Raw genomic sequence first — 115343 nt, forward strand, 5'->3', positions numbered from 1 at the left:
ATCAGGCTGTTGCCGAGAAACAGTTGGCCGTTTTCCGGTAACAACTCCGGTAAACGGTGGGCCAACTGCGCCTCGCCAAAGCGATTGACCAAATGACCGGAGACGGCATCTAATGCATTGTCCGCCAGTGCCGTCAGCTCGTCGGCCCATGGGGAGCGCGGTTGTGCCGGATGCAGTTCAAGCCACTGCGCCACACCAGAACGGATCCTGCGCCCACGGTGATGTGCCGGATCGAGCCGTCCCGGTAAATCGTCGATCAACCAATACTCCGTCGGTCGGCATTGTTCCTGCCAATTCAGCAGACGTTTGCCAGTCAAGCTGCTGCCGAACTGCACCACCAGCTGTGCTTCGGCTAACACTTCCTGTGCTTGTGGCTGAGCCAGCCATAAATCGGCGCAGGGCAGCGGTTGTCCGGTTTGCGACAGCACGTCGCCGATCAGCGGCCAACCGAGCATGTCCGCCCATTGCGCCAACTGCTCACCCTCTTCCGCACTCATACGCCCTGCTATTACCACGCCACGTTTTTGCCGCCAGAAAAACCAGTCCGGCTGCTTGAGCACTACGTGTGGATCTACCTCTCTCAGCCAAGGTTGGCTGTCTTGCCACCAGTCACCGAGTGCCGCGGACCAATCCGCGTACTGTTGCTCATCACCACCATACAGGGGTTCGGCAAACGGGCAGTTAATATGCAACGCACCGTGCTGTAAACGTGCCATTGCACTGTCGACAGTGGACACCAACCAACGGGCGGGAATGTCCTGTGTTGGACGTGGCAGATCAATATTCAACGACGGATGGCTGGCATACAGGCCGTTTTGGCGGATCGCCTGATTGGCGCCGCAGTTGATCAATTCGGGTGGCCGGTCTGCGGTAAGAAACACCAGCCGCTCACCAGTCAGCCCGGCTTCGATCAGTGAAGGATAAAGGTTGGCGGCTGCGGTACCGGAGGTAACAATCACCGCTACCGGCTCCCGTGATGCCTTGGCCAAGCCAAGCGCCAAATGGCCCAGCCCGCGTTCATCAAAATGGGTATGGCAGATAAAAGACTTGTTAGCCGCCGCTGCCAATGTCAGCGGTGTAGAGCGCGATCCCGGAGCGATACAGACATGCCGCACCCCATGGCGAGCCAGCGCTTCCAACAACAACGCCGCCCACCGGCGATTAAAAACACTTGTCGACATAATTCGCTCACAAGTCGGTTAACAGAATCTGCCTTTGGCGCTCGCCGAACGGCAGCATGCCAAAAATGATGTTCTGCATTATATGAGTAGTTATCTTTACGACTTTTGCGCCAGCGCAAAAACGCCGTATATCCCGGTGACTTTATGGTAGACAATTAATTGATTTAGAACAAAAAACAAACATGAAAATCACAAGCAGTTTACACTCCCAGTAGCATCCACTCAATAAATCCGGATCATAAGCAGGGAAATTCAGCTCAACGCGTCAGGTTGCAGTAACGTCAGCAGTCCGGCGGCCTTGTTTTCGATTTCTTGCCACTCTTCTGCGGGGTCGGAACCCGCCACAATGCCGGCACCGGCATACAGACGTAATCCTTGCTCATCGATTTGTGCACAGCGTAGTGCCACGCAAAACTCACTGCGGGGAGAGGACAGATAGCCGGCAGAACCGGCATACCAGCCACGGGGAAAAGGTTCATGTTGCAGGATAAAATCGCGTGCAGCCTGGCGTGGTAAGCCAGCCACAGCGGCAGTTGGCTGCATGCGTTGCAGGCAATCAGCATCGCTACTGTGGTTGAGCTGGCCTTCAATACGCCGACGCAGATGTTGTACCTTACGTAAACGCACGACTTCAGGTGGCAAGACATCCACCGCGTCGGCACCGCCTTGCAGACGCTGGCAAATATCATCTACCACCAGCAAATTTTCATGCTGATTCTTACCGTCCTGCAACAACCACTGTGCCAATGCCTGCGCCTGTTGCCGATCGGGGTGATTGGCCACCGTGCCCGCCAGCGCTTCAGTCAGCAAAAGGCGCCCCTCACGCAGATACAACCTTTCCGGGCTAGAGCCAAGGAATGCGCGACGCGCATCAAATCGCAACATGTAGTGATAGCAGCGGTGATTCACCTGTCGGCTGGCATTCATCATTGCCGGAGCAGACAACGGGCTATCCAGCGTTAATAACGTGCTGCGCGCTAACACCACTTTTTCCATCTGTTGGTGGTCGATTGCCTGTAGCGCTTCACGCAACATCGCTTCCCACCCGGCGCGTTCCGGCTGATGCCGTACCTGATCCACCCGCACCTTTAAGGGAGGAATGGGCATGGCTGTTAACAGTTGATCCAGCCAATGGCAGGCCAATACCGCATCGTCAGACAACGCGTTTTCAGAAAACAGATTAAGCGTTAAGTATGCATCATCGTCACAGTTCACTATTTCCAGCCGCGGTAGGAATAAATACGCAGCGCCATCAAAAGCGTTCAGCCCCCATACACGTGCGTTCTGATGGGTTCTGAGAAACGTTTGTGCCTGCTGCGGCTGGGTGAACTGCAGCAATGCACCGCAAACTGCGGCCTCTTCATGTCCATCACGATGACGCCAATAAAACTGCGGGAAAACCGGCTGCGCCGCCAGCCACTCCAGCAAGTGGTTGGCCAATGACACTGGGACAGGAAGTGAAAGTTGCCGGAAACCGCCATCAGCAGGCACATCGTGTTCGAGCTGCTGGCGTAAGCGCCCTAACAATGCCGAGAGTTGTTCCACAGCCACCTCAATAACCAAACCTAATGTAGGGAATTATACGGTAAATCAACACAGAGCGGCGGAAAAATAGTGTCGTTGGAGCACCGGCAACAACAGCTAATTGTTTATTAAAATTAAACAATTAGTTCGAAAAATGCCCAGCAAGATATTAACCGTCTATACTGAGAAAGTACGTTCCTGCCTGTTGTGAACCCTCGCCAAATCTAAAAATCGGCTTTAACAGGATGTTCACAATCTCCAAGCGGTTTTTTCCGGCTGCCTTTTGGGTCAGATGTAAGGAGCTTTTTTGTGAAAGAAATACTAATCAATTGGTTAAAAAAACAACGCAAAATAACAAAAGTAAAACCTTTGCCCACACGCCGCAGTAAAGGTGAACCTGAACCGACCGGTGGAACGATAAAGGCCGAACTGTTTTCTGTCGATCAAATGGAGCGCTACGGTCAACGTCTGGCGCGATCGCACAAGCTGGCGACGCGTAAAACGCCCTACTATTTACTGAAGCGGTTGGACGATAACGAGCGAATTCTGGCAGAGAGTTGCCACCAACTCAGCAATGGCAAAAAAGCCAGTATGACCCCCGCGGGTGAATGGTTACTTGATAACTACTATCTGATTGAAGAACAAATCCGTGTGGTACGTCATCATTTGCCAAAAACCTTCGGCCGCGGCCTGCCGCAGTTGGGTCCACCGCATAACTGTCCGCGTATTTATGACGTGGCTGCCGAGGCGATTGCGCACGGTGACGGCCGTTGGGATGCGGAGAGCCTCACCCGGTATATCGCCGCCTACCAAAAAGAAGTTAATCTGACATTGGGCGAACTCTGGGCACTGCCCGGTATGTTGCGTTTGGCGTTAATCGAAAACCTGCGGCGCGTCAGCGTGGAAGTTGCACAAGCCCAGCGCGAGCGTAATTTGGCCGATACCTGGGTCACTAAAATGCTGGAGTCAGCAGAGAACGATCCGGCCAACCTGATCATCGTGATCGCCGACATGGCGCGCTCTAATCCCCCGCGCACCAGCGCCTTTGTTGCTGAGCTGGTACGTCGCCTGCAGGGCCATGGCACCATGCTGGCATTGCCGCTCACCTGGGTGGAACAGCGTCTGGCGGAAGTCAGTTTGACCTCCGATGAACTCATCCACCGTTTTAACCAGCAGTTGGCGGTTAGCCAGTTGTCGGTCAGCAACAGTATTTCCGGCCTGCGTCAGCTCAGCGAAATGGACTGGGCAGAGTTTGTCGAAACCATGAGTCAGGTCGAGCAAACCCTGCGTGAAGATCCCGCAGGGGTTTATCCATTGATGCACTTCAACACACGCGATAATTATCGCCACGTGATTGAAATGCTGGCGCGCCACTGTCCACACAATGAGGTTCAGGTTGCCCAGCACGTGCTCAACATGGCGCGTGTCGCGGCCGAAGATCCCTCCGGCGATCCACGCCGTAACCACATAGGCTACTACCTGATTGATGATGGCCGCCCGGAGTTGGAGCAACAGCTTGATGTACACATCGGGCGTATTACTCAACTGCGCCATACGTTGAATCAGGCCCCACTACTGTCCTGGCTCGGTAGCCTAAGCCTAATCACCACCGCGTGTTGTGCGGAACTGCTACGTCATGCCTATAGCACCGGTATCAGTTGGGGGTTGGCACTGCTGTTTTTCCCAATGGCCATCGTTGTCAGTCAATTTGTACTCAATCTGCTTAGTGAGGTCACTACTCGTAGTCGTACACCTCAGCCACTACCAAGGCTCGATTTCTCCTGTGGCATTCCCGCCGAGTTCCGAACCTTGGTGGCGATACCGACGCTGATCGGCAGTAAAAAAGACGTTGATAAGCTGATTAACGCACTTGAGGTTTGTTATCTGGGCAACGCGATGAAGCATCTGCACTTTGCCCTGCTCACCGACTTCAACGATGCCCCCCACCAGCAACATACTGACGATGCTGCCTTACTGGATTATGCCTGCCAACAGATGAAAGCGCTGAACGGGCGTTACCCTTGTGAAGGCCCGAGTCACTTTTTCCTGTTCCACCGTGATCGCGAATGGAATGAAAAACAAGGCGTATGGATGGGGCTTGAACGTAAACGCGGCAAACTGAATGCTCTGAATAACTGGCTGCGTAACCGCGGTAACGCCTTCAGCACCCAGGTTGGTGACGGGCTAGAGGTTCTAAAAAACGTTAAATACGTTATTACGTTAGACAGCGATACGGTTCTGCCACGCGAAAGCGCCCATCAATTGATCGCCGCCATGGCACATCCGCTCAATCAGCCCCAGTACGATATGCACCAGCAACGGGTGGTGGAAGGTTACGCCATCCTGCAACCCCGTATGGCCGAAGAAATCCCGAGCTACGGCCAGGGACGCTACGCCGCACTGTGCAGCAGCACGCCAGGCAATGACCCCTACACGCTGATGGCTTCGGATATCTATCAGGATCTGTTTGGTGAGGGTTCATTTATCGGCAAGGGCATCTATGACGTCGATGTGTTCTCGCACAGCATGAAAGGAACTTGCCCGGCAAATTTGGTGCTCAGCCACGACTTATTAGAAGGTTGTTATGCCCGTTCCGGCCTGCTGAGCGACGTGCTGCTGTATGAACAGTATCCCAGCAATTATTTGGTGGACGTTGCACGTCGTACGCGCTGGATCCGCGGTGACTGGCAATTACTCAACTGGCTACTGCCACGGGTGAAAACAGAAGACGGCACGCGTACCGCCAACCCACTGAGTACCCTGTCGCGCTGGAAGCTGTTTGATAACCTGCGCCGCAGTCTGACAGCTCCCAGCCTACTATTACTGCTGTTTTGTGGTTTCGTTTGGTTGCCCAACACCCGTTACTGGTTGGCTGTTTTCGCCATTATTTTGCTGCTGCCGACCCTGATGGCACTGGTGCAAGATATCGTACGCAAGCCCCCACGCAGGCCACTGCTACAGCATATACTGCTGGCTCTGAACGGCTCACTCCACCGCCTGTCGCAGGTCGGACTACGATTGGCAACGCTGCCGCATGAATCCCTGTACAGCCTGAAAGCGATCGTCATTACCTTGTGGCGGTTGCTGGTCACTAAACGCAACCTACAGGAGTGGACCAGCTACGATCAATCCAAAGCCCGTCAGCAGATCACATGGGAAAACTTCTATCGCGCCATGTGGATCAACCCGCTAGCCGGCCTGGCGCTACTGATTTTTACCGTCATGCATAACCCAATGGCACTGTTAATTACACTGCCCTTCTCCACCTTGTGGATCCTGGCACCATTCCTGCTTTATTACCTCAGCCAAGAACCTCAACGCAGTAAAACCGCAATTAATGACGAACAACGGCGATTCCTGCGCCACACCAGTCGACAGACCTGGGACTTCTTCAATACCTTCGTCAATCAGCAAGAGAACTGGCTGCCGCCGGATAACTATCAAGAGATACCGGAGCCGGTGGTGGCGCACCGCACGTCACCGACCAATATCGGGCTATCATTGCTGGCCAATATCACTGCCTACGACTTTGGTTATCTGACACTCAGTGAAGCGCTGAGGCGTATCGAGCTCACGCTCAATACCCTGGACCGCATGGAACACTACCGCGGACACCTGTACAACTGGTATGACACCCGTACGTTGGAACCGCTGAATCCACGCTATATCTCCAGCGTCGATAGCGGCAACCTGGCAGGCCATCTACTAACGCTCAGCGCCGGGTTGCCCGCACTGGCCCACCAGCCATTCATCGATCCGCAACGGGTACTGGACGGGCTCGGCGACAGCCTGCAACTGCTGGAACAACACTGGGGCGATGCCGCACCAAAGAACTTGTCAAAACTGCGTAACCACTGGGAGCAGGCTCATCACAGCCACCCTGCTGCTCTGTTAGCCGAACTGAATGCGATGCGCAATTACAGTAACGGTCTGCAAGAACCGGCGCTGAATCACGGAGAGGAAACTCGACGTTGGGCCGGAGCACTGCACCAGCAACTTAATGAGCTCTGCGCCGAGTGGGCGCAATGGTTCGGCTGGCTGAGCGACAACGTATCTGAACTGGAAAAAGTCCCTGGCCTGCATTGGCTGGCTAACCCACCCGAGTCATTGACACTGTCGGCGGAGCAACGGAGCCAGCTTGATGCGGTCAGCATTCAGGCACAGGAAAAACTGACGCAATTGTACAGCCTGCAACAGCGGCTGGAAAAAATGGCGCAGATGGACTTCCACTTCCTGTATGACGAATCGACCCATTTGCTAACCGTCGGCTTTAACTGCGATCAAAACCGGATGGACAGCAGTAAATACGATCTGCTGGCATCGGAAATCCGGTTGACCAACTACGTCGCCATCGCCACCAACCAAGTCCCCCAACGCAGTTGGTTTGCACTTGGCCGGCTGTTTACCATGATCGAAAATGAACCGGCGCTGATGTCATGGAGCGGTTCGATGTTTGAGTACTTGATGCCGCAATTGGTGATGCCTGCTTACCCTGATTCACTGCTGGTGCAAATGTGCCATGCTGCGGTGGATAGGCAAATTGCCTGGGGCAAAGAACGCGGCGTACCTTGGGGTATTTCCGAGTCTGGCTACTTTGGTTTCGATGCCGATCAAAACTACCAGTATCATGCGTTTGGCGTACCCGGTCTGGGCCTGAGACGTGGGCTAGGCGACGACATGGTGGTTGCTCCTTATGCAACAGTGATGGCATTGATTGTCGATCCGGATGCGGCCTGCAACAACCTGGTCACACTGGAAAAAAATGGCGCCAAAGGCCGCTACGGTTTTTACGAAGCGCTGGATTACACCACGGCACGTCTCAGCCGCGGTCAACTGTACGTGATTATCCGTTCTTATATGGCGCACCATCAGGGTATGAGTTTCCTGGCCCTGTCACATCTGTTACTGGATGCGCCGATGGTGACACGTTTCGCCGACCATCCGGCCTTCCAATCAGCACGCTTGTTACTGCAAGAACGGGTGCCGGATGCCGTCGAGTTGTACAGCACTCGCCGCCACTTCGAAACCCATGAGGGCACCATTACCCCAGCCAGCTTCGTTGCGCGTGAATTTAACCGGGTAGACTCACCGATCCCGGAAGTGCAGTTGCTGTCCAACGCCAACTACCACCTGATGCTCACCCAGGCTGGTGGCAGTTACAGTCGCTGGCAGAACCTGGCGCTCACCCGCTGGCGCGAAGATGCGACCTGCGATAACTGGGGCGCCTTCTGCTACCTGCGCGATCCGCAAACCGGCGAAGTCTGGAGCAATACCTGGCAACCCATCGGAGGTGCCGCCAAGGGTTATAGCGCCGTGTTCAACGACGCCGGTGCCGAATTTCAGCGTCAACAGGGGACGCTGTCGGTCAAAACACAAGTTGTGGTATCGCCGGAAGATGATATTGAACTGCGCCGTGTGACGCTGTTAAATCGCGGCAAACAACCGCGCACCATCGAAATCACCAGCTACGCAGAAGTGGTGCTGGCACCAGCAAGCAACGACCTGGCTCATCCGGCGTTCAGCAACCTGTTCGTGCAGACCGAACTACTGCCGGATCAGGACGCTATTTTGTGCCACCGTCGCCCGCGCGAACCGAAAGAAAAATGCCCGTGGTTGCTGCATATGATGACGGTACAGGGTCGTACCAGCCAAACGTCGTTTGAAACCGACCGCGCTAAATTTATCGGCCGCGGCCGCACGCCAACCAATCCGCAAGCGTTGTATCAGAACGCGCCACTCAGTAACAGTGCCGGACCGGTCATTGACCCGATCATCGCTATCCGCCAGCGCGTGGTGCTGGAGCCGAACGTACCGCTCACGCTGGACATCTTCTATGGCGTCAGTGAAGACCGTGCCAGCGGACTGGCCATGCTGGAAAAATACCGCGATCGCCATCTGGCAGATCGTGTGTTTGAACTGGCGTGGTCGCACAGCCAGGTGGTTCTGCGCCAACTGAACGCCAATGAAGAAGACGCTAATCTGTTTAATCGCCTGGCTGGCGCAGTGGTGTTCCCGGCGCAAGAAATGCGAGCCGCCAGCAGTGAAATCATTAACAACCGCCGCGGACAATCTGGGCTATGGGGGCACTCTATCTCCGGCGATCTGCCGATAGTCCTGCTGACGGTGACCGACAGCGAAAACATCGAACTGGTACGGCAACTGATCCAGGCACACAACTACTGGCGTTTGAAAGGGTTACAGGTAGATTTGGTGATCCTCAATGAAGATGTTGGCGGCTACCGTCAGGATCTACAAAACCAGATCATGGGCCTGATCGCTGCCGGTATGGAATCCACCCAAACCGATAAGCCCGGTGGCATCTTTGTGCGTACCAGCGAACATATGGCACCGGAAGATCACCGGCTATTGCTCAGCGTAGCGCGTATTTATCTCGACGATCGTCGCGGTGGACTGACAGAACAGCTCAACCAACGCCTGCAACTGCCGCAAGTCCTGCAACAACCTCTGTCGCCGGTCACCGCGTCATCGAAACTGGCAACGGTGGACAATCTGCCGCGTAACCTGCACTCACCACAACTGCCTGCCATAGACGCGTTACAGTTTTACAATGGTCTCGGCGGCTTCTCAGAGAATGGCCGCGAATATGTGATCGCGATGAACGAAAGTAAAATCACCCCCGCCCCTTGGTCGAACGTGATCGCTAATCCGATGTTCGGCACCGTGATCTCGGAAAGTGGTCAGGCGTACACCTGGTACGAAAACGCCCATGAATACCGTCTAACACCTTGGGATAACGACCCTATCTGCGACCGCAGCGGGGAAGCTTTCTATCTGCGTGACGAAGAGAACGGGCACTTCTGGTCACCCACACCGCTGCCTGCCCGGGGCCGTGGGCACTATCTGACCCGTCACGGTTTCGGCTACAGCGTCTTTGACCATCGTGAAAACGGTATCGACAGTCAGTTCACCGTGCTGGTGGCCAAAGATGCACCGGTGAAACTGTTCTTGCTAACCCTGACCAATACTTCAGGGCGCACACGCAAGTTGTCGGCAACCGGCTATATGGAATTTATTCTGGGCGATTTGCGGCAAAAATCGGCCATGCACATTGTCACACAGGCAGCATCGCCTGAAAGCGGCTGTGGCATCCTGGCCACCAACCACTACGGCAGCAGCGGTTCAGAGCGCACCGCTTTCTTTGGTGTTACCGGTGTGCATTGTTCTATCAGTGGCGATCGGCGTGAATTCATCGGTCGCAACGGTTCGCTGGCCAACCCGGTGGTGCTGAAACTGCGGCGACTGTCGGGCAAAGTGGGCGCAGGTATGGATCCCTGTGGGGCCGTACAGTCAGCGCTCAGCCTGATCGATGGGGATCAGCGCAGCCTGGTGTTTGCTCTCGGGTTGGGGCAAAACACCGATGAGGCCGAAGCCCTGTTGCAAAAATACCTGCGGGAAGACAACCTGCAAGATGAACTACAACAAGTTGCGGCGCATTGGGACGGCATTCTCAACAAAGTACAAATCGAGACGCCACATCCTGCCGTCAACCTACTGGCCAATGGTTGGCTACTGTACCAAACCCTCTCCTGCCGTATTCAGGCACGCAGCGGTTACTATCAATCCGGCGGTGCCTTTGGTTTCCGCGATCAACTGCAAGATACGCTGGCACTGACACACGCAGCCCCTGAACGCCTGCGCGAACAGATCCTGCTGTGCGCCTCGCGCCAATTTATAGAAGGCGACGTCCAACACTGGTGGCATCCTCCGCAGGGCAACGGGGTTCGTACACGCTGTTCAGATGACTATTTGTGGCTGCCACTGGCCATTTGTCATTACCTGGATGCCACTGACGATCAGACCATTCTCGATGAACCCGTTGGCTATCTGGAGGCGCGAAAACTGGCACCGGGTGAAGAATCCTCCTACGAGCAACCGGCATTGAGTGCGACCCAAGAAACGCTGTATCAGCATGGCGTACGAGCGTTAAAACACGGGTTGACCTTTGGTGAGCACGGTCTGCCGCTGATGGGTGCGGGTGATTGGAACGATGGCATGAATATGGTCGGCCTCGAGGGACGAGGTGAAAGCGTGTGGCTCGGTTTCTTCCTGTTCCATATCCTGCAGCGTTACGGCAAAGTGGCTGCTGCGCGCAATGACAACGAACTGGCGACGCTTTGTCGCCAACAGGCTGATACCTTGCGCGAAAACCTGCGAAACCATGCCTGGGATGGCGAGTGGTATCGTCGGGGCTATTTTGACAGTGGAGAGCCGCTAGGCTCTCAACAATCGACAGAGTGCCGCATCGACGCCATCGCCCAGAGCTGGTCAGTACTGTCAGGTGCTGCGGACAAACCCCGTAGCCTACAGGCGATGCAGTCATTGGATAAACATTTGGTGGACAACCAAGCCGGTCTGATAAAACTGCTGACACCGCCATTTGATGGTAACGGTCCTAATCCTGGCTATATTCGCGGTTATCTGCCTGGCGTACGGGAAAATGGCGGCCAATATACCCACGGGGCGGTATGGGCAGTCATGGCCTTCGCCGAGATGGGTAATATCGAACGGGCCTGGGAACTGATGGCCTTGATCAACCCGATCAACCACAGCCTGGACAGCACCGCCGCCGAGCGCTACAAGGTCGAGCCTTACGTGGCTACCGCTGATATCTACGCGGTGGCCCCACACGTCGGTCGTGGTGGCTGGAGCTGGTATACCGGTTCTGCCGGGTGGATGTACCGGCTGATTGTCGAATCGCTACTGGGGTTGAAACGTCGAGGTAATCAGTTATCCATCAACACCCGACTGCCTGCGGACTGGCCACAGGTGACACTGAATTACCGGGAAGGTAGCAGTGAGTATCAGTTGGTCATCCGGCAGGGTCAGGGAACGACACGGATCACCGTTGATGATGAAGAACAGCCGGAGGCCGTAATAACGCTGGTAGACGATGGAAAAATCCATCACGTAGATGTCACGTTGGGGCAGTAAACCTAAGGGCGCGGTGAATGACCGCGCCCAATATCGCTATGTCGTTATTTGCGTGCCAGTAATAACCCCAGCACCAGTCCAACCGTCGCACCAATACCGACACTGTGCCATGGGTTTTCACGCACATAGCCATCAGTCCGGCAGACGGCGTCCTTGGCGCGCGCATAGTAGGACTCGGTAGAGTCAGTCAATCGAGACTTAACCTCGCTCAACGCCTCTTCGGCATGGGCCTTAATATCGATATAGGCCTGATCGGCGCGATCGCCGGAGTACTTCAACACTTCTTCCAGCGTGTCGCTCAGCATTCTCAGATCGTCGTCGAGCGTGGTTTGATCCGCATCCGTATTTCTCGCCATGTTAAGTTCTCCGTGTTTAAAAAATGAAACGGCCCTTAACTATAGACAAGGATCACCGCTCCCCGCCATCAGACTCTTGGCTAAAATTAGAACACCAACTGTACCTTGGCGGCCTGGCTTTTATCGCCGGCGAATGCCAAAGCTTGCTCGAGTTGCTGATTGTTAAACTCAGCGGAGAGCAGCGGTAACGGATTGATCGTCCCATCGGACAACCAGGCAACCGCTCTATCAAACTCCTCAACAAAACGGAATGACCCCAGCAAATTCAACTCTTTGGCGATCAGCAGCATCAGCGGGAAATCAGGAAAACTGCCGCCCATGCCCACTTGCACGACCGTCCCCTTGGCACGGGTGACTTCCAGGCAGCGCAACAAGGATGACGGATGACCGGAAACTTCAAAAGCGATATCAAAATACCCCTTTTCCTGTTGGTAACGGCTAAAATCGTCATGGCTGGCATGCAGGCAGGTGGTCGCCCCCATTTCGTGAGCGATATCCAGACAGCGCGGACTAAGATCAGCACAAACAATTTCACTGGCGCCCAGAGCCTTTAGTGCAGCCACCAGTAAGCACCCGATAGGACCTACACCGGAAACAAACACCCTTTTGCCGTTTACCTCTCCCGGCTGTTTTGCGGCATGAATCGCGACGGCCAAAGGTTCGGCAAACACCATCACCTTCTCATCACGATCGGCATCAAAGGCGATGCACTGCGCACTATCGACCACTTTGTACTGGGTAAAAGCGCCATCAACATGGGGAAAATACATGGCGCTGCCGAAGAAGCGCATATGGAGGCATTGGTTTTGCTGGTGCGCGAGGCAATATTTGCACTGTCCGCAGGGTTTACTGGGGTTCAACGCCACTTTTTGGCCTACAGCCAACCGCGCGGTGTCACTGGCCACAACCTCACCAATCACCTCATGGCCCAGCACCATCGGCTGACGCACCTGGAAACTGCCGACTTTGCCTTCCTGGTAGTAATGCAGGTCGGAACCGCAGATACCACCACGCGTGATTTTCACCAACGTGCCCGTCCCTTGGTATTCCACCTCCTGCTGGACCACTGCGACGTCATATTTACCTTTAACCACGCAGGATTGAGTTTGAATTTTCATCATGATTTTCCATTAAGCAGGCGGCTATACCGCAGCGGACATTCCGCCATCAACAAACAACAGATGACCATTAACAAAATCCGATGCCTTTGATGACAAGAACACCGCAGCACCAATCAGCTCCTGTGGATCACCCCAGCGGGCAGCCGGAGTGCGTTTGGTCAGCCACGCGGTAAACTCCGCATTGTCCGCCAGGGCCTGGGTCATTTCCGTTTTGAAGTAGCCCGGAGCGATACCATTAACCTGAATGTTATAGCGCGCCAGCTCTACGCACATGCCGCGCGTCAACATTTTTACCGCCCCCTTTGAGGCGGCATACGGCGTGATGGTGTCACGGCCCAGTTCGCTCTGCATTGAGCCGATATTGATAATTTTTCCGCTTTGGCGCTGTACCATGTGGCGCGCCACGGCTTGTGAGACCATAAAGACCGCCTTTTGATTGACGGCAATAATGTCGTCCCAGTCTTTTTCCGGGAACTCGGTAAACGGGTGACGGCGCTGGATACCGGCATTGTTGATCAGCACATCAATGCCGCCACTTTCCGCCTCAATCCGTTCAATCCGTTCAATCCGTTCAATCGAGGCATGAATAGCCTGAGAGTCGGTCACGTCAAAGGCCGCTGCATCGGCACGGAAACCTTCACGTCGCAACGCATCAACGGCACGCTGCGCATTTTCCTGAGTGGTCGCATTGACCAAAATATGGGCACCATACTGTGCCAGCCCGCGAGCCAGCAGAAAGCCAATGCCTCGAGAAGCGCCGGTAATCAGTATTTTTTTATTATCCAGTGAAAACAAGTTGTTCATAACGTACCCCGGCCATGTCATTCAGAGAGAACAGGCGCCTATCACAACGGATTGCCGCTAGCAAAAACGTGATAGAGATCACTTAAAACGGTGTTACTAAAACCTGTTACCTTTAACGTGAAGCCACGCATTGCGCTGCGAAAACAAATTAATATAGTTCATTGAAAAATATAGTTTTTATACTTTTCAGCGTTGATTGTTATCACCAGATCGATTTGTTAACATGACATCATACGGGCTATTTCCGCCCCCAGCTAAGGCCTCAGAATGAAGAACCAACGCGTCACGCTGCAGGATATTGCACTGCTCGCCGGTGTGACAAAAATGACCGTCAGCCGCTATCTGCGCACACCAGAAAAAGTGGCAGCAGAGACCGCCGCGAAAATTGCCCAAGTGATGAAAGAGGTTAATTTCACCGACAGCGATGAAGCCCGCTCAACTCAAAAACCGCGAATTGGCGTCCTGATCCCTTCGTTCAACAATCAAATTTTTGCCGACCTGTTAGCGGGTATCGAATCCATCACGCTGGAGCACGGCTATCAGACCCTGGTGGTGAACTATGACTACAGTCGCCAACGTGAGGAAGAACATATTGTCCAACTGCTGGCCTACCCAATCGCAGGGCTGATTCTCACTGATTCAGAGCACACACTGCGGGCAGAGAAATACTTGGCGGCAGCAAAAATCCCGGTAGCGCAGGTGATGGATCTGGATGCACCGGAGGGACGAATTACCGTAGGGTTTGATAACTATCAGGCAGGTTATGACATGACCGAAGCGCTGCTTGCCAGCGGCAAACGTCAGGTGGTTTATTTTGGCGCCATGTCTGATGCACGCGATAACAAACGTTTTCAAGGCTATTGCCGGGCGATGGAGAACCAAGGGTTAACACCGCGTCAAATCACACCGCATCGGGTGTCGTCGGTCAGTGTGGGTTCCGATATGCTGGCAATGGCCCGTCAACTTTACCCTGATTTGGACGGCATCTTGTGCACCAATGACGATCTGGCGGTTGGCGTGTTGCAGGCGTGTCTGCGGCTCGGGTTAAAGGTTCCACATGACATCGCTCTGTCAGGTTTTCACGGTTTAGATATCGGCAAAGCCACTACGCCGGGCATTGCCAGCGTGATTACACCAAGGTTTGATATGGGTAAGGTCGCTACTGAGATCTTGCTCAAGCGCATAAAAGGGCTGCCCTGTATTGAGCGCGTAGACCTTCACTACCGCATTTCACTCGGCGGTACCATTTGAATTAGCGGTTAACATTCTCGGTAACAATAGCGGCCGTTTTGGTTTTCTCATTGCGCGCTGCTAACCACAGGCCGCTGTTTTTCATCGCGTAACCGAACACCAGCCCGACCAGCAAAGACAACGTCACCAACGGCCAATCACCGCCGCCGGCAAAGGTCGCACAAGCGCCAATAAAAGTGCCAGGTACAAACCCCAGCCACTGTTGCTTTGCCTGGATACACATCAAAAAAGCCACCACACCGGTCAGCAGATAACCGAGCATACTCCAGCCTGGAGCCAGTTCACTGCCGTGAATGATCGTCATAGCCCAAAATACCCCACTGCAACTGGTCAGTGTGCTGATCAACAACCCTTTCAGTCCCCCTTGCGGGCACGCGAAATAGGCCGTACAGCCGAGAAAACCGGCCCAGCTGATCAACCCTAAGCTGACCGCAACCCACCCCCAAACACCAGAGAGGATCCCAGTAGTCAAAGCAATGGCAAAAATAACGTTCATAAACCGACCCGCTGAAAAGAAAGCGCGCAGTTTACGCGAAAACCGGCAAAAATATATGACGGCAATCACATAAAATATGTAATGAGAAAAATGGTAATTACAGAATTGAGGAATTTGTCACAAAAAAAACCAGCGTGACAAGCACGCTGGAAATGACACACAACAACACCAGGGAAATCGTTTACCAAGATTCACTCACGCCCAGATGAGAACAGGCGCTGAAATCTCAGCGCGGGAAGCCCGCGCGGGTCACCATGAGGCTCAAAATTAAGCACACCACGGCGCTGACCAGGAATAACAGGTTGACCGCCAAGTGCAGACTGGCATGGTCGATAACTACCCCCAACAGGATAGGGATCCAGTTGGCAATATAAGCAATAACATAAAACAGTGAAATCAGTCTTGCATGGCTTGCCTTCGGTGAAATCAGATTCACCAACGTGGCGCTGCCGACAAAGATAGCCCCGTAAGCATAACCCGCAATCACCATACCGGCACTGGCCAGACCCAACGAATGAATCTGTATCGCTTCGGCGAACACCACAACTGACAGCGCTTGCGCCAGGCAGCCAAACATCAGCGAGTGACGAGCATTAACGCGGCGGCTCAGGATCTGGCTAATACCGGCAATCACCAGATAAACCGCAATCACATACCCGTAAACACCCCGGCTGTGCATACCCAGCAGTTTTTCTGACACGCTCGGGCCAATCGCCAGAATGCTGGCGGCCACAGCCCAACAGATAAATAGCGCACCCGCACACAGAAAGAACTTACCACCTGTAGCACGCAAGCCATCTGCCAGCGAACTTTTTTCTATTGTAGCTCCGGTTTCTGCGGTGCCACTAACTGGCGCGACAGAAGCAGTAACGGGCCATTTCAGCATCACACCGAGCGCGGCGATGGCCGCTACCGCCATGATGATAATGAACGGCAATGACGTGGTATGGAACCCTGTTTGCAAGGCAATACCGCTGAAAATCGGCCCTAATGCCAGACCGGTGGTAAATGACAATGTCGCAATCAATGCCGCATTTTTACCGCCGTCTTTCGGCCCAAAACGCACCAGCGCAATATTGGCTGCCCCGGTCAGTGCTCCGGTGCCGATCCCGGCCAGCAGACGAGCCATAAACATCATCAGGAACGAATCGGCCATCGAAAATAATAAGGCCCCGGCCAGCACCACCAGCAGCGCAGGAACAATCATGCTGCGCAGGTCTTTCACCTTGCCGGCCATGTTGCCCACACCGAACAATGAAATCAGCACACCAGCAGCATAAGCACCATAAATGACAGTCAGACTGACCGAGCTTAATGCCAACTCATGTTGATAAAGCGGATAAAGCGGTGTCGGCGCACTGCTGTTGAGCAATGCGGACATTAATGCCAAGGCTAGAAACAGCAGGATGGCAAAATGTGACGCGCCCGAATTCGCTTTAGCTGCTTCATCAACAGCCACACCTTCAGACATTTTTCTCTCCCGAAACAATCTGGATAAACACATAGCCCTGAAAACCAAACTCATCAGGAAACGCGTTTATCATACCGTTCGGGTATAACCGTAAAAATAGCCAAGAATGCATCATAGTGATTCATTAATGCATTCGCGCTGGCAATACTCACTGTTCTTTATGAAAGAAACAGGCTGGCAGTGGTTACACAGCCTCCACTTTCTGGGCCTTCGCTGGAGCGCGTTTCAAAATAGCCAGCGTACCGGAAAGAATAATCAACGCCATGCCCCCGGCAGCAATGTAAGACAGCTTCTCGCCAAACAGCAGATAGCCAAGTAGCGTGGAAAAGATGATGGTGCTATAGGAAAGAATGCTGACAATCACCGCATTACCGCTGCCATAGGCACGAGTCATGGTGATTTGCCCCAGGCTGCCGAATACGCCGATGGCACAGACACACAATATCATCGCGCTATCCAAGGCGGTGAACCCCACCACTGACGTCATTACGCCACCGACCAATGTCCCCACCAGAGAGAAGTAAAATACCACTCGCAGCTCGGGTTCCCCACTGCGCACCAACTTGCCGACGTTAAAATAGGCCAATGCCGTAAGCAAGCCAGAAAGCAGGCCGATCAGGGTCGCCGCATACTCACCGTTTGGTGCATCAGGGCGCAATAACACCAGAATACCGATAAACCCCAGCAGTACTGAGAACAGCAGCTTTCCGGTTAACTGGCCTTTGGAAGTGACAAAGGCAATCGCCGATTGAAAAATCGGGTTGGTGTAACCCAACGTAGTGGCGGTGGCGATCGGCAGGTGGATCAGTGAATAGAAGCCGCAGTACATCGCCGCATTACCGATAGCCGCGCGTTTCATATGCAGGCCCAGATGCTGGGTACGAAAACCCAGATTTTTAACCTGAATCAGCGCGGCCACGATCAGGACGTTAATGACGGAGCGGTAAAAAATGATGTCGAAAAAGCCAACTTTGGCCGAAGCCAGTTTGATGCTGGCCCCCATCAGCGCAAAGAACCCGCTGGCGACAACCATCCACAAAGCAACCATGATTTCCTCAGAATGCTGCCCCAACGGGCGACAAAAATAAAACGGGGCGAATCTCTTCGCCCCCTACGGCAACAGCACCGCTGTGTGAAAGACGACTGGCTATTATTCGGCAGCTTTCACCGTCAAGGGCTTGTTATCGGCACAGGCGAAGAACACCAGCATTTCGGCCCCCTTATCACCGGAGACGCCCTGATGCACAATATCTACCGTGTCGGTAAAGGAGTCCCCCTGCTTAAAAGTGTGCTTCACACCCGTTTTCTTTACTGTCAGCGAGACGCTGCCGCCCGTCATATAGACTGCGCTGATGCACGGATGAGTATGCCAGGCGAGCACCTTGTTCGGCTCAACGGTCACCTTCAACATGGTGATCTGCGGAGCGCCGGCAGGATAATGCTGGTACGGCGAACCCTCCCACGACGTCTCTGTTTTCAGAAGAGTCTCTTTGGTAATGCCTTCACCGTGATCGTCCGCGGCCTGTGCATAGCCGTGAAATGCCATCATTAATGCCAGAAGTGTCAGTTTATACATCGTTATCGCTCCATGACTACTGTAAGTAAAATAGAATGGCGTGATACAAAGGACAATAATGACGGCTCCCGGATTAACAGGGCTACGCCCTTACACGCCTTTGATACGCTGCTCGTATTCTACGATGCTCTCGGCATAGTATCGATTAGGCGCCACATGATTTCCCACCAACACTTCTATCAGGAACGGGCCGTCGTGTTCGGCCGCTGCAACCAGCGCGTCATCCAATTCCTCCAGCGTTGCCGCTTTGGCCGACGAGACGCCCAGGCTGTTGGCGAAGGCTTTCCAGTCGTGATTGGGCAGCGCAGTGTAATCCGCCGATACACCACGGTTTTGCAACGTGTCGATATGCATTGCACCGTGGGCACAGTTGTTCATCACCACAAAGGTCATTTTGACCTGATAACGAGCGGCCGTCTGAATTTCCATACCGTGCATCAGCATACAACCATCCCCCGTGACCACCACGCAATTACGGTGCGGAGCCGCCAGCTTGATGCCAATACCCGCACAAATCGCCCACCCCATCGGTGCCAACGAGCTTGAGGTATGGTAATCACCACGCCCACTCGCCAGCCAGTGGTGCGCCATAAAGATACGGTGTGCGCCAGAGTCGACCACGACGTTCGTGTCTTGATCCATATGGCGACGAATGCGTTTGATGGCATCACCGGGGTACATGTTTGCCTCACCCACCGCAAGACGCGCTTGCAAATCTGGGCGCTGTTGCTCCAACGGTAACTGACACACCTGCTCAAGCCAGACATCGCGCAGCACTTTGATATCGGCCAGATGCGTATCTTCGTCATTGACCGCATCCAACAGGTGTTGTAATGCCCCCGTCAGGCTAGAGAAAATCTGCATATCCGGCTGGTAGTGCGAACTGACCTTGTCAAAATCTTCATCGATCACCACCAGCGTTTTCGTGCCATGTAACCGTGAGTTCCAGTTCAGGCTATCGCGCTGGCTGAGATCGCAACCCAATACCAGCAGCACATCAACGTCATCACCATTGATGGTCTCTACTGCCCGGGTGTGGCCGGCGAAGCCATACAGACCCAGTGCCAGCTCATGTCCCTCAGGGAAAGCCCCCTTTCCTGATAGCGTCGTGGCGACCGGCAAGCGGTACTTCTCCGCCAGACGCAGCAATAAGGCTGCATCCTGCGGGTTGTTCATGCGGTTACCGACCAGGCAAGCAACCTTTAACCCACGCAACAGATAATCATCCAGCACCTGATCCAGCCCCTGCTGATCGATTGCCGCTTCACGGCACTGTGGTGTTGTGCGTGGCGGGCTGGCATCATGATTACCGGCAACCACTTTCTTTTGCATATCGACCGGCACGCTCAAATAAGCGCGGCCTTTGCGTTGGGTGTTCAGACACGACAAACTGCGCCGCAGCTCGTGTTGCAATGTAAGGTTGTTTTTCACTTCTATGGCGGCGGATAGCAATGGCTTGACGATAGTCAGCTCATCGATGCCGCTATTGCTGCCATCCTGGAAAGCACCTTGCGCTTCATGATACGTGGCGATACCGCCGGCCAGATACAGCACCGGGATTTTATCAGCCTGTGCGGCGGCCATCGCCGGCAAAAAATTCATGGTGCCGGGGCCGGAGATACCCAGGCAAACGCCAAATTTGCGGTTAGCACGGGCGTAACCGTCCGCCATAAAACCACAGGCGGTTTCATGAGCACCGACGATGCCGGTGATGCCTGAATGTTCAATGGATTTAATCAGTGGGTACACCAGCTTGCCGGGTACCAGAAATATGTGCTGAATGCCGCGGGCTTCAATACCCTGGATAATCACATCAGCATTACTTTGTGTTGCCGCTTTCGCGCCGGGTGTCGCAATAACCCTAACACCATCCGCAGTCGCCAGGGCAACAGGGGTGTATAACTTCTCTGCGTGAGACTCCATTTTTAATGTCCAGTCGTGGTGGGTCAACCTGATATAGAGTCGATCCCACCAGGCGATTAGCCACAGAGACAGGCTCTCATGCGTATCTGCTTACGCGTTTAAGGTAACATTGGCACAAAATGTGCGCCAGATCACAGCATAAACGTTGATAAGCATAAAGATTGTCGGGTAAAAATAAAGATGCAAAAGTGCTTCACGTTGATGCATTTATTCATATCCTGAAACATAATAAATAATTATGATACGTGGGCCTCATTTGCAGCCTGAACCAGAGCCTGTACGGTTGCGCAAGAATGAACACTGACAAGACCGATAAGCCTGTACAAAGGAAATGGCATGATGAATTGGGATGACGCACGCTTCTTCCTGGCGGTCGCGCGCTGCGGCACTTTACGAAAAGCCGCCAATGAACTACACGTCGATCAGGCCACCGTCGGGCGGCGCATTACCGCGTTTGAAGAGAGCTTGGGCTCCAAGCTGTTTATCCGCACGCCAAAATCCTTTTCCCTCAGTCCATTGGGTGAAGAAATGCTGGCCGACGTGATGAATATGGAAAACGCAGTACAAGCGATTGGCCGCAAAGCCACCAGTGGTGACGACAGCCTGTGCGGCAATGTGCGCATTGCCACGACGGATACCATGGCTGAAGCCTTTGTCATCCCGGCGTTGAAAGCGCTGCGGGAGCAACACCCGTTAATTACGGTTACGATGCTGACAGCGGTGAATATCTCTGACATTTCTTATCGCGGTGCCGATTTAGCAATCCGGGGTGCGCGGCCAGAATCCGACGAACTCATTATCAAGCGCATGGCCACCATCGAAATGGGGCTGTATGCAACGCAGGATTACCTCGACAAACACGGTATGCCGACCAAAGGCGACCATCTGCGCGGTCACGACCTGCTGATGTTCCCACGCGAACTGGTACCACGACACTGGAACGACTTCTGTGGCGAAGCGCTGATCGACCCTAACGTGGTGCTTCAGTGCAATTCACAGCTGCTTCTGCGTTCGGCAACGCGTAACGGTTTGGGGATCGGCCTGCTGTCTTCCTTCCTGGCGGATAAAGATCCGGACCTGGTGCGCATCTTCCCAGAGAATAAAGACTGGGTAGATATTTGGTTGGTGCTGCACCCTGATCTGCAACGTGCGGCGCGCGTGCGTGCTGTGGTACAGGTTCTGGAAGAGTCGTTTAAAAACAACCCCGGCTGATCCCTCACCTTATGCCCCCCGCCCCATAAAAAAAGGTCGCCGAAGCGACCTTTTTTACTGCCTTGATGCCTATCAGAACATCGGCTGTGCCATCTGCACCAGCGTAATCAGCGGCTGTGGATAAACACCCAACAGCAGCACCAACGCGGCGGAAATCAGCACAACAACACCACCCGCGGTCAACGCCCAGTTATTTGGGGTATCACGCTGCAATGCTTCCGGTGCACTGAGGAACAGGCTGACGGTCACACGCAGGTAGTAGTACAAACCAATGGCACTGCCCAGCACCACTGCACCGGTCAACCACCACAGGTGAGCACTAACACCCATCGCGATAACAAAGAACTTACCGATAAAGCCCAGCGTCATCGGAATACCGGCCAGTGACAACATCATCACTGTCATGACCGCAGACAGGATTGGCTTATGCCAGAACAGACCACGGTAAGAGAACAGTGAATCGGCGTCCGGACCACGATACGGGCTAGACATCAGGCTGACCACACCGAACGCACCCAGGCTGCTGAACAGGTAACCTGCCAGGTAAACACCGGCGGTTTCCAGCGACAGTTGATGGGTTTGCACCGCAATCAACGCCACCAACAGATAACCCAGATGGGCGATCGACGAGTAACCCAGCAGACGCTTGATGTTGGTTTGGCTGATGGCCATCAGGTTGCCGAACAGAATCGAACAGACTGCAATGATTGCCAGCACCATACGCAACGCTTCGTTATCGGCGGCTGGTGCATACAGGAACAAACGCATCACTACGGCGAAGATCGCAATCTTGCTGGCGGTCGCCAGGAAGGTTGAAACCGGCGCAGGTGCACCCTGATACACATCCGGTGTCCACAGTTGGAACGGCACCAGTGACAGCTTGAAGCCCAAGCCAACAATCATCATGCCCATACCCGCCAGGATCAGCGGCTGGTGCATCATATTTTCTTGCAGGCTTTTACCCAGGCCGGCCAGTGACAGATCGCCAGACTCGGCATACAGCAGCGCCATACCAAACAGCAGGAATGATGATGCCGCAGCAGACAACAGCATGTACTTGATAGCCGCTTCCAGAGGACGCTTCTGGCGGTAGGCATAACCCACCAGACCAAATAGCGGCAACGAGATCAGTTCAATACCGAGGAACAACGATGCCAAATGGTTGGCGCTCGCCAGCAGAATGCCACCCAGGGTAGCAATCAGCACCAGCAGGTAGAATTCTTCACGGTTATCTGGGTAACCCACCAGCCAAGGATAGGCAAAGGTACAGGTCGCCAGACTCGCCAGTATCACCAGTCCGGTATAGAACATCGAGTAGCCGTCAACCCGCAGCAGCGGGGTGACGTCCATTGGGCCAGCCTGGCCGACAAAGTACAGCGAAAGCAGCGCCAGGTTTAGACCGATCACGGTTAGGGTGGCGTTGATAAAGTGGTCGCGTCGCCACGCAATGCCTAGCATCACAACCACCACCGTCAATCCGACGATCAACAGTGGTAGCAATGCGATCAGTTGTTGAGGAGTTATTGTCATGGCGAATTACGGCCTTGTTGTTGAAATTGCTGAAACTGACGAACCAAACCAGTGTTGCACGTTGCTCATCGCCGCATGAGAAGTGTCCAGAATCGGCTGCGGGTAAACCCCCAGCAGAACCAGCAACACCACCAGTAACAGGATGATGAACAGCTCACGCGCGGTCATGCCCGGCAAGGGTTGGTCAGACTTGGCTTTGCCGTAGTAGGCACGCTGCATCATGATCAACGAATAGACCGAAGCAAACACCAGACCGAAGGTAGAAATCACGGTGATCACCGGCACAACCTGATAGCTGCCGAACAGGATCATGAATTCACCGACGAAGTTACCGGTACCCGGCATCCCCAGGGTCGCCACCGCGAAGAACAGTGACAAAGCAGGAATGTATTTAATACGTCCCCACAAGCCCCCCATCTCACGCATGTCACGAGTGTGCAGACGTTCGTACAGCTGACCACAGATGATGAACATACCGGCCGCAGACAGGCCGTGTGCAATCATCTGAATCACCGCGCCTTGGTAAGCCAGTTGGCTGCCCGTGTAGATGGCAATCAGTACGAAGCCCATATGGGAAACTGAAGTGTAAGCAATCAAACGCTTGATATCGGTCTGTGCAAACGCCATCCAGGCACCGTAGAAGATACCGACCACACCCAACCACATCGCGATTGGTGCAAACTCATGTGACGCTTCAGGGAACAACGGCAGGCTGAAACGCAACAGACCGTAGGCCGCTGTTTTCAGCAAGATCCCCGCCAGGTCCACAGAACCTGCGGTTGGTGCCTGGCTATGCGCATCTGGCAACCAACCGTGCAATGGCACCACCGGCATTTTCACTGCGAATGCGATGAAGAAGCCCAGCATCAGCAGGTATTGCACGTTATGTGACATTGGCGTTTGCAGCAGGTCTTCGTAATCGAAGGTCCACACGCCGGTCGCGTTATAGTGCACGAACACCAGGCCCATAATGGCAATCAACATCACCAGACCACTGGCCTGGGTATAGATGAAGAACTTGGTAGCCGCAGTAATACGGGTCTTCCCGTCCGACGCCTTGTGACCCCAGAGTGCAATCAGGAAGTACATCGGCACCAACATCATTTCCCAGAAGAAGAAGAACAGGAACATGTCGATGGCGAGGAACACGCCGATTACCCCACCCAGGATCCACAGCAGGTTCAGGTGGAAGAAGCCCTGATATTTCTGAATTTCACGCCAGGAACAAAGAATTGCCAGCACGCCCAGCAGGCCGGTCAGCACCACCATCAGCAGTGACAAGCCGTCCAGCGCCAGGTGGATGGAAATACCAAAGCGTGGGATCCACGGCAGCAGGAATTCAGACTGCCACTGCGGAATGCCTTTCGGCGTAGTCAATGTGTAGCCACCCTGCATCCACAGATACAGAGAAAGCGCCAATGTCAGCCCCATTGCGATTAATGCAATCCAGCGCGGCACCTTAGTACCGAAGCGCTCAAACTGCCAGCACAGCAGACCGCCAATAAAGGGGATAAGAATTAGCCAAGGTAATAGCATGGCGTTTTGTGTCCCTTATACGAATAATTTCAAACTTTGTACGTAGCGCCTGCCCTGCAGGCGCTACGCCCGAAAAATGCGTCTGTTTAAATTATTCAATTAAACCAGAATCAACAGAGCCAATACGACCACTGCACCCACACCCATAGACGCTATATACCAACGCACCTGACCGTTCTCACTCACTGTCAGACCTCGGTTCCCCCAGCGGGAGAAGATGGCCGGCAGGTTCATCATCGAGTTCAGCGGATCACGTTGCAGCAACTTCGCAATACCCAGGTACGGCTTGACGAACACTTTGTCGTACAGCCAGTCGAAGCCCCAGGCATGGAACCACCAGGTCGAGAAGAAACGCCCTGGCGCGCTCTTGGCGATACGTGTAACCAGGCTACGTTTGCCCAACCACAGTGCCGCCGCCAGCAGAATGCCGACAATAGCCACTACGCCGGAGGTAATCTCCAGTTGCAGCACGCTACCGTGTGCCAACTCGGTGGTATCTGGCAGTACCCCCTGCAATGGCGGAACAATCATCGCGCCAACGAAGGTGGACAGCACCAGCAGAACCAACAGTGGCAGGTGGTGAGTGATGCCTTTACCGGCATGCGCTTTGATTTTCTCTTCGCCATGGAACACGATGAAAATCATACGGAAGGTATACAGTGAGGTCATGAACGCACCGACCAAACCAGCAATCATCAGGTTGATGTGACCGTTAGCCATCGCACCGGCCAAGATCTCATCCTTACTGAAGAAGCCAGCGGTGATCAGCGGCAGTGCCGACAGCGCAGCGCCACCCACCAGGAAGCAGACGTAGACCAGCGGAATGCTCTTGCGCAGGCCACCCATCTTGAAGATGTTCTGCTCGTGATGACAGGCCAGGATAACCGAACCGGAGGACAGGAACAGTAACGCCTTGAAGAACGCATGGGTCATCAGGTGGAAGATAGCCGCATCCCACGCCTGTACGCCCAACGCCAGGAACATGTAACCAATCTGGCTCATGGTGGAGTAGGCAAGCACGCGCTTGATATCGGTTTGCACCAGCGCGGCAAAGCCCGCCAGTACCAAAGTTACTGCCCCGATAATCCCCACCAGATGCAGTACTTCCGGCGCCATCAGGAACAGGCCGTGAGTACGTGCAATCAGGTAAACGCCCGCGGTCACCATGGTTGCAGCGTGGATCAATGCTGAAACCGGTGTTGGACCCGCCATCGCGTCCGCCAACCAGGTCTGCAACGGCAGCTGCGCCGATTTACCGACCGCGCCGCCCAGCAACATCAGGGTAGCCCAGGTGATCGCCGTATCGCCGATCGCCAGTTTTTGCGGTGCCAGGATCATCAGTTCACGGATGTTCAGCGTACCCAACTCGTTGTAGAGAATGAACAGCGCAAATGCCAGGAACACATCACCGACGCGAGTCACGATAAAGGCTTTCATCGCTGCCGCACCGTTGGCCGGATCTTTATAGTAGAAACCGATCAACAGGTAGCTGCACAGGCCCACGCCTTCCCAACCCAGGTACAGCAGCAACAGGTTGTCTGCCAGAACCAATACCACCATGCTGGCGATAAACAGGTTGGTGTAAGCGAAGAAGCGTGAGTAGCCCTCTTCACCGCGCATGTACCAGGACGCGAACATGTGGATGAAGAAGCCCACACCGGTAACCACTGACAGCATGGTCAACGACAGGCCGTCCAACGTCAGCGTCACACCAATATTGAAGTTACCGACGGTCATCCAGTTCCACAGGCTTTGTTCAAACAGCTGCACGCCAGTGGCTTTCTGGGCGAAGAAATCCATCGCCACATACACCGTGACCAGTGCCGCCAGGCCAATAGAGCCTACGCCGACGGTTGCCGAGGTGTTCTCAGACCAACGACCGCGGGAAAATGCCAACAGCAGGAACCCGATCAGCGGTAGCAGAATAGTTAAATATAATAGGTTCATCCGCGCATCTCACTGACAGTATCAATATTCAGGGTATGACGACGACGGTAGAGCTGTAGCAGCAACGCCAGACCGATACTGGCCTCGGCTGCCGCCAGGCTGATCGCCAGGATATACATCACCTGCCCGTCTGGTTGGCCCCAGTAGCTACCCGCGACGATAAACGCCAATGCCGCAGCATTGATCATCACTTCCAGACTGATCAGCATAAACAGCAGGTTGCGACGAACCAGTAACCCGGTCAGACCCAGGACGAACAGAATCGCCGCCAGGATCAGGCCATGTTGAAGAGGGATCATGCTTGCTCCTCCGATTTTCTTCTCGCCATTTCGCTACTGGCCGGGGCGTTGCTCAACACCTCACCCGGTTTGTGCTCACGACCAATGTGGAAGGCAACAACCAGACCAGCCAACAGCAGCATTGAAGCCAGCTCGACCGCCAGAACGTAAGGGCCAAACAGGCTGATCCCTACCGCTTTAGCGTCAACCATATCACCGCTGATGCCCTGATCGGACACGCTGCGGATAGCGACAATCAGTACCGCTAATAGCGCCAGCGACAACAGGCCCGGGCCAATCCACACCGACGGCTTCAGCCAATCACGCTCTTGCTGCTGCACCGCGTTGCCGAGGTTCAGCATCATCACCACGAACACGAACAACACCATGATGGCGCCTGCGTAAACGATGATTTCCAGTGCCGCGGCGAAGTACGCGCCGAGTGAGAAAAAGACTGCAGAGATCGCCAATAACGAGACGATCAGATACAGCAACGCATGCACAGGGTTGGTATGCGAGATCACGCGAATTGTCGCGACCACCGCAATCAAACCTGCCAGATAAAAGGCAATTTCCATGCTTGCTGGCTCCTTAAGGCAACAGACCTTTGACGTCGATCGGTTTGGCTTCGTTTTCGGCTTCGCCCTTGGCTTTGCCGTCAATCGCCATACCGGCCATCCGGTAGAAGTTATATTCCGGATATTTACCCGGCCCCGAGATCAACAGATCTTCTTTTTCGTACACCAGATCCTGGCGCTTGAACTCACCCATTTCGAAATCCGGCGTCAACTGGATCGCGGTAGTCGGGCAAGCCTCTTCGCACAGGCCGCAGAAAATGCAGCGCGAGAAGTTGATGCGGAAGAACTCCGGGTACCAGCGGCCGTCTTTCTGTTCTGCTTTTTGCAGCGAGATACAGCCCACCGGGCAAGCAACCGCACACAGGTTACAAGCCACACAGCGTTCTTCACCGTCAGGATCGCGCGTCAGCACAATACGACCACGGTAACGCGGCGGCAGGTAAACCGGTTCTTCCGGATACATCTGGGTTTCGCGCTTGGCGAAGGCATGCAAGCCTATCATCCAAATGCTGCGCACCTGGGTGCCGAAACCAACCAATAACTCTTTCAATGTCATGGTTTATTCACCCCTTATTGAGCGTTGTACAAAATGACTGCGGCAGTCGCCAGCAGGTTCAGCAGCGTCAGCGGCAGACACACTTTCCAGCCGAAGGCCATCACCTGGTCATAGCGCGGACGTGGCAGAGCAGCACGAATCAGAATAAACATCATCATGAAGAAAGCCGTTTTCAGCGCGAACCAGATGAATGGCGGCAGGAATGGACCCTGCCAGCCACCGAAGAACAACGTCACAATCAGGGCAGAAACGGTGACGATACCGATGTACTCACCCACAAAGAACAGACCGAATTTCATACCGGAATATTCAATGTGGTAACCGTCAGCCAGTTCCTGCTCGGCTTCTGGTTGGTCAAACGGATGGCGGTGGCACACCGCAACACCGGCAATCGCAAAGGTAACAAAACCAAAGAATTGCGGGATAACGTTCCACAGATGCGCCTGAGATTCAACGATGGTTTGCATGTTGAAGGAGTCTGCCTGCGCCACCACGCCCATCAGCGACAGGCCGATGAACACTTCATAGCTCAGGGTTTGCGCGGAAGCACGCATCGCCCCCAACAGCGAGTATTTGTTGTTGCTCGACCAGCCGGCGAACAGCACGGCGTATACCGCCAGGCCAGCCATCATCAGGAAGAACAAAATACCGATATTGAGGTCGGACACTGCCCAGGTCGGACTGACCGGAACAATGGCAAATGCCAGCAACAGGGAAGTAAAGGCGATCATCGGCGCCAGGGTAAAGATCACCCGGTCGGAGAATTTCGGTACCCAGTCTTCCTTGAAGAACATTTTGATCATGTCGGCGACCAGCTGCAGCGAGCCACCCCAGCCGACACGGTTTGGTCCATAACGGTTCTGGAACAAACCGAGCAAACGGCGTTCGCCGAAGCTCATGAATGCCCCACAGCTCACTACGACCAGCAGGATCACTACCGCTTTAAGAATGGCAATCAGAATGTCGATCACCTCAGGGGTAAACCAGCTCATCGTGTCGCCTCCCGCAGATTTTCAACCGTCGCACCCACCAATACTGGCGGGATCCCAGGCAAACCAAGCGGTAAACCCACCTGTCCCTGGGTCAGGGTTTCACTCAGGCGTACTGGCAGACGCAGCGTCTGACCTGCACAGCTGAATTCCACCAGCGCACCGGCATTAACGCCAAGCGCAGCAGCATCCGCCGGGTTCACCATGACATAAGCATCCGGCATACGTTGCTGGATCACACCAGAACGCTGTGACATTTCATCACTGCCGAATAAATGGTAATACGGCGCAACACGCCAGCCTTGCTCATGACCAAAGGCGGCAGGCACGTTGGTAAAGTAATCCAGCTTGCCCTCCCCTGCTTCAATCAGACGCACACCCGGATCGCCATGACGCAACTTGCCACCCACTTCGGCCTGGAACTTGTTCCATGCTTGCGGTGAGTTCCAACCTGGTGCCCATGCGAATGGGATCTGCTGACGGTCGGCCAGCGGGCTGTTGTTCCCTTCCATGGAGAAGGCGAACATGGTGTCTTTATCCTGTGGCTGACGCGGTTCATGTACGCTGATATTAGCGCGCATGGCCGTACGGCCGCTGGAGCGAATCGGAGAACGCGCCAGTTTCTGACCACGAATACGGAAGCTCGCATCTGGTGCTGCGTCGACGATGCCCTGCAGTTGCGGCAATGCTTTGACACAGGCGGCGATCACGTCGTCGAGCTGCGTCCAATCCACGTGGCGACTGGTGTAGGTGGAATGCAGCGAGTGCATCCAGCGCCAGCTTTCCAGCATCACGGTAAACTGATTCTTTTTAGCATCGTCGTAGTAGGCAGGATCGTAGACCTGGAAGAAGCGCTGTGCGCGGCCTTCCTGGTTGACCAACGTACCGTCACTCTCGGCAAAACTTGCCGCAGACAGGATCAGGTTAGCCTTTTCCATCACGGCAGTGCGTTGATGGTCCGCTACAATCAGGTTGCTGACCTTGGCCAGCGCCGCGTCCACTTTCCCCGCAGGCGCATGCCGGTAGAGATCGTTTTCCATGACGATAGCAGTATCGGCGTCGCCGTTTTCCAACTGCGTCAAAGCCTGATCAAGTGAACCGCCGCCGATCATCGACAAACCGAGGCTGTTGGCAGCACTGGCTACGAAGGTGATACCCACGTCAGAACCGCGATCCTTCAGCGCTTTGGCGATGTTAGCCGCCGCTTCGATGATGGCTTCGCTACCGGCGTTGCTGCCGGTGATGATCAACGGTTTACGCGCATCAGTCAGCGCCTGCACGATGATGTCGACTTTCTTGTTCAGGCCGCCAGCCAAATCGCTGACCGCCGGTGCCGCATTGTCCAGCGCATGGGCAATAGCGAAACCGAAACGCGCCTGCTCATCCACCGGTGCACGGTAGTTCCATGCCGCGATGTCGTCCAAACGCGTGTCATCCACGTTGGTCACAAACAGCGGGTATTTCGCGTGTTGACCAATGTTTTGGATCGCCGCGATCTGCCAGTCGGCAACACGCTGGGCTGCCGCCATAGCACGAGCCTTGCCTTTCACCGCCTGACGTACCGACAGAGCTATACGCGCACCGGTTTGGGTGAGATCTTCACCTAACACCAATACCGCATCGTAGCCTTCGATTTCACGCAGTGCAGGCGTGTAAACGCCGCTGTTTTGCAGCACGTTCAGCATCAGGTTCAAACGACCCTGCTCTGCCTGCGAAATCCCGGTGTAGAAGTTCTCGGCACCGACCAGTTCGCGCAGTGCAAAGTTACTTTCCAGGCTGGCGCGCGGAGAGCCGATACCGATGGTTTTCTTCGCCTGACGCAGAATATCCGCCGCGCCTTGCATTGCCTGCTCGGCATTCAAGGTGATCCAGTCGTCACCACGCAGTTGCTGTGGCTGACGCGGACGATCTTTCTGGTTCACGTAGCCATAACCGAAGCGGCCGCGGTCACACAGGAAGTAATGGTTCACGCTGCCGTTATAACGGTTTTCGATACGACGCAGTTCGCCATAACGCTCACCCGGACTGGTGTTACAGCCGATGCTGCACTGCTGGCAGATGCTTGGCGCAAACTGCATGTCCCATTTACGGTTGTAGCGTTCGGAATGCGTTTTGTCGGTGAACACACCGGTCGGGCACACTTCTACCAGGTTACCGGAGAACTCGCTTTCCAGCGTACCGCTCTCGACACGACCAAAGTAGACATTGTCGTGTGCGCCGTACACACCGAAGTCAGTGCCGTCCGCATAATCCTTGTAATAGCGCACACAACGGTAACAGGCGATACAGCGGTTCATCTCGTGCGAGATAAACGGCCCTAACTCCTGGTTGTTATGGGTACGCTTACTGAAACGGTATTTACGGAAGCTGTGGCCGGTCATTACTGTCATATCCTGCAAATGACAGTTACCGCCTTCTTCACATACCGGACAGTCGTGTGGGTGGTTGGTCATCAACCACTCAACCACGCTTTCACGGAACTGTTTGGCTTCGCCATCGTCGATGGAAATAAAGGTCCCATCGGATGCCGGTGTCATACAAGACATCACCAAACGGCCACGCGTATCTTCCGCGTTTTGGTATTGCTTTACCGCACATTGGCGGCAAGCGCCGACGCTTCCCAGCGCCGGATGCCAGCAAAAGTAAGGAATATCGAGGCCGAGGGAGAGACAAGCCTGCAGCAGGTTGTCAGCACCATCTACGTCGTATTCTTTGCCGTCTACATGAATCGTAGCCATAGTCAGCATGCTTCCAAGTGGCCTGCCTCGCGGCAGGCGTTAATCAAAAATTCTGTATCCCTGCGTATTTCACCCTACAGCGTTGTTGGCTGCGTGTGCTCACCCCAGTGACTTACCGCGGTAAGCTCCAGGGGATTTCCCCACTTGCCGCCTGGCTGTCCGGCGAAATACTTTGGGCTAAAAGCGGGCTTACCAGCGTTGCTTCAGCAGATTATTGGCCTGAATACCGCCAATCGCATGCGCGTTGCTGAAGTGCTTCACTTTGATGCCCGCTTCGAACTCTTCACGGAAATATTTAATTGCGCTTTGCAGTGGCTCTACGGCACCTGGCGCATGTGCGCAGAAGGTTTTTCCTGGGCCAAGGGAACGGCACAGCTGCTCGAGGGTTTCGATATCCCCCGGTTGCCCTTCACCATTTTCCAATGCACGCAGGATCTTCACGCTCCACGGTAAGCCGTCACGGCATGGCGTACACCAGCCACAGGACTCACGTGCGAAGAACTCTTCAAGGTTACGCACCAACGGAACCATACCGATTTCGTGGTCCACCGCCATCGCCAACGCGGTGCCGAGACGGCTGCCGGCTTTACCGATGTTCTCGAAGTCCATCGGCAGATCAAGGTGATCAGCAGTCAGGAAGTCGGTTCCTGCACCGCCTGGCTGCCAGGCTTTAAAACGCAATCCGTCACGCATACCACCGGCGTAATCTTCCAGAATTTCACGCGCGGTGGTACCAAACGGCAGCTCCCAAACGCCTGGGTTTTTCACCCGGCCGGAGAAGCCCATCAGTTTGGTACCCGCGTCGTTACTCTTACCGGCGGAAATTCCCTTGTACCAGTCAATACCGTTCGCCAGGATCGCCGGAACGTTACACAGGGTTTCCACGTTATTCACGCAAGTCGGTTTGCCCCAAACACCGGAAGACGCCGGGAATGGTGGCTTGGAGCGTGGGTTGGCTCGACGGCCTTCCAGCGAGTTGATCAATGCGGTTTCTTCGCCGCAGATGTAACGACCAGCGCCAGTATGAACAATCAGCTCGAAGTCAAAGCCGCTGCCCATGATGTTCTTGCCCAAATAACCGGCTTCGGTGGCTTCGGCAATCGCACGGCGCAAATGCACCGCAGCTTCAATGTACTCACCGCGCAGGAAGATATAGCCACGGTAAGCCTTCAGCGCGAATGCAGAGATCAGCATGCCTTCCACCAACAGGTGCGGCAGTTGTTCCATCAGCAAACGGTCTTTATAGGTGCCCGGCTCCATTTCATCGGCGTTACACAGCAGGTAACGGATGTTCATGGATTCGTCTTTCGGCATCAGGCTCCACTTCAGGCCGGTGGAGAAACCTGCGCCGCCACGACCTTTCAACCCGGCGTCTTTTACCAGGGTGACGATCTCATCCGGGGCCAGGCCCCTAATGGCTTTTTCAGCGCCGGCGTAACCATTTTTGCTGCGGTATTCATCCAGCCACACAGGCTGTTTGTCGTCGCGCAGTCGCCAGGTCAGCGGGTGCATTTCGGGAGTGCGTACAATGTCTTTAATCATTGATACTGCTCCAGTAACGTCTCGATATCTTCAGGCTTCAGCTGACTGTGAGTGTCCTCATCAATCATCATGGTTGGCCCTTTATCGCAGTTGCCCAGGCAGCAGGTTGGCAGCAGAGTGAAGCGCCCATCAAAGGTAGTTTGACCGGGTTTGATGCTTAGCTTCTTCTCAATGGCGGCCTGAATGCCCTGATAACCGGTGATGTGACAAACAACGCTGTCACAATAACGGATCACGTGACGTCCTACTGGCTGACGGAAAATCTGGCTGTAGAACGTGGCCACGCCTTCTACGTCGCTGGCAGGAATGCCCAGCACTTCCGCGATGGCATAAATCGCACCGTCCGGAACCCAACCACGCTGCTTCTGCACAATTTTCAGTGCTTCAATGGAGGCGGCGCGTGGATCCTCGTAATGGTGCTTTTCGTGCTCGATCGCATCACGTTCTTCCGCGCTCAGCTCAAATGCATCAACGCCGCTCTGAGGAGCGGCCGCATTGATGGGTTCAAGCGCTTCGTTATTCGCGTGATTGTCTTTTTGATCATGCATAGTTAGCGGTCCACATCTGACATTACAAAATCGATACTACCCAGATAGACGATCAGGTCGGAGACCAGGCTGCCACGGATTACCGCTGGGATTTGCTGCAAATGCGCAAAGCTTGGCGTACGTACCCGGGTGCGGTAGCTCATGGTGCTGCCGTCGCTGGTCAGGTAGTAGCTGTTGATCCCTTTAGTGGCTTCAATCATCTGGAATGATTCGTTGGCTGGCATCACCGGGCCCCAGGAAACCTGCAGGAAGTGGGTGATCAGCGTTTCAATGTGCTGCAACGTGCGCTCTTTCGGCGGCGGTGTGGTCAGCGGGTGATCGGCCTTGAACGGGCCTTCCGGCATGTTGTTCAGGCACTGTTCGAGGATGCGCAGACTCTGACGCAGCTCTTCCACTTTTAACATCACACGGGTATAGCAGTCGCTGTTGCCGTCACCCACCGGAATTTCAAAATCGAAATTCTCGTAGCCAGAATATGGACGCCATTTACGCACGTCGAACTCGATACCGGTAGCGCGCAGACCCGCGCCAGTGACGCCCCACTCCAAGGCTTCTTTAGCATTGTAGGATGCAACACCGACAGAACGGCCTTTTAGGATGCTGTTCTTCAGTGCAGCCTTGACGTAAGAATCCAGACGTTTTGGCATCCACTCAAGGAACTCGCGCAGCAGACGATCCCAGCCGCGTGGCAGGTCGTGTGCAACACCGCCAATACGGAACCAGGCCGGGTGCATACGGAAACCGGTAATCGCTTCAACCAAATCGTAGATTTTCTGACGGTCGGTAAAGGCGAAGAACACCGGGGTCATTGCGCCGACGTCCTGAATAAAGGTACTGATGTACAGCAAGTGACTGTTGATGCGGAACAGTTCTGACAGCATCACGCGAATGGTGTCTACGCGATCCGGCACTTTGATACCTGCCAGTTTCTCAACCGCCAGCACATAAGGCATTTCGTTCACACAACCGCCGAGATACTCGATACGGTCGGTGTACGGAATGTAACTGTGCCAGGACTGACGTTCGCCCATTTTCTCGGCACCACGGTGGTGGTAACCAATATCTGGAACGCAATCGACGATCTCTTCGCCATCCAACTGCAGAATGATACGGAATGCACCGTGCGCAGACGGGTGGTTCGGACCGAGGTTAAGGAACATGAAGTCCTCGTTCTCGGTGCCGCGCTTCATGCCCCAATCTTCTGGCTTGAAGGTCAGCGCTTCCATTTCCAAATCTTCTTTCTGTTTGGTCAACACAAAAGGATCGAATTCGGTGGCGCGGGCCGGGTAGTCTTTACGCAGCGGGTGGCCTTCCCAGGTTTGCGGCATCATGATGCGCGTCAGGTGTGGGTGGCCGTCGAAGGTAATACCGAACATTTCCCAGGTTTCACGCTCATACCAGTTGGCATTCGGGAAGACCTTGGTTGCTGTGGGCACGTGCAAGTCTTTTTCAGACAGTGCCACTTTCAGCATGATATCGCGGTTACGTTCGATAGAAATCAGATGATAGAAAACAGAGAAATCCGCAGCAGGCAGGCCATCGCGGTGGGTTCGCAGACGCTCGTCCACGCCATGCAAATCGAACAGCATGACGTAAGGCTTCGGCTGTTTTCTTAAAAACGTCATTACTTCCAGTAACTGGTCAGGTTTGACCCATACCACGGGCATTCCGGTACGGGAGGGCTGAACAGTAAAGGCTTCCGGCCCAAAACGGTTGCGCAGTTCGCCAATAACCGGATCGTCAAGGTGATCCCGGGTTTGCCAAGAAGGCAAGGCGTCGTGCGTCGTTAAATCTGTCATAATTTTTTTTCACCACACTAAAGGGTTATTTCGCCGCAAGTTCACTTTTCGCTGTGTTAACCAATAGCGCACTAAGATGGACGTTAAATGAACGTCTTAAATCTCGTCAGGCGTCCGAAGGTTGGTCACCGCGATACGCTCGCCGTGTTTACGCTCTCTTTCAGACTGCATATTGGCGCGATAAACGCCCTGATCGCCGACAACCCAAGACAGAGGGCGGCGTTCTTTGCCAATAGATTCCTGTAGCAGCATCAGCGCTTGCATGTACGCTTCTGGACGCGGTGGGCAGCCAGGAATATACACGTCGACCGGAAGGAACTTGTCCACGCCCTGTACAACGGAATAGATGTCGTACATGCCGCCGGAGTTGGCGCAGGCGCCCATGGAGATCACCCATTTTGGCTCCAGCATCTGTTCATACAGGCGCTGAATGACCGGGGCCATTTTGGTGAAGCAAGTGCCGGCAACGACCATCAGGTCAGCCTGACGCGGTGAAGCACGCAATACTTCAGCACCAAAACGGGCCACATCGTGAACGGCGGTAAACGACGTCACCATCTCCACATAACAGCACGAAAGGCCGAAGTTATATGGCCAAATAGAGTTTTTACGCCCCCAGTTCACCATGTCATGCAATGCATGTTCGAGTTTACCCATGTAAACCGTGCGGTGAACCTGTTGGTCCAGAGGATCTGCGACGATCTCCTGTTTTTGCAGGGGGTAACGGTCGTTCTCACCGTTCGGGTCTATGCGGGTGAGCGTATAGTCCATCTTAATGCCTCGTTTTTAACCGACTACTGCGGATGACTGTTGGTGTTAGTGATCGTGCCTGGTTTACTCAGACGTTTGGAACGCGACGGTGTCCAGTCCAATGCGCCAATACGCACCAGATAAAACAGACCGGCCAATAGCACCAAAATGAAAATGGCGGCTTCGATAAAGCCAACCCAACCGCTCTCACGAATGGAGACCGACCAGGCGTACAGGTACAAGGCTTCAACATCGAAAATAACGAAGAACATGGCGACCAGGTAGAACTTGGCAGACAGACGCATACGCGCCGTGCCGACTGAGTCGATGCCTGATTCAAATGGGGTGTGTTTGGCGCGCGCGCGGGCTCTCCCGCCCAAGAAGAACGCACCCAGCAGCATTAAGCCGCAAAGCCCGATAGCCACGACAAGAAATACGGCGAACGCCCAGTGATGAGCGATAACTTCAGTGGTTGTTGACATACTCTATGCTTACTCATCAAAAGTGGCGTCGATCGCTCTGCTCTTGTATCTGGCAGTTAGTGCACCACATCGATTTAAGGGAAGGATAAATTAACCACACAAACAAACTGCTTTTACAGCGAGTTAGGCAGCGTTTTACTGTGGGCTTTTTACTCCTTTCTATAACCTTTTGTCAACTTTGACAAAAGTATCTACACACTAGTTTACATACATATCATTTAATTAACATTTCATGCGCCTGGCTTAGGCTAAATCGTGTCAGTTAATTGCTGTGTAGAAACAGATAGATATAAACCAACATGCACATTTCAGTTTTACTATACCATTGTCTCAGGAATCTCCTGTTCTTCCACTCACTACCTAGGGGTATTTTTTTGATCCAGGACACGTTTCCAGCATAAATCCTCAAAAAAAGTGTGGCCCTTTAATAAATTTTGTCAATTTCGGCGGTCAAACACGGCCGCGACAAATTACCAAAATAACCATATTGATTCCAGGCCTTTAGCGCCGCAATTATTCGTTCAAAAAATCATCGAAAGTCTTTTTTTTCGACTGATAACAGTTCTCACCTGCAAAATAAAACAACAGAAATAACCTTTTCAGGATTTAAATCAGGTTAATCGCTTATAAAGATAACTTTCCGTGATTTTAGGCCAAAAAAAACCTCCACCGAGGTGGAGGTTTTTCATTCGGATTAACGCGTTTTGGCGTTATTCCTCATCATCAACCAGACAAGCATCATCTTGCAGCGAAGCACCTGGCCCACTGAAGCTGTAGTTGCTATTGCCGTTCTGCATTGCGCTGAAAATTGCCATTGCCAGCTCGTTTGCGCACTTTGGATCCTTGCACAAGGCATATTGGGTATCCGGCAACGGTGGCAAGCCTTCTACCGCGCCTAATACCCGCAAGTCCGGGCTCATCATTTCGATTGGCCGAACAGTGATCCCCAGCCCTGCCTTGCACGCAGCACGAACGGCAGAGAGTGTTGACGCAACATAGGCGATTCGCCATGGAATCCCGGCATCATCCAGGTGTTTGATCGCCATTGCGCGGAACGGACTCGGTTCGTCCATCACCACCAACGGGATCGGTTCTCCAGCCTGAAAATAGTAATCCGCCGAGCAATACCACAGGGTTGGCGAAGTCCGCAACACAATGTGCGGGCGGTCTTCGGTAGCCATTGTGGTAATCGCCAGATCGACTTCACCGTTTTCCAGCATGTCGGTCATAAACGAACTAGGTTTCACCCGAACATCAATTGCCAGCTTTGGATACACTGACGTGACGCGGTTGAGGAGGAAAGGCAAAATGGTATCGGCGGTATCGTCAGAAGCACCGATAGTCAGAACACCCTTTATATTGTTGTACATCAGCGAAGTACAGGCTTCGTCGTTGAAGCGCAGGATTTTCCTGGCGTAGCCGAGAAGCTGTATACCGTGTTCGGTCAGTAATTTATTGCGCCCATGACGGGCAAACAACTCTTTGCCAACCAGTTGCTCTAACCGCTGCATTTGTTGACTGACGGCTGATTGGGTACGACAAACGGCAACTGCCGCCGCCGCAAAAGTATTCAAATCAGCAACAGCAACAAAGGTTCTAAGCAGATCGAGGTCGAGATTGAGTATCGGACGATTTGCAGTTGTCATAGTGTTTTCTTCACTTTTTGAATTCTAATTTACAAACTACCCTGGTGTATTTCTAAGACATCGTTTAAAAGGGACGATGCCAGACATGACAGTACCCCACTCATTAGTGGAGGGCAAAAAAATTACTTTTAATTCGTTACCTCTATCGCCTTTTAAAATGTGATCTATCGCAGATGCTTATAGAACGCCGTACTTTATTAGTGGTTAAAGTGTTTAATTTTAACCTGCATAAATATTTTACTCATTCACTGCGCCTGATTTCCACTCCAATTGTGCTGCACAACTTCCGCACCCTGACTGGCCTCAGCGTCAATCGACACGATAAAACATAAATTTTTTTTCCTGTATCTTTCGGTTCGTTTTGTAACGAATTTAATAAATTCAACTAGTAACATTTACTCCATGAATAACTCCGGAATAACCACTTAAATGTGGCTTAAGATACAAACTGTAATATTGCTAATGTAATTTGGCCTTATCATTTAGTGTGGATCGCCGATTAGCAACTCGCCATCAGACTACTCTGGCATTATCATTTCTTTACATTTTATCTGTTTTAATCCTCGGTCCAGCTTAACAGTCGTGGATGTTTTATCGCTGCTGTCTTGATGCTTCTGGGCAATTATGCCTGCACGCGCTCACCATAACAGAGTAAAAAACCAGAAAACAATTAAAACCCGGAGTTAAAACCCACTAAATTACTTTAGCGTTGTTTATACCCCCTGAAATTGCCCCCCTCCCCCTTCGTTTGCACCAAAGGCGTGCACAACCCTTCAAAAGCGCTATCGCCAGGAGTACATTGTGCAGGTTGCGGTGTTCCACGGTAGGAACGCCCCCATCCCAGCAAAAGGCTCAACTTTTTATGTCCCCCATTGAGAAATCCAACAAACTGGACAACGTCTGCTATGACATTCGCGGCCCGGTGCTCAAAGAAGCTAAACGTCTTGAAGAAGAAGGCAATAAAGTCCTGAAACTGAACATCGGCAACCCAGCCCCGTTTGGTTTTGACGCCCCTGATGAAATCCTGGTCGACGTGATTCGCAATTTGCCCACGGCGCAAGGCTACTCTGATTCCAAAGGGCTCTTCTCGGCACGTAAAGCGATCATGCAGCACTACCAGGCGCGTAACATACGTGACATGACCGTTGAGGATATCTACATCGGCAATGGGGTTTCTGAACTGATCGTGCAATCCATGCAGGCGTTGCTGAACAGCGGTGACGAAATGCTGGTGCCGGCACCGGATTATCCGTTATGGACCGCCGCTGTCTCGCTGTCTGGCGGCAAGGCTGTGCATTATCTGTGTGATGAAGAAGCCGGTTGGTTCCCAGATCTGGATGACATCATCAGCAAAATCACCCCCCGCACTCGCGGTATTGTGATCATCAACCCGAATAACCCGACCGGCGCGGTATACAGCAAAGAACTGTTGGAACAGATTGTTGAGATCGCCCGTCAACACAACCTGATCATCTTCGCCGACGAGATTTACGACAAAATCCTGTATGACGAAGCCGAACACCATTCCATCGCCGCGCTGGCACCGGACTTGCTGACGGTGACTTTCAACGGGCTGTCTAAAACCTACCGCGTAGCCGGTTTCCGCCAGGGCTGGATGGTACTGAACGGGCCGAAGAAACACGCCAAGGGTTACATCGAAGGCCTGGAAATGCTGGCATCAATGCGCCTGTGTGCCAACGTGCCGATGCAGCATGCGATCCAAACGGCTTTGGGCGGCTATCAGAGCATCAGCGAATTCATTCAACCCGGTGGCCGTCTGTATGAACAGCGCAACCGCACCTGGGAACTGTTGAACGAGATCCCTGGCGTTTCCTGCGTGAAGCCTCAGGGTGCGCTGTACATGTTCCCTCGTATCGACGCTAAACGATTCAATATCCACGACGACCAGAAATTGGTACTGGACCTGCTGTTACAGGAAAAAGTGCTGCTGGTACAGGGGAGCGCCTTCAACTGGCCATATCCGGATCACGTGCGCATAGTGACCTTGCCACGTGTGGACGAGCTGGAAATGGCAGTAGGCAAACTGGGACGCTTCCTCGAAAGCTACCGTCAGTAAATGAGTAGACCCCGCTCAGGTAACCTCCAAACAGTCACTGAGCGGGAACGCTATCCCCGGCAGCCTAAAATAGGCTGCTCGTAGCAAGAAGGATATTTGCATAAGCCGCCATCACTGCTCACAATGGAGACCTCACTTGCCGTTGTAAAAGAGAGCACCATGAGCCAGAGCCACTTTTTTGCCCATCTGTCACGCTTGAAACTGATTAATCGCTGGCCGCTGATGCGCAATGTCCGTACCGAGAATGTTTCCGAACACAGTCTGCAGGTAGCGTTTGTCGCTCATGCGTTGGCCGTGATCAAAAACCGAAAGTTCAATGGCAACCTGAGCGCCGATCGCGTCGCCCTGCTGGCGATGTATCATGATGCCAGTGAAGTGATCACTGGTGACATGCCGACGCCGATCAAGTATTACAATCCACAGATCGCCCACGAATATAAGAAGATCGAAAAGATCGCCCAGCAGAAGTTGCTGGATATGATTCCCGCCGAGTTACGCAACGATTTCCGCTCCATTCTTGACGAGCACTATTACACTGAAGACGAAAAATTGGTGGTTAAGCAGGCAGATGCGCTCTGTGCCTACCTGAAATGTCTGGAGGAGTTGTCTGCCGGTAATAACGAATTCAAGCTGGCAAAAGCCCGGCTGGAAAAGACCCTGCAGCAGCGCAGCAGCCCGGAGATGGATTACTTCATGAATGTGTTTATTCCCAGTTTCAGCCTGTCCCTGGATGAAATCAGCCTGGACTCCTCCCTGTAACCTTCATGGCGCAGCACGCTGCGCCGTTAATTAAAAAGCATACAGCCACGGCACAATAATCACGCTGACCAACATCACCAGTAGTGTGAATGGCACGCCCATACGGACAAAATCACCAAACTTATAGTTCCCCGGTCCCAGCACCAAGGTATTCACCGGCGAAGAAACTGGCGTCATAAACGCAGCTGACGCGGCGATAGCGATAATCATCGCAAACGGGTACGGCGAGACACCCATTTCACGCGCAGCGGCAATAGCAATTGGTGCCATCAGTACAGCCGTCGCCGTGTTGGAGATAAACAGCCCGATAGTGGCACACAGTGCGAACAGACACACCAGCATGACCCGTGGTCCAGCACCACCGGAAACATCCATTAACCCGCGGACGATCAAGTCCACCCCGCCTGTTTTTTGCAGTGCCTGGGCGAACGGCATCATGCCGACAATCAAGATAATGCTCGGCCAATGAATCGACTTATAGGCACTTTCCATGTCGATACAGCGGAACTTTCCCATCAATAAACAGGCAATCAATGCGGCGATGGGATTGGGGATCTCATCAGTCAGCATCATGGCCACCATCAGCGCCAAACAGAACAACGCATGCGGTGCCTGGGTGATAGCCGGTGCTACCTCGTCGACCTCTGCCGGCAAATTGAGCACGATGAAATCATGGGTTTTTACCTGCAATTGACGAATGGCCTTCCAGTCACCGATCACCAGCAGGATATCGCCCAACGCTAGCGGTTCATCCACCAATTTACCCGGCAGCGTTTTACCATTGCGACGTATGCCGACCACGTTCAGATCGTAGCGACTGCGAAAGGTAGATTCACGCAGGCTTTTGCCCAACAGCGTTGAATCGGGGATTAACGACACTTCCGCCATACCCACGTTGCGTGATTGTTCGGAGAAGTAATCGCCGCGTAATACCATCGGCTCCAGTTGCTGATCACTGCAAAACTCGCGGAGATCCACCTGGCTGTCCGACATGTCGAGCAAAAGTACGTCCCCTTCACGCAGCTCGGTGCTGCCGGATGCGCTTACCATCACACGCCGAAAGCGTTTCCAACGTTCAATTCCCACCACGTTTGCGCCGTAGCGGGCGCGCAGATGCACTTCGTCGAGCGAGCGCCCCACCAGCGGAGACCCGTTACGGATAGCCAGCCGGCGCGCTCTGCCCGTCAGTTTATAGTCGCGGATAAGATCACGAAAAGTGCGACGCTGCCAGGTTTCGCGCGTTTTGTCACCGTCGTCATTGCTCAACCAGCGGCGAGCCACCAACATGTAGCCCACGCCCAACACCAGTACCGCTAACCCGACTGGCGTCACGCCGAAAAAACCAAAGCCGCTAATGCCCTCTCGCACCAATTCGCTGTTCACCACCATGTTTGGCGGCGTCGCCACCAGCGTCATCATGCCGCTAATCAGACCGGCAAAGCTCAGCGGCATCATCAACCTGCCCGGGGCAATTTTCATACGCGCCGCCACGCTAAGCACCACTGGAATAAAGATTGCCACCACGCCTGTCGAGCTCATGAACGCGCCCAGCCCGGCCACGGTGACCATCAGCAACATCAACATTTTGGTTTCACTGCTACCGGCAACTTTCACCAACCAGTCACCCACCTGATAAGCCACACCGGTGCGTACCAACCCCTCACCGATCACGAACAGCGCAGCAATCAGAATTACATTGGGGTCACTAAAGCCCACCGTAGCCTCAGACAAGGTCAATGTGCCGCTCAGCACAAAGGCGATGATCACCAGCAACGCCACGACGTCCATACGCAGCTTATTCGTGGTAAACAGCACAATGGCAATCAACAGTAAACTCAGCACCCACAGTAATTCGCTGTTCAAAACGGCCTCATCCGGCAGAGATATCCAAGGGCTTAAAAAATAGCATAAAAAAACCCCGCCGATGCGGGGTCTAATCAATTAGGGTGAAGATAGAGACCCTGGCGTTACGCCACCAGACGAATCTCCGCGCCCTGTTCCGTTTTGTGCACGGCGATCTGCTCAAGCGATGTCAGCAGCAAATCGACCTGATCCCGTTTTGGTGCATCGGCAGGTGCATTGACTGCAATCACCTGGCAACCCGCAGCCAAGCCAGAAAGAATACCGGCAGCAGCATCTTCAACCACAACGCAATCCTGCGGCGCCAAGCCGAGACGTTCAGCGCCCAACAGATACGCATCCGGCTGCGGTTTGCCATGTTTTACCTGTTCGGCAGTAATGAAAACTTCTGGCTCTGGCAACCCCCCTGCGCGACGGCGAGCGGTAGCGACCGGGATAGAGCCGGAGGTAACGATCGCCCACGGAATATCGAGTTGGTCCAACCGCGCCAGCAACGCCGCAGCCCCAGGCAGCGCAGTCACGCCATCGGTGTCCTGCGCTTCTACTTGCTCCAACAGCAAGAACTCTTGCTGAATAGCGGCCTCACTTTCACCCGGCATAAAGTGACGCAACGAGGTAATGGCCTGTTTACCGTGAATAAAATCCAGTACGTCCTTCGGATTAATGCCGCGGCGTGTGGCCCAATTGATCCAGGCGCGCTCTACCGCCGGCAGCGAATCCACCAACGTCCCATCAAGATCGAACAGAAAACCCTTACACTCCACAGGAAACCTCTTTTATTCAGGCATTGATAATTTGCGCTATCTCAACGGCGCTCAAATGATATTGGCGTGGGCATGACAGCCAGATCGCCAGCATACGCTGGTACTTTTCCCACATTTTGGTTTGGGCGTTAAAGCCGTGGCTGCCGGAATCGAAATGAGTATAACGCCCCTCGGTATTAACCAGGAAACGCACGTAGCTCAAATGACGTGCTTCGGTGGCAGCGTCAAAACCGAGAAACGCCAGTCGACGTGCCTCAATCCCCTGTTTTTCCTTCAGGTTATCCCAGGAAACCTGCAATGCATGGTGCATTTCCATCACATTGATAATGGTGCGGCACACGTCTTCGCTCATTTCACCAAAATCGCGGTCCAGTTCGCGCATCTGTAGGCCGAAACCGCGTTCGATAATGGTCTGCAGGCGACGGTAACGTTCAGCGTTATCCGGATCAAGCAGGGTCATCATCTTGTATTGGTTTGACAGGATTAGCCGTTGAGCGTGGGTCATTTCCATCATAATTTCCTCGATAAATTGCTTATGGTGGAAGCATCGCACAGCGCAATATCGCAGGAAATCACAACTCACCGGTTCTTTGATTTAAACCGGGGTTATTGGTCACAACAGTAAAAAGGCCGCTGAAGAATGCGGCCATTTTGATGTTACAGATCATCCAGGAAGGTTTTATCCAACTGCTTGAAGGCGCGTTTCAGCAGATCCGCCAATGCCTGATAGGTCGGCGTGCCTTCTACCGGCGCAACCGCCTGTCCGGCTTCCGTCAGCTTGTTACGCACTTCGTGGAACCATTGCAACAGCGTTGGCGGCAATGGTGTGATCGAACGACGACCTAACCACCACAAGCCTTGCATTGGCATGCTACAGGCGAACAATGCCGTGGCAATGGCCGGGCCTAACTGACCACCAAGGGCAATCTGCCAGGTCAGGGTAAACACCGCCAGCGGCGGCATAAAGCGGACGGCAAAACGGGTGGCACTCGCAACGCGATTCTCCGGAAAGACCGGAGCCAGACGTTTGTCTGACGGCCAGGTTTTCATATAATGCTGCCCGCGCTGGAATACCTGAAACCAGCTTACGGAACCGGACGGTTTGCTCGTCATCGCGTACCTCAACGTCACAAAGAAAAATAAGGGCACGGCAAACACAATACTAAAAAATTTGAAGCTTTAAATTTATTTTGTGTTTGCCTCAGGCTATCGGTATCCTAAGCCGGCCTTTTGGCCGGTAGAAGATGACAAGAATTCTGTCAACTTTTAGCCCTATAAAAATCAAGATTACTTAAACCGCAGAGAAATCATCGGTTTTTTCATCATCATGTGGTTTGTGCAATTCACATGATGTTAATCATAAATGTCAACGGCATTATGCGCTACGCTTGTTGTCTGATTGACGATTAATTCACCACGTGTTTTGGTCTTTCCTTTAACAACACGAACTATTTAAGTAGGTACTTCCATGTCGAGTAAGCTAGTACTGGTCCTTAACTGCGGCAGTTCTTCCCTGAAATTCGCTATCATCGATGCTGTCAACGGTGAAGAACACCTCTCCGGCTTAGCCGAATGTTTCCACCTGCCTGAGGCTCGCCTCAAGTGGAAGATGGACGGCGCCAAACATGAAGCTGCTCTGGGTGCCGGCGCTGCGCACAGCGAAGCACTGAACTACATTGTTAATACTATTCTGGCACAAAAACCGGAGCTTTCTGCACAGCTGACCGCTATCGGTCACCGTATTGTGCACGGCGGCGAGAAGTTTACCGCTTCTGCTGTAATCAATGACGATGTTCTGCAGGGTATCAAAGATGCCGTACCATTTGCACCACTGCATAACCCAGCGCACCTGATCGGTATCGCTGAAGCATTGAAATCCTTCCCTAAACTGGCTGATAAAAACGTTGCTGTGTTCGACACCGCGTTCCACCAGACCATGCCGGAAGAATCCTACCTGTACGCCCTGCCGTACAGCCTGTACCGTGACCACAGCGTTCGTCGCTATGGCGCACACGGCACCAGCCACTTCTACGTGACTCAAGAAGCAGCAAAAGCGCTGAACAAGCCTGTTGAAGAAGTTAACCTGATCACTTGCCACCTGGGCAACGGCGGTTCTGTAACTGCAGTGCGCAACGGTAAATGTGTTGATACCTCCATGGGTCTGACTCCACTGGAAGGCCTGGTGATGGGTACCCGCAGCGGTGACATCGATCCAGCCATCATCTTCCACCTGCATGACGCACTGGGCATGAGCGTTGATCAAATCAACAAAATGCTGACCAAAGAATCCGGCCTGCTGGGCCTGACTGAGGTCACCAGCGACTGCCGTTATGTCGAAGACAACTACGAAACCAAAGCCGATGCCAAACGTGCAATGGACGTATTCTGCCACCGTCTGGCCAAATACATCGGCGCTTACAGTGCACTGATGGATGGCCGTCTGGACGCGGTAATCTTCACCGGCGGTATCGGTGAAAACGCGGGCATGGTGCGTGAGCTGACCCTGGATAAACTGGGTCTGCTGGGCTTCGAGATTGACCACGAGCGCAACATGGCTGCTCGTTTCGGTAAATCCGGTGCCATCACCAAAGACGGCAGCCGCCTGGCGCTGGTTATCCCGACCAACGAAGAATTGGTCATCGCGCAAGACGCATCCCGTCTGACCGCGTAACGCTTTCCGACACCGTCAGCCCAGGCTGGCGGTGCTGTTTTAGCCTTCATACTTGAAGCCGCAGCCACGTTGACTGAACGCGTTCTCCCGGGTCATTTAGTTATCTAAACGCTCAGGGCCGCACGTGTTTACTGCCTGGCTGCAACTTCAACTATTTTGGCTATAGCCTCATGTTAAATCGTGAAGAGGACTATTCTGTGTCACGTACAATTATGTTGATCCCCACTGGCACCAGCGTCGGCCTGACCAGCGTCAGCCTGGGTGTCATCCGCTCCATGGAACAAAAAGGCGTTAGCCTGAGCGTGTTCAAACCTATCGCTCAGCCACGCACTGGCGGCGACTCGCTCGACCAAACCACCACCATCATCCGTAGCAGCAATTCCACGATTACAGCCGCTGAACCGCTGCGTATGAGCTACGTTGAAGGTTTGCTGAGCTCCAACCAGCAAGACGTGCTGATGGAAGAAATCGTGGCTCGCTACCACGAGAACACCAAAGATGCGGAAGTGGTGTTGATCGAAGGTCTGGTACCGACCCGTAAGCACCAGTTCGCCAATGCGCTGAACTATGAAATCGCCAAAACGCTGAATGCAGAAATCGTCTTCGTACTGGCGCTGGGCAACGATTCCCCAGCACAGCTGAAAGAACGCATTGAGTTGGCCCGCAGCAGCTTCGGCGGCAGCAAAAACAAAAATATCACCGGCGTGATCATCAATAAGCTTAATGCACCAGTTGATGAGCAGGGCCGTACCCGCCCTGACCTGTCCGAGATCTTCGACGATTCCACCAAGGCCAGCGTAACCAACGTTGACCCGGCGCAACTGTTCGCCAACAGCCCGCTGCCAGTATTGGGCTGTGTGCCGTGGAGCTTCGATCTGATTGCAACCCGTGCTATCGACATGGCCCGTCACCTGAAGGCCACTGTGGTCAATGAAGGCGACATCATGACCCGTCGCGTGAAGTCCGTGACCTTCTGTGCGCGCAGCATCCCGCACATGCTGGAACACTTCCGTCCGGGCTCACTGCTGGTCACTTCGGCAGACCGCCCTGACGTGTTGGTGTCCGCCTGTCTGGCAGCCATGAACGGCGTGGAAATCGGTGCCATTCTGCTGACCGGTGGCTATGCCATCGACGAACCGATTAGAAAACTGTGTGAACGTGCCTTCCAAACCGGCCTGCCGGTATTTATGGTCGACACCAACACCTGGCAGACCTCGCTCAGCCTGCAAAGCTTCAACCTCGAAGTGCCAGCGGACGACCACCAGCGCATCGAGAAAGTGCAGAACTACGTGGCCAGCCACATCAACGCCGAGTGGATCGAGTCTCTGACCGCCACCTCTGAGCGTTCACGTCGTCTGTCTCCACCAGCGTTCCGTTACGAGCTGACCGAACTGGCACGTAAAGCCGGCAAACGCATCGTGCTGCCTGAAGGCGATGAACCGCGTACCGTGAAAGCGGCAGCTATCTGTGCCGAACGTGGTATCGCAGAATGTGTGCTGTTGGGTAACCCGGAAGAGATCCAACGCGTTGCCGCCGCTCAGGGCGTTGAGCTGGGTAAAGGCATCGAGATTGTTGATCCGGTCGCTGTCCGTGAACAGTATGTGCCGCGTCTGGTTGAGCTGCGCAAGAGCAAGGGCATGACCGAAGTGGTTGCGCGCGAGCAACTGGAAGACAACGTGGTTCTCGGTACTCTGATGCTGGAGAAAGGCGAAGTCGATGGTCTGGTTTCTGGTGCGGTTCACACCACTGCCAACACCATCCGTCCACCGTTGCAGTTGATCAAAACCGCACCGGGCAGTTCATTGGTGTCCTCCGTGTTCTTCATGCTGCTGCCTGACCAGGTTCTGGTTTACGGCGACTGTGCGATCAACCCGGATCCAACCGCAGAGCAACTGTCTGAGATTGCTATTCAGTCAGCAGACTCCGCTGCCGCCTTCGGTATCGAACCACGCGTAGCAATGATCTCCTACTCTACCGGTAACTCCGGTGCGGGTAGTGACGTTGAGAAAGTGCGTGAAGCGACTCGTCTGGCACAGGAAAAACGTCCTGACCTGATCATCGATGGCCCGCTGCAATACGACGCCGCCATCATGGCTGACGTTGCGAAGTCCAAGGCGCCTAACTCGCCAGTTGCAGGCCAGGCCACCGTGTTCATCTTCCCTGACCTGAACACCGGTAACACCACCTACAAAGCAGTACAACGCTCTGCGGATCTGGTGTCCATCGGGCCAATGCTGCAAGGCATGCGCAAACCAGTGAATGACCTGTCGCGTGGCGCACTGGTAGACGACATTGTTTACACCGTCGCGCTGACCGCCATTCAGTCTTCTCAGGCTGATGCCGCAGCAATCAAAGCCTGATAATTCCTGAGTTATCAGATAAAAAAACCGGTCAATTGACCGGTTTTTTTTATTGCGAGAACACGTCAGGCGTTTTCGTCGGTATCACGCAGTGGTTTACCGTAGGCCTGTTCATTGTTGCGTGTCAGCCACAGCGACAGTGCTTTGAGTGAATCCGGTGTGAATTCGTCGCAGCGTGCAGTGATTTCTTCCGGCGTCAGCCAGCTCACCTCAACCACTTCTTCTTCCTGCAGAGCAAACGGACCATGGGAGACACAGCTGAACAGCGAGCCCCAAACCCGGCACTGTTCTTCTTCGAAGTAGAACAGCCCATGCTCGGCGAAAGGAACGCCAGCAATACCCAGCTCTTCTTCTGCCTCGCGGCGCGCAGAATCCAGCACATTCTCTCCGCTTTGCACTACGCCACCCGCAGTGGCGTCCAGCCAGCCCGGATAGAAATCTTTAATGTCGGTGCGACGCTGCACCAGAATTTTACCCATTCCATCATGCACCACAATATAGGTAGCACGATGACGCAGCCGTTGAGCACGCATCTGTTGGCGACTGGATTGAGCAATCACTTCGTTTTGCTCGTCGACGATATCAACCCACTCGGTATCTGCAGCCTGACCCTGTTCCGCCATCCTCTAAAACCTTCTATTTTGGCGCGATGCATCCCGCGCACTGGTTAATCAATGAGTGTTTTTCAAAGATTTTTATTGTGTGTGTATAAATTAGTGCGTTAATGCCACCTCTGCAACAGCCTTGCCGCTGTGCAACGTGACCACACTTAAAATGCCGTCCTCCAGTATGCCATAGCTGGCGGGAAAGCCCCCTTTCGGAATGCTGACCGACCCTGGATTAAAGCAGTAAATATCCCCCTGCCGCTCCGCCTGCGGTAAATGAGTGTGTCCATAAACCAGCACATCTCCGGCAGATAACGGCGGCAGTGCGGAAGGATGATAAAGGTGACCGTGGGTTAAAAACAATCGTCTTTTTTGCAATAGCACCTGCTGCCAAGACGCCGTGATAGGAAATGACAGTAACATCTGATCAACTTCACTATCACAGTTGCCGCGAACGGCGATGATCTTGTCGCTATAGCGATTCAAATGCTCAGCAACCTGCGCTGGCTGATATCCCGCGGGTAAGGCGTTTCGTGGCCCATGATTCAGCAAATCGCCCAGTAAGATCAGCCAATCGGCACCGCTTTGTTCAAAGCGATCCAGCACACTTTCGGTGGCGGGGAGTGAACCATGTATATCCGAGGCAAATATCAGCTTCATAACCTTGTCCTTGATAAGGAAATAAGCCCTATTTTAGCGCGCTGTCACTGCACGGCAAACCGCAGATTTACCTACGGAGAATTGTGAGGCATCTTGTGGAGATAGCATCAGACGAATCTCACATAGCCTGCTATTCTTAGCTGCTATTGTAGGTAATCCTATAGAAAGATCTCTGATATACCTTTGTGCGCGGCGAAGACCGCAACACCGTGTAATGACTTACAGATCACCTTACCGCAGGAGGCAACATGATTGACCTGTATTACGCGCCTACTCCAAATGGTCACAAGATTACCCTGTTTCTGGAGGAGGTTGGCTTACCCTACCGTATCCACCGCGTAAATATCAGCGCCGGCGATCAGTTCAAGCCGGAATTTCTGAGCATTTCACCCAACAACAAAATCCCGGCGATCGTCGACCAGCAACCGGTTGATGGCGGAGCCCCTATCAGCCTGTTCGAATCCGGTGAAATTCTGCTGTATTTGGCAGAGAAAACCGGCAAGCTACTGAGCAAAGGGCTACGCGAGCGCGCAGCTACGCTGCAGTGGCTGTTCTGGCAGGTGGCAGGATTTGGGCCGATGCTGGGACAGAATCACCATTTCAATCATTACGCGCCACAACCCGTCCCTTACGCCATTGAACGTTACCATCTGGAAACCAAACGCCTGTATGCCGTACTGGACGCCGAGCTGCAAAAGCATCCATACCTGGGTGGTGATAACTACAGCATCGCCGATATTGCGACTTATCCATGGGTAGTGTCACACCCCCGTCAGCGCATCGATCTGGCGGATTATCCGGCAGTGCGCAACTGGTTCGAACGTATCAGTAACCGCCCGGCAACCGAGCGTGCTTACAAACTGGCTGAACAGGGTTAAATTTCCGACTCCCCGTGCTCCGGGGAGTTTCCCTCGGCTCGTTATCTTTTCCTTACTTTCCGTGTATTCTGGGCGCAAATAATCAGACCTGTGGAGATTCTCTGATGTCATTTAGTCAACCCGACGCCATTATTCGTATAAAAAATCTGCGGTTGCGTACTTTCATCGGTATCAAGGAAGAAGAAATCAACAACCGTCAGGACATCCTGATTAACGTCATGATCCATTATCCGGCAGATAAAGCGCGCGACAGCGAAAACATTGACGATGCGCTCAACTACCGAACCATAACTAAAGCCATCATCCGGCATGTGGAAGATAACCGCTTTGCCCTACTGGAAAAATTAACTCAGGATGTGCTCGATATCGTGAAACAACACGCCTGGGTAACCTATGCTGAAGTGGAGATAGATAAACTATTGGCCCTGCGCTACGCCGACTCGGTTTCGATGACCATGAGCTATCGTCGGGCCTGAAACTACAGCTTCAGGGAGAATCGACCATGCGGATCCTGATCACCGGCGCCACAGGATTGATAGGGAGCAGCCTGACACAGCGGCTGCTGGGCCTTTCTCACCAAATTACGGTGTTAAGCCGCAACGTGCAGCACGCGCGTGAACGGTTTGGCGAACAAGTCGATTACTGGTCAACGCTGCAAGATAAACCCTCACTGGAGGGTTTTGACGCCGTAATTAACCTGGCCGGTGAGCCGATCGCCGACAAGCGCTGGAGCAAGGCACAGAAAGAACGCCTGTGTCACAGCCGTTGGGATCTGACCGAGCAGTTAGCAAAGCTGATTAATGCTAGCAGCACGCCGCCCAGCGTGCTGATTTCCGGCTCCGCAACCGGCTACTATGGCGATCAGGACCAGGCGGTCGTCACCGAAGACGAAGTCCCGCATGACGAATTCACCCATATGCTGTGTCAACGCTGGGAGTCATTGGCACTCCAGGCACAAAGCAATACCACCCGGGTATGTCTGCTGCGCACTGGTGTCGTCCTGGCAGCCAAAGGCGGTGCACTGGCGAAAATGCTTCCCCCCTTCCGTCTCGGGCTCGGTGGGCCAATGGGCACGGGTCGCCAATATCTGCCGTGGATCCATCTGGATGACATGATTAACGGCATTATTTATTTACTGGATCATCAGACCCTGCAAGGGCCGTTCAATATGGTCGCCCCTTATCCCGTTCATAACGAGCAGTTTGCCGCTCAACTCGCTAACGTACTCGATCGACCGGCGTTTTTGCGTGTGCCGGCATTCGCCCTGCGTTTATTAATGGGAGAAGCGGCGGTATTGGTATTGGGGGGACAACGCGCAGTGCCGAAACGTCTGGAAGAAGCCGGTTTTAGTTTCCGTTTTTTGGAGCTGGAACAGGCATTGGATGATGTTATCAATCAGCGGCTAGTCGATCGCTGAGGATCTTGTAGGGGCCGGAGAGATCCGCCCCCTACAAACTGCTATTTTAATGCGCCGGAAAGAAACTGCTGCAATCGGGGACTTTTCGGATTACCAAACAACTCGGCCGGTGGCCCTTGTTCTTCAATCAGTCCCTTATGCAGGAAAATCACGTGGCTGGACACATGGCGTGCAAACTCCATTTCATGCGTCACTACCACCATGGTTTTGCCCTCTTCGGCCAGCTTCTGCATGATTCGCAGTACTTCGCCAACCAATTCAGGATCCAGCGCTGACGTCGGTTCATCAAACAGCAAGACTTCAGGTTCCATCGCCAATGCCCGTGCGATGGACACACGTTGCTGTTGACCACCAGACAAGTGCACCGGATATTTGCCACGAGCACGCTCGTCGATACCCACTTTATCCAGATAGCGGACCGCACGCTCACGCGCTTCCGTCTTGCTCAAACCCAACACCTGCACAGGTGCTTCCATCACGTTCTCCAACACCGTCATGTGACTCCACAGGTTGAAGTGCTGAAACACCATCGTCAGGCGGGTACGCAGCAGTTGCAGCTGTTTTTTGTCAAACACCTTCAACTGACCATCCTTGTCACGCACCATACGAATATCTTCGTTGTTCAGGCTGATAGAACCTTCACTCGGCTTCTCCAGAAAGTTAATGCAACGTAAAAAGGTACTTTTACCGGAGCCGGAAGAACCGATGATGCTAATCACATCCCCGGCATTGGCCGCCAACGATACGCCTTTCAACACTTCATGGTCACCGTAGCGCTTGTGCAGTTCAGTGACGGCTAATTTATTTTCAGACATAGTTTCTTCCCGTCATTTATCAGTGGCTAACATGCGCCATCCAGCGCCTTTCAGCTTTGCGGAACAGGCTGATTAACACATAAGAGATGATCAGATACAGCACCGCCGCAATCCCGAAGGCGTAGAACGGCTGATAGGTCGCCGCATTAATATCGCGTGCGATTTTCAGCAGGTCCGGTACGGTGGCGGTAAACGCCAGCGCGGTGGAGTGCAACATCAAGATCACTTCGTTGCTGTAGGCTGGCAGTGCGGTCCGCAACGCCGAAGGCAAAATAATGCAGCGATACATCTTAAAGCGGGAAAAACCATAGGCGTTGGCCGCCTCGATCTCACCGTGCGGCACCGAACGAATAGCCCCGGCGAAGATCTCGGTGGTGTAGGCGCAGGTGTTAAGCGTCAGCGCCAAAATGGTGCAGTTCAACCCGCTGCGGAAGAACGCATTGAGGAACTCGCTGCCACGCACGATCTCCAGACTGTACATACCGGAGTAGAACACCAGCAACTGCACATACAACGGTGTGCCACGAAACACGTAGGTATAAAGCCATACCGGGAAGCGAACCCATTTTATGGAAGAGACACGCGCCACCGCCATCGGGATTGCCAGCAGGCCGCCCATCACCACCGACGCAATAAGCAACCACAGCGTGACCGCCACGCCGGTGAAACGATAACCGTCGCTCCAGAGTAACGATTCCCAGTATTGGTGCAAAATATCGATCATAGCTCGGCCCTCTTGACGCCCAATGAATAACGCCGTTCAAGCCACAGCAACACCCCGTTGGAAACCGTGGTGAAAACCAGATAAACCACACCAGCCACGATCGCGAAGAAGAACGGTTGGTAGGTACCTTTCCCGGCCAACTGAGTGGCTTTCACCACGTCATTAAGGCCAAGAATAGACACCAGTGCCGTTGCTTTCAGGATCACTTGCCAGTTGTTGCCAATGCCCGGCAGGGCAAAGCGCATCATCGCAGGGAACAGAATGCGGCGGAAAATCTGCGGACCGGAAAAACCATAGGCGGTTGCTGCTTCTATCTGCCCTTTCGGTACGGCCATATAAGCACCGCGGAAAGTTTCAGTGAAGTAGGCACCGTAGATAAACCCGAGGGTGATGATCCCTGCACTGAGCGGATCGATATCAATTTGCGAGAAGCCAAGCAGTTCAGTGAGGTTATTGAGCGCAATTTGCAGACCGTAAAAAATCAGCAGCATCAGCACCAGATCGGGTACACCGCGGATCAGCGTCGTGTAAGCACCGAAAATCATCGAGACCAGTGGGTTATGTGAAAGTTTACCGCCAGCGCCGATCAGACCAATCACCACCGCCAGCACTACGGAACTGAGGGCCAGCTCCAGCGTCACCAAAGCGCCCTCAAATATCAATTGGGAATAGCCTTGCAGCATTTACTTCACCCTGTCGTCATTGGATCCCGAACCATCGGGGCCGGTGGGTCGGCCCCGAAGTCACAACATGGAACGGTGCGCGGAATTATCCGCCGTAGACGTCAAAGTCGAAGTATTTCTTCGCAAACTTGTCGTAAGTACCGTCTTTGCGCATCTCGGCAAAGGCTTTATCTAATGCTGCCTTCAGTTCGGTATCTGTCTTACGCAAGCCCATACCGGTACCGACACCAAAGAACTTGTCATCCTTCACCGACTCACCGGCAAACGCGTAATTTTTACCTGGAGGCTGTTTCAGGAAGCCATCGCTGCCAGCCACTTCGTCCTGGAAGGCGGCATCAATACGGCCTGATGCCAGGTCGGCGTACACCAGATCCTGGTTCTGATAAGGTACAACGGTGATGCCCTTAGGCTGCCACATGGCGTTAGCATAGGCTTCTTGAGTAGTACCTTGCAGCACACCGATACTTTTGCCTTTCAGCGCGTCCACGGTAGGCAATAGCTTCGAGCCTTTCGGGGCGATCAGACGGGCGTTAGCGGCATACAGCTTGTCGGTAAAGGCAATTTCTTGCTGGCGTTTTTCAGTGATCGACAAAGAAGAGATAATGGCGTCAATTTTCTTCGCCTTCAGGGAAGGGATCAGCGCATCAAAATCGCTTTCCACAAAGGTACATTGGGTATTTATGCGTTTGCACAGCTCTTTGGCCAAATCGATATCAAAGCCGACCAGCTCACCTTTGGCATTTTTTGACTCAAAGGGGGCATAGGTCGGATCGGTACCTATCTTCAGCGTCGATGGTACAGCGGCAAATGCGCTGCTTACCGCGCTCAAAGCCAAGACTAAAGGAAGAACCTTAACCAGCTTTTTCATAAATTACCCTCAAATTGATTTTTTGATGCCACTGCGGGCATTACTTTTCCACCAAATCAATTTGCAGTAATCGTGCCACATTTGTTGCTGTAGGCGGAGGGAACGGCTCCGGCCTTCACAAAACTGTTTCCTGGGACGATAACCGCAAAATTAAATCGGCCAGTCTTGGCCGCGCCACGGGCAGTGGGTAAATACCAAAGCCTTGAAACAGTGAGCGTGATGAAGTGGGATCATTATGGTGCATGCGCCGCCCTAATTCAGTGCGGTGTTGCACAAATGTGCCAAATTGGGGAGAAATTTGTTAATTGGCACCTTGCCAGCGGGTAAATAAATCCTTCGGTAATTCAATGTCAAATTGGTCAACCACTCGGTTTACAGTTTGATCGATGATGTCTTCGACACTCTCAGGACGGTGATAAAACGCCGGCACTGGCGGCATAATTACCGCGCCCATTTCCGCCGCCTGGGTCATCAGCCGCAGATGGCCAATATGCAATGGGGTTTCACGCACGCACAACACTAACCGGCGGCGCTCTTTCAAAACGACATCCGCAGCGCGCGTCAGTAAACCATCGCTATAGCTATTGGCGATACCGGATAACGTTTTGATCGAACAAGGTAAAATCACCATACCTGCCGTTTTGAACGAGCCGGAAGAAATGCTGGCACCAATATCGCGAGAATCATGCACCACATCGGCCAGTGCCTGCACTTCACGCAAGCTGAGCGTAGTTTCCAGAGACAGCGTTTGTCGCGCGGCATTACTCATCACCAAATGGGTTTCCACCTCTGCGACATCGCGTAATACCTGTAGCAAGCGCACGCCGTAGATTGCGCCGCTGGCGCCGGAAATACCGATGATGAGTCGTTTCATAAAACTGGCCTCTGCCACGAAAAAGATAGGATCAGGCAGACTTTGCCGCAATGGCGAGGGATAAGCAAGTCAGGGAGGGATAATGCACTGCGACAGACGCCGCAGTGCACCTTGGTTGCACAACGCAGGAGTTTAACCTTCGTTATGCATTTCCAGATTTTCCGCTTCGGTTTGACCACGCAGTTCTTTGGCGTCGTCGTTACGCAGCGATTCCAGATACTCGAGATAACTTTGATCAACATCTTTAGTGACGTAGATACCGTTGAATACCGAGCATTCGAACTGCGCGATATCTGGGTTCTCTTCGCGCACTGCTTCGATCAGATCGTCCAGGTCTTGGAAGATCAAGCCATCAGCACCGATGATTTGACGGATTTCATCCACTTCACGACCATGAGCAATCAGCTCATTGGCACTCGGCATATCGATGCCATAAACGTTAGGGAAACGAACTTCTGGTGCAGCAGAAGCCAGATAAACCCGCTTGGCACCAGCGTCGCGCGCCATCTCGACGATCTGCTCCGAGGTCGTGCCGCGCACAATTGAGTCATCCACCAGCAGCACATTCTTGTCGCGGAATTCAGCACGGTTGGCGTTTAGCTTCCGGCGTACTGACTGACGACGCGCCTGTTGGCCAGGCATGATGAAGGTGCGGCCGACATAGCGATTCTTCACGAAACCCTGGCGGTACGGCTTATCCAGAATGCGTGCGATCTCCAATGCGATATCGCAGGAGGTTTCCGGGATCGGAATCACTACATCAATATCCAGATCTTCCCATTCGCGAGCAATCTTCTCACCCAGCTTCTGCCCCATACGCACACGAGCGCTGTAGACCGAAATCTTGTCCATAAAGGAGTCTGGACGAGCGAAGTAAACATACTCGAACAAGCAAGGGTTGGTTTTCGGATTCTCTGCACACTGACGAGTGAACAATTGGCCCTTATTGGTGATATACACCGCTTCGCCCGGCGCTACGTCGCGCAGGAACTCAAAGCCCAGCGTATCCAATGCCACGCTCTCGGACGCCACCATATACTCATTGCGGCCATCTTCAAGCTGACGTTTACCGATCACTAACGGACGAATGCCGTGCGGATCACGGAATGCCAACAGGCCATGGCCGATGATCATCGCGACACAGGCGTAAGCACCACGCAGTTGCTGATGCATGGCGGCAACGGCAGTGAAAATATTGTCGGATTCCAGCGGATAGTGTTGGAAACGGTCCAGCTCACTGGCCAGCACGTTCAGCAGAATCTCAGAATCGGACGTGGTATTGATATGGCGGCGACCGCTTTCGAACAGCTTCTGGCGCAGTTCATGAGCATTGGTCAGATTGCCGTTATGTGCCAGCGTAATACCGAACGGCGAGTTGACATAGAAAGGTTGAGCCTCTGAAGCACTGGAGCTGCCAGCCGTCGGGTAACGCACATGGCCAATACCCATGTTGCCCTGCAAGCGCTGCATATGGCGTGCCTCAAACACATCCTTCACCAGGCCGTTTGCTTTACGCAAGCGGAACCCGTTATGGGCATCAATGGTGACGATGCCTGCGGCATCCTGGCCACGGTGCTGAAGCACCGTCAGCGCATCATAAATCGACTGGTTTACCGGCATAAAACCGGCGATACCGACAATACCGCACATGTTGTCTTTTCCTCATCAGCGCTACCGCCCAGGTAAATGGGTCGGTAAGAAACTCGACGTGCTCTGCAGGTAGTCAAAGAACCACCTGATGATGTAACTGAACTGGGGAATAAGCTGCGACTGTTTCCAGTCGGCACTCTGTGAAAAGCCAGTAAAGGTATCCAGGAAAAACAGTATCGCCGAAACGATCAACACGCCGCGCAGTGCGCCGAAACAGACGCCCAGCACCCGGTCGGTGCCTGATAACCCGGTTTTCTCTACCAGTGAGCTAATCACATAGTTAACAATAGCTCCTACGATCAGGGTCGCAATAAACAAGATTGCAATCGCGATACCGTTTCGCACCAGTTCATCTTCAAAACGAGTGAAGTAGACCGCAAGGTAAGAGTAGAAATGGCTGGCAACAAAAAACGCACATCCCCATGTCACAAGTGACAATGCTTCGCGAACAAACCCTCGGATCAGGCTCACCAAAGCCGAAAATCCAATCACCGCTATAATGACGTAATCAATCCAGACCATGAACTATTCCAATGATGAATCGCCCCTGCATCCATTTCGCGGCGAATTCTAACAGAAAACGTAAACGTTTGCGTAGGGGTTTTCCTGCCCCGCTACAAATAAAAAACGGCGATAACAAAATTCCCAATCGCCGCGCCTACATAGGCCATTTCAACTACGAAAGGCACATTATTTTTAATGATTATACTGGTACGTATAGGTTTAGGGGCACAGCATGCTGTGCCCCTTCATCTTATTAACGTACGCTGTATGGCTTCACCTGACCGCTCAAACCACTGAGGGAGTTAAGCGCAGGCAATGAAGACTGCAGTTTCTGTTTCGAGGCGTCTGGACCGACGTAAATCCGAGTAATCTGCCCCTGTACCGGCGTGGATGGCACGGTGAAAGCACGATAGCCGGACAGTCGGAGTGACGCGACCACTTCGTTCACTTTGGCTGCATTCTTCAACGCACCAAGCTGCACCACATACGCCTGCCCTGCCGGTGCTTTCTCTTCCGCCGGTTTCTGCACAGGTGCAGGTTCAGGCTTCGGTGCTGGTTCAGGTTTCGGCTCTGGCTTCGGTTCAGGTTTCACCACCGGCTTCACTTCCACCGGTTTCGGTTGCGGCACCGGTTTTGGTTTCACGTCCACCGGTTTGGTTTCTACCGGTTTAGGTTTCGGCGTTGGTTGTGGACGAGATTCAACCGGTGGCGGTGTGATCTGAGCCGGCTGTTGTATTGCCTGCTGTGTCGCCGCCTCATTAGCCGCCTGCTGCTCAACCAACGCACCCGCGCCTTCCGGCGGTTGTGCCGGCAATGGTTGGCTTACCGGTGGCACCACGTCGTTCTCTTCCACATCACCGGCCTTCGGCACCAATGGGATGGCAGCGAATTCGTCCTCGTAATGTTTCTTTTTACCGTCCAGCAGCCCTGGCAGGATAATCACCCCCAGCGCAACCAGAATCACGGTACCCACCAATCGGTTTTGAAATTTACTTGCCACTCACACTCCCCGCATCTCGTCTAACGCCGCCATCACGTGTGCAACGGTGTGGAACGATCCACAGACGATCACAATATCCTGTTTTTCAGCGTCCTGCATAGCCTGACGCCAGGCAGTTTCGACATCGGCAAACTGCCGCGGTTCCGTTAAATATTGCGCCAACAGCTCAACACCGGCACCACGCGGCCCTTCAAGCGGTGCACAGTACCATTCATCGACCTGCTCACTCAGACAAGCCAATGTACCGGCAATATCTTTGTCCGAAAGCATACCCACCACAGCACGTACTTTGCCGCCATTACGCGGCAACGTCGCCAGGCGACCAGCCAAATAGCTTGCCGCGTGTGGGTTATGTGCCACGTCGAGGATCAATGTCGGTTCACGCCGCACAATCTGGAAACGTCCCGGTAGGGTCGCCTGCTGCAGACCAGCGAAAATCGCCCGCTCATCAATTTCCAACGCAGAATAATGTAACGCGGCCAGCGCGGTCGCCGCATTGGCTAAGGGTACGTTTGGCATCGGCAAGTCCGTCAATGAGGTGCCGCCACCCTCCCACTGCCAGCGTTCGCCCTGTTCGCTAAAGGTCCAAGCCTCGCCACGACGATACAGTTGCGCACCCAGGGTTTCCGCTACTTGTCCAATAGTTGCCGGCATATCCGGTTCACCCACGACAGCCGGCTTACCACCACGGAAAATCCCGGCTTTTTCGCGGCCAATGCTTTCGCGGTCGCTGCCCAGCCAGTCGGTATGATCCAGTGCAATGCTGGTCACCACTGCCACACTCGGGTCAACAATGTTGGTCGCGTCCAGACGTCCGCCAAGACCGACTTCCAGGATCACCACGTCAAGCTTAGCTTGTTTGAACAGTTGCAAGGCCGACAGAGTGCCAAATTCGAAGTAGGTCAGTGACGTTTCGCCCCGGCCCGCTTCAATGGCTGAGAATGAGCGGCTGTGTTCTGCCTCACTCAGCTCATCACCTTGAATGCGTACTCTTTCGGTATAACGCACCAGATGTGGTGAGCTGTAGACGCCAACGCGCAACCCCGCCTCCATCAAAATCGCTTCCAGAGTGCGGCACGTGGTGCCTTTGCCGTTAGTACCGGCAACGGTGAACACCGTCGGTGCAGGAGTAAGTAAATCAAGATGCGCCGCAACGCGCTGTACGCGTTCCAGGCCGAGTTCGATCGCCTGGCTGTGCAGACGTTCCAGATAAAAAAGCCACGAGCTCAATGGCGACGTGGCTTGGGGAATTTGGTGGTTTTGCATGAGTCCCGTCACTGAACTTGGGTTCATTAATCCATCAGGGCACCACCCTCACCGCGGTAAAGGCGATGCTCTGCATGATACCCCATGTTTTTCAAGCCGCAGCGTTACTCGCTGTCACTCGATATTCATAGGGTATTTCCAGCCGTCACTTAGCCACAAAATGACGACTGAACCCCGCGTTGGCTTGTGCCAACACGGGTAATTTCTTTGCCTCAGGCGTCGGCCTGATTTTCCTGCTCAGACACCGGCGCGGCTTCATCGAAATGCGGCTGCGGCTGGTTGGTCAGCTTGGACAGGATACTCGCCAAAGTCTGGCGCATTTCCGGGCGACGCACGATCATGTCGATCGCGCCTTTTTCAATCAGGAACTCACTGCGCTGGAAGCCCGGTGGCAGCTTTTCACGTACAGTCTGTTCGATAACGCGTGGACCGGCAAAACCGATCAGCGCTTTCGGCTCAGCGATATTGATATCGCCCAGCATCGCCAGACTGGCGGAAACGCCACCCATGGTCGGGTCAGTCAGTACTGAAATGTACGGCAGACCACGTTCCTGCAGTTTTGCCAGCGCTGCGCTGGTTTTCGCCATCTGCATCAGCGACATCAGCGCTTCCTGCATACGTGCACCACCACTGGCTGAGAAACACACCAGCGGGCAGTTATCTTCCAGCGCCTGCTCAACGGCACGAACAAAGCGCGCGCCCACTACAGACGACATGGAACCGCCAATAAAGGCAAATTCAAACGATGCGGCGACAATCGGCATGCCATACAACGTGCCTTTCATCACGACCAACGCATCTTTTTCACCGGTTGCTTTCTGTGCCGCAACCAGACGATCTTTGTATTTCTTGGAATCCTTGAACTTCAGAACGTCTTTCGGCTCCAGTTCGCTGCCCAGCTCCACTTCACTGCCTTCATCGAGCAGGGTATGCAGACGCATACGCGCAGTCATGCGCATGTGGTGGTCGCATTTCGGGCACACTTCCAGATTACGCTCCAGCTCGGCGCGGTAGAGAACCTGGCCGCAGCTATCGCATTTGGTCCACACCCCTTCAGGAATACTCGCCTTACGGGTTTGGGTGATATTGCTCTTGTTAAGAATTCGTTCAATCCAGCTCATCGATGACCTTTCTGTTTGAACCTGGCAGACGCCAGTCCGCTGTTCATGCTTTAACAATCCCCCCGAGAACACCAATGAAAAAATGCCTGAGCAAAACGCGTCATGCGCGCGAGCAAGGCACAGGTTTCAAGGTTGTTAACAGGAACAGACCATAAATGTCGCTCATTAAACCATATCGGCCCGACTCTGTGGACAAAAAACTGGTCGAACCGACAGGTTAAGCGATGTTTTTACTGTTTTTGCTGGCGGGCAGCCGCACGCTTATGGCGCCAAATTTCAATGACACCCGGCAGAATTGAAACAATGATGATACCCACGATCAACAGTTTCAGGTTTTCCTGCACGATCGGCAGATCGCCGAAGAGGTAGCCAGCATAAGTGAAGAGCAGCACCCAAACCAGTGCACCAATCACGTTGTAAGCGGCAAAGTGGCGATAGGACATATGCCCCATACCTGCGACGAACGGCGCAAATGTACGCACGATCGGTACAAAACGTGCCAAGATAATCGTTTTCCCACCGTGTTTCTCATAAAACTGATGCGTTTTATCCAGGTAACTACGACGGAAAATTTTGGAGTTCGGGTTGCTGAAAAGTTTTTCTCCGAATAGCCGCCCAATAGTGTAGTTCACCGCATCCCCAAGTATCGCCGCACCTATCATCAGCGCGACCATAGTGTGCACATTCAGATCATTGGTCGGCAATGCCGCCAACGCACCCGCGACGAACAACAGAGAATCCCCTGGCAGGAATGGCGTAACCACCAGCCCGGTTTCGCAAAACAAAATCAGGAACAAAATACCGTATACCCACATACCGTATTGTGCCACCAGCTCGGCCAGATGCACGTCAATATGCAGAATAAAATCAATCACAAACTTGATGATGTCCATAGGTTCTCTCTTTTACCGGGTGTCTCACCCACTCGGTAGGTACACAAGGGAGCAACGCGTCGGGCGCGCCAGTGTTTATCCCCGTCGCCTTTCAAACTACAGCGTTGTTACCTACACTCACTCACCCCAGTGACTTACTCAGTAAGCGCCTGGGGATGAGTGGGCTGGGCGCGTGGCTGCAGCTTGAAATTCATAGGGTACATTTGTTTAATCGTCGGGTAAAAACAGTGGCCCCATCGGTGGCCGGGGTATAGCAAAGTGCTCAGGGTAATCAACGCTAACCAGGTATAACCCTTCGGCCCGCGCCGTCGCCGCAGCCAGATTACGATCTTTCAGTGCCAGTAATTCGGCCATCCAGTTCTCACCCTGATTGCCGCAGCCAATTTCCATCAGGCTACCGACAATATTGCGAACCATATGATGCACAAAGGCATTCGCCTTGATATCTACCACAATATACTCACCATAGCGCGTAACCTTAACGTGTTTTACGTTACGCCATGGGGTACGTGACTGACATTGCACAGCGCGGAACGACGTAAAGTCGTTTTCGCCCAACAACGCCTGTGCCGCCCTCTCCATACGATCGGCATCCAGTGGGTGATAAAAATGCGTCATCCCCTGCTGCAATACCGCCGGACGATAGCGGTGGTTATAAATAATGTAGCGGTAACGGCGTGCCGTGGCGCTGAAACGTGCATGAAAATCTTCAGCTACGTTAGTCACCCAACGCACAGCGATATCCGGCGGCAAATGGGTATTGACCCCCATCGTCCACGCGGCGTCCTTCCGCTGTGCTGTGGTTTCAAAATGCACCACCTGGCCGGTAGCGTGCACCCCGGCGTCGGTGCGCCCGGCACACAGCACGTTGATCGGCGCGTTGGCCACTTTACTCAACGCCTGTTCCAGACAGGCCTGCACACTTGCCACTTCCTGTTGGCGTTGCCAGCCGTAATAACGGCTGCCGTCATATTCAATCCCCAGCGCGATTTTCAAGGTCGGCTGGGTGGGCAAGGCAACTTCAGACATCAGTACATCTGCTCCTGCACCAGACGCTCTGCGGTTTCGATCGCCATCAACGCGCCGCCAAAGCGTACGTTATCGGCTACCGACCAGAACTGCAGGATTTCAGGAATACCGTAGTCATTGCGCAAGCAGCCTATGCTCAGCGCGTCGCTGCCGGACGCTTCCGTCACCTGAGTCGGGTAATCGTCTTCTTCGCTCAGTTGGATATCATCCACCTGTTCCAGTTCGCTGCGTGCTTCTTCAGCAGACATCGGGCGCAGGGCTTCCAGATGAACGACCTGTGCATGGCCATAGAATACCGGCGACTGCACGCAGCTCACGGAAATCGGTAACCCTTCGTCCTGCAAAACTTTACGCACCTGATCGACAATCAAACGTTCTTCACGCACGCTGCCCTGCTCGTCGGTCATCAGCGGCAACAGGTTGAATGCCAACTGCTTGGCAAAAACGCCAGGCTCAGCAGGAATACCATTCAACAGACGTGCACTTTGGCCCGCCAGATCGTCAACCGCCACTTTGCCACGTGCCGATACCGACATCAGGGTCGTCACGTGCAGGCGGGAAAGCCCGGCCTGTTCGGTCAGCGGTTTGATTGCGGTCAGCAGTTGGCTGACCATACTGTCCGCCACGGCGACAATATTGCGGTTACGGTAATCAGCCAGCACCTGCGGGTTAACCCCAGGCACCACCAGTGGCACGTCCGGTTCCAGCGCAAACAGGCCGCTGGTGTCGATCACCAGACACCCCATGTTGCCAGCTTCTTCCGCGTAGCGGGCCGAGGCCTCAGTACCAGCAACGAAAAACGCTAACTGGGCCTGTGACCAGTCAAACTCTTCCGCTTTTTGCACCAGTACCGATTTGCCATTGAAGCGCACGGTCGCACCTGCACCACGCTCACTGGCTAAAGGATAGAGTTCGCCCACCGGGAACTGGCGTTCCTGTAACAATTCCAGCAACGCTTCACCTACCGCGCCAGTGGCACCAAGTAGAGCGATATTCCAGCCGTCAGACATTGGGTTTCTCCAGAGTATTTATTCAAATGCAAATGGGCGGCTAATGCACCGCCCTGATAACAAAATTAGTCGCTGTGGCTTAAGAAAGCCTTATGCCGTCAGGAAACCCAGCTTGTGTAACAGCTCCGCACTGGCGCTGTCATTGCACTGGACGCGCAGTGAAGACCATTCGCGGCGTTCCTGATAATGCTTGCGCAGACGGTCAAATTCGCCCGGCTGCCCAGCCACTTTACGCAGCGGCGCATCGTCGCGGCGCACATCATACACCAAGTGCATCAATCGTTTTAACTTGCCTTCATCCAGCGGCCCATTGAGCTGAATCTGGCTGAACTCAGGCACCGGCAACAATGAGGCCAGTTCGATCTGTTGTGGCTGACCCAGGTGACGACTGAAGGCCTCAAAGACCTGCGTTGTACCGCGTGCTTTGCCTTCGAGCGTATAACCGGCAATATGCGCGGTGCCAATATCCACCCGCGCCAACAACGGCAACGACAGCTCCGGCTCCGGTTCCCATACGTCCAGCACGGTACTCAGCTTTTTACCTTTCTCCAATGCCTGCAACAACGCGGCATTGTCCACCACCGGACCACGGCAAGCATTAATCAGAATGCGGTTATCCGGCAACGCCGCCAATAGCTCCGCGTCCACCAAATGCAGCGAGTGGTAAGGGCCGGATTTATTCAGTGGCGTATGGAAGGTCAGTACATCGGCTTCGGCCACCAGTTTTTCCAGCGGCCAAAATTCACCGTTATCGCCACGTTCAGCACGCGGTGGATCACACAGTAAGGTACGCACGCCCAATGCTTTCAAGCGGGCATCCAGACGCGACCCCACATTGCCAACGCCGATAATGCCGACGGTTTTATCGCGTAATTGAAAACCGTCGCGTTCGGCCAACAGCATCAGTGCGGAGAATACATATTCCACCACAGCAATGGCGTTGCAGCCCGGTGCCGCAGAAAAACCAATGCCCTGCTGTTGCAGCCAAACGTCGTCTACATGATCGGTACCGGCGGTCGCGGTGCCGACAAAACCAATGCAGGTACCGGCCAGTAAGGCTTCATTCACTTTAGTGACCGAACGCACCATCAGCGCATCGGCATCGGCCAGCGCATCACTCGGGATCGGGCGGCCAGGCACTGCCTGCACATCCCCCAAACGACTGAACAATTCAGTCGCGTACGGCATATTTTCATCAACCAGGATTTTCACTTATTGCTCCGACGGTTTACGGCCATTTATACCCCAAATAATTGGCGTTGCATCAAAGCGGCAAGAGCAGGAGTCCAGGAGCTTACTCAAGTAAGTGACTGGGGTGAGTGCTCGCAGCCAACACAGAGGCGACGTCGAGTATGAAGAGGTTATCTGGGAAATAGTGTGCCACTGAATCATGCCCGACGAAAGCGCTCAGGGGTCGTGCCGGCGATTTGCTGAAACATGACGATAAATGCCGATGCCGAGCTATACCCCACTTCCAGCGCGACATCCTGCACGGTTTTTCCCTGTTCCAATAACGAAACGGCGTGCAAGAAACGCAGCCGCTGACGCCATTCGCTAAAAGACATACCCAGATCTTGCTGGCAACGACGCGACAGCGTGCGCTCGGTGGTATAGACACGGGCGGCCCAGGCGGCAAGTGACGTGTTGTCTGATGGACAGTGCTCCAGTGCCTCCAGTATCGGTGCCAGAAACTTGTCTTCAGATGTGGGTAAATAAGTTTGTTGCACCGGCGAAACATGCAATTGGTCGATCAACGCCCGGCACAGGCGCAAATCCTGTTTGCTTTGTGGGATGTATTGTTTGCGGGCGTAAAAATCTTCGGCTATAGCGCGGAAAATCGGGGTAACGCTCACCAGACAAGGCGCCTCCGGCAGTCCGGCGCACAGCGGCAATGCAATATCCACCATACGGCACTGCGCCAGACGTTGGTTATAACAGGAATGTTCAATTTCCGCCGGTGCCCACAACACAAACTCCGGGGGTGCCAGAAAACGCTGGCCGCCGATGCGCAGCACCATGACGCCGGCCTTGACCCACATCAACTGCCCCCAGCTATGACGGTGAGGCTGAAACTCTGTACGCGCATTGAACTCCTCACAGCGGAACTGCACCGGGCGCGGCGCGGGGATCAGCGCTTCAGGGAAATGGCGGATTTCTGGCATGGTTTCGCCCCGTTACTTGTCTTGTTTAGGAGAAAAATTGTCTGGATATCACTATATATAATAAACCGGACACGCGTAAACTAGCCAGCATGTCAGTCGTTAATGAGAATAATTATCATGAATATGCTCTTCCCTTTGCTGGCGGTCTTGATTTGGTCAATCAATGCCGTGGTCAGCAAACTCTCGGCCACCGCTATCGATCCGGCCGCCATTTCCTTCTATCGCTGGCTGCTGGCGCTCGTCACCCTGACGCCGTTTGTCCTGCCTGGCGTGATCCGCCATTGGTCGGCAATACGTACCAACTGGTGGAAATTGATGATTCTCGGCATGCTGGGTATGGTGCTGTATCAGAGTCTGGCGTACTACGCAGCACACAGCGTTAGCGCACTGTTTATGGGTATCATTGTTTCGTTGATCCCATTACTGACCATTCTGATCAGCATTGTGCTGTTGCGTGTCGCGCCGACAGTAGGCATTGCGATCGGCAGCCTGTTGTCTTTGGGCGGTTTGATCTGGCTGGTGAGCGCCGGTAACCCCGGAGAGTTACTGAGCCACGGTATCGGTAAGGGTGAATTGATGATGTTTGCCGCTACCGCTTCGTATGCACTGTACGGCGTACTGACCAAGCGTTGGGCGATTGCTCTGCCAAACTGGCAGTCGTTGTATGTGCAGATACTGTTCGGCGTGGTGTTGCTGTTACCGAATTTCCTGATGGCACAAGACGTCGCGTTAACCAGCCAGAATATCCCGCTGGTCTTGTTCGCCGGCATTCCGGCGTCGATTATCGCGCCTTACTTGTGGATCCACGGGGTTATGCGTTTGGGGGCCAATACGGCATCAATCTTTATGAATCTGGCGCCGGTATTTACCGCCATCATTGCAGTGCTGTTCCTGCATGAACATCTGCACGGCTATCATCTGATTGGCGGCGGTATTACCCTGCTAGGCGTGTTCCTGTCGCAGCGCCTGCGTACACCGTTGGCGCGCAAAGCAAAACAAGCCGCAGAGTGTAAAAGCTAAGGTAACAGTTGAAAACGCACCCGCACCAACAAGCCACCCAATGTGGCTGAGGTTAACAACTCTGGGCGGGTGCCGTGGTAACGAGTGATGTCACTCACCAGCGCCAACCCCAGCCCTGCACCGGGTTGGTCGCCCACGTTATCCAGTCGATGGAACGGCTGCAGTGCCTGCGCAGTGTCCTGTTGGGCAATGCCTGGGCCGCTGTCTTCAATTTCCAGTATCCCTTCCCCCGTCAAAGTATCCATGATTAGCCTTGCGGTGACTGTGCCCTGATTCGGCGTATACTTCAGCGCATTATCTAACAGGTTGGCACACAGTTCGGTCAGCAGCAGCGCCTCTCCGCCTACCCAACATACCGATTCGCCCTCATAACCGAGATCGATACGTTTACTGCGCGCCTGTGGCAGACGAGAAAAACACGCATCACGCAATACCTGCGCCAGATTCACTGGCTGCAACTTGCGATCGGCATCGTGTTCATGGGCTTTAAGCCTTGAGAGATAAAGCAGACGATCGGTTAACGCCACGGTGTTATCCAATGTGGCACTCATCGCCACCAGACTTTCCCGCCACTGCTCTGGCTTATCGCTGGCCAGCGCCACCCCCACCTGCGTTTTCAACACAGTTAACGGCGTCCGCAACTGGTGTGAAGCATCAGCGCTGAAACGTTCCTGACGCGCCACCATTACGCGCAACCTTTCGATATAGCGGTTAAACGCCAGCAGCAGCGGCTGCATTTCCGACCATGGTAGCACCATGGGTAATGGCGTTAATTCACCCGGATCCCGTCGCAACATGATGCCTGAAAGCTTGCGCATCGGTTTAAGCACTCGCTTGAGAAGTGCAAAGGCCAGGATCATGGTCAGCACCACCACTGTACCCTGGCTGAGCAACGCGGAGAGCATCATTTGCCGCGCCAGATAGCGGCGTGATTCCAGCGTTTCTGCCACCAATATGGTTGCCATGCCCATCACGCCGGATTCGTTGATCGGTTGGAATAATGCAGCCACACGAATGGGCCGTCCGCGGTATTCGGCATCATAGAAATGCACCAACGCGGGATACAAGCTCGATCGCAGAATATAAGGTGGCATGGGCGGCAGATCGTCATAGCCAGAAATGCTTTGGCCTTCTGGGGAAATCACCTCGTAATAGAGCTGATCGTTCATGTTGCGCTCAAAACTGTCGAGTACCACATAAGGGACATCCGCTTCGAGGCGGCCGTTACGCACCACCAGCCGCTCCGCTACCGTACGTGCCGATGCCAGCAGCGTACGATCATAGGCAAGTGTAGCGGCGTTCATTGCACTGAAATAGTGGGTATAAATCGAGATACTACCCAGCACCAAGAGTGGCAAACCAAAAAACAGTAACAACTGATAAAACAACGATTGCGGTGCGTTAAACCACCTCATTGCAAAGCTCCAGGCTGTAGCCCAGACCGCGCAAGGTGATAATTGCCACATTGCTGCCCTGCAGCTTTTTCCGCAGCCGATGAACATAGAGCTCAATGCTCTCAGGGTTAGCCTCATCGGCCAAGGTAAACACCTGTTCGAACAACTGTTGTTTAGCAACGGGACGTCCACGACGATGGATCAATGCCGTCAGCACCGCCAGTTCACGCGGTGTCAGTTGCAGCGGCTTGTCGTCCAGTTGGAAATAGCCCTCATCGTGATAGGTCAGCGCACCGTATTGCAGGGCTTGCTGAGTGACGCCGACGCTGCGGCGTAGCAACGCCCGAATGCGTGCTTCCAGCTCATCGAGTTCGAAGGGTTTAGTCAGATAGTCATCGGCCCCAAGATTCAAACCCTTAACCCGATCGGCCACATCGGTTCTTGCCGTCAAGAGCAATACCGGCAAGTCCTGCCCACGTTTACGCAACCGGGCCAGCAGTTCCAGACCATTCAGACGCGGCAATGCCACGTCCAACACCACCAACGCATAGGTTTCATTTAACAACAAATGGTCAGCCGCCAACCCGTCCGGCGCAACATCGACGGCAAAACCGACGCCGGTCAGCGCCTTTTGCAGCCAGTGGGATAACTCAGGATGGTCCTCAACCAATAACAGACGCATGTTTCCATTCCATTGATTTATCTATGCTCGCAGGCCGAATACTGCGCTATCGCATCAGGATCCGGCTTAACGCGAATTAACATGTTTATAACAGAAGAATGGCATGGAAGCCGCTGTGATAGAAGGGTTATGCCGGACCAGTTTTGGGAGCTGGAACACAATTGCGGCACTGAATAAACCCTGATCTGCTGACGACGATGGTTAATGTCGTGATCGAGGCATTACTTTTCGCAATCAGCGAGGGCAATATCAAATACCGGCTGTAATTTGGCCGGGCTGAACGGGGGGGAAACCAATACAGTACGGTTATTGGTGGCAAAAACAATATCAATGCCGGTAATGCAGGCAGTCATCTGGCAAGCATATTTCTCGCCATTCTCTTTGGAGAAGTGCAATTCAAAAACGCCGATATCCGGGCGCAGGCGTTTCAGCCGACAATGCCCAGTAGCCCCTGTCATCTCATCATAGGCCGTTGGTAACATCTTGATTGCACTAACTTTGGCACTGTCCCTACCACCGAATAATTTCCCTAACGAAAACATAGCAATCCACCCCTCGTCATTTTATTTTTAGCCATTTTATCTCAAGGCAAAGAGAGCAAAACTGACATTACACAGGCTTTAAGCGAGGTTTACGGGCTGTTATTGCCCCCTGACATGTGTTAGCGCACTGGACAATCGGCTCTTTCAGCACCGGTATTTTGCCTCCAACAGGAGATGCGTATCACATCCCGAAAACTTTTCCCGCGGTTGAAAGGTAAATGAAAGGTTGTTGATTTAACAATCCAGCAACCCGTATCGGCGGGGATCCGCAACGACAGAAAAAACACCTTGGGGAAAGCAATGAAAAAAATAATCACCCGCACTCTGACCGCTACCGCCCTGCTGTTGGCAGCCAATCAGGCCTTTGCCGTGGAAGCACCGAAACGCACCGAATGTATCGCCCCTGCCAAGCCTGGCGGTGGATTTGATCTGACCTGTAAGCTGATTCAGGTGTCCTTGCAGGAAACCAACGCCATCGATAAACCGATGCGTGTCACCTACATGCCCGGCGGTGTCGGTGCAGTGGCCTATAACGCCATTGTCGCCCAACGTCCGGCAGAGTTTGGCACGGTCGTCGCTTTTTCCGGTGGGTCATTGTTGAACCTGTCACAAGGAAAATTCGGCCGTTACAACGTGGATGATGTGAAATGGCTGGCTGCTGTCGGTACCGACTACGGCATGATTGCCGTCCGCGCCGACTCGCCGTACAAAACGCTGAATGACCTGATGGATGCCTTCAAAAAAGATCCAAACAGCGTGGTGTTCGGTGCCGGTGCCTCTATCGGTAGCCAGGACTGGATGAAAACCGCCCTGCTGGCGCGTGAAGTGGGTATCGATCCTCATAAAATGCGTTATGTGGCGTTTGAAGGCGGCGGCGAGCCCGTTACCGCACTGCTCGGCAACCACATTCAGGCAGTCTCAGGCGATCTGAGTGAAATGGTTCCTTACCTGCAGGGTGATAAAATTCGCGTGCTGGCGGTCTATGCCGACCAACGCCTGCCAGGCCAATTAGCCAATGTACCCACCGCCAAAGAACAGGGCTTCGATCTGGTTTGGCCGATTATCCGCGGCTTCTACGTAGGCCCGAAAGTCAGCGAAGAGGAATACCAGTGGTGGCTCGATACCTTCCAGAAAATGATGAAGACCGAAGAATTCAAAAAGCAACGTGATCTGCGTGGCCTGTTCGAATTTAACCTGACCGGTAAGGAACTGGATGCCTACGTGAAAAAACAAGTCGAACAGTACCGCGAACAAGCCAAAGTTTTCGGCCTGGCCAAGTAACCGGGGGATACCATGAGCGATCGCATTTTCGCTGGTTTCTGGCTGCTGTTGTGCATCGGTGGTCTGTTTATCGGCTGGGGAATCCAGAGCGAATACAGTTATGAACCCCTGGGGCCACGCCCCTTCCCTCTGGCCATTCTTAGCCTGATGGCACTGTGTGCCGCGCTGCTGCTGTTGAACAAGCCGCAGGTCGTTGAGTGGCCACATAGCAAGGTGATGCAACGCTTGCTGGTGCTGGTCATTACGTTGGTGCTGTATGCCTGGGGCTTCGAATGGTTGGGCTTCCCGCTGGCAACCGCATTGCTGACCTTCAGTATTGGCCTATTGTTCCAGGCCAGTCTACTGGCGGCAGCGGTGTCCGGCGCAGTCATGGGCGTTGCGCTGTATTACGCCTTTGACCGCTTACTTGATGTAACACTGCCACTCGGCGTTTGGCTGAGCTAACGGGGGCGATGATGGATACCTGGATGTACTTATCTCAAGGGTTCGAAGTGGCACTGGTGCCACAGAACCTGATTATCGCCCTGATTGGCTGCTTCGTCGGCACGATTGTCGGCTTGCTGCCGGGGTTAGGGCCAATCAACGGCGTGGCAATCCTGTTGCCACTGGCGTTTGCCCTTAAGCTACCGGCCGAATCTGCACTGATCCTGCTGGCAACAGTGTACATCGGCTGTGAATACGGCGGTCGTATCTCCTCAATACTGCTCAACGTCCCGGGTGATGCCGCAGCAATCATGACCGCACTGGACGGCTACCCGATGGCGCAGCAAGGCCGTGCCGGTGTGGCACTGTCGATCTCGGCGGTAAGCTCCTTTACCGGTTCACTCATTGCTATCGGCGGGATTATCCTGTTCGCTCCCCTGCTGGCACGCTGGTCGCTGGCGTTCGGCCCAGCCGAATACTTTGCCCTGATGGTGTTCGCTATTGCCTGCCTGGGTAGCATGATGAGCCAAAACCCTCTGAAATCGCTGCTGGCGGCGCTGATTGGTCTGGGACTGGCAACGGTCGGGGTAGACGCTAACACAGGTGTTTATCGCTTCACCTTCGACAGCATCCACCTCTCCGATGGTGTGCAATTCATCGTGGTCGTTATCGGTCTTTTCTCGGTCAGTGAAATTCTGTTGATGCTGGAAAGCACCAGCGGCGGACAAAAACTGGTGCGCAAAACCGGTCGGTTATTGTTCAACCGCAAAGAGGCCGCTCAGTGCGTTGGCCCAACATTGCGCTCTTCCGTGGTGGGGTTCTTTGTCGGCATTCTGCCGGGTGCCGGCGCAACAATTGCCAGCGCACTCACGTACATGACCGAAAAGAAAATCAGCGGCAACAGCGAAACCTTCGGTAAAGGGGACATTCGTGGTGTCGCAGCGCCAGAGGCAGCCAACAACGCTTCAGCCTGTGGCTCATTCATCCCTATGTTAACGCTGGGTGTTCCTGGTTCCGGCACCACTGCGGTCATGATGGGCGCACTGACGCTGTACAACATCACCCCCGGCCCGGCAATGTTCACCGAACAGCCGGATATTGTCTGGGGGCTGATCGCCGCACTGCTGATTGCCAACGTCATTCTGTTGATCATGAACCTGCCGTTGGTGGGTCTGTTCACCCGCATGCTGACCATTCCGCTGTGGTTCCTGGTACCGGCGATTGCTGCCGTATCCGCGGTGGGCGTATACGCCGTACACAGCACGACCTTTGACCTGCTGTTGATGATCGGACTCGGGGTGTTTGGTTATATCTTGAGGAAAATGCATTTCCCGATGTCACCGCTCATTCTGGGTTTCGTATTGGGAGAGATGTTAGAACAAAACCTGCGCCGGGCGCTGTCAATCAGCAACGGAGAGTTTGGCATCTTGTGGAGCAGCAGTATCGCGCAAACACTGCTGGTATTGGCGGTGTCTGTATTGGTGCTGCCACCTTTGCTGCGTAAATTGCGTAAACGCCGTATGTCGGCGGAAGCGGCTAAAGCCGAATAGGTAAAAAGGGCGGGTTTATCACCCGCCCTTTTCATTTATCTGATCACTAACGCTCAATACCTCTTACCACCCGCTCAAGTCCCGTAATATCATCACTGGCCAGCAAGGGTTGCACACAAGCAAAATCCTCGGCTGACAAATCATAAATACGCAAAGCAAGTAATCGGGCAATGATCTGCGGGGTAAATCGCTGCTTTATCGGTCGTGCCGGATTACCGCCTACAATGGTGTAAGGCTCAACGTCCGCCGTCACAATGCTACCTGCGGCAACGACCGCCCCTTCCCCAATGGTCACGCCCGGCAATAACATCGCCCGCATACCTATCCAGCAGCCATCTCCCAACCGGGTATCACCTTTCGGCCGATAGGCAGCCTGGATGCTTTCCATCATCGGGTACAAGCAAAACCAATCGGTGCGGTGGGTATGGTTCCCCCCCATCAGGATTACGGCTTCAGCGGCAATACAGACATAATCGCCAATCAGTAATTGGTCTATCGTCCCGAGCGGTTGCCACTGCTGACTGACCGCATCGCCGTGCAAATAGCGCACCACAGAGCGTTCAAAGCCATCATCCAGGTAGTCACTGTAATAGCTGTGGGTCCCCTTGACGATAATGTTGGGGTTGGTCACCGTTTGGTGCAGCAATTCTGTTTTTGACCAGTGTTTTTCAGTCATGGCGCTTTCTCTTGAATCTGTTACAAGAGCCACAGCCTACTGTCTGTGGCAGTGTTTTTCGGTCATAAAACACTGCCCGGTTAAGCGATTAACGCCCGTTTTAATCTTGGGTTGTTAGTCATTAATGCCTCCAAATTTCGGCGTAAGGGTAACAAATCACGCCTCGACCGTCTTGCTCTTCAGCATCAATACTCCGCCCATCACCAGCGCGCTACCCAGCAACTGTAACTGATTCATGTTTTCCCCCAGCAGGAAATAGGCGATCACCGCCGTGAATACCAGTTCCAGCGACAAAATCAGGTTAGCCACCGCCAGCGGCAAGGTTTTTAGGCTGATGTTGTACAAACCGAATCCCAACAACGTCGGGCCAGCCGCTAAAGTCAGCAGCAGCAGCCAACCGCGCCACTCGATCCCCTGAACGCCCTGGGACAAGAACCACAACGAGCCGGTCATGTCATGAAATGCGGCCAGCGGATATAACGTCAGCGCAGCATTGAACACCCACTGATAGATCGCTGAAAAACCGAACACATACAAAATGGTATTCCATACCGGGTAATGACGTTCTGTCGCCACCCGCCCACCCAACGTGTAGAGGGTATAACCAATGCCGGACAACATGCCCACCAGCAATCCCAACAAATTGAAATGGCTGTTGCCCATGCTGTCGCCGTTACTGACTAAGAAGCAGCCTCCCAGGCTGACCACAATCACCACTAATTGGCGCAGGCTCAGGCGTTCGCTGTACATCATCCAACCAAGGAACACGGTAAAACCGACCGAACAATACGTCAGGATGGTTGCCACCGACGCGCCGTTCAGCGCTACCGACAGTGTCCACAGGCTATTGAACACCGCCAGTAATAGGCCATAACAGGCATAAAATGGGACCTGTGAACGCTGTAAACGTGCCCACTCAGGCTTGAATAACAACAACACCGGCAATAATACCAGTGCAACCAGCGCTGCTCGCCAAAAGGCCAGCACAAAGGTCGGCAGGTGATAATACTCCGTAAGGACACGAATAATGATGGCGGTAAAAGCCAGTAGCATGGCGCTGATAATCGCGATCACATACCCCTGACTGCTGCCTTGTAACAGACGCACGCCCGGGAGAACCGGCCGGGCTGAAACCCCTGATGGTAATGACATGACACCCTCAAAAAACTGCGGTAATACACCCAGGCAGAGATTCTAACGCCACACAACTTTGCCACCAGAGCCACTTTCCCCTGATGTTATGCAGGCCACTTTTATCCGCTTGAAGGCCAGTGGCTATGGGGTATAGTAAAAACCAGCAACGCTACCCGAGCCAATTACGCATGCATATTCCGTTAGACCGTCAGCAAGATGTTCCGCTGTATTTGCAAATTGAAGAGGCACTGCGGCGGGCGATCCTGAGCGGTGTTTTTGTCGATGGTGATAAGCTCCCCTCCACCCGTACACTTGCCAGCGAATTGGCTGTCAGTCGACTGACGGTAGAGAATGCCTATGCCGAGCTGGCCGCTAAAGGTTTTCTGCATCAACGGCGCGGCAGCGGTGCTTATGTATTACACCCATTGCTACAACCCGTTCAGCCGCGCCCAACACCCGATATGCCTTTCCCGGCAGAACGTTTCACCACCCTGACCTCACGGCTGGATGGCTACCCCGATACGCCTTTGCCGGACAATTTCATCAACTTTGCCGCCGGTGTTGGCAGCCCGAAAGTGTTCCCTCAGGAAGAATTCCGCAAGATATTGCTGTCGGTGCTCAGTCGCCATGCGGAGGAGGCATTCAGCTATGGCGAGTACTGCGGATATTATCCGCTGCGCGATACATTGGGGCGCATTCTCACCGCTCAGGGCATTCCTACTCATGCTGAACAGTTGTTGATTACCAACGGTTCACAGCACGCCATCAGCCTGATTGTACAAAGCCTGCTGGAACCGGGAGATACGGTGATCGTCGAACAACCTACGTACGCCGAAATTCTGGGATTACTACGCCTGCACCGCATTAATATCGTCACCATCCCCAGCGATCGGCACGGAATGCAAGTTGAACAACTGCCTGCACTGCTGGAAAAGCACCGCCCAAAGTTGATTTACACCATTCCCAACTTCCATAACCCCACCGGACGTTGTTTGAGTGAAGCCCGTCGTCGGCAACTACTGGCGCTGGCCCAACAGGCTGGCGTGATGATACTGGAGGACGATTTTGTCGGTGATCTGCGCTACAACGGCAAACAACTTCCGTCTCTGCGGGCACTGGCACAGCCAGGCACGGTGATTTATGTCAGTACGTTTTCCAAAATGCTGCTGCCCAGCATGCGCATCGGCTATCTGGTGGCAGACAGAGAACAATACCAGCAGATTGCCCGACTAAAGCACGTTGACAGTTTCACCAGCTCGAACCTGATCCAGCGGGCGCTGGACGCATTCGTAACCATTGGACGCTATGACAAACAGCTGCGACGCGCCGGGCGCATCTACCGTCAGCATCGCGACACGATGGTAGCGGCATTACAGCAACACCTGCCGCATGGCTGTCAGTTTGAAACACCGGAAGGCGGGCTGTTTATCTGGTTAACGCTACCGACCAGCGTCAGTACCGAAGCCTTGATGCCGGTCGCCTGGAAAGAGGGGGTGACCTTTGCGCGAGGAGAATGCTTTTATGCAGAGGAACAACGTGGCGCTCATGGCATGCGATTAAATTTCGCTGCCAATACGCCGCCGCTCATCGAAGAAGGAATCGCCCGGCTGTGCCGGGCGATTCGTCAGGTGATGGCGTCAAAACAGGCCGCTACATCCTAAATCATGGGCGTTATATCACGTATGCCGGGTTACACTCCGGCCCACCACAGCCGCAGCTTCATCCCCCAATAGCTGGTCCAGCCGGTAGTACTCTGCACCACTTTGCCTTTGGAAATGATCACCAACGTTGGTGTCACACCGATTTGCCATTGCGCCGACAGCGCACCCTGCGGATCGTTAACCACGGGTAACGTCAAACGTTTAGCTGCCATCCACTGCGCTACCTGGCGATCGTCGCCAGAGCGTAATGCCACGGTCAACACGTTACTCCCTTCGTCAGCCAGTTTGGCAACATACGGTGTGGTGAAACGGCATACGCCGCACCAGCTGGCCCAGAAATAGACCAGCAGTGGCTTATCCTGACTGAGCTGAGCCAGTGACACCTGCTGACCATTTAGCGTCGTCAACACTTGCGAATCGAACGCCGCCGGTGCCTGCGGGGCACGTAACCAGTCCATGCCAAACGCCGCCACCAAGACGATCAGCAGCAAGACCAAGAGTTCGCGCGCCCAGCGCCGCAGCCTAGCCATTTTTCACTTTCGCCAGTTGCTGCTTCACCATTGTTTCCAGGTCTTCATAAGAGACTGCGCCCGGCAGCATCTGATCCCCGATCAGCGTCGCTGGCGTTCCTTGCACACCCAGCTTCTCTGCCAACTCCATATTTGTACGCAACGTGGTCATGCTCAGTTCACTCGGTGCGACCGCTTTTACGCCAGTTTTCTGCTGCGCAGCGGCAATGCTGGCATTGTCGTGGAAGCCTTTTTTCGCCATCAGACGTTGATGCAACGCCCAGAATTGGTCCGGATGTTGCTGCCAGGTCGTTAATGCCACCCGCGCCGAACTGACTGAGCTTTCCCCTTTGAAAGGCAGTAATTTCACTACCAGTGCCACATCTGGGTATTGTTTGACGATCTTCTCCAGCATCGGGTCAAAACGCTTGCAGTACGGGCAGTTGTAATCGGTAAAGGTCACCATGGTCAGTTTGGCATTGGCAGCCCCCATACGTGGACTGGCTGGATCTTCGTACAGCACATTGGCATTTTGTTTGATCGCCTGGCTAATTTGCTGTCCCGTTGTCTGTTGCTGCCAGGCGTCAACTGCCTGTGCCAGAATATCCGGATTAGACACCAAGGTTTCACGGATCAGCTCTTTAATGCGCACCTCTTGCTCAGGCGTAAATGGCGCAGCAGCCCAAACAGGGGTAACAATCAGCATCAGTAAAATCATTAATTTTTTCATTGTACGTTTCCTTTGGCGGCGGACAGAGTTTGTAATACGGCATCGCGGGTCAACAGCGGGGATAACACCACGCCATCGGGGCTGCCGGGGCCATAAATTTGGTTAAAAGGCACGGCAACGCTGCCGCGCTGTTGCAGGAAGGCACTAATCTCGGCCGATGGACGGCTCCAATCGCCACGCAGAGCAACAACGTCATCGGCGCTTAGCGCCTTTTGTACATCGTCACGCAGCAGGACATTGAATTTATTGGCTTTACAGGTCACACACCAGTCAGCTGTCACGTCGACAAATACCCGTTTTTTCTGGGCCAGTGCCTGGGTGATCGCCTGCTCGCTCAGCGGTTGCCAAGCCACGTTGTCGTGTAGCGGTTGACGCCACAGGCCAGCAGTGAGTGAACCGGCCAACAACACGCCCCCAACCAACACCAGCGTGCCGGCAGCCAACTTAGCGGCCAGGCGAGCACCATGTTGCCAACCAACGGCCAACAACAAAGCCAGCAGCGCAATACCGCCCACCACCAGCGTCGACAACATGCCAATATGGTTGACCATCAGGCTCAGCAACCACAATGAAGAGGCAAGCATCAGCAAGCCCATCACCAACCGCAGACTGTTCATCCAACGGCCCGGTCGTGGCAAACGCAGCGCCAGTGACGGCCAGGCTGCAATGAGTAGCCATGGCAGGCTCATGCCGATACCCAGCGCGACAAACATTCCCCACAACACCGGCAAAGGTGCTGCCAGTGCAAAGGCCACTGCGGTACCCAGGAAAGGTGCAGAACACGGCGTTGCCAACAAGGTAGCAAAAGCACCTTGCCAGAAATGCCCCCCCAGGCCACGGCCGTTATGGGTCGCCAGTTTGGTATTTAATGAAGAGGAGAGTTGCAGATGGAACAGGCCAAACAAGTTAGCGCTGAACAGCAGCGTAACCAGAACCATAAAACCAATGAACCACGGGTTTTGGAACTGAATACCCCAGCCTAGCGCCTGATTGCTCAACCGCAGCAACGTCATTAGCAACGCTAACGCCATAAACGAGGCCACAATACCAAGGGACGACGCGAGGAACTGTAACCGGATGCTCTGACGGTCACGATGCTCTACCTGGAGAATTGAACCCAGTTTAATGCCCAAAACCGGCAGTACGCAGGGCATCAGATTGAGAATCAACCCACCCGCCAGCGCCATCAGCACCGCCTGCCACAACGAGAAGCTTGCCGCGGTTGGCAAAGCCAGTGGCCCACCAATCGGCAGGGTCACCTGCTGCGCCAACCCGCCATCACTGATCACCAGCGTCAAGGTTTTACCACGTAGATCCGGTGCGCTGTCCCCCCAACCATCGCTGACCGGTACCCGCGCTAACATGCGCACACCGTCGCGACTCACCTTTGGCTTGCCGAGGTCAGCATCTTCCAGGGTGTCGAAGAACAGTTCAGGCTGCTGCCAACCAGCGTCACGCTCAGCGCTGATTTGCAGTTCGCCACTCTGGTAGCCGGCCTTAATACTGTCCACTAACCCATCAGCAATCGGTACCTGCCCCATCGCTTGGGCAAAATCATGGGTAAATTGCGCGTCAGACGGCGTGCCAAGATCCAGGCTGAATGGATAGTCGGTCAAGATACAGACGTTGCTGCAAGTTGACAGTGTCAAGGTCCCTGCCAACTGGCGCGGTGTTGTGCCCTTCATCACTATAGGGAGCTCAACCCGATCGTGATAACCCTGGGTAGAAATACCAGCAACATCAAAGCGCTGCGGCGTCGGCCAGAACCAGGTGGCCGGAGGTGGGTTACCCTGCCAGGTTATTGCCGGTGCGATACCGCCTTCCCCCGGCGAACGCCAATACGTTTTCCAGCCTTTTTGCAGTTCTATTGCAAGCAGTAATCGGGTTTCCCCATTTTGCGAAGTATCGGCGCGCAACCGCACCTTCGCGTGATCATTCGTCGGACTTTGCAGCCAGCCGCTATCCGCCGCCTGTAAAGCAGGCAGCCATAGCATTAACAGGCAGGCTAACGCCGACCTGATGATATTCAACATGTTCTTTCTCCATAAAATAAATCAATCACCAAACCAAACGGGCAATTAACTCATTCACGGAAGACGCATAATCGGAGATGCACCCTAAGGGTGGTGGGGGATATCACTCTGGGAGGTGGAATGCGCAGGCGCGCAGCCACGGTAGGTGCCAGCAGCACCAGTAATAAGCCAAGACCGAACAGTAACGTTTCAAATATCACCGGCGGTGAGGCCAACAAGGATTTGGCACTCAGTTCGCAAGGGGTCGGTTGGGCATCAGCAGCGTCATCGGTCGTAGACGCGACAGCGCTAGCGACAGGCAGGCCAAGAGCTTGTTGCAACGCATGCAAGCTCGCCATGCGCTGAGTCATACAGATCAGCACCACCAGGCAAGCCAAGCATAAAAACCATTTTGCAATCCGCTGCTGTTTAACCATGCCGTCCTCAATTCCAAGTCTGCGCTTATCTTAGCGGCGCAGGCGCGTTTAGCAATGTTTTGCCTGTAAAGAAATGTCTGTGGACGGTATTGATGATGGCCGTTTACAGGTATCATAAGCGCAAACCTGTGCTTTTCGCCGGGTACGACGATTATTCTCTCCCCAAAGTAAGGGGTGTTACGGCCAGGCGGCAAGCACGTGGGTCTCGATGAACGCACGACAGTACGTGATTCGAGTGAAATTGTGCAGCCAATACAGCAGTAACGCCAAGTAAGCTGGGGATACACAGCGAAGGACAGGTGATATGCAACCTTTGAGTGGACCGGGTACCCCGATCGCCAGCGATCGTCCCCCAAGCCCGGATAAAACCACAACCACTGACGGTAGTCCGCTCTCCCCAGCTCAACGTACTACGCTGGAGAAGCTGGTCGTCAAGATCATGGCACTCAGCCCGGCCAAGTCCGCCGAGATTTGGGTTACGCTGCGTCATGACCTGCAAACGGACAACAACAGTGAACTGTTGGCTCGCCATTTTCAGCCGGCCGAACAACTGTTGCAGAACCGATTGGCGCAGGCACAACAGAGCCACGCCAGCCGCCAGCTGTTGCAGCAACTCACCGAACTGTTACCGCAGGGCAATAACCGCCAGGCCGTCAGCGATTTTATTCGCCAGCAGTTTGGTCACACGGTATTGAGTCAGTTGAGCCACCCGCAGTTGCAACAGGTACTCAACCTATTGCAAACCGGTAGCCTGACCATTCCTCACCCGCAACAGACAACGACCAGTGATCGACCGCTGCTGCCTGCCGAACACCAAAGCTTGCAACAGCAGGTGACCAAGCTCAGCGCCGCTACCGGTGAATCTCCGGCTAAAATCTGGCAGACTCTGTTTGATCTGGCTGGGGTAAAAACCAACGATCCCCTACCGGCTCGCCACTTCCAACTGTTGAATCAGTTTTTGCAGGTGAAGGTGGCGTTGAGTCCACAGACAGCACCAACGCTGAATAACCTGTTGGCCGCACTCAAACAGCCGGCAGATCCGCAGGAGCAACAGCAGCTGAATGACTACTGCCAGTCGCGTTTTCACTGCAACGCCACTGCGCCGCTAACTCATCCGCAGATGAGCGATGTGATCAACCAACTGTTTGCGCGCCGTCTGGAAAAGACCGGTCCGGCACAGCCGCTGTCCATCAGCCACGCCGAACCGCAGCCGTTGCTCAACCCACTGATTGCCGCCCTGCCCCAACCGCTGCAAAAAGCGCTGAGCAAACCGGCCGTAGCGTTTATCCTGTTTATTCTGGTGCTGGCTCTAATATTGGCGCTGGTGTTTTAACCCCTCAGGCACAGCCGCAGTCTTCTCCGGCAGCACTTCCCAACAGCGACCCCGGCTGTTCACCGGTGGCCAATGGATGGCCATCGCGTAGCCAGAAGTCCAACCCACCAATCAGCTCTTTCACCCGGAATCCCTGTTGCGCCAGTTTGTACGCGCCTTTGGTTGAGCCGTTGCAACCAATGCCGTCACAGTAGGTCACATAAACTTTGCTGCGATCCAGATGTGCCGTACCCGCCTCGTCCATCAGCCGATGGGGCAAACTGATGGCACCGGGAATATGCCCGGCTGCGTACTGGGCTTCTGCACGTGTGTCGATCACCAGGATCTCACTGATACCATTACGCAGATCTTCTGCCACGTCCCAAGCGTCCGCGTAATAACTCAGTTTCGCCGCCAAATAATCCAGGCTCTGCGCCGCCGTCCCCGGTGGGAATGCCAAAACCAATGAAGATATCGTCATGGAATTTACCTCTGTTGATAAAGACTGATGACAATATTGCCTGATTTTGGTCTTATAATTGATACCCATTTTCAGTCATTGGTAAGTCCCATTATGACGAATGCCCTGCTTACCCTTTTTCGCCAGCCGGAACACACAAACGGTACCTTGCGTGAGCGCGTGTGCAGTACATTACGTCGGGCTATTCATGCCGGGGCGCTCATCAATGGCCAACGCTTGCCCTCATCCCGAATACTGGCCAAAGATTTGGGCGTATCACGCGTGACGACGGAGGCAGCCTATAGCCAACTAGAGGCCGAAGGCTATCTGCAACGCCGAGTAGGTCAAGGGACCTTCGTGGTTATAAGCATCGTTAAATCCCCGCCCGTCGCCAAAGCGTTAGGCGAACCGCACTTGTCACTCCGCGGCAGGCAGATCGTACAAACAGGTGGTTGCCACGATCCCCAACAGCCGCTGCCCTTTGCCGCCGGTTCGCCGGATCTGCGCGTCTTCCCACTAAAACTGTGGAAGCAGCTCACCTCCCAGCAATTACGCTTACGAGGAGAAGCCCTGATGCGCTATGGCGATCCGCAGGGTTACCTACCGTTACGCGAGGCCATTGCCGGCTATGTCAGCCAAGCACGCGGCGTTAATTGTGACGCGCAGCAGGTCATGGTACTGACCAGCTCTCAGCAGGTTCTGCAGTTGATTGCTACTTTGCTGTTGGATAATGGCGACAAGGTCTGGATGGAAGAACCCGGTTATCGCGGTGCCCGGAATGCCTTCACCAGTGCCGGCGGCGAACTGGTACCGGTCAGTGTCGATGAAGCCGGTATGCTGGCAGATGAAAAACGCCCTGCTCCCCGGCTGATTTATCTGACACCCTCACACCAATATCCTACAGGTGTAGCGCTGAGTCTGGCTCGGCGGCTCGAATTGCTGGCACTGGCGCAACGGCAACAGGCATGGATTATTGAAGATGATTATGACAGTGAATTTCACTATGACGGTCAACCTATGCCAGCGATGCAGGGGCTGGATCGGCGGGGCAATGTGCTTTATCTGGGTACGTTTTCCAAGGCGCTATTTCCCTCGTTGCGGCTGGCATATTTAGTGCTCCCGCCTGCATTGGTAGAACCTTTTACCACCGCTCGCACGGTTTATGACGGCCACAGCGCACAACTGATGCAGGCAGTGACCGCCGAATTCATCCTGCAAGGGCATTTTGCCGCGCATATCCGCTATATGCGCCAGTTGTATCGCAGCCGTCGTGACAGACTATTGTTGGAGGTAGCAGAGAAGCTCGGGCATTTTGCCCGTCCGCAACCTGCAAATGGCGGATTGCAACTCAGCGTTTGGCTTCCCCCAGGTCAAGAAGCCGCCCTCACCCTTCAGGCACAACGTTTAGGTGTGATAACCCCCGGACTGGCGGCACAGTATCAAACAGCAAACATGCGGCGCGACGGTTGGTTATTGGGCTTTTCTGCCCTGACACCGGGAGAGATTCGTGCGGCTGTTGAACGGCTAAGCCAGGTCATTCCCGTTTAGCATTGCTGCGCGCAAACAATAGGGTGAAAACTGTCCCGGTTAATGCACATACCACGCCAGCCATAAAGACTGACGAATAACCCAACGAGGTAGCCAGCAGCCCGGCCAACGGACCGGTTGCAGCATAAGAGACATCCTGAAATGCCGCGTACCCACCAACAGCAGTGCCGCGTGCCTGTGGCGGTACCCGTTTGACCACCTCCACGCCCAATGCAGGGAAGATCAGCGAACAGCCGAAACCGGTAAAGGCAGCACCGATCAAAGCCACTAAAGGCGTGACGGCTGAAAACAGCAACAACAGCCCAAAGGCTTCGATCACCAGTGAGACCAGCGCCACGCGGATGCCACCAAACTTATCAGGATAATGGCCGAACAGCAGGCGCATCACGACAAAAGCTACGCCGAACATCGTTAACGCCAGACCTGCGTGCCCCCAGCCGTTTGCACTGAAATACAGTGAAACAAAGGTACCGATCACCGCAAAACCCACGCCCTGCAAGGCCAACGCCAACCCGGGTTGCCAAATACTGCCCACCACTTTCCACAGCGAAGGGCGTTCGCCGTGCGTTGGTGCTACCGCGGCAACACGCATATTCAGCAGCATGGCAATCAATGGTAGCAGCAACGTAGAAACGCCGAGAGCCACAAATCCCCAGTGCTGATTCAGCATCAGCCCGATGGGTGCACCGCCCGCAAGAGAGCCGTAAATCGCCATACCGGTCCAGGACATCACCTTACCGGATCGGGCGGGTCCCATCAGGCCAAAACCCCAAGTCAGAGTGCCAGTCAGTAGCAGACTTTCACCATAGCCCAAGATCAGCCGTCCAAGGATCAGCAAGGCAAATCTGATTTCCGCTGCCGCCGGTAACAATGCCGACCCCAGATAGGCCGTTCCCGCGAGTGCGCAGGCAATCATCCCCTGCCACGCCGCACGTTTACCGCCAAGACGATCGGCCAATCGCCCGGCATAGCCCCGAGTCAGCACCGTCGCCAGAAACTGAATGCCGACAGCTATGCCAACCATCAGGTTGCTCATGCCCAGTTCAAAATGCACATACAGTGGAATTACCGGCAGCGGCAAGGCCACGGTCAGATAGGTCAGGAAGATAGCGCAGGTCAACGAAAGCAACGCTTTATTAGCGGAAGGATCCGCGTGTGAAACTACAGATGACATAGATGCTCACTCTAAAAGGGGAAAAACAAAGAGAGAGCCAGATGACTCCAACACTCTCTTTTCTCGTTGCAAAGCAACAAGAACGAGTGCGTTGGATTACGTGAACGCTTACGCAGACCCGATAACGGGCTGTATCGGCAGATATTAACCAGTGTGTCCGGCGACTGTCAATCGCCGGGCCGTAGATTAAATTACTGCTCGGTCAGCCGCAGTTCGGCAACCACCGGTAGGTGATCGCTGACCGCTGGCCAGTGAATACCATTCCAGTCACCACTGACATTGGGCACTGTCAGGTTATCCAGATGCCAGCGCTGGGCATTGCCGCTAAAGATATAATCGACTTTAATTTCGGCATTTTCCGCCGGCCAACTGCGACCATCTTGCGCGGCAGGCATGATGTCGTTCCAGTAGCGGCTGAGTTCAGTCCATGTAACGCTGCCTGGGACATCGTTCATGTCGCCAAACAACAACTTGATGCCGCGCATTTCGATGGTGCGGTCGTTCAACTCGCGCACCTGATCCAAACGCATAGCCGGATCTTCTTTGGTATCCAGATGAGTATTGATCAAGGTGATTGGTGCCGGGAACTCGGGCACGTCGGTCTGGGCGCTGAAAGCAATACGCTGTTCACGCTGCCCGGACGGCAGTGGGTAAATCTTGCTGTCATGCAGCGGATATTTTGACAGGAACGCCAGGCCATATTCACCGCCGTCAAAGTCAATTGCGCGACCAAAGGCCACGTGCATTCCTGTCAGCTTTGCCAGCTCTTCAGCCTGATCCACTTTACCGCTGCGGCCCGTCAGCTTATCCACTTCCTGCAATGCCACCACATCAACGTTCATCGCCTTGATTGCCTTGGCGATGGCGGTCATGTCGCTGACCTTGCCGGCGGCAATATTAAAGCTGGCTACGCGAATCTTCGGTGCCTGTTCCAGGTTATAGGTTTTGTTCTTCAAGCCACCAAGTGCGCTGGCCACTTCACGACTATTGGCATTGCTGTTGGCATGGCCGCCGTCGGTAGAGGACCAGGCAGTATGAGATATTCCCAGGGATAACAGAGTAATAAGCAAAGTATGACGTGAGCGCATGAATTCTCCTTTAAGCGTTCAGATTTTTGTTGAGGCACCCGAACCCCACAGCTAACAATGATTTTGCCGCAGTTACCCGCGACTATTTCCTAGTTATCTCGCTATTTTTTTATTCTGCGCCGCATCTCGCATTCCGATAGTGAAAGTATTGCACCATTGGACAACAGGCTGAATTAGCTTTAAAACCGATAGACCGCTTACCGAGAGGAACCCAAATGACCCGCGCCATAGCCGAACAGCTCACCGAACGTTTCTTCCGCTATCTGGCGGTGACCAGCCAGAGCGATGCCGCTGCCACCACCCTGCCCAGCACACCGGGGCAGCATGACATGGCCAAGCTACTGGCGGCCGAACTGCGCCAATTGGGGATGCAAGACGTACAGATAGATGAGCATGCGACCGTCACTGCACGTAAACCCGGTAACCAACCGGGGGCACCACGCATCGGTTTTATCACCCATATCGATACCGTTGACGTCGGCCTGTCAGCGCATATTCACCCACAGTGCCTGCACTTTAACGGCCAGGATCTGTGTCTGAATGCAGAGCATGACATCTGGCTGCGCACCGCCGAGCACCCGGAAATTCTCGCCTATCCAAATGAAGATATTATTTTCAGCGACGGTACCAGTGTACTCGGCGCTGACAACAAAGCGGCAGTGACGGTAGTGATGACCTTGTTGGCTAACCTGAGTGCTACAGATCGTCACGGCGATATTCTGGTGGCCTTTGTGCCGGACGAAGAGATTGGCTTACGCGGTGCCAAAGCACTTGATTTGGCGCGCTTTGACGTGGATTTCGCCTATACCATTGACTGCTGCGAATTGGGCGAAGTGGTATATGAAAACTTTAACGCCGCCGCGGCGGAGATCCATATTGAGGGCGTTACCGCGCACCCAATGTCGGCGAAGAATATCCTGATCAACCCGATTCGCATCGCCAATGACATTATTAACCAATTTGATACCCTGGATACACCAGAACATACCGAAGGGCGCGAAGGCTATTTCTGGTTCAACGACATGGTTGCCAACGCCAACCTCGCCACCTTAAAAGTGTCGATCCGTGATTTTGATCTGGCAGCGTTCAATGCCCGTAAAGCGCGTATACAAGAAGTAGTACAGCAGGTGGCAGCAGATTACCCACGCGCTAAAGTGAGTTGCACGGTCACCGATATCTACAGCAATATCAGCAACTCTATCGGTGATGACAAACGCGCCATAGAACTGATTTTCGGCGCCCTCGCCGCCCATGGTATTCCACCAAAGGTTATCCCCATGCGGGGAGGCACTGACGGCGCAGCGCTGTCCAGTCGTGGGTTGATAACACCCAATTACTTCACCGGTGCACACAATTTCCATTCACGCTTTGAGTTCCTGCCGGTCAGTGCCTTTGTGAAGTCATATCAGGTGACTCGCAGCATCTGTTTGCTGGCTGCTCGCGGTTAGCAAACACCCCTAAGCGCGATATTTCATGCAAAGATATCGCGCTTAAGCCAGTAACCAGCCGAGTACCCCACCCCATGCCAGTAATGGCAATGAGTAGTAATGGAATTTCAGCCAAATTTTACGCTCACCCGCCATACGCAACGCAATCAGATTCGCCAGGGAGCCGATCGCCAGCCCAAAGCCACCGGCATTCACCGCATAAGCCAGCAGTTGGCTGGAAGGCACGTAATTGAGCAGTAAAATGGTTGCCGGCACATTGCTGATCATCTGTGACAGGGCAATTCCCAGAGCATAGATACTGCCGTTGTTCAGCGAGGAAATGCCAGCGAACCAAGATTGAAACGCCTCAAGACGGGTGAACAAACCCACGTCGATAAACATGGCAATAAAGACAAAAATCAGGCTCCAATCAATCTGCAGCAGCACCCGGCGTGCCAACAGTAAAAAACCGGCGAACACGGCCAACAGGCCATACAGTGGCAGATCAATATCCAGACACAGCAGAAAAATCACGTACAGTGCCACACAGCTCAGCAACAGGCGTCGCTGGTAAGGGTAACCTTCGGTATGTGGGGCTTTAACGATCTCCCGTGCAGGGAAACTGAACCAGGTTAGCAACAGCAAGCTGGCCAGCATCGCTGCACCAAAAGGTGCCATCTGGGCAATAAAACCCAGGAAAGACAGCGAGGACTTGCTCCACAACAAAATGTTCTGCGGGTTGCCAATCGGCGTCAGCAACGAGCCGGCATTAACCGCCAGCGCCTGGAAGATTATCAACCGACTAATCGGCAGCGAAGACAGTTTTTTTAGCGTGATAGTCAGCGGAATAACGATAAACAACGCTACGTCGTTCGTCAGGAATGAAGACAACAATGCAGCGGAAAACACCAGAAACATCGCCAGCCGTCGCTCACTATGCAGTGTGTTGACAATCTGACGGCCAATAAAGTCAAAATAGCCGCTGACCTCAACCCCCTTGGTCAACAACATCAATCCCAACAGCGTGATGATGGTACGCCAGTCGATAAAACCGCTGAGCGCAGGCAGTGGTTGCGGATGAATAACCAGCATCAGCACGCCGGCCACCAGCAAAATATGTAAAAAACGATCTTTCAGGAACGGCTGGAACAGCCGCACAACGGCGTTTGAACTCATGTTGAGCGCTTCAAAAAACAACCAGGGATCAAGAACCAGACGTTAGCCCAAGCGCGACGGCAACGCCAGTAAAATGCTCTTTTACCTTTAACCGCTTTTCATTCGCCCCACTTTGCTTTATTTGTAGCGCCTTCCCCTGTTTCGAAGGATTTTTTCATGGCTAACGTTTTTGCCAAAGGGCTTCTGCTGAGTATGACGCTCAGCCTGCTTAGCGCCTGTAATGACCAAGATTCCCGCCCGCAGATTGATCTCGAGGGCAAAACCATGGGTACCTTCTACAGCGTCAAAGTCAGCGGCGATATAGCCATCAATAAACAACAGTTGCAGCAGCAGGTCGATGCCGTGTTGGAACGGGCTAATGACGATATTTCTACTTACCGTACGGGTTCGGTGCTGTCGCGCTTTAATCAAACTCATAGCGCTGATCCACAACCCATCCCGCGCGGCATGGCAGACATTATTCTGATGGCTCAACGTATTGGCCGCGATACTCAGGGCGCGATGAATATCACCGTTGGCCCCCTGGTAAATCTGTGGGGCTTTGGCCCGGATAAGCGCGCGGTAAAAGTACCGAGCCAACAACAAATAGAGGCAGCGCAAAAAAATGTTGGCCTGCAACACCTCAAATTGATCAGCGACGATCGCGGCGAATGGCTACAGAAAGACCTGCCAGAAATGTATGTCGATCTCTCAACAATGGGCGAAGGCTATGGCGTCGACCAACTGGTAAAACTGATGGCACGTAATGGCATCACCAATTATTTAGTGTCCGTCGGTGGTGCAGTCTCCTCACGCGGTGTTAACGGCAAGGGCAATGCCTGGCGAGTAGCGATACAAAAACCAACCGATCGTGAAAATGCCGTACAGGCACTGGTCGATCTGCAAGGCTACGGTATCAGTACCTCCGGCAGCTATCGCAACTATTTCGAACAAGATGGCCAGCGCTATTCGCACGTGATCGACCCCACGACAGGTCGGCCAATTACCCACCGCCTGGTATCCGCCACTGTGATCGCACCAACCGCGTTAGAAGCCGACGGCTGGGATACTGGGTTGATGGTGCTGGGCACAGAAAAAGCACTCAAACTGGCGGAAGAAAAAGGGCTGGCAGTGTATTTGATCAGCAAAACCGATGACGGTTTCAGTGCAGTAATGACACCGCAGTTTAAAGCGTTTCTGGTGAAGTAATTTCTGACTCAGTGATCTGGGGGCGCAGAATACCGCGCCCCCGCGCCATTATCCTTTGCGGTGCAGTAACAAGTAGACCACCGGTATTACCAACATCGACAACAGGGGTGCACTAAGCATCCCACCAATCATCGGTGCAGCAATACGTCGCATCACTTCAGAGCCGGCACCGTTGCCCCACATGATCGGTAATAATCCAGCCATAATGGTGGCAACCGTCATCACTTTTGGCCGAACGCGCAACACAGCACCTTCGCTGATCGCATCCATCAGCTGTTGTTGAGTTAACGGCTGTCGTGGCTGGCGGTGTTTCTCCAACGCATGATTTAAATACAGCACCATGATCACGCCAAATTCCGCCGCCACGCCGGCCAACGCGATAAAGCCCACCGCACCAGCCACCGACAGGTTGTAGTTCAGCAAATACAGTAGCCACACGCCGCCGATCAGTGCAAAGGGCAATGTCGCCATGATCAGTAATGCATCCCGCACGCTGCTGAATGTGACAAACAGCAGCACGAAAATGATCATCAACGTGACAGGTAGCACGACTTTCAGCTGAGCGCTGGCACGCTCCAGATATTCAAACTGCCCTGACCAACTCAACGACACTCCCGCAGGTAACTTAACCTGCTGTGAAACAGCTAACTGCATCTCTTCCACTGCCGATTTAAGATCGCGTCCACGCAAGTCAACATAAATCCAATTGGAGAGTCTGGCATTTTCACTTTTCAGCATCGGCGGCCCTTCAGTAACCCGTATGTCAGCCAGCATAGACAGCGGCACTTGCCCACCGCTGGCTGTCAGTACCGGTAACGCCTGCAGTTGCTGCACCGAATCACGAACTTCACGCGGGTAACGAACATTGATGGGATAACGCGCCCGCCCTTCGATGGTTTCACCGATGTTTTCCCCCCCCACCAGCGTTGCCACCATAGATTGCAGCTCTTTTACCGACACGCCATAACGTGCCGCCCGCTGGCGATCGATATCGATATCCACGTAGCGACCGCCAGTAATACGTTCCGCCAGTGCTGAGGTGACGCCCGGCACATGTTTCACTACCTGCTCAATTTGCCCGGAAATCCGTTCAATATCGGCCATGTTATTGCCATTGACCTTGATACCGACCGGGCTTTTTATCCCCGTGGCCAGCATATCCAGACGATTGCGGATCGGTGGCACCCAAACGTTGGCAATGCCAGGTACCTTGACCACCGCGTCCAATTCGGCCACCAGCTTGTCCATGGTCATCCCCGCCCGCCACTGGTCACGCGGCTTGAAACGAATGGTGGTTTCCAGCATGGTCAACGGGGCGGGATCGGTAGCGCTTTCCGCCCGCCCTGCTTTACCAAATACCGTCGCCACTTCCGGCACGGTTTTAATCAACCGGTCGGTGAGTTGCAGCAATCTGCTCGCCTCGCGCGCCGACATGCCCGGCAATGACGATGGCATATACAGCAGATCACCTTCGTCGAGCTGCGGCATAAATTCGCTGCCCAACCGGCTAAGCGGATACAGGGTCAACAACAGCAGCAGTAACGAAACCCCGAGCGTGGTTTTCGGGCGCGCCAACACCGCCGCCAGCACCGGCTGGTACAAACGAATCAACCAACGGTTGATCGGATTGGCATGCTCATCGGGAATACGCCCACGAATGAAGTACCCCATCAATACCGGCACCAACGTAATACCCAGCCCGGCGGCCACCGCCATGGCATAGGTTTTGGTATAGGCCAGCGGTGAGAACATCCGCCCTTCCTGTGCTTGTAATGTGAACACCGGAATGAAGGACAGGGTGATAATCAGTAAACTGCAAAAGAGTGCGGGCCCGACCTCCACCGCCGCCTGCTCTGAAATACGCCAATAATCTGCCGATGTCGGCTGCTGCCCGGGATGGCGCTGTCGCCACTGCTCCAGCACCTTATGCATATTTTCGATCATTACGATCGCCGCATCCACCATGGCACCAATCGCGATGGCAATCCCGCCCAGTGACATGATATTGGCGTTCACCTCTTGGTAATGCATCACCACAAAGGCACCGAGGATGCCGAGCGGCAGTGTAATCATCGCCACCAGCGCCGAACGGAAATGGAACAGGAACAAGGTGCATACCAGCGCCACCACGATAAACTCTTCCAACAGCTTATGGGACAAGGTTTCAATGGCATGCTCAATCAACTGAGAACGGTCATAAACCGTCACAATCTCTACGCCAGGCGGCAAATTCTGCTGAATTTCCTGCAGTTTCACCTTCAACGCGTTAATGGTTTCCAGCGCATTTTTGCCGTAACGCATCACGACAATACCGCCGGCCACTTCCCCCTCGCCATTAAGCTCCGCCACGCCACGGCGGATCTCCGGCCCTTCACGCAAGGTCGCCACCTGAGAAAGTAGGATCGGTACGCCATCACGTACAGTGATCACCACGTTGGAAAAATCACTCAGTTTTCTCAGGTAGCCCGAGGTGCGCACCATATATTCCGCCTCACCCATCTCCAGCAGCGCACCGCCGCCTTCCTGGTTGGCATCCTGAATGGCAGTCACCACCTGTTGATGGGTGATATTCAACGCACGCAAACTTTGCGGATCCAGCACCACTTGATACTGGCGTACCATACCGCCCACGCTGGCGACTTCCGCCACGTTGGGGACGGTTTTTAGCTCAAACTTCAGCGTCCAATCTTGCAGTGCCCGTAGATCAGCCAGGCTATGCTTACCGCTTTTATCGACCAAAGCATATTCGTAAACCCAGCCAACCCCGGTGGCATCCGGCCCCAATGCCACCTTCACCTGCGACGGCAATGAGGATTGCACCTGACTTAGCGATTCCAATACCCGAGAACGTGCCCAGTAAAGATCGGTGCCATCCTCAAACAACACGTAGACGTAGGCATCGCCAAACATGGAAAAACCACGCACCGTCTTGGCGCCTGGTACCGTCAATAATGTGGTGGTCAACGGATAGGTAACCTGATCTTCAATCACCTGCGGTGCCTTGCCTGGATAGGTAGCACGGACGATAACTTGCACGTCGGACAGGTCCGGCAAGGCATCCAATGGCGCTTTCTGTAAGGCCCATATCCCCCAGCCCGCCAACAACACCGAGGCCAACAGCACCAACAGTCGGTTACGTAACGACCAGCGGATCACGAAAGCAATCATAAGTGCCCCCCGTGCTCAGCACGTATCGGTACGATCTGATTGATATGCGAACCACTGTCGTCGACAGTAAAGCGAATCTGCACTTTGGCGCCCGATTTGATACCGACCGGCAATCCTCCCGATGGGAGGGCAAAGTCCATAGTCATCGCCGGCCACTGCAATTCCGGTACAGGTCCGTGGGACAACGTCATGGTGTCGCCATTGAGTGCCTCAATGATCCCCTCAGCCTGATACTGTTTAACGTCGGTTTGTGCCGCCATCTGCGGCAAAGCACTGCGCATACTGGCTTCGGAGTCGATCAGGAATTGGCCGGAGGTCACTACCTGTTGTCCTGCACTTAGGCCACGTTTGATTTCCACCCAGCCATCCTGTGCACGCCCAGCGACTACCTCGACCGGCGTGAAATGCCCATTCCCTTCAGCAACCAATACCCTATTACGATCGCCACTGCCGATCAGCGCTTCTTGCGGTATAGCCAGCACCGGTTTACCCGCGTGGCTCTGCGAAAGAGTCAATTGCAGGTACATGCCCGGCCGCAATTTTTGCTGTGGATTCCTCAACAAAATGCGTGCTTTAAAAGTGCGTGTCAGCGGATCGACATTGGCCAGCAGTTCACTCACCTCACCTTCGAACCTTTCACCTGGCCAACTGGCGGACGCGGCTTGTACCTTATCGCCCACCTTCAACAATCCGGCTTGCGCCTGCGGATAATCGGCCACGATCCACACCGGGTCGAGGGTAGCTATCTCAAACAGTCCCTGCGCCGCGGTCACCTGTGCGCCTTCAAGTACAGTTAACTTGTTAACGAAACCGCTTTCCGGCGCCACTATCCTAACGCGAGGCTCGGGCTTGCCCGTGCGCTCCACTTTTCGAATCACTGCCTCGGGCATAAACAACAACTGTAACCGCTGGCGTGCCGCCGCGGTCAACGCGGTATCGCCCAGCTTGCGTATCGCCAGATACTCCTGCTGTGCCGCACTCCAGTCCGGTACCCACAACTGCGCCAGCACTTCACCTTTCTTCACCTGTTGCTGGCTGGCACGGACATAGAGCTTTTCTACCAGCCCATTGGCGCGAGCAGCAATAATTTGAATACCGCGTTCGTCGGTAGCTACGCTGCCAAAGGCACTAAATTGCGGATCCAGCGGACGTAGCTGCGCAGCCTCGATACGAACACCCAAATTCTGCTGCTGGCGTGCGCTGATGGTCACGCCGCCCTGCGTTTCGGCTTCATCGGCATAGCGCGGCACCAGTTGCATATCCATAAAGGGGGATTTACCCGGTTTATCAAAGCGTTGAGCTGGCATCATCGGATCATACCAATACAATACCTGTCGCTCGCTCTTACTCTCTTTCGGTGTCGTTTCACCCACCGAGCCAAACCAGTATCCGGCCAATCCACTGCCAATCAACGCAACTAATAGCGCCAGCTTGAAGGGTATTTTCATTGCATCGATTCCTGAGGGGTGAGGTAGCGGATGGCGGCCCAGATTTGAGCGAGCCCACGAGCGGCTTTACCTGCGCTGAGGCGACTGTCGAGCAACGCACGTCGCGCTTCCAGCACCGCTGACAGGTCGCTTTTACCACTGCGATATTGCGCCAACAGCAAGGTCAGACGTTGTTGCTGCAAGGGGATTGCCTGCTTTTGCTGACGTTGCCACTGCGACTGTGCCGCCTGGTACTGCGCCAATAGCGTGTCGAGTTGTGCCTGATGATCACGAATCAGCAGCGTCAGTCGATCGTTAGCCTCCATGTTGCGAGACACATCGGCGGCGTAGTCCTTATCCTGGCGTTGCGAGCGGAAAAGTGGCAGGTCCACGGTGAACATCACCCCGGCCAGATCCTCGTAATCATCGGCACGCTTGCCGTAATACACCTCGACGCCAACATCCGGTATTGCCGCTACTTCTGACTGCGCAGAACGCGCCTTGGCAACATCCGCCTCACGGCTGGCTTGCAGTACTTCGGGGTGTTGCCTGATACCCTGCCGCAATATGTCACTGTCAGCAGGCAAACGTTCAAAACGTGGCATGGTTCCGGAAGTATCCGTCGCCGCCACGCCGGTCAGTTGCGTCAACCGCGCCTGCGCTACCGTTACGTCCCGCTGCGCTTCGCTGATGCGATCTTGCATGGCCAACAGCGTCAGCCTGGCATCCAACACCGCGCTGGCAGGAGTACCGCCAGCGGCCACACCGGCATGCTGAGTGGCAATTTGCCGCTCACTCTCCGTAACCAGTGCAGTGGCGTCACGTAGGGTTTGTCGGCTCAGTGCCAGTTCCAGCCACGCCTGCGCGGTTTGCTGCTGCAAACGGGCACGGATAGTTGCGCTGCCCGCGTCCGTTTGACTGGCTTCGGCGCGCAAGGTATCTGCCTTGCGCTGGCGTTTGGTGTTGCTGACATAGTCCTGCATGATGCCGACCCGCCCCATCGTCATGCCTTCGCGGGTGAAACGCCGGGCATTTCCTCCCTGTACCGGCACGTTTTCAATACCGAACTTCAACTTGGGATCAGGCAGTTGCATCGCCGAATCCGCCATGTTCTCCAGGGCATTTACCTGATGTCGATTGGCCGAAAGTTCCGCTGAATAGCGTTCAGCTGCCGTCAACGATTGTTGCAGCGTCAGCTCCGCTGCCAGGGTGGCTGGTGCCCAACAGGCAAGCAGCAACCAGCCCACCCGCAAGGGGTGAGAAATAATCATGGTCATGACGCCTCCGTTATTGCCGCGTGGCAGCGATAGCAATCAACTGATAACCGCCGTCAATCGGCAGGAAACTAAAGTCGACCGCAGTTCCCACCGGCAATACGGTGAGCGAAGGCGATGAAGGGAGCAGGAAACTCATGGTCATTGGTGGCCAATTAAGCGCTGGAATGGCCTGGTGTGCGATGGACACCTTGCGCTCATCCCAGGCTTTGATTACGCCCTGGCTGTGGATTTCGACGCTAGGTTTTACGGCAGAATGTTGCATCGCCATATCAGCGGCGCTGGCAGCAGAGGAGAAAAACAGGGTGATCAGTATAACGGCAAATAAATTACGCATAACGGGTACTCCATTAAATAGTTAACAAACACGAATGACCGTCAGAGACGGCAAAGCGGTTGTCAGAGCTATTCACGGAACCGGCAGAATACGATCTCTGCCGGCGGGCCTGTTATTGGGGGTGTTTGCCAGGTGTTAAACGGGATAGACAGTGACAGAGAAGGCGCAATGACAGCCAACTCGCTGCTGACTGGCAAAGCGGCTAATGCCAGGTTAGCGTGATCCTGTTGGGCTGACTCAGGTACGCAATGTTTCTCACACAGCGGGCCTTGAGTTTGCATCTGTTCTGAAGAAGGCAGGCTGTTTTGCATATGCATCATATGCTGGGCCATGGGCGCTTCACCACTGAACTGCAGGTTGCAATTATGGCTGGCTAACGCCAGTTGAGTATTTAGCAGCAACCAACTGACGACCAATAGCCATGCACAGGCCCGCTTTTTAGCGAAGCGCAATCGATGCATGGATAAGGATATGGACGCCAACGCCGACATCAGGTGATTCCAGAAGATGAGATAGCGAGAGTATATCGACCAAGTGTTTGTGCAGGAATGGAATTTACACCCGCTGACAAAGTGGTGTGTACCCACGAGAGGGAAACCAAAATACATTGACGTCAATCAACAGGCATGGCATCAGACAAAAAAGCCCAGCGAAGCTGGGCTTTATACGGGTAAATTCACCGATGGGAAGGTTATTTGGTTAACGCGATAATACCCAGCGTCAGACCGGCAACCGCCGCCGCACCACCGGCGATAGCGCCTGCGGTTTCCCAGTTATCCTGTGTCGTGCCTTTCATACAGGTGTTGGTGTGCACCAGACGGCCCTGATCATCATAGACCGGTACGCAAGGTGAATCAGTCGCGCACCCAGCCAAAATGACCGACAGTAACCCAACTGCAATTAACTTTTTCATACTATTGCCTCAATGTTCGACCACTCTGAAAAGCTACGCCGAGTGATAATCGCGCTATGGAGCCATTGTATGCCCAAAAGGCTGAACAAAGCGTTAATGATCCGTCAGCAGATGTAATTTGGGATAACTCTGAACGGCCAACCCACCAAGCCTGCAGACAGCAAAAAGCCCGCGAATAAGCGGGCTTTATTCTAAAACCTTGAGCCGGAATTACTTCTGCAGTTTACGCATCACCAGCGTGGCGTTAGTGCCACCGAAACCGAAGCTGTTGGACATCACGGTAGTCAGCTCACGTTGAGTCGGCTGAGTCACGATGTTCATGCCTGCGGCTTTCTCATCCAGGTTTTCGATGTTGATGCTCGGCGCAATAAAGCCGTGCTCAACCATCAGCAGGCTGTAGATCGCTTCCTGCACGCCAGCGGCGCCCAGTGAGTGACCGGTCATGGCCTTGGTGGAGGAGATTGCCGGGGTGTTGTCGCCAAACACTTCACGGATAGCACCCAGTTCTTTCACATCGCCAACCGGCGTAGAAGTCCCGTGCACGTTCATGTAGTCGATTGGGGTGTCAACGCCCTGCATTGCCATCTTCATGCAACGCACCGCGCCTTCGCCTGATGGCGCAACCATGTCTGCGCCGTCTGACGTTGCACCGTAGCCGATGATTTCAGCATAGATGTGCGCGCCACGTGCCAGTGCATGTTCCAGTTCTTCTACTACGACCATACCGCCGCCGCCTGCAATGACGAAACCGTCACGCGCTGCGTCATAGGTACGGGACGCTTTTTCTGGGGTGTCGTTGTAGCTGGTGGACAGAGCGCCCATCGCATCAAACTCACAGGCCATTTCCCAGCACAGTTCTTCACCGCCGCCAGCAAAGACTACGTCTTGCTTGCCCAGTTGGATCAGTTCAACCGCGTGGCCAATACAGTGTGCAGAGGTTGCGCAGGCAGAGCTGATGGAATAGTTAACGCCACGAATTTTAAATGGGGTTGCCAGGCAGGCAGAAACACCTGAAGCCATGGCCTTGGTCACCATATATGGGCCAACGCCGCGCAAGCCTTTGGCGCGCATGCCGTCAGATCCAGCAACCTGGTTGCGCGGAGAACCGCCACCTGAGCCAACTACCAGACCGGTGCGATCATTGGAAACCTGATCAGCAGCCAGACCAGAGTCTTTGATGGCTTCTTCCATGGAAAGATAGGCATAAACGGACGCATCACTCATAAAGCGCATGACTTTACGGTCAATCAGACCCGTGGTGTCCAGTTTAACATCGCCCCATACGTGACTACGCATGCCGGAATCTTTCAGCTCCTGGGAGAACGTGATCCCAGAACGACCTTCCTGCAGGCTCGCCAGGACCTCCTGTTGGTTGTTACCAATGCTGGAGACGATTCCCAGGCCAGTAATCACTGCACGTTTCATTCAATACCTCTTCCACAATTTTACATTCGGGATTTTGCATCGCACTTTAGCGTACAGATGTACGCCGAACAAGTCCGATCAGCGTTTTTCAGCTTTATTCTTATCCAGTTTGCGCCATAGCGCCAGCACCGTTAGAATCCCGTCACCCCTTGAGTTATGAGCAACTAACCGTGAGCCACGCCCCGATCCAAACCGCAGCGTTATCCTGGAATGAACAGGGTACACCTGTTTCGAAACAGTTTGATGACGTCTACTTTTCTAATCAGGATGGGCTGGAAGAAACCCGCTACGTATTTCTTAAGGGCAACCACATTCCTCAACGTTTCATCGATCATCCCCGCCCCCTGTTTCTTGTGGCGGAAACGGGCTTCGGCACCGGGCTTAATTTTTTAACCTTATGGCAGGCTTTTGCCGGCTTCCATGAGACAGCGCCGAACGCCACGTTGCAGCGGCTGCACTTTATCAGTTTTGAAAAATTCCCCTTGTTACAGGCCGACCTCGCCGCTGCACATGCACGCTGGCCGGAGCTGGCAACCTATGCCGATGAGCTGCGTGCGCAATGGCCACTGCCGCTACCGGGCTGTCACCGCCTGCTGTTGGCAGAAGGCCGTATTACACTCGACCTGTGGTTCGGTGACGTCAACGCGTTATTGCCGCACTTCGACCCCAGCATGAACCGCCAAATCGACGCCTGGTTCCTCGACGGCTTTGCACCGGCTAAAAATCCGGACATGTGGACGGAACAGCTGTTCGCCGCAATGGCTCGTTTCGCCCGACCTGGCGGCAGTCTTGCTACCTTCACCGCAGCAGGCTTCGTGCGGCGCGGATTGCAACAGGCCGGATTTGAAGTCATAAAGAGCAAAGGTTTCGGCCAAAAGCGTGAAATGCTGATTGGCAAGCTGCCTGACGATGCACCCGCTATCACGCATCCCTCCCCTTGGTCACTCCGTCCGGCAGCGGACAGTACCGACGATATTGCGATCATCGGCGGTGGCATTGCCAGCGCGTTAGCCGCCCTTGCGTTGTTACGCCGCGGCGCGAAGGTTACGCTGTATTGCGCCGATCCTCGGCCCGCCGAGGGGGCTTCCGGCAACCGACAGGGCGCGCTTTATCCATTGTTGAATGGTCGGGGTGACGCTCTGGAAAACTTTTTCAGTGCTGCTTTCCCCTTTGCCCGCCGCCAGTACGATGCGTTAGTGCAACAAGGTGTGGAATTTGACCATCAGTGGTGTGGTGTCAGTCAGTTAGCGTTTGACGAGAAGAGTGCCGGAAAAATAGCAAAAATGCAGGCGGTCGAATGGCCTCAGGCACTGGCAATGCCAGCCGATCGCGCCACGCTCAGCACTTTGTGCGGCATCGACAGCGGTTTTGGCGGCATTAACTACCCACAGGGAGGCTGGCTGTGCCCGGCCGAGCTGACACGCAATGCGATTGCGCTGGCACAACACCAGGGGCTGGAGTGCCATTATGAGTCTGCGCTCAGTACGCTGACCGCCACTGACACCGGTTGGCAGCTCAGTTTTAGTCAGAATGAAACCCGACAGCATGCGACGGTGATTTTGGCCAACGGCCATCGTGTTTCCGAACTGGAACAAGGTGAAGCGCTGCCGGTTTATGCGGTACGCGGTCAAGTCTCCCATATTCCCACTACCCCAACGCTGAGCGAATTGAAACAGGTGCTGTGTTACGACGGCTATCTGACACCGGTTAACGCCAATAACCATCAGCACTGTATCGGTGCCAGCTATCAGCGTGGCGAAACCGACACCGAATATCGCGAAGAAGAGCAGCAGGACAACCGCGCTCGCCTGCTACGCTGCCTGCCAGACCAATCCTGGCCCCGAGAGGTCGATGTCAGCGGTCGCCAGGCCCGTTGCGGTGTACGCAGCGCCACACGCGATCATTTACCGATGATCGGCGCAGTACCAGACTATCAAGCCACGCTAGCGCAATATCAGGATCTTCAACGTCAACATCAACGCGGTGAAGCTATCGCCAATGCGCCGGTTTATCCAAATCTGTTTGTTATTGGCGCATTAGGCTCACGCGGGCTGTGTTCGGCACCGCTGGCGGCGGAAATTTTGGCGGCGCAACTGTTCGGCGAACCCTTGCCGGGCGACGCAGAAATGTTGGCGGCATTGAATCCGAACCGAATGTGGGTAAGAAAACTACTGAAGGGACGTGCGGTTTAATGTCAGTTTTACAGGGCGCTGTTATCGCGCCCTGTAAACTGGATCAGGCCGTCGGCAATGCCGTTTGGTACAGGTTTTCCCACATACCGTACACCAACACCTGGTCCGGTGGTGACAGCTCACCGGCAGCGATGGCTTTATGAAGGCTAGTTTCCACCTGTGCCTTCAGCGCTTCAGCGGTGTGCTCACCCTGTTCTTCCACTTCAGCAACCGCCAGCGTCAGATGACCGCGCAGGTAGCCACCGGCAAACAGTTCATCATCGCTGGCGTGCTCTACCATGTCATCAATCAGCGCCAAAATGCGCGCTTCGAATTCTGCGATCATCAAATTTCCTCATTAAATAACAAACTGACGGTCAGTTGAGATCTTCCGGATAGGGGAAAAGCTCAGCCGTCAGCGGTGGCGTATTGTAAAACGATTGTAACGCCTGAATAAAGCGCGCAGGTCTTGTGGGTATTCCCTGCTCCAACAGCAACAGCACCCGCTCGCGAACCTTACGCTGGAAGGCGATGCGGTCCGGTTCGCAGTCACCGTTCAGGTTGTCGCAACTGACATTGAACGGAAAACCGGCCGCTACGCAGAACATCCATTCCAGCGACTGCGGTTTAATTTCTACCGCTTCGAATTCGCTTTGCGTCTGTGCGTCGCGCCCGTCCGGGCAATACCAGTAACCGAAATCGACCAGTTTACGGCGTTGTTCACCGGCAATGCACCAGTGTGAGATCTCATGCATACCGCTGGCGTAATAGCCGTGAGCAAAGACGATACGGTTGTACGGCAATTCGTCGTCGGCCGGCAGATAGATTGGCTCATCGTCACCTTTAACCAACCGGGTATTGTAATCTTCACTAAAGCACTGATTAAAGATATCAATCAGTTGGGAATATTGGTGTGTATCAGACATAAAAGACTCAAATGACCACAAATTTAAAGTGGTAATTATACCCTAACCGCGCTTTTGGCATACTATATATGCAACGCCAGCCACTGCTGAATTTCTGTACCGTGATTGTCGTACAACAGCTTACAACTCATCACCAGCGAAACGATGACGATCATCGGGCGGATCAGCTTTTGCCCACGGGTCATTACCATATGTGCCCCAAGACGGGCACCCAGAACCTGCCCTACCAACATCACCAGACCGATACTCCATACCACTTTGCCGCCGATGATAAACAACACCAGACTGCCAAAGTTGGACGTGAAGTTCAGTACCTTGGCGTGGGCGGTCGATTTGGCTAGGTTAAAACCACACAGCGTCACATACGCCAGCGCGTAAAATGAACCCGCGCCAGGGCCAAAAAAGCCATCGTAAAAACCCACGCAGCCACCGGCCACCAGGCCAAACGGCAAGGCGCTCAAACGGCGCTGCCGATCGTTCTCCCCCAGGCGCGGAGTCAGCAAAAAGTACAAGCCGATGCCGATCACCAGTAAAGGCAACATTTGCCGCAGCAAATCGGCGCGCATGTGTTGCACCAGGATCGCCCCAGCGACAGAACCGATCAGCGCCAACAGGATAGTCAGTTTTTGATCGTTAAGATCAACGGCTCGTCGGCGGATGAAGTACAGACTGGCGGATAAGGAACCGCCCACCGACTGTAGCTTGTTGGTTGCCAGCGCCTGCGCCGGGGGGACCCCCACCGCCAGCAGTGCCGGCACGGTCAACAGCCCGCCACCGCCGGCAATGGAATCAATAAAGCCCGCCAGCAATGCCACCACAAACAAAACCGCGAGCATCTCGGGGCCAACGACGAACCAATCCATTTATATCCCTCTGACTTGAAGCCGCATCTGTGTTGGTTGCACTTACTCACCCGAATCACTTACTGAGGTAAGCTCATCGGGCTTTATTCCCTTACCGTCTGGATGCAACTCCAATTACTTTGGGTCTATTATTCCGCAGCGAAATGGTTATTCAGCAAGGCCTGACAGGTAGGCGGCAATGGCGGCGGCACCGGTTTACCCGGTTTGGCGCTAGGTTGATGTGGAACGAACCAACTTGCCAGCTCGGCGCCACAGCCGTCACCCGGTGGCGGCGTATCCTGTTCTTTGCACTCCAGGCTACCTGCCGGACAACGCAGTCGCACATGCATGTGCGCACGGTGACCGAACCATGGGCGTACCTTGTGCAACCAGTCACGATCGGCACCCGCATCTAAACACAGGCGCTGCTTGATCGCCGGGTTGACGAAGATACGCGTCACTTCCTGATCTTGAGCCGCCATTTTGATCAGCGATTCAATCTGCGGCTGCCACTGGCGTGCAACAACCTGCTTACCGTCACTGGAAACCAAATCGATCGGCTGCGGCTTCAGCAATTGCTGTGCACTCCAACGTTGGCGCGGCAACTGTAACCAGATGTCGACATCAAGCCCAGATTGATGGCTGGCATGACCGCTACTAAAGCGCCCACCAGCCGGCATTGCCATATCGCCGATCAGTACCGTACCGAGGTTTTTTTGGTTCGCCTTATTGCTCAGACGCTGAATAAACGCCAGCAGATCAGGGTGACCGAAATAACGACGTTGATCGGGTCGCATCACCTGATAATCCGGCGAACTCAACGGCAACGGCTGCGCACCGATTATACAACCGTTGGCAAAACCACCCACGGCCTGCGGTGCACCGGCAACCGGGTGATCAATTTTCTGCCAAGGCGTCAACGCCATGGCGGAGCTCGATGCCATCAGGGCAATGATGCCCAACATCCAGTTTTTCATGGTGATTACCAGCGTGGAACGTTAGAAACCACATCACCGTTTTGCGCACGTTGGCGCAACAGGTGATCCATCAGCACAATCGCCATCATCGCTTCGGCAATGGGTACCGCACGGATGCCTACGCAAGGATCGTGACGACCGCGGGTAACCATTTCCACGGCTTCGCCCTGGCGATTGATGGTTCGACCCGGCACCATGATGCTGGAAGTCGGTTTCAGCGCCAGATGTGCAATCACCGCCTGACCACTGCTGATGCCGCCGAGAATGCCGCCCGCATGGTTGCTCTGGAAACCTTCCGGCGTAATTTCATCGCGGTTTTCGCTACCACGTTTGGTCACGACGGCGAAGCCATCACCAATTTCTACGCCTTTCACCGCATTGATGCTCATTAGCGCATGCGCCAGATCTGCATCGAGGCGGTCAAAAACTGGCTCGCCGAGGCCGACCGGCACATTTTCGGCAATTACGCTGACTTTGGCGCCAATCGAATCGCCCTCTTTCTTCAGTGCACGCATCAGTTCGTCCAGCGCTTCCAGCTTATCCGGATCCGGACAGAAGAACGGGTTCTGTTCGACCTGCTCCCAGTCTTTCAGCTCACAAACTACGTCACCGATTTGAGCTAAATAACCGCGTACCTGCACGCCGAATTTCTGCTGTAAGTATTTCTTGGCAATCGCCCCCGCTGCAACGCGCATTGCGGTTTCACGCGCCGAAGAACGGCCGCCGCCGCGATAGTCGCGCACACCGTATTTTTGTTCGTAGGTGTAGTCTGCATGTCCCGGACGGAACACGTCTTTGATAGCACCGTAGTCCTGCGAACGCTGGTCGGTGTTTTCAATCATCAACCCGATACTGGTGCCGGTAGTCACGCCTTCAAACACACCGGAAAGAATACGTACCTGATCCGGCTCGCGGCGTTGGGTGGTATAACGCGAGGTGCCCGGACGGCGGCGGTCCAGATCGTGCTGCAAATCAGCTTCAGTAAGCGGAATGCCTGGTGGCACACCGTCTACGATACATCCCAGCGCCACACCGTGAGATTCACCAAATGTGGTGACGCGGAAAATCTGCCCAATACTGTTTCCTGCCATCGCGGCTCCTTACCCTTAATTATTATCTTTGTGGGGCCCGCCAAAGCAGGCCCGAAGAATGCTTAGCTGCGGTAGAGGCTGAAGTGATCTTTGCAATCCACCAACTGTTGTTTAGTCAGCATGAACACACCGTCACCGCCGTTTTCAAATTCCAGCCAGTTGAACGGAATATCCGGATACTGTTCCATCAGATGTACCATGCTGTTACCCACTTCACAAATCAGCACGCCGTCGTCGCTCAGGTAATCCGGCGCACAGGCCAGAATGCGGCGCACCAGCTTCAGGCCGTCACTGCCCGCTGCCAGACCCAGCTCAGGTTCAAAGCGGAATTCCTGCGGCAGATCGGACATGTCTTCTGCATCGACATACGGTGGGTTGGTGACAATCAGATCGTACTGGATCGCGGGAACGTCGCGGAACAGATCGGAACGGATTGGAGTCACTTGCTGTTCAACACCCAACGCCTGAATATTGCGCTCGGTCACTGCCAATACGTCGGCGGAAATGTCTACTGCGTCCACTTCTGCTTCCGGGAAAGCGTAACCGCAGGCAATGGCGATACAACCGCTGCCGGTACACATGTCGAGAATATGGCTCGGCGGATGTGGGATCAGTGCGCTAAAGCGATCGTTGATCAGTTCGCCAATCGGGGAACGCGGGACCAGCACACGTTCATCGACATAAAACTCTAGGTCGCAGAACCAGGCTTTGTTGGTCAGATAGGCGACCGGAATACGCTCGTTGACGCGGCGGATCACGCGCTCAACGATGCGGTGGCGCTCGCTGGAGGTCAAACGTGCGGTGTGCATGTCCTCTGGAATATCCAGTGGCAGGAACAGGCTTGGCAGCACCAATTGCACCGCTTCGTCCCACGGATTGTCGGTTCCGTGACCATAGTAGATATCGGCGGCATTAAAACGGCTCACCGTCCAACGCAGCATATCTTGAATGGTGTGCAGTTCATTCACTGCTTCCTCGACGAAAATTTTGTCCAATTTGCCCTCCGGCAGGCACTGTGATTCATGATTTAGCCGCATAGTTTGCCATGAAGCCCGCGACAAATCACGCTAACCGCTTGCGCTTTTCATTTTGGCGCGAATTTTGCGTCGACAGATACCCGCGACACGGTAAACTACCGCGATAAATGATTTCCGGTGAATGAAAAATGAAGAACAAGCACCCTCTGAGCAAAGATGAATTGCAGCTCTTCAGAGAGTCGGTAGTAGACGCAAAAAAGCTGCGTCAGGACACCATTGTCCACCGTAAACCCAAACCAAAAACCAAACAGATTGCCCCGCAGCGCCTACTACAGGAACAGGTAGACGCCAGTTATTATTTCTCGGATGAATACCAACCACAGTTGGAAGAGGAAGGCCCAACACGCTATGTGCGCCCAGGCTACAGTGCATTCGAATTGAAGAAACTGCGCCGTGGCGATTATTCGCCAGAGCTGTTTCTCGATCTGCATGGGCTGACCCAGATGCAAGCCAAGCAGGAGTTGGGGGCGCTGATCGCCGCTTGCAAGCGTGAACACGTACACTGTGCCTGTGTCATGCACGGCCACGGCAAGCACATCCTTAAACAACAAACCCCACTGTGGTTGGCGCAGCACCCCGACGTGTTGGTGTTCCACCAGGCCCCCAAAGAATGGGGCGGTACCGCCGCGATTTTATTGTTGGTCGAACTGGCCGAGTAAACGGCAGAAATGACAAAGGGCGATGTAAACATCGCCCTTTCGTTTTGGCCCCGGCTTGCGGCGCCCTACACTTTAGCCATCACCTGCGATGGGCTGACTTGCCATTCGAACTTACCGTAGCTGCCATCTGCCGCCAGATCAACGTTGGCGATCGCAGAGGTTGCGAACATTGGCGGGCATTCCCCCGGGCAAAGCTCAGCCACCAGATAACCCACCAGCGGTAAGTGAGAGACGATCAACACAGCGTGGATCCCCTGCTGCGCCAGAACCTGCAAATAACTGCCTACCAAACTAGCATCCCCACCCGGCGTCAGTTCAGGCAATACTTCTTCGCTTGCCGGCAACGTTAAGGCTTCGCGTACCGTAGCCAGCGTCTGTTCTGCCCGCAGATAAGGGCTGACCAGCACTCGTTCAATATCCACAGACTTGGTGTTTAACCAGGCCGCCATCTGACGTGACTCATCACGGCCACAAACAGTAAGGGGTCTTACCGAATCGCTGGCCGCATCGAGTGCCGCCTCTCCGTGACGCATAATCAAAACTTGCATATTGCACCGCTGTTGTTGACAAAATAACGCTATACAGAAACGCCGAGCGTGCTGTATCGCCGAGTTTTACAACCCTAAAGCAAAAGCTTTGAAACGATAACGCGCCGTCTCTTTATGGCGGCCGGGCATTTTGCCTGAAAGTTCACGTAAAGAAAACGCTGTTTTTTACATCAATGGCGTCTTGTTCTGAATTTGACGCTCACATAACAACCAATTCAACAGGTTAAATTTTAACCTGTCCATCATGAATTTTATTGATGGCGGCCAGTTTCGCACCACCATCAGGTTACGTTACCTCGTCCCTATCTCCCTGTATAGGGTCCGGGATTGCCGTTGTGCCAAGGAGTGATAACGATCACAATGCATCCTTGATCCTACTCTAGTACAAATCACATCACTGCGCCGCTCACGTCCCCAGCGGATAGAAGCGTTCACCCTGCTGCGCCATGCGCTGCAAGCGCTCGCAAGGTGCAAAATATTCACCGTACTGGCGCTGCAGGTACTCCAGCGTTTTAACCACTTTATCGGCACCAAGCTGATCCATATAGCGGAATGGTCCCCCCAGGAACGGCGGGAAACCAATACCGAAGACGGCACCAATATCGCCATCACGCGCACTGCGGATTACTCCCTCATCCAAACAACGCGCCGCTTCATTCAGCATCATCATCACGCAACGTTGGGCGATAACTGCCTGCTGTAGATGTGATTTCGGGGTAATACCCAATAAAATATACACTGACGTATCGGCACGTTTGTTTCGCTGACGTTGCTGACCTTCGCTCGGATACAGATAAAAACCACGGGCATTTTTGCGCCCTTTGCGCCCGTCTTTCAGCACGGCATCAAAGGCCGCGGGGGCAGAAAATCGCGGTCCCAACTGTTCAACCAGTACTGGGATGATCTTGGTGCCAACGTCAATGCCGACTTCATCGAGCAGCGTTATCGGACCGACCGGGAAACCAAAGTCTACTAAGGCTTTGTCCAACGACTCAATCGGCTCGCCCTCCAGCAGACAACGTGCGGCTTCATTTATATAGGGTGCCAAAATGCGGTTAACGTAGAAACCTGCACGATCGGCAACCACAATCGCCGTCTTACCCTGCTTGTGTGCCAGCGCCACAGTGGTGGCAATGGTTTCTTCGCTGGTGGTTACGTGTGGGATGACTTCAACCAACGGCATTTTATCCACCGGGCTGAAATAGTGCAGACCGATAACCTGGTCTGGACGTTGCGCCTTAGCAGCGATCTGACCAATAGGTAGCGATGACGTATTGGAGGCAAAAATGGTGTGTGGGGCAGCGTGCTGTTCTATTTCTGCCACCATCTGTTGCTTCAGTGCAAGATCTTCAAATACCGCTTCGATCACCACGTCCACCTGCTCAAAGCCGGTGTAATCCGTTGAACCGGAGATCAGCATCATCTGTTTTTGCCGCTCTGCCGGACGCATACGTTTGTTACGTACCCTTTTGCTGAGCACATCCCAACTGTATTTCAACGCGTGGTTAATACCCGTTTCATTAACGTCTTTAATTCGTACCGGCAGGCCACCACGCGTGGCCGTCACGCAGGCAATGCCGCCCCCCATCAAGCCACCACCTAAAATACCGATCCGATGAAGTGCATGAGGCTGCGCATTGCCACCGCGTTCTTTCTTCAATGCAGTGGACGCAAAGAACAGACTGCGTAATGCCGCCGATTGCGGTGTCATGGCCAGTTCACCAAAGGCCCGGGCTTCGGCTTCATAACCACTGGCGTTGCCGTGATCCAGACCCGTGCGCACCACCTGAATGATCCGCTCAGCCGCCGGATAGTTACCGTGGGTTTTCGCCAATGTCTTTTTACGCACGATGCTGAACAGCAAACTCTTGCCCAGTGGGCCATTGAGCAGACGTTCCTGCCACGGTAGGTCGCGCTTGGTCCGCCAACCCTGCTTAGCCAGTTCGATGGCGGTATGCAACAAAATGGATTGGGGTACAGCATCGTCAACCAGCCCCATGCGCAGCGCCTGACGCGCCCGAATATGTTTACCGGTCAACATCATATCCAGCGCTTTGCTGGCACCAATTAAGCGTGGCAAACGCTGAGTGCCCCCCGACCCCGGCAGTAACCCCAGTTGCACTTCCGGCAGGCCAAGCGCGGTTTTATCATCCAGTGAACAGACGCGGCTGTGGCAGGCCAATGCCAGTTCCAGTCCGCCCCCAAGGCAGGCACCATGAATCGCTGCCACGACCGGAACCTGGAACGCAGCAATCTGCGCCAAGGTGCTTTGCCCTTTTTTCGCCAGCGCCTCTGCTTCTTTCGCCGTCGTGCATGCGGCAATCATGGTGATGTCCGCACCGGCAATAAACGAATCAGGCTTACCTGAAATAATCACCAGCCCTTCCAGGGCCGGGTGTTGCTGTGCGCGAATCAATACATCGTTGACCTGATCGATAAACTCCGCCTTCAGCGTATTCACCCGCTCGTCAGGCACATCGATAGTAATCACACCAATGTTGTCCGGCCGTAGCGTCAGCTGAAAGGCCGAGGGTTTGGCTCTCTGTTCGTGCAATGCGTTTTCAAAACTCATTATTCCACCTCTACGATCATTGCTGCCCCTAACCCCCCAGCAGCGCAGGCGGTGGTCAACCCCAACCCGCCGCCACGGCGCTTCAGCTCGTGCAGTGTTTGGGTGATCATGCGCGCGCCGGTAGCGGCAAACGGGTGGCCGTAGGCGATCGAGCCACCCAATACGTTAAATTTGTCCATATCCACTTCACCAATCGCCCGGCTGCGTCCCAGTTTTTGCTGGGCAAACTCGTCACTGGCAAACATCTTCAGGTTGGCCAGAGTTTGTGCGGCGAAAGCTTCATGCATGTCGATAAGCGTCAGGTCAGCCAGGCCGATGCCCGCGCGATCCAACGCCAGCGGCGTGGCGTAAGACGGCCCAAGCAGCATGTCTTCCCACACGTCGATAGCGGCGAAAGCAAAGCTGCGTAGATAACCCAAGGGTTGCAGGCCCAACTCTTGTGCACGGGATTCACTCATCATCAACACGGCTGCCGCACCGTCAGTCAACGGCGTGCTGTTAGCGGCAGTGACGCTGCCATGCTTACGGTCAAAGGCCGGTTTTAGCTTCGCATAGGAAGCAAGACTGGAGTCTTTACGAACGTTATTGTCTTCGGTGATTTGTGTGCGATACGGCGGCACATACGCGGTCATTACTTCATCATGCAACAGGCCCTGTTCCCAGGCTTTGGCCGCCAATTGATGAGAACGGTGCGCCAACGCATCCTGCTCTTCACGGGTGATGCCGTGGCTCTTCGCCATTTGCTCGGCAGTATCGCCCATACGCAGGCCGGTTGAGTATTCTGCCACTGCCGGCGGAACGGGCATCAGATCGCGGAATTTCAATCGACTGAACAACTTGAGACGCTGTGACAGGGTGCGCGCTTTATTGACGTCCACCAGCGTACGCGCCAGCGCTTTGCTGACACCGATTGGCAATACCGAAGATGAATCGGCGCCACCGGCAATACCAATACTGATACTGCCCGCCATGATACTTTCCGCCACGTTGGCAATCGCCTGGAAACTGGTGGCGCACGCGCGCGACACGCTGTACGCATCGGTTTGCACATTCATACCAGTGCCCAACACGATTTCACGCGCAATGTTCGGTGCCTCTGGCATTTGTACGACCTGGCCGAATACCAATTGTTCGATAAGTGCCGGATCAATCCCGCTGCGGGCCAAGAGTTCACTCACCGCCGTTTTACCCAAATCCACCGCTGGAATACCGTGATAAGCGGTTGCCTGTTTGGCAAAGGGGGTACGCAGTCCATTTACAATAGCAATACGGTCACCGTGACGGGTCACCAACGGCAGTGCCTTACTCATAAACGCTCCTGAAAAAAATAACGTCAGCGCAACGGCCAGAAAGAGGTCTGACCTGATGAGGTCATTGTTAACCAAATGTTTACATTTGGCAAACCGGTAGAAGTGAAAACTGAGAGCAGGAGCAACTTTCTAAGGGGGGATAAAGGGAAAGGCAGCGGCGCGGGTTTACCCCGCACCGTTTTACAGCAGTGATTAACGCAGGCCGAGCTGGAAAATCAGGGTTTCAGCCTGGCAGGCAAAGGTGAAATCCGCCGCCAGTTCTACGCCACCGTCAACCGGTTTAATGCTACTGCTGATGTCACAAGGGTCAGATTCCACGCTGCGGGCTTTTTCGGTCAACACCGCCAGCATTTTTTCTGCATCCTGCTGATTAGCAAATACCTGGCTGTAGGAAGCGGTGCAGTCGGTATTGTCCATCACAGTCCCCACATCGACACAGCAACAGGCGGCAGTTTCCTGGGCACTACATTTATTCAGCGAATTTGACATGGTTGATTCTCCTCAGGGACCGCCATTACGCGAGTCCAAATTGCCATTTAACGATTGGCGCAAAGACACAAGATTCTGTGCTTATTTTACTCTGCGACGAAACCGATCACTAGCACTTACTTTTTATAGGTGTTTTAAGTGATGGAAATCACAAATGAAAATCGTTGTCTGCTAAGGAATGGTAAGAATTTTGTTATATACAGCTGGTTTTTTGTTAGCCAGATCTCTCTTTTGATATCAATTTGGAAATATTTAAAAAACAATGTTGCAACATTCTCACAGGTCGGACCTATAATTCAGCCACTGGTCTGATTTGTCTGAATGGGATCGGACCCTACAATCGCGCGCTTCCTTGTTACTTTATGTAACATGTTTAAATAATAAACACATAAAATGAGGTTTTGGTCATGAGCCAGAAAAACCTATTTACTAAATCAGCTCTCGCAGCTGCAGTGGCAATTATTTCTTCAAACGTGTCTGCCGCAGGATTCCAGCTCAATGAGTTTTCATCAGCTGGTTTGGGACGTTCGTATTCTGGCGAAGGCGCCATGGCAGATACGGCGGCGTCCGCCAGCCGCAACCCGGCCCTATTGATGATGTACACCCGCCCAGAGCTGTCTATCGGTGCGGTGTTTATCGATCCGGACGTGGACATCACCGGCAAGTCACCTTCAGGAGCTAGCCTGGACTCTAAAAACATCGCCCCTACCGCTTGGGTGCCTAACCTGCACTATGTGCATCCGATTAACGATCAGTTTGCTGTCGGCGGTTCGGTAACGAGCAACTATGGCTTGGCGACCGAATTCAACGATGGTTACACCGCGGGTGCTTACGGTGGTAAAACCGACCTGACCACTGTGAACCTGAATCTGAGCGGGGCTTATCGTCTCAATCAACACTTCAGCTTCGGCCTGGGCTTTGATGCAGTTTATGCTAAAGCCAAACTTGAGCGATATGCGGGTGAAAGCGGTGCAGCCCTCGGTATGCCGGCTGACACTCAAATCTCCCACCTGAAAGGCGATGAGTGGGGTTACGGTTGGAACGCCGGTATTCTGTATGAAGTGGACGAGAACAACCGTTATGGCTTAACTTACCGTTCAGAAGTGAAAGTCGACTTCGACGGCGATTACAAAAGCAGCATTCCATCCCGTCTGAACCCGCTGCAAGGTAGAACCGGTCTACCGTGGGGCACTGATGGTAATACTATCCCTGGCTCACTGACCCTGAACTTGCCGGAAATGTGGGAAATTTCAGGTTATAACAAAGTTGCGCCGCAGTGGGCTATCCACTACAGCATGGCTTACACCAGCTGGAGTCAGTTCCAGGAGCTGAAAGCCACCGGCAACAACGGTCAGACACTGTTCGAGAAGCACGAAGGCTTCAAAGATGCTTACCGCATTGCACTGGGTACTTCTTACTTCTACGACGATAACTGGACCTTCCGTACCGGTATCGCCTTTGATGACAGCCCAGTGCCGGCACAAAACCGTTCTATCTCGATCCCGGATCAGGACCGCTTCTGGCTGAGCGCAGGTACCAGCTACGCGTTCAACAAAGACGCATCGGTTGACGTCGGTATTTCCTACATGCACGGCCAGAAAGTCACCATCAAAGAAGGCCCTTATACCTTCGAGTCAGAAGGTAAAGCCTGGTTGTATGGTGCTAACTTCAACTATCGCTTCTAATCCTGTCGATACAGAAGCCAAAAGCGTCCTTCGGGGCGCTTTTTTATTGTCTGCTATCCGCAGCGTATAAAAAAACCCGCCAAAGGGCGGGTTCTTTAATTCGCTAACCGAGGTTATTGCGAGTCGATCTCGTCCAAATCGCCCTGAATCGCTTGAGCATTCGGGTTGATTTCCGGCTTCAATGATCCCCCGTTCGCCAGGAAGTCGTTCCGCTGGAAATAAGCTTCACGCACCATCAAGTACGGATCAGAAGAGTTATGCAGCAAGCCGTCGGAATCCAACAGTTCGGCACGGGTTTCTATCCCCTCAACCACCCATTTACCCGCAGACATCCAGAAGGTCAGGTAGCTCAGTACCGGATAAACAGTATCTGCCCAGTCACCGCCCTCTTCACGCAAGGTGAAGCTGCCATAGCCCGGTAACATCACGTAAGGGCCATAACCCACACCGTAGTGCCCTAAGGTGCTGCCGAAACGGTTCGGCTCTTCGCGCGCCAGTTTCGGGTTAGCCATCCCTGCAACGTCGATCAGACCGCCCATCCCCAGAAGGGTGTTGAGGAAGAAACGGTTAAAGTGAATCATCCCCTTGTACGGATCACCTTTCAGGAAGGAGTTAACCATGCTGGCTGGCTCTTCCAGGTTGGAGGTGAAATTGCTGATACCATTACGCGCAGGCATCGGCAAATAGTTGCGCCAGGCCACTGCGACAGGACGCAGTAAGTACGGATCCAGGACGTTATAGTTAAAGTTGAACATCGTCCGGTTAAATCCTTCCAGAGGATCGGATCGCCCTTGTGGTTCATCTTGTGGCGTGCTGGCACAGCCCACCAATAACACCGTTGCGAAAGCCAGCCCAGTCAGGCGAAAGTTCATATTCTTCTCCATGAAAACACGTTCGGTCTTTTTATTCAGGGGACCTGTTTGTTTATCTGAACGTCAATCTGCTCTTTACCGCTGAAATTCTGCAGCGCGCTTTCACCGAACCAGTCACCCGCCTGCGGCGTGGCCAGACCATCCTGAGAAATTCGTACCCGCACCTTGACCTGATGCTGGGCCGAAAGCAGCCGTTCAGGCATCATGGCGTTACTGTCATCCAACGAAAACGACAGTGGGAAACGGCTTAAAGGCAGTTGTTTTACTGCAACCGGCACCGGATTGGTACCATCGGTCACCGAGATTACCAGTGTACCTTGCTGCGGCAAAGCGTTAGTCGCCTGAGGCGATAACGTCACGTTAACAGCAAGTTTAACAGTTTCTCCGCCCGCCTGGGTTTTTGCTTGTTCAATGCTGCGCTTTATCACCTCGGCGCGTTGATCGTTAGCTGGCAGCAGTTTCAACATCACCTGCCAGGCGCCGATCGCCTGCTTGAAATCACCCTGTTCAAATGAATTAAACGCCAACAGACTCAGCACCCGCAGATTGGTATGATCTTCGGCGATCATTTTGCGCAGCATCTGTGTGGCCTGCTTGTTATCCTCCGGATCATTGGATCGCGTCAAGACTTCTGCGTAACCCAGGCGCACTTCCAGACTATTCGGATCCAGTTGATAGGCATGCGCAAATGCTTGAGTGGCTGTGGTCGCATTATTCAGCGCCATGCCGACACGCCCCAACATCATCCAGTCATTGATAT

99 protein-coding genes (2 of these 99 running past the window's edge) are annotated in these 115343 nt (G+C 53.9%); 22 read left to right on the plus strand and 77 right to left on the minus strand.

Annotation, left to right across the window (positions count from 1 at the left end; all coding sequences use genetic code 11):
- Positions 1-1181 carry the 5' portion of a 2-succinyl-5-enolpyruvyl-6-hydroxy-3-cyclohexene-1-carboxylic-acid synthase gene (gene menD / locus SGBXF1_RS16605; RefSeq protein ID WP_186427208.1) on the minus strand. Its footprint begins 493 nt before the window's first position, so only the first 1181 of its 1674 coding nucleotides appear in the window; it begins with the start codon at positions 1179-1181; its stop codon lies beyond the left edge, outside the window.
- 252 nt (positions 1182-1433) lie between these two features.
- Positions 1434-2726 carry an isochorismate synthase MenF gene (gene menF / locus SGBXF1_RS16610; RefSeq protein WP_186427209.1) on the minus strand — a complete coding sequence of 431 codons (1293 nt, stop codon included), beginning with the start codon at positions 2724-2726 and terminating at the stop codon, positions 1434-1436.
- 288 nt (positions 2727-3014) lie between these two features.
- On the opposite strand from menF, the gene SGBXF1_RS16615 reads away from it, so the two are divergent.
- A complete protein-coding gene (locus SGBXF1_RS16615) occupies positions 3015-11657 on the plus strand; it encodes a glycoside hydrolase family 94 protein (protein ID WP_186427210.1) in 8643 nt (2880 codons plus the stop codon).
- Positions 11658-11701: 44 nt separating this feature from the next.
- Here SGBXF1_RS16615 and elaB read toward each other — a convergent pair whose 3' ends face one another.
- The 3 genes from elaB to idnO all read right to left on the minus strand — a co-directional run bounded on the left by elaB (position 11702) and on the right by idnO (position 13938).
- Positions 11702-12013 carry a stress response protein ElaB gene (elaB, locus tag SGBXF1_RS16620; RefSeq protein ID WP_037420951.1) on the minus strand — a complete coding sequence of 104 codons (312 nt, stop codon included), beginning with the start codon at positions 12011-12013 and terminating at the stop codon, positions 11702-11704.
- Positions 12014-12099: 86 nt separating this feature from the next.
- Positions 12100-13131, minus strand: coding sequence for an L-idonate 5-dehydrogenase (gene idnD / locus SGBXF1_RS16625; RefSeq protein WP_186428528.1), 1032 nt, complete (start codon positions 13129-13131; stop codon positions 12100-12102).
- 24 nt (positions 13132-13155) lie between these two features.
- Positions 13156-13938, minus strand: a complete 783-nt coding sequence (gene idnO / locus SGBXF1_RS16630; RefSeq protein WP_186427211.1) for a gluconate 5-dehydrogenase — start codon at positions 13936-13938, stop codon at positions 13156-13158.
- A gap of 267 nt (positions 13939-14205) precedes the next feature.
- Here idnO and SGBXF1_RS16635 point away from each other — a divergent pair, with 267 nt between their 5' ends.
- Entirely contained in the window at positions 14206-15189 is a 984-nt protein-coding gene (locus SGBXF1_RS16635; protein ID WP_037420956.1) for a substrate-binding domain-containing protein, read from the plus strand.
- Between the two features lies 1 nt (position 15190).
- Here the strand turns inward: SGBXF1_RS16635 and SGBXF1_RS16640 are convergent, their stop codons facing one another.
- From SGBXF1_RS16640 to SGBXF1_RS16660, 5 genes are all read right to left on the minus strand, one after another.
- The gene (locus SGBXF1_RS16640) at positions 15191-15685 is read right to left on the minus strand and encodes a DUF1097 domain-containing protein (protein WP_037420959.1); all 495 of its coding nucleotides are present in this window, start codon (positions 15683-15685) and stop codon (positions 15191-15193) included.
- Between the two features lie 226 nt (positions 15686-15911).
- Positions 15912-17156 carry an MFS transporter gene (locus tag SGBXF1_RS16645; protein ID WP_037420962.1) on the minus strand — a complete coding sequence of 415 codons (1245 nt, stop codon included), beginning with the start codon at positions 17154-17156 and terminating at the stop codon, positions 15912-15914.
- A gap of 184 nt (positions 17157-17340) precedes the next feature.
- Complete coding sequence (locus SGBXF1_RS16650; protein ID WP_186427212.1) at positions 17341-18204, minus strand: DMT family transporter; 864 nt, start codon at positions 18202-18204, stop codon at positions 17341-17343.
- 102 nt (positions 18205-18306) lie between these two features.
- On the minus strand, positions 18307-18732 hold the full coding sequence (locus SGBXF1_RS16655) for a cupin domain-containing protein (protein ID WP_037420966.1): 426 nt from the start codon (positions 18730-18732) through the stop codon (positions 18307-18309).
- 90 nt (positions 18733-18822) lie between these two features.
- The gene (locus tag SGBXF1_RS16660) at positions 18823-20655 is read right to left on the minus strand and encodes a thiamine pyrophosphate-binding protein (RefSeq protein WP_037420967.1); all 1833 of its coding nucleotides are present in this window, start codon (positions 20653-20655) and stop codon (positions 18823-18825) included.
- Between the two features lie 336 nt (positions 20656-20991).
- Here SGBXF1_RS16660 and SGBXF1_RS16665 point away from each other — a divergent pair, with 336 nt between their 5' ends.
- Positions 20992-21867, plus strand: coding sequence for a LysR family transcriptional regulator (locus SGBXF1_RS16665; RefSeq protein WP_037420969.1), 876 nt, complete (start codon positions 20992-20994; stop codon positions 21865-21867).
- A gap of 72 nt (positions 21868-21939) precedes the next feature.
- On the opposite strand, the gene nuoN is transcribed toward SGBXF1_RS16665, so the two are convergent.
- The 14 genes from nuoN to lrhA form a co-directional block, all read right to left on the minus strand.
- Complete coding sequence (nuoN, locus tag SGBXF1_RS16670; protein WP_037420972.1) at positions 21940-23397, minus strand: NADH-quinone oxidoreductase subunit NuoN; 1458 nt, start codon at positions 23395-23397, stop codon at positions 21940-21942.
- Positions 23398-23403: 6 nt separating this feature from the next.
- Positions 23404-24933, minus strand: a complete 1530-nt coding sequence (gene nuoM / locus SGBXF1_RS16675) for an NADH-quinone oxidoreductase subunit M (protein ID WP_037420975.1) — start codon at positions 24931-24933, stop codon at positions 23404-23406.
- A 99-nt stretch (positions 24934-25032) separates the two neighbouring features.
- On the minus strand, positions 25033-26880 hold the full coding sequence (nuoL, locus tag SGBXF1_RS16680; protein ID WP_037420978.1) for an NADH-quinone oxidoreductase subunit L: 1848 nt from the start codon (positions 26878-26880) through the stop codon (positions 25033-25035).
- A complete protein-coding gene (gene nuoK / locus SGBXF1_RS16685) occupies positions 26877-27179 on the minus strand; it encodes an NADH-quinone oxidoreductase subunit NuoK (RefSeq protein ID WP_012146014.1) in 303 nt (100 codons plus the stop codon). The genes nuoL and nuoK overlap by 4 nt, the downstream gene beginning before the upstream one ends.
- Positions 27176-27736 (minus strand): NADH-quinone oxidoreductase subunit J, encoded by a 561-nt coding sequence (gene nuoJ, locus SGBXF1_RS16690; protein ID WP_037420982.1) that lies wholly within the window; start codon positions 27734-27736, stop codon positions 27176-27178. The genes nuoK and nuoJ overlap by 4 nt, the downstream gene beginning before the upstream one ends.
- A 13-nt stretch (positions 27737-27749) precedes the next feature.
- On the minus strand, positions 27750-28292 hold the full coding sequence (nuoI, locus tag SGBXF1_RS16695; protein ID WP_004947256.1) for an NADH-quinone oxidoreductase subunit NuoI: 543 nt from the start codon (positions 28290-28292) through the stop codon (positions 27750-27752).
- Between the two features lie 14 nt (positions 28293-28306).
- A complete protein-coding gene (nuoH, locus tag SGBXF1_RS16700) occupies positions 28307-29284 on the minus strand; it encodes an NADH-quinone oxidoreductase subunit NuoH (RefSeq protein ID WP_037420984.1) in 978 nt (325 codons plus the stop codon).
- The gene (gene nuoG / locus SGBXF1_RS16705; RefSeq protein WP_186427213.1) at positions 29281-32019 is read right to left on the minus strand and encodes an NADH-quinone oxidoreductase subunit NuoG; all 2739 of its coding nucleotides are present in this window, start codon (positions 32017-32019) and stop codon (positions 29281-29283) included. The genes nuoH and nuoG overlap by 4 nt, the downstream gene beginning before the upstream one ends.
- Positions 32020-32208: 189 nt before the next feature.
- Complete coding sequence (nuoF, locus tag SGBXF1_RS16710; protein WP_186427214.1) at positions 32209-33561, minus strand: NADH-quinone oxidoreductase subunit NuoF; 1353 nt, start codon at positions 33559-33561, stop codon at positions 32209-32211.
- Positions 33558-34109 carry an NADH-quinone oxidoreductase subunit NuoE gene (gene nuoE, locus SGBXF1_RS16715; RefSeq protein ID WP_104410952.1) on the minus strand — a complete coding sequence of 184 codons (552 nt, stop codon included), beginning with the start codon at positions 34107-34109 and terminating at the stop codon, positions 33558-33560. Before nuoE ends, nuoF begins: the two co-directional genes overlap by 4 nt.
- A 2-nt stretch (positions 34110-34111) precedes the next feature.
- Positions 34112-35908: an NADH-quinone oxidoreductase subunit C/D gene (nuoC, locus tag SGBXF1_RS16720; protein ID WP_037420988.1), complete on the minus strand. Its 1797-nt coding sequence runs from the start codon at positions 35906-35908 to the stop codon at positions 34112-34114.
- Between the two features lie 96 nt (positions 35909-36004).
- A complete protein-coding gene (locus tag SGBXF1_RS16725; protein WP_004947278.1) occupies positions 36005-36679 on the minus strand; it encodes a NuoB/complex I 20 kDa subunit family protein in 675 nt (224 codons plus the stop codon).
- 23 nt (positions 36680-36702) lie between these two features.
- Positions 36703-37140, minus strand: a complete 438-nt coding sequence (locus tag SGBXF1_RS16730) for an NADH-quinone oxidoreductase subunit A (RefSeq protein WP_037420994.1) — start codon at positions 37138-37140, stop codon at positions 36703-36705.
- A gap of 710 nt (positions 37141-37850) precedes the next feature.
- On the minus strand, positions 37851-38786 hold the full coding sequence (gene lrhA, locus SGBXF1_RS16735) for a transcriptional regulator LrhA (RefSeq protein WP_037420997.1): 936 nt from the start codon (positions 38784-38786) through the stop codon (positions 37851-37853).
- An 862-nt stretch (positions 38787-39648) separates the two neighbouring features.
- Here lrhA and SGBXF1_RS16740 point away from each other — a divergent pair.
- Together SGBXF1_RS16740 and yfbR are read left to right on the plus strand one after the other, a co-directional pair.
- Entirely contained in the window at positions 39649-40863 is a 1215-nt protein-coding gene (locus SGBXF1_RS16740) for a pyridoxal phosphate-dependent aminotransferase (protein ID WP_037421000.1), read from the plus strand.
- Positions 40864-41022: 159 nt separating this feature from the next.
- Complete coding sequence (gene yfbR / locus SGBXF1_RS16745) at positions 41023-41622, plus strand: 5'-deoxynucleotidase (protein ID WP_037421003.1); 600 nt, start codon at positions 41023-41025, stop codon at positions 41620-41622.
- 30 nt (positions 41623-41652) lie between these two features.
- Here yfbR and SGBXF1_RS16750 read toward each other — a convergent pair whose 3' ends face one another.
- The 4 genes from SGBXF1_RS16750 to yfbV form a co-directional block, all read right to left on the minus strand.
- A complete protein-coding gene (locus SGBXF1_RS16750; RefSeq protein ID WP_238320979.1) occupies positions 41653-43485 on the minus strand; it encodes an SLC13 family permease in 1833 nt (610 codons plus the stop codon).
- A 104-nt stretch (positions 43486-43589) separates the two neighbouring features.
- Complete coding sequence (locus tag SGBXF1_RS16755) at positions 43590-44246, minus strand: sugar phosphatase (RefSeq protein ID WP_186427215.1); 657 nt, start codon at positions 44244-44246, stop codon at positions 43590-43592.
- 16 nt (positions 44247-44262) lie between these two features.
- Entirely contained in the window at positions 44263-44757 is a 495-nt protein-coding gene (locus SGBXF1_RS16760; RefSeq protein WP_037421009.1) for a YfbU family protein, read from the minus strand.
- 146 nt (positions 44758-44903) lie between these two features.
- Positions 44904-45359, minus strand: coding sequence for a terminus macrodomain insulation protein YfbV (gene yfbV, locus SGBXF1_RS16765; protein WP_037421013.1), 456 nt, complete (start codon positions 45357-45359; stop codon positions 44904-44906).
- Positions 45360-45714: 355 nt separating this feature from the next.
- Between yfbV and ackA the strand changes: the two genes are divergently transcribed.
- On the plus strand, positions 45715-46917 hold the full coding sequence (ackA, locus tag SGBXF1_RS16770; RefSeq protein ID WP_037421017.1) for an acetate kinase: 1203 nt from the start codon (positions 45715-45717) through the stop codon (positions 46915-46917).
- 197 nt (positions 46918-47114) lie between these two features.
- Positions 47115-49277, plus strand: coding sequence for a phosphate acetyltransferase (gene pta / locus SGBXF1_RS16775; protein ID WP_037421075.1), 2163 nt, complete (start codon positions 47115-47117; stop codon positions 49275-49277).
- 65 nt (positions 49278-49342) lie between these two features.
- Here the strand turns inward: pta and yfcD are convergent, their stop codons facing one another.
- Positions 49343-49900 carry an NUDIX hydrolase YfcD gene (gene yfcD / locus SGBXF1_RS16780; RefSeq protein WP_186427216.1) on the minus strand — a complete coding sequence of 186 codons (558 nt, stop codon included), beginning with the start codon at positions 49898-49900 and terminating at the stop codon, positions 49343-49345.
- Positions 49901-49990: 90 nt separating this feature from the next.
- The gene (gene yfcE, locus SGBXF1_RS16785) at positions 49991-50542 is read right to left on the minus strand and encodes a phosphodiesterase (protein WP_130381494.1); all 552 of its coding nucleotides are present in this window, start codon (positions 50540-50542) and stop codon (positions 49991-49993) included.
- Between the two features lie 248 nt (positions 50543-50790).
- Between yfcE and yfcG the strand changes: the two genes are divergently transcribed.
- The 3 genes from yfcG to SGBXF1_RS16800 all read left to right on the plus strand — a co-directional run bounded on the left by yfcG (position 50791) and on the right by SGBXF1_RS16800 (position 52837).
- Positions 50791-51420, plus strand: a complete 630-nt coding sequence (gene yfcG / locus SGBXF1_RS16790) for a GSH-dependent disulfide bond oxidoreductase (RefSeq protein WP_037421025.1) — start codon at positions 50791-50793, stop codon at positions 51418-51420.
- A gap of 104 nt (positions 51421-51524) precedes the next feature.
- Positions 51525-51896, plus strand: coding sequence for a dihydroneopterin triphosphate 2'-epimerase (gene folX, locus SGBXF1_RS16795; protein ID WP_037421028.1), 372 nt, complete (start codon positions 51525-51527; stop codon positions 51894-51896).
- A gap of 26 nt (positions 51897-51922) precedes the next feature.
- The gene (locus tag SGBXF1_RS16800) at positions 51923-52837 is read left to right on the plus strand and encodes a TIGR01777 family oxidoreductase (protein WP_186427217.1); all 915 of its coding nucleotides are present in this window, start codon (positions 51923-51925) and stop codon (positions 52835-52837) included.
- 41 nt (positions 52838-52878) lie between these two features.
- Here the strand turns inward: SGBXF1_RS16800 and hisP are convergent, their stop codons facing one another.
- The 15 genes from hisP to SGBXF1_RS16875 all read right to left on the minus strand — a co-directional run bounded on the left by hisP (position 52879) and on the right by SGBXF1_RS16875 (position 67436).
- Positions 52879-53652: a histidine ABC transporter ATP-binding protein HisP gene (gene hisP / locus SGBXF1_RS16805; RefSeq protein WP_037421033.1), complete on the minus strand. Its 774-nt coding sequence runs from the start codon at positions 53650-53652 to the stop codon at positions 52879-52881.
- Between the two features lie 19 nt (positions 53653-53671).
- Positions 53672-54376: an ABC transporter permease gene (locus tag SGBXF1_RS16810; protein ID WP_037421036.1), complete on the minus strand. Its 705-nt coding sequence runs from the start codon at positions 54374-54376 to the stop codon at positions 53672-53674.
- Positions 54373-55059 carry a histidine ABC transporter permease HisQ gene (locus SGBXF1_RS16815; protein WP_037421039.1) on the minus strand — a complete coding sequence of 229 codons (687 nt, stop codon included), beginning with the start codon at positions 55057-55059 and terminating at the stop codon, positions 54373-54375. Before SGBXF1_RS16815 ends, SGBXF1_RS16810 begins: the two co-directional genes overlap by 4 nt.
- An 85-nt stretch (positions 55060-55144) precedes the next feature.
- A complete protein-coding gene (hisJ, locus tag SGBXF1_RS16820; RefSeq protein ID WP_037421043.1) occupies positions 55145-55927 on the minus strand; it encodes a histidine ABC transporter substrate-binding protein HisJ in 783 nt (260 codons plus the stop codon).
- Positions 55928-56228: 301 nt separating this feature from the next.
- A complete protein-coding gene (locus tag SGBXF1_RS16825; RefSeq protein ID WP_037421045.1) occupies positions 56229-56801 on the minus strand; it encodes a UbiX family flavin prenyltransferase in 573 nt (190 codons plus the stop codon).
- Positions 56802-56933: 132 nt separating this feature from the next.
- Complete coding sequence (gene purF, locus SGBXF1_RS16830) at positions 56934-58451, minus strand: amidophosphoribosyltransferase (RefSeq protein ID WP_061808030.1); 1518 nt, start codon at positions 58449-58451, stop codon at positions 56934-56936.
- 21 nt (positions 58452-58472) lie between these two features.
- A complete protein-coding gene (gene cvpA / locus SGBXF1_RS16835; RefSeq protein ID WP_020827869.1) occupies positions 58473-58973 on the minus strand; it encodes a colicin V production protein in 501 nt (166 codons plus the stop codon).
- A 235-nt stretch (positions 58974-59208) separates the two neighbouring features.
- Positions 59209-59955 carry a cell division protein DedD gene (dedD, locus tag SGBXF1_RS16840; RefSeq protein ID WP_186427218.1) on the minus strand — a complete coding sequence of 249 codons (747 nt, stop codon included), beginning with the start codon at positions 59953-59955 and terminating at the stop codon, positions 59209-59211.
- Positions 59956-61221 (minus strand): bifunctional tetrahydrofolate synthase/dihydrofolate synthase, encoded by a 1266-nt coding sequence (folC, locus tag SGBXF1_RS16845; protein ID WP_186427219.1) that lies wholly within the window; start codon positions 61219-61221, stop codon positions 59956-59958.
- Positions 61222-61433: 212 nt separating this feature from the next.
- Positions 61434-62342, minus strand: a complete 909-nt coding sequence (accD, locus tag SGBXF1_RS16850) for an acetyl-CoA carboxylase, carboxyltransferase subunit beta (RefSeq protein WP_012146046.1) — start codon at positions 62340-62342, stop codon at positions 61434-61436.
- Positions 62343-62572: 230 nt separating this feature from the next.
- Positions 62573-63235 carry a DedA family protein gene (locus tag SGBXF1_RS16855; RefSeq protein WP_037425410.1) on the minus strand — a complete coding sequence of 221 codons (663 nt, stop codon included), beginning with the start codon at positions 63233-63235 and terminating at the stop codon, positions 62573-62575.
- A gap of 207 nt (positions 63236-63442) precedes the next feature.
- A complete protein-coding gene (gene truA, locus SGBXF1_RS16860; protein ID WP_037425412.1) occupies positions 63443-64264 on the minus strand; it encodes a tRNA pseudouridine(38-40) synthase TruA in 822 nt (273 codons plus the stop codon).
- Positions 64264-65274, minus strand: coding sequence for an aspartate-semialdehyde dehydrogenase (locus SGBXF1_RS16865; protein WP_186427220.1), 1011 nt, complete (start codon positions 65272-65274; stop codon positions 64264-64266). The genes truA and SGBXF1_RS16865 overlap by 1 nt, the downstream gene beginning before the upstream one ends.
- A 90-nt stretch (positions 65275-65364) precedes the next feature.
- Positions 65365-66486 (minus strand): 4-phosphoerythronate dehydrogenase PdxB, encoded by a 1122-nt coding sequence (pdxB, locus tag SGBXF1_RS16870; RefSeq protein ID WP_186427221.1) that lies wholly within the window; start codon positions 66484-66486, stop codon positions 65365-65367.
- Between the two features lie 176 nt (positions 66487-66662).
- Positions 66663-67436 (minus strand): AraC family transcriptional regulator, encoded by a 774-nt coding sequence (locus tag SGBXF1_RS16875; protein WP_061808035.1) that lies wholly within the window; start codon positions 67434-67436, stop codon positions 66663-66665.
- A 117-nt stretch (positions 67437-67553) separates the two neighbouring features.
- Here SGBXF1_RS16875 and SGBXF1_RS16880 point away from each other — a divergent pair, with 117 nt between their 5' ends.
- Positions 67554-68456 carry a DMT family transporter gene (locus tag SGBXF1_RS16880; RefSeq protein WP_186427222.1) on the plus strand — a complete coding sequence of 301 codons (903 nt, stop codon included), beginning with the start codon at positions 67554-67556 and terminating at the stop codon, positions 68454-68456.
- Here SGBXF1_RS16880 and SGBXF1_RS16885 read toward each other — a convergent pair.
- The 3 genes from SGBXF1_RS16885 to SGBXF1_RS16895 form a co-directional block, all read right to left on the minus strand.
- Entirely contained in the window at positions 68453-69871 is a 1419-nt protein-coding gene (locus tag SGBXF1_RS16885) for a sensor histidine kinase (protein WP_186427223.1), read from the minus strand. The genes SGBXF1_RS16880 and SGBXF1_RS16885 overlap by 4 nt on opposite strands.
- Positions 69858-70532, minus strand: a complete 675-nt coding sequence (gene tctD, locus SGBXF1_RS16890) for a transcriptional regulator TctD (RefSeq protein WP_037425423.1) — start codon at positions 70530-70532, stop codon at positions 69858-69860. The genes SGBXF1_RS16885 and tctD overlap by 14 nt, the downstream gene beginning before the upstream one ends.
- Positions 70533-70753: 221 nt before the next feature.
- Positions 70754-71074: a hypothetical protein gene (locus SGBXF1_RS16895; RefSeq protein WP_186427224.1), complete on the minus strand. Its 321-nt coding sequence runs from the start codon at positions 71072-71074 to the stop codon at positions 70754-70756.
- A 300-nt stretch (positions 71075-71374) separates the two neighbouring features.
- Between SGBXF1_RS16895 and SGBXF1_RS16900 the strand changes: the two genes are divergently transcribed.
- From SGBXF1_RS16900 to SGBXF1_RS16910, 3 genes are read left to right on the plus strand one after another with little or no spacing between them, the layout of a single operon-like run.
- Complete coding sequence (locus SGBXF1_RS16900; protein ID WP_186427225.1) at positions 71375-72355, plus strand: Bug family tripartite tricarboxylate transporter substrate binding protein; 981 nt, start codon at positions 71375-71377, stop codon at positions 72353-72355.
- A 12-nt stretch (positions 72356-72367) separates the two neighbouring features.
- On the plus strand, positions 72368-72799 hold the full coding sequence (locus SGBXF1_RS16905; protein ID WP_037425428.1) for a tripartite tricarboxylate transporter TctB family protein: 432 nt from the start codon (positions 72368-72370) through the stop codon (positions 72797-72799).
- A gap of 11 nt (positions 72800-72810) precedes the next feature.
- Entirely contained in the window at positions 72811-74328 is a 1518-nt protein-coding gene (locus SGBXF1_RS16910; RefSeq protein ID WP_037425430.1) for a tripartite tricarboxylate transporter permease, read from the plus strand.
- A gap of 46 nt (positions 74329-74374) precedes the next feature.
- Here SGBXF1_RS16910 and SGBXF1_RS16915 read toward each other — a convergent pair whose 3' ends face one another.
- Positions 74375-75004 (minus strand): CatB-related O-acetyltransferase, encoded by a 630-nt coding sequence (locus SGBXF1_RS16915; protein ID WP_186427226.1) that lies wholly within the window; start codon positions 75002-75004, stop codon positions 74375-74377.
- 156 nt (positions 75005-75160) lie between these two features.
- Complete coding sequence (locus SGBXF1_RS16920; RefSeq protein ID WP_186427227.1) at positions 75161-76156, minus strand: DMT family transporter; 996 nt, start codon at positions 76154-76156, stop codon at positions 75161-75163.
- A gap of 170 nt (positions 76157-76326) precedes the next feature.
- Here SGBXF1_RS16920 and pdxR (SGBXF1_RS16925) point away from each other — a divergent pair, with 170 nt between their 5' ends.
- Entirely contained in the window at positions 76327-77799 is a 1473-nt protein-coding gene (gene pdxR / locus SGBXF1_RS16925; RefSeq protein WP_186428530.1) for a MocR-like pyridoxine biosynthesis transcription factor PdxR, read from the plus strand.
- A gap of 29 nt (positions 77800-77828) precedes the next feature.
- On the opposite strand, the gene SGBXF1_RS16930 is transcribed toward pdxR (SGBXF1_RS16925), so the two are convergent.
- The 4 genes from SGBXF1_RS16930 to SGBXF1_RS16945 are packed head-to-tail and all read right to left on the minus strand — an operon-like array spanning position 77829 to position 81487.
- Complete coding sequence (locus tag SGBXF1_RS16930; RefSeq protein WP_186427228.1) at positions 77829-78329, minus strand: protein disulfide oxidoreductase; 501 nt, start codon at positions 78327-78329, stop codon at positions 77829-77831.
- A complete protein-coding gene (locus SGBXF1_RS16935; protein ID WP_037425443.1) occupies positions 78322-79038 on the minus strand; it encodes a DsbA family protein in 717 nt (238 codons plus the stop codon). Before SGBXF1_RS16935 ends, SGBXF1_RS16930 begins: the two co-directional genes overlap by 8 nt.
- A complete protein-coding gene (locus tag SGBXF1_RS16940; protein WP_186427229.1) occupies positions 79035-81071 on the minus strand; it encodes a protein-disulfide reductase DsbD family protein in 2037 nt (678 codons plus the stop codon). The genes SGBXF1_RS16935 and SGBXF1_RS16940 overlap by 4 nt, the downstream gene beginning before the upstream one ends.
- Positions 81072-81121: 50 nt before the next feature.
- Positions 81122-81487 (minus strand): hypothetical protein, encoded by a 366-nt coding sequence (locus SGBXF1_RS16945; protein WP_061808041.1) that lies wholly within the window; start codon positions 81485-81487, stop codon positions 81122-81124.
- A gap of 304 nt (positions 81488-81791) precedes the next feature.
- On the opposite strand from SGBXF1_RS16945, the gene flk reads away from it, so the two are divergent.
- Positions 81792-82820, plus strand: a complete 1029-nt coding sequence (gene flk, locus SGBXF1_RS16950; RefSeq protein WP_037425452.1) for a flagella biosynthesis regulator Flk — start codon at positions 81792-81794, stop codon at positions 82818-82820.
- Positions 82821-82824: 4 nt separating this feature from the next.
- On the opposite strand, the gene SGBXF1_RS16955 is transcribed toward flk, so the two are convergent.
- Positions 82825-83280: a rhodanese-like domain-containing protein gene (locus SGBXF1_RS16955; protein WP_186427230.1), complete on the minus strand. Its 456-nt coding sequence runs from the start codon at positions 83278-83280 to the stop codon at positions 82825-82827.
- A gap of 93 nt (positions 83281-83373) precedes the next feature.
- Between SGBXF1_RS16955 and pdxR (SGBXF1_RS16960) the strand changes: the two genes are divergently transcribed.
- On the plus strand, positions 83374-84807 hold the full coding sequence (gene pdxR, locus SGBXF1_RS16960) for a MocR-like pyridoxine biosynthesis transcription factor PdxR (RefSeq protein ID WP_420329890.1): 1434 nt from the start codon (positions 83374-83376) through the stop codon (positions 84805-84807).
- Here pdxR (SGBXF1_RS16960) and SGBXF1_RS16965 read toward each other — a convergent pair.
- Positions 84794-85981, minus strand: coding sequence for an MFS transporter (locus SGBXF1_RS16965; protein ID WP_186427232.1), 1188 nt, complete (start codon positions 85979-85981; stop codon positions 84794-84796). The two genes, pdxR (SGBXF1_RS16960) and SGBXF1_RS16965, sit on opposite strands and share 14 nt — an antisense overlap.
- Positions 85982-86172: 191 nt before the next feature.
- Positions 86173-87069 (minus strand): endonuclease/exonuclease/phosphatase family protein, encoded by an 897-nt coding sequence (locus tag SGBXF1_RS16970; RefSeq protein WP_186427233.1) that lies wholly within the window; start codon positions 87067-87069, stop codon positions 86173-86175.
- A 215-nt stretch (positions 87070-87284) separates the two neighbouring features.
- Between SGBXF1_RS16970 and pepT the strand changes: the two genes are divergently transcribed.
- Positions 87285-88517 carry a peptidase T gene (gene pepT, locus SGBXF1_RS16975; RefSeq protein ID WP_186427234.1) on the plus strand — a complete coding sequence of 411 codons (1233 nt, stop codon included), beginning with the start codon at positions 87285-87287 and terminating at the stop codon, positions 88515-88517.
- 42 nt (positions 88518-88559) lie between these two features.
- On the opposite strand, the gene SGBXF1_RS16980 is transcribed toward pepT, so the two are convergent.
- Positions 88560-89672: an SLC13 family permease gene (locus tag SGBXF1_RS16980; protein WP_186427235.1), complete on the minus strand. Its 1113-nt coding sequence runs from the start codon at positions 89670-89672 to the stop codon at positions 88560-88562.
- A 156-nt stretch (positions 89673-89828) separates the two neighbouring features.
- Between SGBXF1_RS16980 and apbE the strand changes: the two genes are divergently transcribed.
- Complete coding sequence (gene apbE, locus SGBXF1_RS16985; RefSeq protein ID WP_186427236.1) at positions 89829-90860, plus strand: FAD:protein FMN transferase ApbE; 1032 nt, start codon at positions 89829-89831, stop codon at positions 90858-90860.
- Positions 90861-90908: 48 nt separating this feature from the next.
- Here apbE and SGBXF1_RS16990 read toward each other — a convergent pair whose 3' ends face one another.
- From SGBXF1_RS16990 to fabB, 7 genes are all read right to left on the minus strand, one after another.
- The gene (locus SGBXF1_RS16990; RefSeq protein ID WP_186427237.1) at positions 90909-94028 is read right to left on the minus strand and encodes an efflux RND transporter permease subunit; all 3120 of its coding nucleotides are present in this window, start codon (positions 94026-94028) and stop codon (positions 90909-90911) included.
- Positions 94025-95476 (minus strand): efflux RND transporter periplasmic adaptor subunit, encoded by a 1452-nt coding sequence (locus tag SGBXF1_RS16995; protein WP_186427238.1) that lies wholly within the window; start codon positions 95474-95476, stop codon positions 94025-94027. Before SGBXF1_RS16995 ends, SGBXF1_RS16990 begins: the two co-directional genes overlap by 4 nt.
- Complete coding sequence (locus SGBXF1_RS17000; RefSeq protein WP_186427239.1) at positions 95473-96732, minus strand: TolC family protein; 1260 nt, start codon at positions 96730-96732, stop codon at positions 95473-95475. The genes SGBXF1_RS16995 and SGBXF1_RS17000 overlap by 4 nt, the downstream gene beginning before the upstream one ends.
- 10 nt (positions 96733-96742) lie before the next feature.
- The gene (locus SGBXF1_RS17005; protein ID WP_186427240.1) at positions 96743-97066 is read right to left on the minus strand and encodes a copper-binding protein; all 324 of its coding nucleotides are present in this window, start codon (positions 97064-97066) and stop codon (positions 96743-96745) included.
- A gap of 68 nt (positions 97067-97134) precedes the next feature.
- Positions 97135-97557 (minus strand): hypothetical protein, encoded by a 423-nt coding sequence (locus SGBXF1_RS17010; RefSeq protein ID WP_186427241.1) that lies wholly within the window; start codon positions 97555-97557, stop codon positions 97135-97137.
- Positions 97558-97757: 200 nt separating this feature from the next.
- Positions 97758-97979, minus strand: a complete 222-nt coding sequence (locus tag SGBXF1_RS17015) for a putative periplasmic lipoprotein (protein ID WP_020827903.1) — start codon at positions 97977-97979, stop codon at positions 97758-97760.
- 210 nt (positions 97980-98189) lie between these two features.
- Entirely contained in the window at positions 98190-99404 is a 1215-nt protein-coding gene (fabB, locus tag SGBXF1_RS17020; protein WP_012146081.1) for a beta-ketoacyl-ACP synthase I, read from the minus strand.
- A 170-nt stretch (positions 99405-99574) separates the two neighbouring features.
- Here fabB and mnmC point away from each other — a divergent pair, with 170 nt between their 5' ends.
- Entirely contained in the window at positions 99575-101596 is a 2022-nt protein-coding gene (mnmC, locus tag SGBXF1_RS17025; RefSeq protein WP_186427242.1) for a bifunctional tRNA (5-methylaminomethyl-2-thiouridine)(34)-methyltransferase MnmC2/FAD-dependent 5-carboxymethylaminomethyl-2-thiouridine(34) oxidoreductase MnmC1, read from the plus strand.
- A gap of 43 nt (positions 101597-101639) precedes the next feature.
- On the opposite strand, the gene SGBXF1_RS17030 is transcribed toward mnmC, so the two are convergent.
- From SGBXF1_RS17030 to prmB, 6 genes are all read right to left on the minus strand, one after another.
- Positions 101640-101921 (minus strand): YfcL family protein, encoded by a 282-nt coding sequence (locus SGBXF1_RS17030; protein ID WP_037423614.1) that lies wholly within the window; start codon positions 101919-101921, stop codon positions 101640-101642.
- Positions 101922-101952: 31 nt separating this feature from the next.
- Positions 101953-102501, minus strand: a complete 549-nt coding sequence (locus SGBXF1_RS17035) for an elongation factor P hydroxylase (RefSeq protein WP_037423617.1) — start codon at positions 102499-102501, stop codon at positions 101953-101955.
- Positions 102502-102563: 62 nt separating this feature from the next.
- On the minus strand, positions 102564-103364 hold the full coding sequence (locus tag SGBXF1_RS17040; RefSeq protein ID WP_037423619.1) for a sulfite exporter TauE/SafE family protein: 801 nt from the start codon (positions 103362-103364) through the stop codon (positions 102564-102566).
- A 128-nt stretch (positions 103365-103492) separates the two neighbouring features.
- Positions 103493-104320, minus strand: a complete 828-nt coding sequence (gene mepA, locus SGBXF1_RS17045) for a penicillin-insensitive murein endopeptidase (RefSeq protein WP_130381552.1) — start codon at positions 104318-104320, stop codon at positions 103493-103495.
- A 5-nt stretch (positions 104321-104325) separates the two neighbouring features.
- Positions 104326-105411 (minus strand): chorismate synthase, encoded by a 1086-nt coding sequence (gene aroC / locus SGBXF1_RS17050; protein ID WP_037423623.1) that lies wholly within the window; start codon positions 105409-105411, stop codon positions 104326-104328.
- A 62-nt stretch (positions 105412-105473) separates the two neighbouring features.
- Positions 105474-106406: a 50S ribosomal protein L3 N(5)-glutamine methyltransferase gene (gene prmB, locus SGBXF1_RS17055; protein WP_037423765.1), complete on the minus strand. Its 933-nt coding sequence runs from the start codon at positions 106404-106406 to the stop codon at positions 105474-105476.
- 170 nt (positions 106407-106576) lie between these two features.
- Here prmB and smrB point away from each other — a divergent pair, with 170 nt between their 5' ends.
- Positions 106577-107107 (plus strand): endonuclease SmrB, encoded by a 531-nt coding sequence (gene smrB, locus SGBXF1_RS17060; RefSeq protein WP_037423626.1) that lies wholly within the window; start codon positions 106577-106579, stop codon positions 107105-107107.
- A 65-nt stretch (positions 107108-107172) separates the two neighbouring features.
- Here smrB and sixA read toward each other — a convergent pair whose 3' ends face one another.
- The 4 genes from sixA to SGBXF1_RS17080 form a co-directional block, all read right to left on the minus strand.
- Entirely contained in the window at positions 107173-107655 is a 483-nt protein-coding gene (sixA, locus tag SGBXF1_RS17065) for a phosphohistidine phosphatase SixA (RefSeq protein WP_037423629.1), read from the minus strand.
- Between the two features lie 406 nt (positions 107656-108061).
- Positions 108062-110227: a fatty acid oxidation complex subunit alpha FadJ gene (gene fadJ / locus SGBXF1_RS17070; RefSeq protein WP_186427243.1), complete on the minus strand. Its 2166-nt coding sequence runs from the start codon at positions 110225-110227 to the stop codon at positions 108062-108064.
- Positions 110227-111537, minus strand: a complete 1311-nt coding sequence (fadI, locus tag SGBXF1_RS17075; RefSeq protein ID WP_037423635.1) for an acetyl-CoA C-acyltransferase FadI — start codon at positions 111535-111537, stop codon at positions 110227-110229. Before fadI ends, fadJ begins: the two co-directional genes overlap by 1 nt.
- Positions 111538-111729: 192 nt before the next feature.
- Positions 111730-112026, minus strand: a complete 297-nt coding sequence (locus SGBXF1_RS17080; protein WP_073963470.1) for a YfcZ/YiiS family protein — start codon at positions 112024-112026, stop codon at positions 111730-111732.
- A gap of 407 nt (positions 112027-112433) precedes the next feature.
- Between SGBXF1_RS17080 and fadL the strand changes: the two genes are divergently transcribed.
- On the plus strand, positions 112434-113711 hold the full coding sequence (fadL, locus tag SGBXF1_RS17085; protein ID WP_037423637.1) for a long-chain fatty acid transporter FadL: 1278 nt from the start codon (positions 112434-112436) through the stop codon (positions 113709-113711).
- Positions 113712-113824: 113 nt separating this feature from the next.
- On the opposite strand, the gene mlaA is transcribed toward fadL, so the two are convergent.
- Both mlaA and ccmI read right to left on the minus strand, forming a co-directional pair.
- Positions 113825-114583 carry a phospholipid-binding lipoprotein MlaA gene (mlaA, locus tag SGBXF1_RS17090; protein ID WP_037423640.1) on the minus strand — a complete coding sequence of 253 codons (759 nt, stop codon included), beginning with the start codon at positions 114581-114583 and terminating at the stop codon, positions 113825-113827.
- 35 nt (positions 114584-114618) lie between these two features.
- Positions 114619-115343, minus strand: the 3' portion of a protein-coding gene (ccmI, locus tag SGBXF1_RS17095; RefSeq protein ID WP_186427244.1) for a c-type cytochrome biogenesis protein CcmI. The gene runs 487 nt beyond the window's last position; 725 of the gene's 1212 nt are visible here — the last part of the coding sequence; its start codon lies off the right edge, out of view; its stop codon occupies positions 114619-114621.

It is taken from the genome of Serratia grimesii, assembly GCF_900186025.1.
In the GTDB taxonomy this organism is placed as follows: domain Bacteria; phylum Pseudomonadota; class Gammaproteobacteria; order Enterobacterales; family Enterobacteriaceae; genus Serratia; species Serratia grimesii.

Coding starts and splice junctions, on each gene's coding strand:
- sixA (WP_037423629.1), bottom strand. CDS start 107,655: ATGCAAGTTTTGATTATGCGTCACGGAGAGGCGGCACTCGATGCGGCC.
- SGBXF1_RS17005 (WP_186427240.1), bottom strand. CDS start 97,066: ATGCGTAATTTATTTGCCGTTATACTGATCACCCTGTTTTTCTCCTCT.
- SGBXF1_RS16970 (WP_186427233.1), bottom strand. CDS start 87,069: ATGCGCTCACGTCATACTTTGCTTATTACTCTGTTATCCCTGGGAATA.
- nuoE (WP_104410952.1), bottom strand. CDS start 34,109: ATGCATGATCAAAAAGACAATCACGCGAATAACGAAGCGCTTGAACCC.
- SGBXF1_RS16905 (WP_037425428.1), top strand. CDS start 72,368: ATGAGCGATCGCATTTTCGCTGGTTTCTGGCTGCTGTTGTGCATCGGT.
- SGBXF1_RS16665 (WP_037420969.1), top strand. CDS start 20,992: ATGATGAATTGGGATGACGCACGCTTCTTCCTGGCGGTCGCGCGCTGC.
- SGBXF1_RS16740 (WP_037421000.1), top strand. CDS start 39,649: ATGTCCCCCATTGAGAAATCCAACAAACTGGACAACGTCTGCTATGAC.
- idnO (WP_186427211.1), bottom strand. CDS start 13,938: ATGAACAACTTGTTTTCACTGGATAATAAAAAAATACTGATTACCGGC.
- SGBXF1_RS17000 (WP_186427239.1), bottom strand. CDS start 96,732: ATGACCATGATTATTTCTCACCCCTTGCGGGTGGGCTGGTTGCTGCTT.
- smrB (WP_037423626.1), top strand. CDS start 106,577: ATGAAGAACAAGCACCCTCTGAGCAAAGATGAATTGCAGCTCTTCAGA.
- nuoG (WP_186427213.1), bottom strand. CDS start 32,019: ATGGCTACGATTCATGTAGACGGCAAAGAATACGACGTAGATGGTGCT.
- tctD (WP_037425423.1), bottom strand. CDS start 70,532: ATGCGTCTGTTATTGGTTGAGGACCATCCTGAGTTATCCCACTGGCTG.
- folX (WP_037421028.1), top strand. CDS start 51,525: ATGTCATTTAGTCAACCCGACGCCATTATTCGTATAAAAAATCTGCGG.
- SGBXF1_RS16660 (WP_037420967.1), bottom strand. CDS start 20,655: ATGGAGTCTCACGCAGAGAAGTTATACACCCCTGTTGCCCTGGCGACT.
- SGBXF1_RS16980 (WP_186427235.1), bottom strand. CDS start 89,672: ATGAGTTCAAACGCCGTTGTGCGGCTGTTCCAGCCGTTCCTGAAAGAT.
- SGBXF1_RS16965 (WP_186427232.1), bottom strand. CDS start 85,981: ATGTCATCTGTAGTTTCACACGCGGATCCTTCCGCTAATAAAGCGTTG.
- SGBXF1_RS17015 (WP_020827903.1), bottom strand. CDS start 97,979: ATGAAAAAGTTAATTGCAGTTGGGTTACTGTCGGTCATTTTGGCTGGG.
- mlaA (WP_037423640.1), bottom strand. CDS start 114,583: ATGAACTTTCGCCTGACTGGGCTGGCTTTCGCAACGGTGTTATTGGTG.
- pepT (WP_186427234.1), top strand. CDS start 87,285: ATGACCCGCGCCATAGCCGAACAGCTCACCGAACGTTTCTTCCGCTAT.
- SGBXF1_RS16810 (WP_037421036.1), bottom strand. CDS start 54,376: ATGATCGATATTTTGCACCAATACTGGGAATCGTTACTCTGGAGCGAC.
- SGBXF1_RS17040 (WP_037423619.1), bottom strand. CDS start 103,364: ATGGATTGGTTCGTCGTTGGCCCCGAGATGCTCGCGGTTTTGTTTGTG.
- nuoK (WP_012146014.1), bottom strand. CDS start 27,179: ATGATCCCTCTTCAACATGGCCTGATCCTGGCGGCGATTCTGTTCGTC.
- SGBXF1_RS16930 (WP_186427228.1), bottom strand. CDS start 78,329: ATGGCTAGGCTGCGGCGCTGGGCGCGCGAACTCTTGGTCTTGCTGCTG.
- mepA (WP_130381552.1), bottom strand. CDS start 104,320: ATGAAAAACTGGATGTTGGGCATCATTGCCCTGATGGCATCGAGCTCC.
- SGBXF1_RS16650 (WP_186427212.1), bottom strand. CDS start 18,204: ATGGTTGCTTTGTGGATGGTTGTCGCCAGCGGGTTCTTTGCGCTGATG.
- aroC (WP_037423623.1), bottom strand. CDS start 105,411: ATGGCAGGAAACAGTATTGGGCAGATTTTCCGCGTCACCACATTTGGT.
- SGBXF1_RS16635 (WP_037420956.1), top strand. CDS start 14,206: ATGAAGAACCAACGCGTCACGCTGCAGGATATTGCACTGCTCGCCGGT.
- purF (WP_061808030.1), bottom strand. CDS start 58,451: ATGTGCGGTATTGTCGGTATCGCCGGTTTTATGCCGGTAAACCAGTCG.
- SGBXF1_RS16935 (WP_037425443.1), bottom strand. CDS start 79,038: ATGAAAAAATTAATGATTTTACTGATGCTGATTGTTACCCCTGTTTGG.
- SGBXF1_RS16945 (WP_061808041.1), bottom strand. CDS start 81,487: ATGGTTAAACAGCAGCGGATTGCAAAATGGTTTTTATGCTTGGCTTGC.
- fabB (WP_012146081.1), bottom strand. CDS start 99,404: ATGAAACGTGCAGTGATTACTGGCCTGGGAATCGTCTCCAGCATTGGT.
- SGBXF1_RS16910 (WP_037425430.1), top strand. CDS start 72,811: ATGGATACCTGGATGTACTTATCTCAAGGGTTCGAAGTGGCACTGGTG.
- nuoC (WP_037420988.1), bottom strand. CDS start 35,908: ATGACAGATTTAACGACGCACGACGCCTTGCCTTCTTGGCAAACCCGG.
- SGBXF1_RS16875 (WP_061808035.1), bottom strand. CDS start 67,436: ATGCCAGAAATCCGCCATTTCCCTGAAGCGCTGATCCCCGCGCCGCGC.
- SGBXF1_RS17030 (WP_037423614.1), bottom strand. CDS start 101,921: ATGATCGCAGAATTCGAAGCGCGCATTTTGGCGCTGATTGATGACATG.
- nuoI (WP_004947256.1), bottom strand. CDS start 28,292: ATGACATTGAAAGAGTTATTGGTTGGTTTCGGCACCCAGGTGCGCAGC.
- SGBXF1_RS16895 (WP_186427224.1), bottom strand. CDS start 71,074: ATGTTTTCGTTAGGGAAATTATTCGGTGGTAGGGACAGTGCCAAAGTT.
- SGBXF1_RS16920 (WP_186427227.1), bottom strand. CDS start 76,156: ATGTCATTACCATCAGGGGTTTCAGCCCGGCCGGTTCTCCCGGGCGTG.
- accD (WP_012146046.1), bottom strand. CDS start 62,342: ATGAGCTGGATTGAACGAATTCTTAACAAGAGCAATATCACCCAAACC.
- SGBXF1_RS16825 (WP_037421045.1), bottom strand. CDS start 56,801: ATGAAACGACTCATCATCGGTATTTCCGGCGCCAGCGGCGCAATCTAC.
- SGBXF1_RS16640 (WP_037420959.1), bottom strand. CDS start 15,685: ATGAACGTTATTTTTGCCATTGCTTTGACTACTGGGATCCTCTCTGGT.
- SGBXF1_RS16855 (WP_037425410.1), bottom strand. CDS start 63,235: ATGGACATCATCAAGTTTGTGATTGATTTTATTCTGCATATTGACGTG.
- SGBXF1_RS16880 (WP_186427222.1), top strand. CDS start 67,554: ATGAATATGCTCTTCCCTTTGCTGGCGGTCTTGATTTGGTCAATCAAT.
- SGBXF1_RS16725 (WP_004947278.1), bottom strand. CDS start 36,679: ATGGACTATACGCTCACCCGCATAGACCCGAACGGTGAGAACGACCGT.
- fadI (WP_037423635.1), bottom strand. CDS start 111,537: ATGAGTAAGGCACTGCCGTTGGTGACCCGTCACGGTGACCGTATTGCT.
- hisP (WP_037421033.1), bottom strand. CDS start 53,652: ATGTCTGAAAATAAATTAGCCGTCACTGAACTGCACAAGCGCTACGGT.
- SGBXF1_RS16760 (WP_037421009.1), bottom strand. CDS start 44,757: ATGGAAATGACCCACGCTCAACGGCTAATCCTGTCAAACCAATACAAG.
- SGBXF1_RS17080 (WP_073963470.1), bottom strand. CDS start 112,026: ATGTCAAATTCGCTGAATAAATGTAGTGCCCAGGAAACTGCCGCCTGT.
- nuoJ (WP_037420982.1), bottom strand. CDS start 27,736: ATGGAAATTGCCTTTTATCTGGCAGGTTTGATTGCGGTGGTCGCGACA.
- truA (WP_037425412.1), bottom strand. CDS start 64,264: ATGTCTGAAGTTGCCTTGCCCACCCAGCCGACCTTGAAAATCGCGCTG.
- folC (WP_186427219.1), bottom strand. CDS start 61,221: ATGCAAAACCACCAAATTCCCCAAGCCACGTCGCCATTGAGCTCGTGG.
- pdxR (WP_420329890.1), top strand. CDS start 83,374: ATGACGAATGCCCTGCTTACCCTTTTTCGCCAGCCGGAACACACAAAC.
- SGBXF1_RS16815 (WP_037421039.1), bottom strand. CDS start 55,059: ATGCTGCAAGGCTATTCCCAATTGATATTTGAGGGCGCTTTGGTGACG.
- SGBXF1_RS16955 (WP_186427230.1), bottom strand. CDS start 83,280: ATGACGATATCTTCATTGGTTTTGGCATTCCCACCGGGGACGGCGGCG.
- nuoM (WP_037420975.1), bottom strand. CDS start 24,933: ATGCTATTACCTTGGCTAATTCTTATCCCCTTTATTGGCGGTCTGCTG.
- SGBXF1_RS16645 (WP_037420962.1), bottom strand. CDS start 17,156: ATGTCTGAAGGTGTGGCTGTTGATGAAGCAGCTAAAGCGAATTCGGGC.
- SGBXF1_RS16940 (WP_186427229.1), bottom strand. CDS start 81,071: ATGTTGAATATCATCAGGTCGGCGTTAGCCTGCCTGTTAATGCTATGG.
- SGBXF1_RS16900 (WP_186427225.1), top strand. CDS start 71,375: ATGAAAAAAATAATCACCCGCACTCTGACCGCTACCGCCCTGCTGTTG.
- SGBXF1_RS17035 (WP_037423617.1), bottom strand. CDS start 102,501: ATGTCTGATACACACCAATATTCCCAACTGATTGATATCTTTAATCAG.
- elaB (WP_037420951.1), bottom strand. CDS start 12,013: ATGGCGAGAAATACGGATGCGGATCAAACCACGCTCGACGACGATCTG.
- SGBXF1_RS17010 (WP_186427241.1), bottom strand. CDS start 97,557: ATGTCGGCGTTGGCGTCCATATCCTTATCCATGCATCGATTGCGCTTC.
- hisJ (WP_037421043.1), bottom strand. CDS start 55,927: ATGAAAAAGCTGGTTAAGGTTCTTCCTTTAGTCTTGGCTTTGAGCGCG.
- yfcE (WP_130381494.1), bottom strand. CDS start 50,542: ATGAAGCTGATATTTGCCTCGGATATACATGGTTCACTCCCCGCCACC.
- yfbV (WP_037421013.1), bottom strand. CDS start 45,359: ATGACGAGCAAACCGTCCGGTTCCGTAAGCTGGTTTCAGGTATTCCAG.
- flk (WP_037425452.1), top strand. CDS start 81,792: ATGCAACCTTTGAGTGGACCGGGTACCCCGATCGCCAGCGATCGTCCC.
- SGBXF1_RS16865 (WP_186427220.1), bottom strand. CDS start 65,274: ATGTCTGACGGCTGGAATATCGCTCTACTTGGTGCCACTGGCGCGGTA.
- apbE (WP_186427236.1), top strand. CDS start 89,829: ATGGCTAACGTTTTTGCCAAAGGGCTTCTGCTGAGTATGACGCTCAGC.
- fadJ (WP_186427243.1), bottom strand. CDS start 110,227: ATGAGTTTTGAAAACGCATTGCACGAACAGAGAGCCAAACCCTCGGCC.
- nuoL (WP_037420978.1), bottom strand. CDS start 26,880: ATGAACCTATTATATTTAACTATTCTGCTACCGCTGATCGGGTTCCTG.
- SGBXF1_RS16990 (WP_186427237.1), bottom strand. CDS start 94,028: ATGATTGCTTTCGTGATCCGCTGGTCGTTACGTAACCGACTGTTGGTG.
- yfcD (WP_186427216.1), bottom strand. CDS start 49,900: ATGGCGGAACAGGGTCAGGCTGCAGATACCGAGTGGGTTGATATCGTC.
- SGBXF1_RS16885 (WP_186427223.1), bottom strand. CDS start 69,871: ATGAGGTGGTTTAACGCACCGCAATCGTTGTTTTATCAGTTGTTACTG.
- yfcG (WP_037421025.1), top strand. CDS start 50,791: ATGATTGACCTGTATTACGCGCCTACTCCAAATGGTCACAAGATTACC.
- ackA (WP_037421017.1), top strand. CDS start 45,715: ATGTCGAGTAAGCTAGTACTGGTCCTTAACTGCGGCAGTTCTTCCCTG.
- nuoN (WP_037420972.1), bottom strand. CDS start 23,397: ATGACAATAACTCCTCAACAACTGATCGCATTGCTACCACTGTTGATC.
- nuoH (WP_037420984.1), bottom strand. CDS start 29,284: ATGAGCTGGTTTACCCCTGAGGTGATCGACATTCTGATTGCCATTCTT.
- nuoF (WP_186427214.1), bottom strand. CDS start 33,561: ATGATTAAAGACATTGTACGCACTCCCGAAATGCACCCGCTGACCTGG.
- SGBXF1_RS16655 (WP_037420966.1), bottom strand. CDS start 18,732: ATGTATAAACTGACACTTCTGGCATTAATGATGGCATTTCACGGCTAT.
- idnD (WP_186428528.1), bottom strand. CDS start 13,131: ATGAAAATTCAAACTCAATCCTGCGTGGTTAAAGGTAAATATGACGTC.
- lrhA (WP_037420997.1), bottom strand. CDS start 38,786: ATGACAACTGCAAATCGTCCGATACTCAATCTCGACCTCGATCTGCTT.
- fadL (WP_037423637.1), top strand. CDS start 112,434: ATGAGCCAGAAAAACCTATTTACTAAATCAGCTCTCGCAGCTGCAGTG.
- SGBXF1_RS16995 (WP_186427238.1), bottom strand. CDS start 95,476: ATGAAAATACCCTTCAAGCTGGCGCTATTAGTTGCGTTGATTGGCAGT.
- pdxR (WP_186428530.1), top strand. CDS start 76,327: ATGCATATTCCGTTAGACCGTCAGCAAGATGTTCCGCTGTATTTGCAA.
- SGBXF1_RS16730 (WP_037420994.1), bottom strand. CDS start 37,140: ATGTCAACAACCACTGAAGTTATCGCTCATCACTGGGCGTTCGCCGTA.
- yfbR (WP_037421003.1), top strand. CDS start 41,023: ATGAGCCAGAGCCACTTTTTTGCCCATCTGTCACGCTTGAAACTGATT.
- SGBXF1_RS16915 (WP_186427226.1), bottom strand. CDS start 75,004: ATGACTGAAAAACACTGGTCAAAAACAGAATTGCTGCACCAAACGGTG.
- SGBXF1_RS16800 (WP_186427217.1), top strand. CDS start 51,923: ATGCGGATCCTGATCACCGGCGCCACAGGATTGATAGGGAGCAGCCTG.
- cvpA (WP_020827869.1), bottom strand. CDS start 58,973: ATGGTCTGGATTGATTACGTCATTATAGCGGTGATTGGATTTTCGGCT.